The organism is Lichenibacterium ramalinae (genome assembly GCF_004137085.1).
Taxonomy (GTDB): Bacteria; Pseudomonadota; Alphaproteobacteria; order Rhizobiales; family Beijerinckiaceae; genus Lichenihabitans; species Lichenihabitans ramalinae.
Window position 1 is genome coordinate 55,554 of the sequence record NZ_QYBC01000002.1, and the last position, 111,259, is coordinate 166,812.

Here is a 111,259-nt window from a genome sequence, read left to right on the forward strand (position 1 = left end):
GATGATGGACGGCGCGACGCGTTGGCTGACCTACGACGACATGGCGGAGGCGCTGAACATCACCCCCGACAGCGCGCGGCGCCTGGCGACGCGCCACAAGTGGCCGCGGCGCCCCGGCAACGACGGTCGCGCCCTGGTGGCCGTGCCGGAGGAGCGGCTGGAGCGGTCGCACGAGCCGCGGGCGGAGGGGACCGACGACGAGGCCGATATCCTCCCCGAGGCCGGGCGCGACGCCCGCGCGCTGATCGGCTATCTCGAGCGCCGCATCGGGGAGCTGACGGACGACCTCGCCGAATCGCGGCGCGTGGCCGAGGAGGCCCGCAACGAGGCCCGCGATGCGCGGATCGCCGCCGAAGCCTTGCGCGTTCAGGCCGGCCAGGCCGACGTGCTGACGGCGCTGGTGGCGGCCGAGCGGGCCCATCTCTGCGAGGTCCGGGTCGAGCGGGACCGGCTCGTGGCCCTGCTGACCCAGCGGCCGACCCCGTGGATCGAGCGGCTGTCCGGCCTGCTGCGCAAGGCGGCCTGACGCACGGCCCTGGCCGCCGGGCCTCAGCCCCGCAGCCGTCTCGCGCCCATCGTCGTCGCCACGGCGAGTCCGCCGACCGCCAGGCCGACCACCCCGGCCCCGGCGGCGCCCACCACCCATTCCGCCCCCGCGGCGAGCCGCGCCGGCACCCGCCCGGCGAACGCCTCGGCGGCGTCGTCGAGCGCATGGGCGGGCGCCGCGACGTCGAAGGCCTCGAGCCCATGCAGCAGGATGCCGCCGCCGACCCAGATCATGGCGGCGGTGCCGACCACCGACAGCGTCGTCATGACCGGCGGCATGGCCCGCACGAGGCCGCGGCCGAGGGCCCGCACCGGCGCGGCGCCCCGGCGGGACAGGTGGAGTCCGATGTCGTCCACCTTCACGACCAGCGCCACGACGCCGTAGACCCCCACCGTGATGGCGGTGCCGACGAGGGCCAGCACCACGGCCTCGACCAGCACGGGCCGGTCGGCGACCTCGGCCAGCGAGATCGCCATGATCTCGGCCGACAGGATCAGGTCGGTGCGGATCGCGCCCTTCACCTTGCCGTCCTCCAGCGCGCCTGCATTCTCGGCGGACCCGCTCGAACCCGCATGCGGGAGCGACGCCGTCGGCTCGGCATCGGCCGCCGCATGACCGTCGTGGCCGAGGACCACCTCGACGACCTTCTCGACGCCCTCGAAACACAGGTAGACGCCGCCCAGCATCAGCAGCGGCGTCACGGCCCAGGGCGCGACGGCATTGAGCAGCAGCGCGGCCGGCAGCAGGAACAGCAGCTTGTTGCGCAGAGAGCCGAGGCCGATGCGGCCGATGATGGGCAGTTCGCGCTCCGGCGCCAGGCCAGCCACGTAGCGCGGCGTCACCGCCGTGTCGTCCACCACCACGCCGGCGGCCTTGAGCCCCACGCGCCCGGCCGTCCCGGCGACGTCGTCGAGCGAGGCCGCGGCGAGCCTGGCGATGCCGGCCACGTCGTCGAGCAGGGCGAAGAAACCGGACGGCATGGCGGATCGCGTCTCCCGGAGACCGGACCCGATCGTCCGTCCCCCGGCACGTCAACGTCCGGAACGTCCGTCCGGCTCCGCGGTTGGAAAGGGCACGGCGAGCGGCCGACATCCCCTCCGTGCCCGGCCTCGACGGGGTCGGCGAGGCCGGGCCCGAAACCTCGATGGGGGCCATCGTGCCTCCGCCCATGGGAGAACCCGCATGAAGATCGGCGACAAGGTGCGCTTCCGGCCCGACGCCCGGCACCGCGACACGCTGGGCCCCATGGCCGACCAGATCGGCCAGGTGATCGATGTCGCCACGATGGACGGGGTGGAAACCCTGGTGGTCACGTTCGGCGACAACGGACCGCTCGAGGCCGGCGTGCCGGCGGCCGAGTTCGAGCCGGCGCTCGACGACGACGCCGAGCCGGCCTGATGCCCGGCACCTCGCCCGCCCTACGCCCGGACCCCGCGCCCGGCGCGCCCCCCAACCCCGTCGAAGTGCCGTCCGACACGCCGGTCGACGTGCCGCAGCCCGGCCCCGACGTGATCGACCCCGGCATCGGCATCCCGACCGGTCCGGGTCCGACGCCCCCCGGTCCCGGGACTCCCGGCGCCCCGGCCTCGCCCGGCGTGCCGGGCGGGACCTGACGGGCCGCGCCTCAGCGGCGCCGTTCGAACACGAGGAGCCGCCCGGGCACCGGCGCCTGCCCTTCGAGGCGCAGGTCCTGGGCCAGGTCCTCGAGCGTCGCGAAGTCCCGCGCCGCCAGGGCCACGACATGGGCCGGCGCGTGGGCGAAGCGCCCCGACGGCAGCAGGGCGTAGTTCCGGCCCTCAACCGTCTCGATGCTGAGGCAGAAGAGCCCGCCCGGGCGCAGAGCCGCCTTGGCGGCGGCGAAGAGCGGGGCGAGGTCGCCGAAGTAGGTGAGCAGGTCGGCCGCAAAGAGCAGGTCGTAGCGCTGCGGGGCGCCGCGCAGGAAGTCCACGGCCTCGGCCTTGACGAGATCGGCGTAGAGGCCGCGCTTGGCCGCCTCGGCCAGCATGCCGTCCGCGACGTCGACGCCGGTCAGCCGCCCCGCCAGGGCGCTCAGCGGCGCGGCGCCGAGACCCGTGCCGCAGCCGAGGTCCAGGACGTCCGCGCAGTGGTGCCGGTGGCGGGCCGCCAGGGCGGCGAGCTGCTGGGGCACCCGGTAGAGCAGCAGGCCGACGAGCTTCTCGTCGAAGGTCGGCGCGAAGGCGTCGAAATGGCTTTCGAGGTAGCTGACCGGCGCCGCCGTCAGCGGGCACCCGCAGAGGGCGTCGAGCAGGTAGGCCTGGACGGGGTCGCCCGGCTGGCGCGCCAGGCGATAGCGGCCGACCGCGATGGCGGCCTCGGTGTGGCCATAGGCGCTGAGCATGGAGAAGGCGGCGTAGAGCAGCGAATCGTCCTCCTCACCGTCCGCGCCGGCGATGGCGGCATGGGCGGCGAGCGCCGCATCGACGTCGCCCGACAGAAGGGCGGTGAAGGCGCGGGCGCGGGCGAGGTTGCGCCGGGCCGTGTCGGGCAGCGGCATGAGGGCGCCGCACACCGCGAAGGCCTCGGCCGCCCCGGCGAAATTGCCGCCGAGGTAGCGCGCCTGGCCGAGGCACAGCGCCGCCATGGCGTGGTCGGGAACCAGGGCCAGCGCGTCCGCGAGGTGCCGCGCCGCTTCGGCGTAGCGGCGGCGCTCGAACAGCATCAGGCCGAGGGCGAAGTGGGCGTCGGAAAGCGCCGGGTCGCGCAGGATCGCCTGGCGGAAGGCGGCTTCGGCGCCGGCGTGGTCGTCGCCCTGCACGAGGAGGTTGGCGCACATCAGCCAGGACCGGGCCTCGTCGGGCGCGAGACCCAGGGCCCGCCGGATGGCCGTCAGGGCCGCGCCGGCCTGGCCGACAGCCTGGAACGCGAAGGCGAGGTCGCGCCACAGGTCGGCGTCGCCCGGCGACAGCGACAGGGCCGCCGTGAAGGCCTCGACGGCCCCGGCGAGCCGCCCGGCCTCCCATTCGAGCAGGCCGAAGCGGCGCAGCGCGCGGCACGGCTCGGGATCGGCCGCCTCCAGGGCGGCGAAGGTCGGCGAGGACCGGCGCAGCTCCGCGCGGAGCAGCGCCACCTTGCCGGCCTGCGGCAGGTCGATGGGCCGGGTGGCGGGGGGTGCCGACGGGATCGCATCGGCGAAGACGCCCGGCGGCGGACAGTTCGGGGCGGGCGTCGGCGACCCGGCGCCGGGGCGGACCTCGGGCGACTGTCTCGTGAATGCCAAGCTCATCGTGCATCGCCCCCCGCCGAGGGACAGCCCCAGGCGGCCCGTCGACGGCAGGACACTCGGCCGGGGGACTTACCCCGGCCTTGCGGGAGTTGAACGGCACTCAACCCTTGATCCGGGGCGGGGCTTGGCCTTAAGGTCCGTCCCGACAATCGTCGGGGTGCCCGGAATCGACCCGGGCTGAGAGCTGCCGCGGAGCGGGAGCAACCCGTTGAACCTGAACCGGATCATGCCGGCGGAGGGAACGACCATGGATCAGGCGGGCCCAGCGCCGCATTTGCCGGATGCCCGGGCCGAGGTGCCCGACGGCGGACCGCGTCACGCTCCGCACACCTCCCGCCTGCACAACGTCCGCCTGCACCACGTCCCCCTGAATCACGTCCGCCAGCACGCCGCCCTCCGCTACGCCGGCCGTCTGCCCTGGGCCGCCATCGGGGCCGGGACGGCGGCGCTGGCCGCGTGGGAGATCGCCGTGCGGGTTCTGGGCACGCCCGCCTACGTCCTGCCGGCGCCCTCGCGCGTCGCCGTGACGCTCGTCAAGGACGCGCCGCTGCTGTGGCGCGACGCCCTGGTGACGGGGGGCGAGATGCTCGGCGGCCTGGCGCTCGGCTCGCTGGCGGGAGTGGCGGTGGCGCTCCTCATGGCGCAATCCCGCCTGCTGGAGCGTGCCCTGGGACCGCTGCTGGTCGTGGCCCAGGCGCTGCCGGTCTTCGCCATCGCGCCGCTGCTCGTGGTGTGGTTCGGCTTCGGCGTCGCTTCCAAGCTCGCCATGGCGGGGCTCATCATCTTCTTCCCGGTCTCGACGAGCCTCTTCGAGGGGCTGCGCCGCACCGACCCGGGGCTGATCGACCTCGCCCGGCTCAACGGCGCCAGCCGGCGCGACACGCTGGTGCTCATCCGCCTGCCCGCCGCCCTGCCGGCGCTCGGCGCGGGGCTGCGCGTCGCCGCCGCGGTGGCGCCGCTCGGCGCCGTCGTGGGCGAATGGGTCGGGTCATCGTCGGGGCTCGGCCTCGTGATGCTCCACGCCAATGCCCGCATGCAGACCGACACGGTCTTCGCCGGCCTCGCCATCCTCGTCGTGTTCTCGCTCGCCCTCTGGGCGGCGGTCGGCGCGCTGACGCGCCGCCTCGCCTTCTGGGCGCCCGACACGCTCGCCATCACTCCCGGAGACCCCTGATGCGTCTGACCGCCCTCGCCGGCGCCCTCCTGCTCGGCCTCGCCACGTTCCTGCCCGCGGGCGCCGCCGAGACCGCGGCGCCCCCCGTCGCCTCCGGCCCGGCCCCAGCCGCTCAGAAAGTGACGCTGCTGCTCGACTGGTTCGTCAACCCGGTCCACGCCGCCATCGTCATCGCCAAGGAGAAGGGCTTCTTCGCCAGGGCCGGCCTCGACGTCTCCTTCGTGGAGCCGGCCGACCCCTCGATGCCGCCGCGGCTGGTGGCGGCCGGCCAGGGCGACATCGCCCTCACCTACCAGCCGAACTTCTATCTCGACGTCGCGGCGGGCCTGCCGCTGCAGCGGATCGGCACCTCGATCCAGACGCCGCTCAACACCGTGATGGTGCTGAAGGACGGGCCCATCAAAAGCCTCGCCGACCTCAAGGGCAAGACGGTGGGCTATTCGGTGGCGGGCTACGAGACGGCGCTGCTCGGCACGATGCTGGAAAGCGCCGGGCTGAAGCTCGACGACGTGAAGCTCGTCAACGTCAACTTCGCCCTCACCCAGCCGCTGATCGGCGGCCAGGTCGACGCCGTGGTGGGCGCCTACCGAAACGTCGAGTTCTTCGAGATGCAGCTCGCCGGCCACCCCGGCAAGCTGTTCTTCCCGGAGGAGCACGGCGTGCCGCCCTACGACGAATCGATCTTCGTCACCACGGTCGAGAAGAGCCACGCGCCCTTCGTGAAGCCGTTCCTCGACGCCGTCGGGCAGGCCCAGCTCTACATCCTCGACTATCCGGACGAGGCCTGGGCGAGTTTCGTCAAGGCCTACCCGAAGCTCGACGACCAGCTGAACAAGCTCGCCTGGGGCGCCACGGTGCCGCGCCTCTCCGCCGACCCCGCCGCGACCGACCCGGCCCGCTATGCCGCCTTCGCGACCTTCATGAAGGACCGGGGCCTGATCGACCGCGTCGAGCCGCTGGAGCGCTACATCGGCAGGTAGCAGACGCTCGCCGGCTTGCATCGCGCGGTTTCGTGCCGCGCCGGCCGGCACTTCCGGACGTCAGCGGCGTTGGGCGGAGCGGACCCGCACCGGGCGGGGCACTTCGGCTGGGGACGGTGATGGCGGGACATCGGACGTGGTGGTCCTGGCTCAAGGATACCTGGCCCGACTGGCTGAACGTGACGGTGGGGGCCTGGATGATTCTGTCGGCCTTCCTGCCGGAGTTCTCCGGCCATCCGCCCGGCCCGGTCGCGTCCGGCGTCTCGGGCATCGCCATCACGCTCGTGTCGCTCTGGGCCGTGGTGAGGGTGACGCGCTGGAAGGAGTGGGCGAACCTCCTGCTCGGCGCCTGGCTGATCGCGGCGCCGTGGGCGCTGCACATCGCCGCCTTCAACCCGTTCTGGAACTTCGTCGGCGACGGCCTCTTCCTGGCCTTCCACGCCGCCTATCAGCTCGTCCGGCCCCTGCAGCAACGCACCGAAGCGTGACGGCTGCCCGGCTCGAGGGTCGCCGCCGCACCGCCCGCGACGCTGTCGCCGCCGCACCCCGCGACTCCCGGCCTGCCCCGGCACCTCGGCGACGGGAGCTTCACCCCTTGGTGCGCAGCGTCGAGCGCCCGCCGTCGACACCCATGACCTGGCCGGTGATCCAGCCCGCTTCGGGCCCGAGCAGGAAGGCGGCGAGCCCGGCGCTGTCGTCGGCCTCGCCGAGGCGACGGAGGGCATGGGCCTCGGCGACGCCCTTGGCCAGGGCCTCGTTGCGGGTCAGCCCCTCTGCCAGCGGCGTGCGGGTCAGCGAGGGCGCGATGCAGTTCACCCGCACCTTCGGCGCCAGTTCGGCGGCCAGCGCCAGCGTCAGCCCCTCGACGGCGCCTTTCGCCATCGACACGGAAGCGTGGGCGGCGAAGCCCTGTCGCACCGCCACGGTCGAGAACAAGACCACCGACGCGCCGTCGACGACCTTGAGGTGTGGCGTCGCCGCCTTCAGGGCCAGCGCGGCGCCGAGCGCGTTGACGCGCCAGTCCCGCTCGAAATCCGCCTCGGTCAAAGACCCCAGCGGCTTCAGGTTGATGGTCCCCACGGCGTAGACGAGGCCCGCCAACCCGTCGCTCCCGGCGGCCTCCGCCACCGCCGCCGCGACCGCGGCGCCGTCGGTGACGTCGCAGACCGAGACGCCGGCACCGGTCTCGCGCGCCACGGCGTCGAGCTTGTCGCGGTCGCGCCCGGCGAGATGGGGCCGATCGCCCCGCGCCGCCAGCCGCCGCGCGATGGCCGAGCCGATGGCGCCCGCGCCGCCGAAGATGATGATGGATGCCAAGACGACTGCCCTTCCCTGTGTGCTTGGCAGGAACCTGCGGGCGACCCGAGCGAAATCAAGGGCAGTGGCGCGCGGATCGTCCGGCTCGGATGCTCACCGAAGCCCGGCGCGACGATCGGGACCGTGCCGGCGATCGCGGTGTGCGGGACCGGGGACGGGGTCGGCCTCCACCCCTACAGCAACGTCCCCGTCGCCTGAAGGCCGCCGCCGTCGGCATTGGCCGCCAGTGCCTTGGCGGCGCGGAGGTCTTCGACGAACCGCGCATATTCGGTCCGCTGCGAGGCCTCGTCGGGCAGACGCAGCAGGAACGACGGGTGCACGGTGACGAAGACCGGGCCGGCCAGGGCCGAGGTCAGCACCGTGCCGCGCGACGACAGGACCGAGGCGCTCTGGCCCGTCAGCGAGCGGATGGCCGAGGCGCCGAGCGCGATGGTGAGCTTCGGGCGGAGGATCTTCAGTTCCTCCTCCAGCCAATGGTGGCAGGCGTTGATCTCGCCGACGCCGGGCTTCTTGTGGATGCGGCGCTTGCCGCGCGGCTCGAACTTGAAGTGCTTCACGGCATTGGTGACGTAGGCGCGCGTGCGGTCGATCCCGGCTTCGCCGAGGGCGCGGTCGAAGAGCGCGCCGGCCGGGCCGATGAAGGGCTTGCCGGCGAGGTCCTCCTTGTCGCCCGGCTGCTCGCCGACGAAGACGAGGTCGGCCGTGGACAGGCCCTCGCCGAACACCGTCTGGGTGGCGAACTTGTGCAGGTCGCAGCGCGTGCAGGCCAGGGCCTCGCGGCGCAGGGCGTCGAGCCCGTTGCCCCCCATCGCCCCGGAAACCGCCGCCGGGGGCGGCGCGTCGCGCGCCGCGCGGGCCTCTTCGGTGCGGGCCACGATGGCGGCGGCGCGCTTGGGGACGGTGACTTGCGGCGTGGCGACCATGCGGGCTTCCGAACTGACGGCGGAACGGATCAGCGGGGCGATGAGCGAAGCCTCGGGCAGGTTCTTCCAATACTTGACCGGCATCTCGCGCTTCATCGCGTCGACCTTCAACCGTGCCGGATTGAAGATGTTCACGTAATAGGTGCGCCAGTGCTCCTCCGTCGCATCCTCGGCCGGCACCTCGTCGGGCGAGCCGCCCGGGCCGAAATGCAGGGCCGCGCCGTCCCAGGACGCGCGCGCCTCCGGCGTCACGATGGTCCACAGCATGGCCCGGAAACGGTCGACGAAGAAAGGCGCGGTCAGGGCCAGGATGTGGTGCTCGGGCTCGAACCAGGCGAGGTAGGCGGGCGGCGCGCCTTCGACCGCCACTTCGCGGAACCGCACGAAGGCCGTCATCTTGTGGCGGTCGCGCCGCACGGACTTGGCCATCATCTCGATGCGGAACACGTCCTCGTCGGTGGTGATGTCGAGGAGCCGCGGCTCGTCCTGCAGCCGGCACAGGATGCGGTACAGGAAGGCGAAGCGCTCCGGGTCGCCGTGGCAGGCGACCAGCGGGGCGAGGTCGGCGAAGCGGCGGGGCACGCGCAGGCTGCGCGACGGCCCGTCGGAGGGCGCCGCCGCGGCCTCCGAGACGAACAGGTCCGGGGCATCGGCGGCGGCGCGCCACACCACCGCCTCGGGCGGCACCCGCGCCTCGGCCAGGGCGCGGGCGGCATCGCGCCAGCCCTCGTAATCGTCCGGGGCGCGGAGCACGACCTCGCGCATCAGAAGAGGCTCAGCTGCTCGGCCGGGCGCTTCACGGCGGCGGCGAGGTGGGCGCCGTCGAGGCTGGCCCCCGGCGTCCAGTCGAGCGCCGTCACGAAGGACCGCAACGTCTTGGCCGAGCGCGTCAGCTTGGCGATGTCGTCGAGGCGGAGGTCCGTCAGGCGGCGGATGTCGATGATGCGGTCGACGCTGCGCACGCCGAGGCCCGGCACGCGCAACAATTCCTCGCGCGGGGCCGTGTTCACGTCGATGGGGAAGCGCTGGCGGTTGCGCAGGGCCCAGGCGAGCTTGGGGTCGAGGTCGAGGTCCAGCATGCCACCGTCCGTCGCGCCCAGCACCTCGTCCATGGCGAAGCCGTAGTAGCGGTACAGCCAATCGGCCTGATAGAGCCGGTGCTCGCGCATCAGCGGGGGCTTGCGCGCCGGCAACCCTTGGCTCGACCCCGGGATGGGGCTGTAGGCCGAATAATAGACCCGCTTCAGCTTGTAACCGGAATACAGGGTGGCGCTGGATTCGAGGATGTCCGAGTCGCGCTCGCCGTCGGCCCCGACGATCATCTGGGTGCTCTGGCCGGCCGGCGCGAAGGCGGGGGCACGCCGGGACCGGCGGCGCTCGTCCTCGGCTTCGTCCAGCCGCAGCCGCAGCCCGCCCATGGCCTTGCGGATGGTGGACGCCTGCTTCTGCGGCGCGAGCTTCTCGAGCGAACTCGCCTTCGGCAGCTCGACATTGATGGACAGCCGGTCGGCGAAGCGACCCGCCTGCTCGATGAGGTTCGGGTCCGCGTCCGGAATGGTCTTGAGGTGGATGTAGCCGCGGAAGCCGTGCTCCTCGCGCAGCAGCTGCGCCACCCGCACCAGCTGTTCCATGGTGTAATCGGGGGATCTGATGATGCCCGACGACAGGAACAGCCCCTCGATGTAGTTGCGACGGTAGAAATCCAGCGTCAGCTGCACGACCTCCTCGGGCGTGAAGCGCGCCCGCTGCACGTCCGAGGAGACGCGGTTCACGCAATACAGGCAATCATAGATGCAATGGTTGGTGAGCAGCAGCTTGAGCAGCGAGATGCAGCGGCCGTCGGGCGCATAGGAGTGGCAGATCCCTTCCCCGGTGATGGACCCGATGCCGCCCGCCTTCACGGGCTCCTTGCGGGGCTTGGCGCCGGAGGACGCGCAGGACGCGTCGTATTTGGCGGCATCGGCCAGCACGGCCAACTTCTTCGTGATGTCGAGACGCGCCATCGGCCGGGGAACTCTGTTCGCTGAATGTTCTTCTAGCCCATGCGGGCCGGCGTGGCGAGTCGCGGCCACGCCCCACAGAGATTTGGGCCGCCGCGCCGGCGGTTCAACGGCGCGCGACGGTTTGCCCAGCCGGCGGCCCCGCGGCCCGCCGGCCGGTGGGTTCGGTCAGAACTCCTGCCAGTCGGCGTCCCGGGCGGCCGTGGGCGCGGCGGCGCTGCGGACGGCCCCGCCCCGCCCGGCGGTCCGGAGCTGGGCGACGGGCTGCGCTGCGCTGCGGCGCGCCGGCACGGGCGCGGCCGATGCTCCGCCGCGGCTGTCGCCGAGCTGGAAGCGTCCCACCAGGTCCGACAGCTCCTGCGTTTCGCGCGACAGCGCATGGCTGGCGGCGGTCGATTCCTCCACCATGGCGGCATTCTGTTGCGTCACCTGGTCCATCTGGTTGATGGCGGTGTTGATCTGATCGAGGCCCGACGCCTGCTCCTGGGCCGAGGCCGCGATCTCGGTGACGATCGTGGCGAGCTCGGCGACCTGGCCGAGGATGCGCTCCAGCGCCTGGCCGGTGTCGCCGACGAGCGAGACGCCCTGCTCGACCTGGTCGCGCGAGGTGGTGATGAGCGCCTTGATCTCCTTGGCGGCGTCGGCCGAGCGCTGCGCCAGCGCCCGCACCTCGGACGCCACCACGGCGAAGCCCCGGCCGGCGTCGCCGGCCCGCGCCGCTTCCACCCCGGCGTTCAGCGCCAGGAGGTTCGTCTGGAAGGCGATCTCGTCGATCACGCCGATGATCTGGCCGATCTCGCTGGACGAGCGCTCAATCGCCGTCATGGCGTCGACGGCGCGCCGCACCACCTCGCCCGACTGCTCGGCCCCGGATTTGGCGGTGCCGACGACGTCGCGTGCGCGGTTGGCGCTGAGGCTGGTCTTGCGCACCGTGGCGGTGATCTCGTCGAGCGCCGCGGCGGTCTCCTCGAGCGAGGCCGCCTGCTGCTCGGTGCGACGGCTGAGGTCGTCGGCCGCCGTCGAGATCTCGCCCGTGCCGGAGCGGATGGCCGACGTGTTGGAGGCCACGTGCCCCAGCGTGTCGGCGAGCCGCGCCATGGCGCCGTTGAAGTCGATGCGCAGCTTCTCGTATTCGGCCGCGAAGCTCTGGCTCAGGCGGAACGTCAGGGCGCCGCTGGCGAGCTGGTCGAGGCCGCGCCCGATGCCGTCGACGACGTCGGCGAGGTGCCGGGCCGCCTCGGCCCGCTGCGCCTCGCCGCGGCTCCGCTCCGCCTCGGCCTGGCGGCGGACGGCCTCGGCCTCGCGCTCCATCGCGACCTTGTCGATGGCGGCCTGCTTGAACACCTCCACGGCCTGGGCCATGACGCCGATCTCGTCGCGGCTGGCCTGTCCGGCGACGTCGGCTCCGAGGTCGCCGGTCGCGAGCCGCCGCATGCTCTCCGCCAGGCGGCCGAGCGGGAACGAGACCTTGCGGGTCGACAGCCAGTAGGTGAAGCCCGCCGCGGCCGCGATGGCCAGCAGGCCGCCGGCCAGCAAGGCGAAGAAGGCCTCGGTCGACCGCGCCCTGAGGGCGTCGGACCGTTGCGTGTTCTCGTCGATGATGGCGGTGTTCATCTGCACGGTGTCGGCGATCAGCGTGTCGAGGTCCTCGCTGATGTCGGCCAGCAGCTTGGTACCCTTGGCCAGGGTGTCGAGGTCGGCGCCCGTCAGCGTCGTGCCCTGGGCGAGCCCGGGCGTGGACTGCCCCACCCTGTCGACCTCGTCGAGCCTGACCGTCAGGGCGCGGAACCGGTCGCGGAAGGCGGCGATCTGCCCGGCCTTGTCGGGCAGCAGCGGTCCTGCCGCGTCGAAGCCCTGATCGGCCTTCTTGACCGCCTCGGGGTAGTGGGCCGCCGCATAACGGCCCATGGGCGTGTTCGAGGCGCTGATCAGACCCGCATAGCCGTAGACCTCGGCCTGGGCCATGGCGCGAGCCGCCCGGGCGATCCGGACGGCGGCCACGTCGCGGTGCATGATGAGTTCCTGGGCCTCATCGGTCGTCGCCTTCAACTCGGACGAGCCGAAGCCCACGATCCCGGCGATGGCGGCCGAGCTGATCAGGATGGGGAGTAGCAGTTTGGTCCGCAGCTTGAGGTCGTCGAGACGCATGGCCGGCCCTTGTGGATCGAGGACTTCGATGCGCTCCACAGAAGCATAAACGCCATAATTGATGGTTAATCACAACGCCCGGTGAGCCATCATGCGCCGCCCCCGTCCGTGGTTCGGGCCGGCGCCCGCGGCGAGTCGAGGTCGATGACCCTGGCGCGCCCGGCGGCGAGGCCGGATGCGACACCCAGCGCGGCCAGCGCCAGGAACAGGATCGGCACGGCACCGAAGCCGCCCGATGCCTGGCGGATCACGCCGACGAGCAGCGGCCCGCCCGCCGCCAGCGTGTAGCCGATCCCCTGCGCCATGCCGGACAGGCGGGCCGCGACGCCGGCATCGGGCGCCCGCAGGAGGATCATGGTCAGGGCGACGGCGAGGAGGCCGCCCTGCCCGAGGCCGAGCAGCGCCGCCGAGATCCAGGCGGTGCCGAGCGGGGCGTAGAAGCAGCCGGCCAGGCCGACGACGACGAGGCCGTAGAGCGCGGTCGAGGCCAGGCGCTGGTCGCGCCCGAGCGTCGCCAGGGCCGGCGCGGCGAAGCAGCCCACCATCTGCCCCACGACCGAGACGGACAGCAGGAGGCCGGCCGAGGCCGCATCGAGGCCCCGCTCGCGCAGGATGGGAGCGAGCCAGCCGAAGACGCAGTAGGCCAGGGCCGATTGCAGCCCCATGAAGGCGCTGACCTGCCAGGCGAGCCCGTCGCGCCAGAGCGGGCGGGCGCCGGCCGGGCCACCGGCGCGGGCCGCCGGGCGGCGCGGCAATGCCCGGGGCAACCACAGGAGCGCCGCCGCGCCCGCCGGCAGGGCCCAGACGGCGAGGCCCGCCGCCCAGGAGCCGAGCGCCTGGGCGGCCGGCACCGTGAGGGCGGCCGCCACCGCCGCCCCGGCGCTGAGCGACATGGAATAGAGGCCCGTCAGGAGGGCGATCCTGTCGGGAAAGTCGCGCTTGACGAGGCCCGGCAGGAGCACGTTGCCGAAGGCGATCCCGGCCCCGGCGACGAGCCCCCCGGCGAGGATCGCCGGCACCGTGCCGATGCCGCGCAGGGCGGTGCCGGCCCCGACCGCCAGCAGCGCCAGCAGCACGGCCCGCTCGGTGCCGAGGCGGCGCGCCACCGGCGCGGCGGCGGGCGAGAACAGCCCGAGGCACAGCACCGGCACCGTGGTCATCAGGCTGGCGGCCGCCGGCCCGGCGCCGGTGGCGCGCATCGCTTCGGGCAGCAGCGCCGACAGGCTGGGGAAGATGGCGCGCAGGTTGAGGGCGATCAGCATCAGGCTGAGGCCCAGCAGCACCCGGCCGACACCCGTCGGGAGCGCCGGGCGAGGGCCGGGCGCGGCGCGGATGGCGGGGCGGGGCGAGGGGATGTCGGAGGGCGGCATGCCGCTCGGTCCCATGCTGGGCAGCGCGGGTCAATCACCCGCTTCCGCGCCCGGGTGCCGGAACTCCCCGGCGGCCGGGCGCCTTCACCCCAGGCGGGCGCCGGCCCGCAGCGCGGCGGCGCGAGCCGACCGACCGCCAACCTTCCCTGGAGCCCGCCATGCCGCCCCGCCGCGAGATGGTCCTCAACGCCTTCACGATGAACTGCGTCGGCCACATCAACCACGGCTTGTGGACCCACCCGCGGGACCGCTCGTGCGATTACACGCGGCTCGACCACTGGACGGGCCTCGCCCGCACGCTGGAGGCGGGGCTCTTCGATGCCGTCTTCATCGCCGACATCGCGGGCGTCTACGACGTCTACGGCGGCGGCATCGACGTCACGGCGCGCGAAGCCGTGCAGTTGCCCGTCAACGAGCCCACGCTGCTGGTGCCCGCCATGGCCGCCGTGACCAGCGGCCTCGGCTTCGGCGTGACGGTCAACATCGCCGGCGAGCACCCCTATACCTTCGCGCGGCGGCTCTCGACGCTGGACCACCTGACTTCCGGGCGCATCGGCTGGAACATCGTCACCGGCTACCTCGACAGCGCCGCCCGCGCCGTGGGGCTCGACGGCCTCGCCCAGCACGACACGCGCTACGACCGGGCCGACGACTGCCTCGACCTGCTCTACAAGCTGTGGGAGGCGAGCTGGGACACCGGCGCGGTGCGCCGCGACAGGGCGGCCCGCGTCTATGCCGACCCGGCCGGGATCCGGGCCGTGCACCATGCCGGCCCCTTCTACCGCTCCGACGGCTACCACCTCGCCGAACCCTCGCCCCAGCGCACGCCGGTGCTGTTCCAGGCCGGCGCTTCGGGCCGCGGGCAGCGCTTCGCGGCGCGCCACGCCGAATGCGTGTTCATCTCGGCCCCCGACAAGGAGACGGCGCAACGGACGGTGCGCAGCCTGCGCCGGGAAGTCGAGGCCGCCGGCCGGGAGCCGGGCGACGTCAAGATCCTGGTCGGCATCAGCGTGGTGGTGGGCGACACCGCCGCGCAGGCGCGCGACAGGCTCGCCGACTACGCGGCCTTCGCCAGCCCGGAGGCGGGCCTCGCCCATTTCTCCGCCGGAAGCGGCATCGACCTGTCGCGCCACGGGCCCGACGACCCGGTCGGCGCCGGCACCGGCAACGCCATCCAGTCCAACACCCAGGCGGCGAGCCGGCTCGGCCTCACCAAGCGCGACCTGCTGGGGCAGCTCGCGCTCGGGGGACGCTACCCGCTGGTGGTGGGCGACGGCCCCGCCGTGGCGGCGGAACTCGACTCCTGGATGGACGAGGGAGAGGTCGACGGCTTCAACCTCACCCGCACCGTGGTGCCCGAATGCTGGGAGGACTTCGTGCGGATCGCGGTGCCGGCCCTGCAGGAGCGCGGCATCCACAAGCGTGCCTACCGCCCCGGAACGCTCCGCCACCGGCTCTTCGGACGCGGCGACGCCCTGCCGCCGGGCCATGCCGGCGCGGGCGTCGGGGCCGGGTGACGGCCGCCCGCCGCCGGCACGACGGCGGCCGGGGCGGGGCGCGAAGCCGCTGGCGACGCCCGGTGCGAAGCCCGTTGCCAAGCCCCTTGCCGCTCCGGGCGAAGGCGCCTTAAATCGCGCCTCCGAACAAGCAACAGCGACAGAGCCATGCCCGCCCTCAGCCTCGACAGCGCCTCAACCTTGCCGCGGGACGGCACAGCCGGCGCCCTCGCGGGCCGCATCTGGCGGCCCGACATCGGCGGCCCCGCCGTGGTGGCGGTGCGGGAGGACGGGCTGCACGACATCACGGCGCAGTTCCCGACGATGCGCGACCTCGCCGAAACCCCCGAACCGGCCCAAGCCCTGCGGGCCGCCGCCGGCGAACCCGTCGGCACCCTCGACGCGGTCCTCGCCAACACGGTGCCGGACGGGCGCGACCCCGGCCGGCCCTGGCTGCTGGCGCCGGTCGACCTCCAGGCCGTGAAGGCCGCCGGCGTCACCTTCGCGGTGTCGATGCTGGAACGCGTCATCGAGGAGCGGGCGCGCGGCGACCACGCCGCGGCGGCCGGCATCCGGGCCGAGATCGTGGCGCTGGTCGGCGAGGACTTCTCGAAGCTCCGCCCCGGCTCCGACAAGGCCATGCGGCTCAAGGCGGCGCTGATCGCGCGCGGCGCCTGGTCGCAATATCTCGAGGTCGGCATCGGCCCCGACGCCGAGATCTTCACCAAGGCGCAGCCCATGGCGGCCGTCGGCACGGGCGCCGACGCCGGCCTGCACCCCTCCTCCGCCTGGAACAACCCCGAGCCCGAGGCCGTGCTGGTCGTGGCCTCGGACGGGCGGATCGTCGGCGCCACGCTCGGCAACGACGTCAACCTGCGCGACGTCGAGGGCCGCTCGGCGCTGCTGCTGGGCAAGGCCAAGGACAACAACGCGTCCTGCGCGCTCGGCCCGTTCCTGCGCTTGTTCGACCCCACCTTCACGCTCGACCACCTGCGCGCCATGGAGATCGCCCTGACGGTGGAGGGGCCGGAGGGCTACAGGCTCGACGGCGGCTCCTCGATGAGCAAGATCAGCCGCGACCCCGCCGACCTCGCCGCCGAGATGATCGGCCGGAACCACCAATATCCCGACGGGGCCGTGCTGTTCCTCGGCACGCTCTTCGCACCCGTCGAGGATCGCGCGGCACCCGGCCAGGGCTTCACCCACGCGGTCGGCGACATCGTCACGGTGGCGGCCCCCGAGCTCGGCAGCCTGCGCAACCGCATGAAGCTTTGCGCCGATTGTCCGCCCTGGACCTACGGCACCAGCCACCTCATGCGCCACCTGGCGGGCCGCGGCGTCCTGTGACGCCCGGCCAGCCCCGACAGCCCACGTCCGGAGGACCCATGGCGAACGACGGTCTCGTGCTCGTATCGGGCGAAGCCCTGGTCGACCTCATCCCCAAGGGCGACACCACCTATGAAGCGGTGCTGGGCGGCTCGCCGTTCAACACCGCCATCGGCCTCGGGCGGCTCGGCGTGCCGACCGGCTATGCCGGCCGCCTGTCGAGCGACGCCATGGGCGACGACATGCTCCGGGAACTCGGGGCCTCCGGCGTCGATGCGGGCTTCTCGCTGGTGGATCCGCGCCCCTCCCCCCTCGCCTTCGTGACGCGCGGCACCGCCGCGACGGGCTCGCGCTATAGCTTCTACCTCGGCGCCACCGCCTATGACGGTCCCTCGCCGCTGGCGGCGGATTGGTCCAGGACCGCCGCCCACCTCCACATCGGCTCCTTCTCGGCGACCGACGGCGCGCTGGGCGAGGCGGCCCTCGCGGCGCTGCAGGGCGCGGGCGGACGCGCCACCACGAGCTACGACCCCAACATCCGGCCCTTCGTGGTGCCGCCGCGGGCCGAAACGCTGCCCATGGTCGAGGCCCGGGTGAGGCTCTCCACCTACGTCAAGGCCAGCGAGGAGGACTTCGACTGGCTCTACCCCGGCACGCCGCCCTCGGAAACGGCGGCCCGCTGGGCCGGCCTCGGCCCGAAGCTCGTTGTCATGACGCGCGGCGGTTCGGGCGCCGAGGCGCATTTCCGCGGCGAGCGGATCGTGCAGCCGGCCCCGGCGATCGACGTCGTCGACACGGTCGGGGCGGGCGACAGCTTCATGGCGGCGCTGCTCGCCGCCATGGCGCGGGACGGGGCGCTCGGGGGCAGCGGGCGCGAGCCGGGCGAGGGGGAGGTCGGCCGCTGGCTGCTCTTCGCCATCGCGGCCGCCGCCATCACCTGCACGCGGCAGGGCGCCCAGCCGCCGACGCGCGCCGAGGTCGACAGGGTGCTGGGCCAAGGCTGACGGCAGCACCCGCGGCGGCAGCACCCGCAGCGGCAGCACCCGTGGCGGCCGGCCGCGTCGTCGGGCGCATCCTCGCCTCCGCTCGCGTCCCGGCACGGTGTCCCCGATGTCGGGCAGGAGCCGGTGGATTGAAGGCAGGACCGCCCAGCCCGGCCCGGCTGGGCGGAGGCCGTGGAGGGACGATGCGCAGAATGTGCTCAATTCAAAGTTTGAGCTTCGGGCGCGGGCCGATGCTGCATCGATACTGTCCAGATCGGAAGACTTCGCAACCATAGACTCGGGTCGACTCCGCCCTGACCGCATCTCTAGTTGTTTCTTCACGCCCCGCCCCGATGATGGCGCATCGAAAAGCGCCGACGGCGTTCTGGACGAGAGGAGAGTGCCGTGCCGAAGAAGACCGCATCCGCGGCGCGACCGAGGGTGCCGGCGCCGCGCGTCGGCGACAAGCCTGCCGGCAAGGTGGCCCGTGCCGAACTCCGGCATCGCACGAAGCTGCGGGAAGGCCGACTGCTGCGGCTGGACCGATCGGTGATCGCGGAATGCCTGTTCTACGACATCTCGCTCCACGGCGCCTGCGTGAGACTGCCGGCGGACATCCCGGTGCCCCGCAGGCTGCTGGTGCTCGACGGCCGTTCGGAAGCCCTGGTCCCGGCCGAGCTGCGCTGGCGCAAGGACTGCCACATCGGCCTCTTCATCACCGACGGGATCGCCGCCTGGGGCTGACGCATCGGCGGGACGACGGCGCCGGTCAGCCCAGCGCCGCCGCCAGCGGGTTCGGCGCCGGCGCATCGGCTTCGGGCGCCGTCACCAGCGCGTCGGGGATGTCCCAGCCGTGCGGGGCCGGCCCGCCCCGGGCCCAGTCGAGCAGTTCCACCGTGTGGACGACCGGGATGTCGGTGCCGATGCCGATCTGCGTCATGCAGCCGATGTTGCCGGCCGCCACCGCCACGGGCGCCAGCTTGGCGATGTTGGCGACCTTCCTGTCCCGGAGCCGGTCGGCGAGTTCGGGCTGCAGCAGGTTGTAGGTCCCGGCCGAGCCGCAGCAGATGTGGCCTTCCGGCACGTCCCGCACCGCGAAGCCCGCCTCCTTGAGAAGGCGCTTCGGCAGGTCCGTGATCTTCTGCCCGTGCTGCATCGAGCAGGCGGAATGGTAGGCGAGCGGCCCCTTGAGGGTGCGGAGCGGGGCGGACAGCTCCAGCGTGGCGAGATATTCCGTCACGTCCCGGGCGAGCGCCGCCACGCGGGCGGCCTTCTCGGCATAGGCGGGGTCCTGGCGCAGCATGAAGCCGTAGTCCTTCACGGTCGTGCCGCAGCCCGACGTGGTGATGAGGATGGCGTCGAGGCCCTCGCCCTCGATCTCGCGCGTCCAGGCGTCGATGTTGGCCTTGGCGGCGGCATGGGCCTCGCCCTCGCGCCCCATGTGGTGCACCAGGGCGCCGCAGCAGCCCTCGCCCCGCGGCAGCACCACCTCGACGCCGTGCGCCGTGAGCAGCCGGATGGCCGCCTCGTTGATGGTCGGCCGCAGGACCTGCTGGGCACAGCCGGTGAGGATCGCCACCCGGCCGCGGCGCCCCCCTCCGGCGGGCGACGCCGTGGCGGCGATCGTGTCGCCCGGGCGATACCGCGCCTTCGGCAGCGGCCGCGTCGGCGACAGCTTGAGGCTGGCGGCGAGCCGGGCCCCGAAGCCGGGCAGGCGCGCCACCAGCGGCCCGAAGGGTCGGCCCAGCCGGGCCGCCATGAGGGCGGCGCGGAACCGGCCGCGGTGCGGCAGCACGCGGGCGTAGAGGTCGCGCAGGCGCCGGTCGGCCGGCGGCCGCACGTAGGTGTCCTGGATATGGGCCCGCGCGTGGTCGACGAGGTGCATGTAATGCACGCCCGACGGGCAGGTCGTCATGCAGCTGAGGCACGAGAGGCAGCGGTCGATGTGCTTGACGACCTCGGGCGTGGCGGGCTTCCCGCCCTCGAGCATGTCCTTGATGAGGTAGATGCGGCCGCGCGGCGAATCGAGTTCGTCCCCGAGCAGCAGGTAGGTCGGGCAGGTCGCCGTGCAGAAGCCGCAGTGGACGCAGGTCCGCAGGATCTTCTCGGATTCGCGCGTGGCGGCATCGGCGAGGCGGTCGGGGGCGAAGCGGGTCTGCATGGGACGGCCCTTGGCGGCGGGATGCGCTTTGTTTCCCGCGACGCTAGTCCAGATCGGGGCACGGTGGAATCGCGACATGACGCGGCCCGCCGAACATATGACGCATGGCGGCGCCCCGCCCGCGGTTGCGCGCCCCCCGCCGATGTGGTTTTGAAAGAAGCGCGGGCCCGTCGACACACGACGCCGGTGGACCCCGTGCGAGCCGCTTCGGCAACGTACCGGGTGCGGCGAAAGGGAGCGGCGATTCGATGCGACAGTACGGTTGGGTTCGGACCTGCTCGGCGGCCATCCCGGCGCTCCTCGTGATGGCCTCGCCGATGCTGCTGGCGATGGCCGGCACGGCCTTGGCGGAGGACGGCATCGGCCATCCGGTGCCGGGCCAGTACGGTTTCCAGGTCGGCGTCACCGACATCGCCCGCGAGATCCACGGCTTCTACGACGACCTGCTCTTCCCCATCATCACCGTCATCAGCCTCTTCGTCATGGTGCTGATCGGCATCTGCGTGGTGCGGTTCAACGAGAAGGCCAACCCGGTCCCCTCCAAGACGACCCACAACGCCGTCCTCGAGGTGGCCTGGACCATCGTCCCGGTGCTGATCCTCGTCGTGATCGCCATCCCGTCGTTCCGCCTGCTCACCCGGCAGCTCGAACTGCCCAAGCCCGACATCACCATCAAGGCCACCGGCAAGCAGTGGTACTGGTCCTACGACTATCCCAAGGACCAGGACGGCGGCTTCGGCTTCGATTCGACCCGCCTCGAGGAGAAGGACGCCAAGAACACCCCGGACTTCATCAACCTCCTGTCGGTCGACAACGAGGCCGTGGTGCCGGTGAACAAGAACATCCAGGTCGACGTCATCGGCGCCGACGTCATCCACGGCTTCGTCGTTCAGTCCCTCGGCGTGCGCATCGATGCCGTGCCGGGCCGCCTCAACTCGACGTGGTTCCGCGCCGACCGCGAGGGCATCTACTACGGCCAGTGCTCCAAGCTCTGCGGCAAGGACCACGCCTACATGCCCATCGCCATCCGTGTCGTGAGCCAGCCGGCCTACGCGGCCTGGCTGCAGGACGCCAAGAAGAAGTTCGCCCAGAACGGCCTCGTGCCGCTCGACGGGACCGCGCCCGTCCGCCTCGCCGACGCCGCCGATCCGCGCTGATCCCCCGACCCCGCCGGAGCCAAAGATCCAGATGGCCACGACCGCAACCGCCGCCCACGGGGACCACGCGCTGCCGCACGGCTGGCGCCGCTACCTGTATTCCACCAACCACAAGGACATCGGCACCCTCTACCTCATCTTCGCGATCTTCGCCGGGACGGTGGGGGCGGTGATGTCGCTGATGATCCGCATCCAGCTCATGAACCCCAACTGGCACTTCATGGGCCACATGGCGGAATGGGTCGGCCAGGCCGACGCCTCGACCATGGTCGACGCCGGCAAGAACCTCTACAACGTGCACATCACCATGCACGGGCTGATCATGATCTTCTTCATGGTCATGCCGGCGCTGATCGGCGGCTTCGGCAACTGGTTCGTGCCCATCATGATCGGCGCGCCCGACATGGCGTTCCCGCGCATGAACAACATCTCCTTCTGGCTGCTACCCTTCTCCTTCCTGCTGCTGATGATCTCCATGCACGTGGAGGGCGCCCCCGGCATGAACGGCTTCGGCGGCGGCTGGGTGATGTATCCGCCGCTCTCGTCCAACGTCGGCCACCCCGGCCCCGCCATGGACTTCGTCATCCTGGCGCTGCATCTGGCCGGCGCCTCGTCGATTCTCGGCGCCATCAACTTCATCACCACCATCTTCAACATGCGCGCCCCGGGCATGACGCTGCACAAGATGCCGCTCTTCGCCTGGTCGGTGCTGGTCACGGCCTTCCTGCTCGTGCTGTCGCTGCCGGTCCTCGCCGGCGCCATCACCATGCTGCTGACGGACCGCAACTTCGGCACCGCCTTCTTCGACCCGTCGAACGGCGGCGATCCGCTGCTGTTCCAGCACCTGTTCTGGTTCTTCGGTCACCCCGAGGTCTACATCCTGATCCTGCCGGCCTTCGGCATTATCAGCCATATCGTGTCGACCTTCTCGAAGAAGCCCGTCTTCGGCTACCTCGGCATGGCCTATGCCATGGTGGCGATCGGCGTGGTGGGCTTCGTGGTCTGGGCCCATCACATGTACACGGTGGGCATGTCGCTGGACACGCAGCGCTACTTCGTCTTCGCCACCCTGGTGATCGCGGTGCCGACCGGCATCAAGATCTTCTCCTGGATCGCCACCATGTGGGGCGGCTCCATCTCCTTCAAGACGCCCATGCTGTGGGCCGTCGGCTTCATCTTCCTGTTCACGGTCGGCGGCGTCACCGGCGTGGTGCTGGCCAATGCCGGCGTCGACCGCGCCCTCCACGAGACCTACTACGTGGTGGCCCACTTCCACTACGTGCTGTCGCTCGGCGCCGTGTTCGCGCTCTTCGCCGGCTTCTACTACTGGTTCCCGAAGATGTCGGGCTACATGTACAACGAGCGCCTGGGGCAGATCCATTTCTGGATCATGTTCGTGGGCGTCAACGTGACGTTCTTCCCGCAGCACTTCCTCGGCCTCGCCGGCATGCCGCGACGCTACGTCGACTATCCCGACGCCTACGCGCTGTGGAACAAGGTGTCGTCGGCCGGCGCGGTGCTGTCCGTGGCCTCCATCGCCCTGTTCCTGTTCATCGTCTTCGAAGCCTTCGCGCGCAAGCGCGTCGCCGGCGACAACCCCTGGGGCTCGGGCGCCACGACCCTGGAATGGACGCTGTCGTCGCCCCCGCCCTTCCACCAGTTCGAGACCCTGCCCCGCATCACGGGCCACGACCATTGACCCCGCGGCCGGGATGCCCTTCCTCGCGAAGGCGTCCCGGCCCCGGCGGCGCGGATGCGCCGAAACGCCTGGGAACTTCGGCGAGAACCGAACCGTCCCGCTTGCATGGATGCTGACCGCATGACGATGTTGACCGAGCCGGCCGGCCGCTCCGACGGAGCCCTCGCCGGCTCGCTCGCCCTTCCCGGCGACTATTGGGAGCTGCTGAAGCCCCGCGTCATGTCGCTGGTGGTCTTCACGGCTCTGGCCGGGCTCGTCGTGGCACCCGGCCACGTCCATCCCGTGGTGGCGCTGGTCAGCCTGCTCGCCACGGCCGTCGGGGCCGGCGCCTCGGGCGCGCTGAACATGGCCTACGAGGCCGATGTCGACGCCCTGATGAAGCGCACCAGCGGGCGGCCGATCCCGACCGGCCGGGTCACGTCGGGCGAAGCCTATGCGTTCGGCGGCGTCCTGTCGGTCGTCTCGGTGATGATGATCGGCATCGCGGCCAACTGGCTCTCGGCCGCGCTGCTGGCCTTCACCATCGTCTTCTACGCGCTGATCTACACGGTGTGGCTCAAGCGGGCGACGCCGCAGAACATCGTGATCGGCGGCGCCGCCGGCGCCCTGCCGCCGATGATCGGCTATGCGATCGTCACCAACAGCGTGACGCTGGACAGCTTCATCCTGTTCGCCATCATCTTCGTGTGGACGCCGCCGCATTTCTGGGCCCTGGCGTTGCTGAAGTCGGAGGACTACGCGAAGGCCGGTATCCCCATGATGCCCATCGCCAAGGGCACGGCCCGCACCCGGCTGGAGATCCTGCTCTACACGATCGTGCTGGTCCCGCTGGCGATGATGCCCTGGGTCACGGGGCTGGCCGGTGCCGTCTATGGCGCGGTGGCGCTGGTCAGCGGCGCCGTCATGATGTGGCTGGCCTGGCGCTGCTACAGCGTAAGGGTGGGGCCGGAGGCCGACAAGGCGGCGCGCAACCTGTTCGCCTTCTCGATCCTGTACCTGTTCCTGCTCTTCGCCGTGCTGCTCGCCGAACGCGGCCTGGCACTGGCCGCCCACCTCGGCCTGTGACGCCGTGGCCGTCCCGAAGGATCGCGGCATCGTCCTGTCGCCGGCCCAGCAGCGCAGCCGGCGGGCCCGCAACGTCGCCATCGGTCTCATCATCGGACTGCTCGTGATGATCGTCTACGCCCTCACCATCGCCAAGCTCGGCAGCCATGTCGGCGACAGGGCGCTGTAGCGTGACCGACCCCAACGCCATCCCCCGCGCCGCCCACCACCGCCGCACCGCCCTGGCGGTGTTCGGTATGGCGGTCGTGATGCTGGGCCTCGCCTATGCGGCCGTGCCGCTGTACCGCGTCTTCTGCCGGGCGACGGGCTACGGCGGCACGCCGCAGGTCGCCACCGCCGCGCCGGCGGCGCGTGGGGCCCGCACCCTGAACGTGCGCTTCGACGCCAACGTGGCGCCCGGCCTGCCCTGGAAGTTCGAGCCCGAGACGCCCGAGATGACGGTCCGCACCGGGCAGACCGTGACGGTGTTCTTCAAGGTCCGCAGCACTGCGGCGCGCGACACCGCCGCCAACGCGCAGTACAACATCACGCCCGACATCGGCGGGTTCTATTTCAACAAGATCGCCTGCTTCTGCTTCGACGAGCAGCACCTCGGGCCGAACGAGACGGCGGAACTGCCGGTCGTGTTCTTCCTCGACCCGAAGCTCGAAGCCGACCCGACCATGGCGGACGTGCAGAGCCTGACGTTGAGCTACACGTTCTTCGCCGCCAAGGCCGGTGCGACTGCCGCCAAGGCGGCCGCGAACGCAGCCCCCGACGCGACGCCACCCCGCAAGCTGTGATCCACCCCGCGGCCCCGTCCCGGCCGTGATCTCAGGCCGGCACGGCGTCCATTCCGCGCCGCAGGGCCGTTGCCGCAGGCGGAAGGCCCGGCTAAGATCCAGCCGCAAGCGAACGTCGGCATCAGCGTGCGGCAGGCGGTGGCCGGCCCACGTGAGCTCTCAAATGCGGGCCTGTCCACAGGCTCTAGACCGGCGATGATGGACGAGGCGGCCCCTGGCGGGCGCACCCGAGGGGAAGACGCGATGGCCGACGGACACGCCAAGCCGAATCACGACTATCACATCCTGCCGCTGAGCCCCTGGCCCTTCACGGGCTCGCTCAGCGCCTTCGTGATGGCGATCGGCGGCATCGCCTGGATGAAGCACATGCCGCTTCTCGGGGCGCCCATCGGCCCCTACGTCTTCGGTGCGGGCCTGCTCGGCGTGCTCTACACCATGCTGTCCTGGTGGAGCGACGTCATCCAGGAAGCCAAGCAGGGCGACCACACCCGCGTCGTGCAGATCTCGCTGCGCTACGGCATGATCCTGTTCATCGCCTCCGAGGTGATGTTCTTCGTCGCCTGGTTCTGGGCCTATTTCGACGTCAGCCTGTTTCCCGGCTTCGCCCGCCAGTTCCTCCGGACCGAGTTCACCGGCGGGCACTGGCCGCCGAAGGGCGTCTCGACCATCGACGCCTTCCACCTGCCGCTGTTCAACACGCTGATCCTGCTGACGTCGGGCACCACCATCACCTGGGCCCACCACGCCATGCTGCTCGGCGACCGGGCCTCGGTGAAGCGCGCGCTCGTGCTCACCGTGCTGCTCGGCCTGCTCTTCACCGGCGTGCAGGTGTCCGAATACATGGATGCGCCGTTCGCGTTCCACAACAACGTCTACGGCTCGACCTTCTTCATGGCCACGGGCTTCCACGGCTTCCACGTCATCATCGGGACGATCTTCCTCGCCATCTGCCTGATGCGCGCCAATGCCGGGCAATATACGCCGCGCCGGCACCTCGGCTTCGAGTTCGCCGCCTGGTACTGGCACTTCGTCGACGTCGTGTGGCTGTTCCTGTTCGTCGCCATCTACGTCTGGGGGTCGTGGGGCGTCGCCACGACCGGCGCGGCGGGCTGAGCCCCGGCCGGCGCATCCGCGACGACGGGCGGCGCGCCGTGTCGTCGAACCCGGGGGCTCTTCGCCATGACGATCGGTGACGGTGCTGCGGTGTCGCCGGCCTCGGCCGCCATGGCGGGGCGCTGTCCGCGTTGCGGGCGGGGACGCCTGTTCCGCAGTTTCCTCGACATCGCCGAGCGCTGCGATGCCTGCGGCCTGTCCTACGCCTTCGCCGATGCCGGGGACGGGCCGGCCGTGTTCGTCTCCTTCGCGGCCCTCATCGTCGTCGTCGCCCTGGCCCTGGTGATCGATGCCGCCTACGAGCCCCCGATATGGCTGCTGATGCTCATCATCCTGCCGCTGGTGCCCATCCTGTGCCTGGGGATGCTGCGGCCCATCAAGGGCCTGATGATCGGGCTGCAATATCGCAACAAGGCCGGCCAGGGTCGGATCGGGCTTTGACGGCCGCCGGGGTGCCGGCCCGGGAGGCCCGGTCGCGCTGGCTCTCCCTCGTCCTCCCCGGCCTGCTGGCGGCGGCGGTGGCGACGGCGCTGGTGGGCCTCGGCCTGTGGCAATTGCAGCGCCTCGCCTGGAAGGAGGCGCTGATCCGCACCGTGGCGGAGCGCACCGTGGCACCCCCCGTGCCCTTGCCCGCGCGGCGCGACTGGCCCGGGCTCGACCCCGCCACCTACGAATACCGCCGCGTCGCCGCCACAGGCCGGTTCGACCATGCGGCCGAGGTGCATGTGTACCGGCCCCTCGTCGAGGCCCGCGGTCCCTTCCACGGGGTCGGCGACCTCGTGCTGACGCCCTTCCACCTCGCCGGCGGCGGCACCGTCGTGGTCAACCGCGGCTTCGTGCCGGAGGCGCGGCTCGACCCCGCCACCCGCGCCGCCGGCCAGGTCGCGGGCGACGTCACCATCACGGGGCTGATGCGCTCGCCCCAGACCCGCAACGGCTTCACGCCCGCCGACGACCCGGTCCGGAACCAATGGTTCACGGTCGACCCGGAGGCCGTCGCGGCGCGGTTCGGCATCGCCGATGCCGCGCCCTTCGTCATCGACGAGGACGCCGGCCAGGCTCCGGGCGGCCTGCCGCAGGGCGGCGAAACGGTGCTGGAGTTCCCGAACAGCCACCTGTCCTACGCGCTGACCTGGTTCGGCCTCGCGGCGGCTCTGTTCGGCGTCTTCGCGGTCTTCGCCTGGCGCCGCCTCCGCGACGGGTGACGCGCGGCGGAGGTGCGGGTGGCGGCCGGCTCGGGCGACGACGTCACAGGGTCGGGGGCGGCTCCCCCGCGAGGATCGAGCGCGCCATCTCGGCGACCAGCAGGGCGGGCAGGTCGATGCCGCCGAGCTTCCAGGTCAGGCCCACGAGATGCATGTGGACGCCATATTGGTCGTCGACGCCGTGGCCGCCGTCGATGGGGATGACGAAATCCTTGATCTGGTCGAAGTACGATCCCGTCACGGCGGCCAGCAGGTGGTCGTCGAGCAGCGTCGAGAAGTCCGGCAGGTCACCCTTCACGGCGATGGGCCGGCCGCCGAGGTCGACCTGGGCGATGCGGCCCTTCGACAGCAGCGCCATGATGTTGTCCGGGGTGAGCAGTTGCGCCACGTAGGGATCCGCCACCGTCGTCACCGCCGCGCCGGCCACGCTGCGCCCGAAAGCCCCCATCTTCTTGCCCTTGCCGGACACGTCGAGGTATGCGGCGGCGATCTGCCGGGCCAGCGAGCGACGAAGCCCGTCGACGTCGACGCGCTCGAACACCTGCCCGGCATCCCCACCCCGGGCGGTGCGGGCGAGTTGCGCCGCCCCGACGAGCGGCCAGGCCCAATAGGCGAGGCCCACCACCACGACCGCACCCACGATCATCAACCATCGGCGCATCGGCCTGTTCTCCAACGTTTCGGGCCGGTCCTTGCCCGCCGCATGTGGAGGAAACATGGCTGACGCCCGCTCGGCCCCGCCCCGCTTCGTCGCGCTCGACGCGCTGCGCGGCGCCGCGCTCTGCGGCATGGTCGTCTATCATGCGGCCTGGGACCTGTCGGCGCTCGGCTGGCCCTTGCCGCCGCCATCCGCCTCGCCCGGCTGGACGCTGCTGGCCGACACCGTTGCGGGCACCTTCCTGCTGCTGTCCGGCGTCGGTCTCGCGCTGGCGCGGCCCAAGGGCACGGGCTTCGCGCTCCGGCGCCTCGCCGCGCTGGCGGCGGCCGGCCTCGTCGTCACGGCGGCGAGCCTCGTGGTGGCGCCCGAGGCACCCATCGTCTTCGGCATCCTGCAATGCATCGCGGTGGCGAATGCCCTGGCGCTGCCGCTGCTGGGGCGGTCCGTGGCGTCGCGGCTGGGTCTGGCCGCCGCCGCCGCCCTGGCGCCCGCCCTGGCCCGCTCGGCGTCCCTCGCCACATGGCCGGCTGCCGCCCTCGACCGATGGCCGGGCGCCGCGCTGGGGCTGGGAACGGCCCTGCCCCGCACGCTCGACTACCGGCCCCTGCTGCCCTGGCTGGCCCTGGTGCTGCTGGGGACAGTGCTGGGCGACGGCATGGCCCGCCGCTCGCCCGGGGGGCGACCCGGGCGGCCGCCGAAGGGTCCGGTGCCGGCGCTCGCCCGGCTGGGCCGGCACAGCCTCGCCGTCTACATGCTGCACCAGCCGATCCTCTACGGCGTGCTGATGGCCGTCTCGCCAGGCGCGGCGGCGCGGCCGGAGGCCGGCGAGGATCCGTTCCTGATGCAGTGTCGGGCAGACTGCGAGGCGGCGGGCGCGGCACCGAAGCTCTGCCTCGCGGCCTGCACCTGCACGACGATGCGGGTGGCGGCGGAAGCGAGAGGCGCCTCGCACACCGCGGGCGAAACCCCGCGGCTCACCGGGCCGCACCTCGACGCCATCGCGCGCGCGTGCCGGGCATCGCCGGGATGACGCGACGCCAGACGGCGGATCGACTCCCGATCAGGCCTCGATCAGGTTTTGGCGCCCTGCTCCTCGAGCTGCTTCATCAGCGCCAGGAACCGGTCGGGGATGGGCTGCTTCACGACATCGTCATAGACCGCACGCAACTGCCGACCGATATAGGCCTGCACGTCCGTGGTGCCGGGCCGGGCGCCATCGGCGGCACCTTCGGCATCCGACCGGCCGGCCTCGGGGGAGGCGGACAGATCCTGGTTCGGCGCCGGAAGACGCTCGTTCTCGTTGTCTGGGTTCATCGTCGATCCACTCGCCCTCGCCCGCTCGGTGCCGCGGCTTGCGATCCGGCAGGCTGCAGACTAGTCTCAGCGCCACCAAAAAAGGCCGCCGATCTTCGGATCCGCTGCGGCCGTCGCGGTTCGAGAACGCCGCGTCGAATTTAATGTTCCCATGTCGGAAACTATTTTCGCAGTCGGGCGTTATCTAGCGCAGCGTTCCATGCTCCGCGTCGATGGACTGAGGTTAGAATGTCGATTTCACAGGCGATCGCCCCGCATCTCCCGCAGTTGCGGCGGTTTGCGCGGGCCCTGACGGGCAGCCAGAAGGGCGGCGATGCCTATGTGGTCGAAACGCTCGAAGCCATCGTGGCGGACCCGGGCAACCTCGACGTCGGCGCCGACGTGCGCTGCAGCCTCTACAAGCTTTTCCTCAACCTGTGGCGTTCGGTCGCCGTCAACACCCTGACCGACACGTCGGCCACGTCGGCGGACGAGATCGGCACGACACGCCGGCTCGAAGCCATCTCCATCATGCCGCGCGTGGCGCTGCTGCTGACTGCGCTGGAAGGCTTCGACATCCACGAGGTCGCCCGCACGATCGATTGTTCGGTCGACGAGGCGAAGCGCCTGCTGGAAAGCGCCAACAGCGAGATCGCCGAGCAGATCTCGACCGACGTGCTCATCATCGAGGACGAGCCGCTCATCGCCCTCGACCTCCAGAACGTCGTCGAGGACCTCGGCCACAAGGTGGTCGACGTGGCGCGCACGCATCGTGAAGCCTTGAAGGCCGTCCAGCATCACCAGCCCGGCCTGATCCTCGCCGACATCCAGCTCGCCGACGGCTCTTCCGGGCTCGAAGCCGTCAACGAGATCCTCGGCGCCTTCGAAGTGCCGGTGATCTTCATCACGGCCTATCCCGAGCGCTTCCTCACCGGCGCGCCGCCCGAGCCCGCCTTCCTCATCGCCAAGCCCTTCTCGGTCGAGACGCTGCGGGCCGTGATCAGCCAGGTGCTGTTCTTCGACCGCAAGTCACACCGCCGCGCCGCGAGTTCCGCCGCCGCCGCCCGCGCCTGACGCCGCTCCCCGTCGCGGGGGCGGCTTCGAAGGGCTCCGGCCCGCGATGCCGGACCGTCTCCACGCGCCGGATCTTCTCCACAAGCCAGGCTGCGTTTTCCGCAGCGATGTCGGGGTGCCGCGGGGCACCCCAGGTTCTTTCGGCCGAGTCCCGAGTCTATAGTCGGGGCAAGGGTGATTCGACTGCACGCTGCACACCGTCCTCGCGGCGGGCGGCACGGTCGGATGGAAGAGGAGAGCGTGGGGCAAGGCCCTGTCGCTACCCTCGCCGCCCAAAGCTCGATGAGTACCCCGCATGTCGCTTCTCGCCTTCGAACCACCCCGCGCCGAACATCCCGTGGACGTCGTCGAACGCCTCGCCGCGATGCGGGAATGGTCCTTCGACCGGGACGACGAGGACGAGATCTCCATCTCGGTCGAGGGCGCGTCGGCCGATTACCACGTGGCCTTCACCTGGTTGTCGGACCTCGAAGCGCTGCACGTCGGCTGCGCCTTCGACCTCAAGGTGCCGGACCGGCGCCGCACCGAGATCCAGAGCCTGATCGCCATGATCAACGAACAGCTCTGGATCGGCCATTTCGACCTGTGGAGCCGCGAACACGTCGTCATGTTCCGGCACTCGCTGCTCATGGCGGGCGGGGCGGACCCCGACGGGCGGCAGTGCGAGGCCATCCTCAAGATGGCCGTCACCGCATGCGACCGCTATTTCCAGGCGTTCCAGTTCGTGCTCTGGGCCGGCAAGAGCGCCCGCGACGCGCTCGATGGCGCCATGTTCGAAACCCAGGGCGAGGCTTGATCCGGCCCGACGCTGCCCGAACCCGGCGAGGCCCGCCATGACCGACGTCCCCGACACCGATCCGCCGAACGCCCGCCTGTCGACGACCCGACCATCCGGGACCGATGCGTCCGACGCGCGCGACACCGTCCTGCTGGTCGGGGCGGGCCGCATGGGCGGCTCCATGCTGGAAGGCTGGCTGGCCCAGGGCGTCAGCGGCGGGCGCATCGCCGTGTCGGACCCCCAGCCGTCGCCGGCCCTCACGGCCCTCTGCCGCGCAGGCGGAGTGGCGCTCAATCCGCCGGCCGTCCACCCGGTCGACACGCTCGTACTCGCCATCAAGCCCCAGGCGCTGGAGGCCAGCGCCCCCGCCATCGCCTCGTGGGCCGGCCCCGGCACCGCCGTCGTGTCGATCCTGGCCGGCCGCACCCTCGCCGACCTCGCGGCCCGGTTCCCGCGCGCCGCCGGCTGCGTGCGCGCCATGCCGAACCTGCCGGCCTCGGTCGGCCGTGGCATCACGGGCTTCGCTTCGGACGGCCGCCTGTCGCCCGAAGCGGTGCTGCGGGCCGAACGCTGGCTCGGCGCCGTGGGCCGCGTGGAGCGCCTCGCCCACGAGGGCGAGATCGACATGGTCACGGCGGTGTCGGGCTCCGGCCCCGCCTACGTGTTCCTTCTGGCCGAAGCCCTCGCCCGCGCCGGCGAGCGGCTGGGCCTGTCGCCGGACCTCGCCGCCCGCCTCGGGCGCGCCACCGTGGAGGGGGCGGGCGAACTGCTGCATCGCCAGCCCGATGTCCCGCCCGCCACCTTGCGGCAGAACGTCACTTCGCCGGGCGGCACCACGGCCGCCGCCCTGGCGGTGCTCATGGCCGACGACGCGCTGGGACCGTTGCTCGACCGCGCCGTCGAGGCCGCGTTCCGGCGGGCCCAGGAACTGTCGCGCTGAACCGCGACGCCGCGCCGGCTCCCCGCCCCGCGGCGCGACATCGCCCCCGTAGCGGTTTGGTCCCGGCGGTTCCGGCGCTACATGAGCGGGACCGGGACCGGCACGGTCCCCCCGGGCACGGCGCCCGGCCGTCATCGACCAGGAGCACCATGATGATCCCCGACGCGCGCAGCACCGGCGGTTCCGAGCCCGACGCCCCACCCGCAGCCGCCCGGCCCGCGCCTTCCGTCAAGGACAGGATCATCGAAGCCCTGATGGAGCTTTCGGCCGAGCGCGAGTGGGACGATTTCGGCCTGACCGACGTCGCGACCCGGGCCGGCGTCTCGCTGTCGGAGTTCCGCGACGCCTTCCCGTCGAAGGGGGCGGTGCTGGCCGGCTTCGCCCGCCGCATCGATCACGTGGTGCTGGGGCAGGAGAACCAGACCCTCGCCGACGAGGCCCCGCGCGAGCGCGTGTTCGACGTGCTGATGCGGCGTCTCGACGCCATGGCGCCCTACAAGCTCGGGCTGCAGGGCATCATGGAGCACGTGCGCCGCGATCCGCTCACGGCGGCGGCGCTCAACGGCGTGGTCCTCAACTCGATGCGCTTCATGCTGGCGGCCGCCGGGGTCGACGTCGAGGGCAACATGGCGGCCCTGAAGCTGCAGGGCCTCGTGCTGGCCTGGGGCCGGGTGCTCGACGTCTGGTTCGAGGACGACGATGCCGGCCAGGCCCGCACCATGGCGGCCCTCGACCGGGAACTGTCCCGCGGCGAGACCTGGGTGGCCCGGCTCGACGACTTCGACCGGCTGGTGTCGCCGCTGCGGATCATGGGCCGTGCCATGATGGACGCACGGCGCCGCTCGCGCGAGCGCAAGCCGACCGTCAAGCCCGTGCCGACCGACGATCTCGACGCCGGGATCGCGCTCTGATGGCGGCACCCTCGCCCGAACCGGTCGCCGAGCAGGTCTCCTACGAGGATTTCCGCCGCATCGACATCAGGGTCGGGACGGTGGTGGAGGCGGAACCTTTCCCGGAAGCCCGCAAGCCGGCTCTCAAGCTCGTGATCGACTTCGGCCCCGGTATCGGCCGCAAGCGGTCCTCGGCGCAGATCACCCGCCACTACGACCCCGCCGCCCTGGTGGGGCGCCAGGTCTGCGCCGTGGTCAACTTCAAGCCGCGCCAGATCGGCCCCTTCATGTCCGAGGTGCTCACGCTGGGCTTCCCGGACGCCGATGGCGAGGTGGTTCTGGGCGTGCCCACCCTGCCCGTGCCGGACGGTGGACGGCTGTTCTGAAGCGGGCGGCTTCGGCCGGTGCCGGAGGCCCTGCCTTGATTCCGGGCCATTCTTCCTCGAAGAGGAGGCCCGGCGCGGACGAGCGCGCGGCGGCCGGCCCGGGCTCGCCTTGACGCTCGCTCCGCAGTTCCGATAGACGTTCCGGCGCAATCGTCCCGCCCGGAACGCGTCGGGTCCACGAGTTCGCGGAGCCAGGATGCGCAGTACCGAAGCCTTGCCGGCCCTCCAGGCGGCCTCATCTCCCGAGCGGCCGTGGGTCCGGGAATGGCGGCTGGCAGCCCTGGACCTGGCGCGCTGCTTCCGCGGCTGGCACGTCTGGGCGTTGCTCGGCGTCAGCGACATCCGCCTGCGCTACAAGCGGTCTCGCTTCGGCCAGTTCTGGATCACGCTGAGCATGGCCTTCTTCGTGGCCGGCATCGGTGCCGTCTACGGCGGCCTGTTCCACCAGAACATCCACGAATACATCCCCTACCTCGCCGTCAACATGACCATCTGGACGTTCATTTCGACGTCCATCTCGGAAAGTTGCAGCGCCTTCATCGAGGCCGCGCCCTACCTGCGCCAGGAAGCCTTGCCGAAATCCACCTTCATCATGCGGGTGCTGGTGCGCAACATGATGGCCTTCGGCCACAACATCATCATCATCCCGCTGGTCTTCATCGTCTTCCTCTATGCCCCGAGCCCCGTGGCCCTGCTGGCCATCCCGGGCCTTCTCCTGGTCCTGGCCGGGGTCTTCGCCGCGTCGATCAGCCTGGCGCTGCTGTGCACGCGCTTCCGCGACATGCCGCAGATCGTCGGCAACCTGCTGCAGCTCGCCTTCTTCGTCACGCCCATCATGTGGCACGTCGAGCAGCTCGGCCCGAACGCCTACTACATCAAGGTCTTCAATCCCTTCGCGTCCTTCCTCCGCGTCGTCTCCGAGCCGCTGCTCGGCCACGTCCCGGCCCCGGAAACCTACGGCACCGTGCTGGTCGCGCTCTGCGTGCTCAGCCTCATCGCCTGGCCGGTCTTCGCCAAGTTCCGCTCCCGCATCGTCTATTGGTTGTAACCGAGGGTCCCTGACGTGGCTTCCATCGAACTCGTCGATGCTTCGGTCGAGATCCCGATCTTCAACTCCCGGGGACGCTCGCTGAAGACGACGCTGATCCGCCGCGTCGGCGGGCAGGTCGAGGCCAACGACCGCGACGTCGTCACCGTGAAGGCCCTGCGCCGCATCAGCCTGTCGCTGAAGCCCGGCGACCGGCTCGGGCTGGTGGGCCACAACGGCGCCGGCAAGTCGACCCTGCTGCGGGTCTTCGCCGGTTCCTACGAGCCGTCGGCCGGCCGCGCCGACATCGCCGGCACGGTGTCGTCCCTCATCGACATGGAGATGGGGATGGATGCCGAGCTGACCGGGGCCGACAACATCATCCAGCGCGGCGTGTTCCTCGGCATGTCGCTGAAGGAGGCGCGGCGCGCCATCCCCAAGATCGCCGATTTCTCCGAACTCGGCCCCTATCTCCACCTGCCGATGCGGACCTACTCGTCCGGCATGCGGATGCGCCTGGCCTTCGCCACCTCGACGACGCGCCACCCCGACATCCTGCTCTTCGACGAGATGATCTCCTTCGGCGACGCCGGCTTCGCGACCCGGGCCAAGGCCCGGCTCGACGCCATGATGGACAATGCCAAGATCCTGGTGCTGGCCTCGCACGATGTCGGCTCGCTGCGGTCCTACTGCAATCGGGCCGTGCTGCTCGAAGCCGGCACCATCGTGGCCGAGGGGTCGGTCGACGACGTCTGGGACCGCTACATCCGGGGCGTGGACGAGACCGCGACGCCCGTCGTCGACACGCCCGAGGACGAGGAGGTGGACGAGGGCGACAAGCCGGAGTTCGCCGCCCAGGACATCGCATCGGCCGACGTGAGGGCCTGATGGCGCGATCGCGGCGGGATCTCATGCTGCTGGCACGCAAGATCACCTCCGCCGCCGCCATGTTGCGCATCCATGGCCTGTCCGAGACCGCCGACCTCGCGCGCATCCGGGCCCGCGAGGCCTACGTGGCGCATCGGCCGGTCCCGGCCGACCCGGCCCGGCGGGCCCGCCTTCTGTCGGCGACCTTCAACCGGAACAGCCTCCTCACCGCCGTGACGGTGGCGCCGGACGACCTCGCCGGGTGCCGCGACGCCGTGCTGGCGCCCTACATGCGCCACCGGTTCGCCGAAGCCGCCGCGGCGGCGGGCCGGCTCGCCACCCTGACCCCGCTCGAGACGGCCGTGCTGGCCGACGGCCTGCTCGGCACCTGGGACTTCGCCGCCATCGCCGCCGCCCTGCCGGCCTGGACCCGCACCGTGGCGGGGACGCCCTTCGCCCGCCGCATCGACCAGACCGGACGTCGCGCGGCGCTACGGCTCGGCCGCCTCGCCGAGGCGGCGCGCGACATCGAGCGGATCGGCGACGACGTCGGCAGCCTCGTGCTGCGGGGCGACGTGCTGGACGCGGTGGGGCGGCTCGACGAGGCCGGCCCCGCCTACGAGGCGGCGATCGGGCGCGACGGCACGGACCCGGACGCACGCCAGGGCTACGCCTTCCACCTGTTGAAGCGCGGCCGGATCCGCGACGGGCTGGCGAGTTGGAGCGCCGCCGACGCCCTGCTCGGCACCTACCCGCTCCGCCGGCATCGCCCGCATTGGACCGGAGCGGCGCTCGGGCGGCGGCGGCTGATGGTGCTGTTCGAGCACGGCCTGGGCGACATGCTCCAGGTCGCGCGCTTCCTGCCGCGCCTGCTGGCGCGCGCGCCCGACGCCACCATCCTGGGCCGCGTGCCGGCGCCGCTGCTGGGCCTCATGGCGCGCAGCTTTCCCGAGATCCGTTTCGTGTCCGAGGACGCGCGCGAGCCCGATTACGACGTCTTCGTCCCCTCCATGCAGCTCGCCGCCGTCCTCGAAGCCGAGGACCTCGCGCCGCGCGGCCGCTACATCGACCTCGGCCCGCCGGCGCCCCGCCCCGCGGGCGACCGGCCGCGGATCGGCATCTGCTGGCGGGGCCACCCCCGCCAGTACGAGCACACGCGCTCGATCCCGCTCGATACCTTCGCGGCGCTGTTCGGCCGGCGCGACGTCGACTTCACGGTGCTGCTGAACCGCCTCACACCGGAGGAGGCGGCGCGCCTGGCCCGCGAGGACCATGTGGCGGTGCCGTCCATCCGCGACTTCGTCGACCTCGCCGCGCTGGTGGCGTCCTGCGACCTCGTCGTGTCGGTCGACACCGCCGTGGTGCACCTCGCCGGCGCCGGGGGCGCACCGACGCTCCTGCTGTCGCGCCCCGATTCCTGCTGGCGCTGGGGGGCGGCGGGGCCTGTCGGGCCCTGGTACGACAGCGTCGAAGTGCTGCGCCACGACGGCGACATGGATTGGCCGCGCCTGCTGGGGACGGCGGCGGATCGCATCCGCGCGCGCTGCCGCGCCCCGGCCCTGGTGTGACGGCGCCGGACAGGGGGGCGGAGGGGCCCTGGCGGGTCTCGCCGCAGTTCCGCGTCGCCGTCCTGACCGGGATCGGCGACCTCGGCGGGGCGGCGGCGGCGGCGCGACTGACCGGAAGCCTTACCGGGGCCGGCCTTCCCCTGGCGGAAGCCCGCGCGGTGCCGCCCGGCGGCCTCGGGGCGGCGTTGAAGCGGGCCACCGCAGCGGGCATGGACCTTCTAGTGGTCGAAGCCCGAACGGTGCTGTCGGCGCAGGCGGCGGCCGAACTGCGCCGCGTCGCCGACCTCGACCCCATGGTCGCCGCCGCCGTGCCGCGCTTCGCCGCCGTGCCGGGGCCGCCGCACCCCGGCGCCGCACCGGCGCTCGATTACGGCCTGCTGCCCGACGCCCGCGCCACCTACATCAAGGCATCGGCCCTGGCGCTCGTCGCCGGCAACGCGCCCGCCGCCGACGGGCCCGACGACCTCGTGGCACCCCTGCTCGCCCTGAACCGCCTGGGGTTCCGCGTCGCCGTGGCGGGACGGGCCGAGGCCCTGCATCCGGACGGGCCCGCCATGGCGGCACCCGATACGATCCCCGCCGCGTGGCGCCCCGCCCTGCTGCGTCAGCGGGCCGCCGCGCCGGCCCGGGCCGACGCGCTGATGCGCGGGCTGGAGCCGGGCGCCGACGGGCGGCTCAGGGTGGCGTTCGACCTCAGCCATGCCGGGCCGGGACACAGCGGCACCACCGGTCTCGCCCGTGCGCTCGTGGCCCGCGCCGCGGCGCGGTGGGCCGACCTCGCCCTCACGGTCGTCGCCACCCCGGAAGCCTTCGCGGCCCATTTCGCCGACCTCGGGCCGGTCGTGACGCGGGCCGATCCGGCAGACCGCGACGTCTACGCGGCGCTGATCCGCCTGGGCCAACCCTTCCTGTGGCGCGAGATCGACGCGGCGGTGCGGCGGGCGCCCGTGCTGGTCCTGGTGCTGCTCGACACGATCGGGTTCGACTGCCAGCGCGACGCGCCGGACGAACTCGACGCGCTGTGGCGCTTCTGCCTGGCCCAGGCGGACGGCATCCTCTTCAACAGCGGCTTCACGGCGCGCCAGTTCGCGCGCCGCTTCGACCCCCCGGCCTGTCCCGCCGCCATCTCGCTCCATTCGCTGGCGCTGGCCGATTACCGGCTCGGGCCCGTGCCGGACGCGCCGCGTGACGGCACCGTCCTGGTCATCGGCAATGCCATGCCGCACAAGCGCCTGCACGAGACCGCCTCGGCCCTGGCTCGGGCGGGACTCGCCCGCCCCGTCGCGGTGCTGGGGCTGCCCCCCGGGGCCGTGCCGGGGGTCGACGCCCGCCCATCGGGCGGCATCACGGCGGCCGAGATGACGGCGCTCTACGGAGCGGCGCGGGTCGTGGTCTATCCGTCGGTCTACGAGGGCTTCGGCTTTCCCATCCTCGACGCCCTGGCGCATCGCCGGCCCATCCTGGTGCGCGACCTGCCGCCCTATGCCGAGATCGCCGGGGGGCTGCCCGAGCGGGCCAACATCCACGTCTTCTCCGACGAGGCAGACCTGCTGCGCCGCTTGGCCGATCCTCCGACCTGGAGCGAGGTGCGGGCGGACGGGCCGGCGCGCGACTGGGACGATGCCACCGACGACCTCCGCGCCACCCTGGACCGCGCCATCGCCGGCGCCGACAGGGCTCGGGTGGTCCGCCGTATCGATGCGCTGCGCGGCCGAATGAGCTACATGCGGGCCCGGGCCTTCGGCGACGCCGAGGGTGCCGACGACCTCGACCGGCTGGCCTGGCTGTCGGGCCGCCTGGTGCAGGGCGGCGTGCTCTGGCTGGGCCGCCATATCCCGGGCACCCGCGCCCTGCTGGCCGCCGCCCACCGCGGCCTCGACCGGCTGAAGCGGGCGAGCGGGCGGTGACGCGCCTGCGCGACCGGTTGCCGCGCCGGCTCCGGAGCGCGCTGGGCACGGCCGGCCGCCGGGGCTTCTCCGCCCTGGCCGGACCGTTCCAGCCGTCCGTGCCGGCCGGGCGGATCCTGGCGCTCTGCCATTGCCACCACGCCGACCTCGTGCCGGAACTCGCCGCCTGCCTGCTGGCCCTGCCCCGCGGCGCGGCCGTGCACGTGTCGTCGAGCGACCCCGACGTCTTCGCCGCCTGGGAGCCCTTCCGCGGCCGGTCGCGCGCGGCGATCGCATTCTATGCCGTGGAGAACCGCGGCCGCGACCTCCTGCCCTTCTTCACGCTGGCCGGCCGGCTCGCCATCGCCCCCGACGCCGCCGTGCTGAAGATCCACGGCAAGCGCAGCGCCTATTCCGACCAGGGCGAGTGGTGGCGGCGGGACACGTTGCGCGGCCTGCTGCCCGGCCCCTTCGCGGCGGCGCGCGCCCTGTCGCGCTTCGACGCCGACCCCCGCCTCGCCCTGCTCGGCGCGCCGGGTTCCTTCATCGCCAACCCGGCCTATTGGGGCGGCAACCGCCCCGAGGTCGGCCGCTTGATGGGGGGCGTCGCCGGCCTCGCGATCGCCGACACGGACCTCGCCTTCATCGCCGGCACCATGTTCTGGATGCGCGGCGGCTTCCTGTCGGCGCTGCTGCCCCACGTCGACGCGAGCCTGTTCGAGCCCGAGCCCATCGCGCGGGACGGGACGCACGCCCATGCGCTGGAGCGGGTCATCGGCATGGCGGCCCTGGCCTGGGGGTGGCACATCGGCGAGACCGACGCCGCGGCCCCGTTGACGCGCGAAGCGGCGCGCCACCGGACGGTGCCGTACATCTGAGAAAAGGCCCGGCGCGGTCCTTCCCGTCAGCCCGCCGGGGCGAGGCGGCGGGCCCAGAGCAGCACCTTGGCGGCGAGGTCGTCCGCGCCGAAGGGCTTGGTGAGGTGGTCGTCCATGCCGGCGGCGCGGCACAACGCGAGCTGTTCGGGGAACACGTTGGCGGTGAGGGCCACGATCGGCACGCTGCCGGCCGGGCCGCCGAGGGCGCGGATGCGCCGCGTGGCGTCGAGGCCGCCGAGGACCGGCATCTCCATGTCCATCAGCACCAGGGCATAGTCACGGCGCGCGACCGCCGCGACGGCGGCGAGGCCGTCGCCGACCACGTCGACCTCGGCGCCGAGCGGCTCCAGCAGCTGCAGGGCCAGCTTCTGGTTCAGCGACACGTCCTCGGCCAGCAGCACGGCGGACCCCTTCAGCGCGTCGCGCGTCGTGTCCGGCGACCGCCCCCCGACGCTTGCCGGCGCCTGCGGTACGGGATCGGGCGCGGGCGGCAGCGACAGGGAGACGGTGAAGCGCGCGCCGGCGCCCGGGGCCGACACCACCGTGATGACCCCGCCCATGGCTTCGACGAGGCTCTTCGAGATGGCGAGCCCGAGCCCCGTGCCGCCGAAGCGGCGCGCGATGGTGCCGTCGGCCTGGGCGAAGCGCTGGAACAGCCGCGGGATGCCGTCGCTGGCGATGCCGACGCCGCTGTCGACGACCACGAAAGTCAGCGCCACGGGCCGCCCCTCCGCCCCGCCCTCGGCGCCGAGGCTCACCCGCACCGTACCGGCTTCGGTGAACTTCACGGCATTGGCGAGCAGGTTCAGCAGCACTTGCCGCAGCCGGTCGGGGTCGCCCATCACGGGACCCAGGGGCGTGCCGGGCAGCTCGACGGCGAGGGCCAGGCCCTTCCGGTCGGCGTCGGGCCGCACCAGGGCGGCGGCGTCCTCGACGAGCCGGGCCGCCGAGAAAGGACGCGCGTCGAGCCGCACCGCACCGCTGCCGAGCTTGGCCAGGTCGAGGGCGTCGCCCACGATGGTCAGCAGGCCCCGGCTGGCCTCCTCGATCCGCTCCAGGCTGCGGAGCGCGCGGTCGTCGCCCGCCCCGTCCCGTCGCAGGATCTCGGCGAAGCCCACGATGCCGTTGAGCGGGGTGCGCAGCTCGTGGCTGAGGTCGGCGAGCAACTCCGTGCGTGACTCCGCCAGCGCCTCGGCACTCTCGACGGCCCGCCGCCCCGCGAGCGCGTCGCCGGCCAGCACCGCCATATCCTCCAGGCGCCGGATGTCGCGCCCGGAGGGCGAGGGCCGCGGATCCGTGTCGATGGCGCAGACCACGCCGATGAGCGCACCGTCCCGCCCCGACACGGGCGTGCCGGCGTAGAAGCCCGGAGCCGTCGGCAGGAGCTGCTCGAACGGCCCCAGTCCGTCACGCCCGAGGTCGGGCATCACCCGCGTGTGCGGGTCCGTCAGGGGCTCGACGGCCGGGACGCCGCGCCGGGCCGCATCGGGGTCGAGCCCGACCTGGGCCACGATCCGAGCCTCGCCCGCGTCGAAGAGCGCCAGGACGGCGATGGGGGCCTCGAGCAGGTCCGCCACGAGCGCGACGAGGCGGTCCAGCACAGGGTCGCGGACCAGCGGCCCTTCGGCCTGCCACGCCTTCACCGGTTCCACGCCATCCGACATCCACAGCGGCCCTCGACGCGGATCCCGATCCGCACCCATCATCCTTCGCGGATATCTGTCGCTTTTGTGAGAAAAAAACGTGGTTTTCCAAAGCCGTCGACTCTCTTCCCCGGACATGGTGTCGCAGTCGGGCGCGGCCGCGGCCCATCTGCCGACCAGGCCCGGGGGGAAGCGGCCGGGAGAAGCGGCCGGGAGAACTGGCCAAGACGGGCGCGACGCGGTAACCCCAGGCGGGTGACGGCGACCCCTCACCGGCCCCGGCCTGCCCTCGAGTGTCCCATGCGCGATCCAACCCTGACCCGCCTCGTGATCGCCACGCACAATGCCGGAAAGATCGCGGAATTCCGCGACCTGCTCGCCCCCTACGGCGTCACGGCGCTGTCGGCCGGCGACCTCGGCCTGCCCGAGCCCGACGAGACCGGCACGAGCTTCGCCGCCAATGCGCGGCTGAAGGCCGAAGCCGCGGTGCGAGGCACCGGCCTGCCGGCGCTCGCCGACGATTCCGGCCTCTGCGTGGAAGCGCTGGACGGCGCGCCCGGCATCTATTCGGCGCGCTGGGCCGGCCCCGACAAGGACTTTTCCGGCGCGATGGCCCGGATCGACGCGATGCTGACGGAACGCGGGGCCACGGACGCCGCCGCGCGACGCGCCCACTTCACCGCGGCGCTGGCCGTCGTCTGGCCGGACGGGCGATGCGAGGCGGTCGAAAGCCATGTGCACGGCGTCATCGTCCATCCGCCGCGCGGCGACAGGGGCTTCGGCTACGACCCCAGCTTCCTGCCCGACGGGCACGGCCGCACCTTCGGCGAGATGTCGGCCGAGGAAAAGCACGGCCTGCCGGCCGACGGGGGCGAAGCGCTGTCCCACAGGGCCCGCGCCTTCCAGATCCTGGCGGCGCGCCTGTTCGGGGCCCCGTGACGACGCGGACCGCCCCGGTTTTGTTTGCCGCGTGACCCGCGCCCCCGCGCCGTGCGATAAGGCGGCATGACTGCCCTCGGCTCACCCGACCCCGGTTTCGGCATCTACGTCCATTGGCCGTTCTGCCTGTCGAAATGCCCCTACTGCGACTTCAACAGCCACGTCCGCCAGGCCCCGGTGGACGAGGCCCGCTTCCTTTCGGCCTTTCGGCAGGAGCTGGCGCATCGCGCCGCCCTGACGCCGGGCCGCAGGGTGCGGTCGGTGTTCTTCGGCGGCGGCACGCCTTCGCTGATGCGGCCCGCGACGGTCGGCAGCATCCTCGACGCCATCGGAGGCCATTGGGAGGTCGAGGCCGATGCCGAGGTGACGCTCGAGGCCAACCCGACCAGCGTCGAAGCGACGCGCTTCCAAGGCTACCGCGCGGCGGGCATCAACCGCGTGTCGCTCGGCGTGCAGGCGCTGAACGACCCCGACCTCAAGGCGCTGGGCCGGCTTCACAGCGCCGACGAGGCCCTCGCCGCAGTGGCGATCGCGGCCCGCCACTTCGAGCGCTTCTCCTTCGACCTGATGTACGCCCGCCCGGGGCAGACGGCGAACGCCTGGAAGGCCGAGCTCCACGGCGCCATCGACCGGGCCGCCGAGCACCTGTCGCTCTACCAGCTCACCATCGAGCCCGACACGATGTTCGAACGGCTCTACAAGGCCGGCAAGCTCGCCGTGCCGGACCCCGAGCAGGCCCGCGTGCTGTGGGAAGTCACCCAGGAGCTGACGGCGGCCCGCGGCCTGCCGGCCTACGAGGTTTCGAACCACGCCAGGCCCGGCGCCGAGTCGCGCCACAACCTCGTCTACTGGCGCTACGGCGAATATGCCGGGGTCGGCCCCGGCGCCCATGGCCGCATCCTGACGCCCGACGGGCGGCGCGCGCATTCGACCGAACGGCATCCCGAGATGTGGCTGACCGTGGTGGAGGGCGAGGGCCACGGCCTCGTGGCGGACGAGGGCCTGTCGTCCGAGGAACAGGGCGACGAGTTCCTGCTGATGGGGCTGCGCCTCGCCGAGGGGATCGATCCCGCCCGCTTCGCCGCCCTGGCGGGCCGGACGATCGACGGCACGCGCGTCGCCAGCCTGATCGGCGACGGCCTCGTCGAGCGATCCTCGACGGGCCGGCTGCGCGTCACCCGCGAAGGATTTCCGGTGCTCGACATGGTGGTGGCGGACCTCGCCGCCTGAAGCAGGATCGGCTGTCTCGGAAGCCCCGACACCACTCCGTCGAGCCTGCTCGGAGACCGGCGGACGGAAACCCGACCGGTCGCTCCATCCGCGATGCGGGCGACCGCCCCGGTGTCGCAGGACGGGGACGGGTCTTCAGCTCTCGCCGGACAGCCGCACGATCCCCGCCACGTCGGCCCGCGCCGCGGCATCGGCGATCCGGACGCCGCGGATGATGCGCTCGGGCACGAGTTCGGCCAGCGGCACCAGCACGAAGCCGCGGTTCAGCACGTCGCGGTGCGGCAGGGTCAGCTCGGGCGTGTCGACGCTGTCCTCGCCCCGGTACAGGATGTCGATGTCGATGACCCGTGGCCCCCAGCGCACCGTCTCGACGCGGCCGAGCGCCACCTCGACAGCCTTGACGCGGCGCAACAGGTCGCGGGGCGGCAGGGCCGTCATCCCGACCGCACAGGCATTGACGAACCAGTCCTGCGGCACACCTCCCCAGGGCGGCGTGCGGTAGAGCGTGGACAGGCGGAGGTCGCGGGCGATGCCGGCGGCCTCCAGCAGGCGCGCCGCCCGGGCCACGTTGTCGACCTTGTCGCCGACGTTGCTGCCGAACTGGAACGCGACCTCGACGGCCCCGCGCAGGCGGCTCACGGCCGATCTCCGGTCGGCAGGATCGCGCCGAAGACCTTCAGGGCCGCCACGTGGTCGGCGACGTCGTGCACCCGGAAGATCGCCGCGCCCGCCGCCGCGGCGGCGAGGTTGGCGGCCAGGGTCTCGACGCCGCGGCGCTCGACCGGCGCCCCCGTGATGGCGCCGAGGAAACGCTTCTTCGACAGGCCCACCAGCACCGGCAGGCCGAAGGCGGCGCGCAGGCGGGGGATGGCCCGGATGGCGTCGACCTGTTGGGCTTGCGTCTTGCCGAAGCCGATGCCCGGGTCGAGCACGATGCGGTGAAGGCGCACGCCGGCCTCCGCCGCCAGGGCGAGGGAGCGGTCGAAGAAGCGCAGCATGTCCTCGCCGACGTCGAGCGCGGGATCGACGGCGTGCCGGTTGTGCATCAGCACGGCGCCGGCCTCCTGGGCCGCCACGCAGGCGGCCATGCGGGCGTCGCCCTGGAAGCCCCAGATGTCGTTGACCACGGCGACACCCGCGGACAGGGCCAGGGCCGCCACCTCGGGCTTGGTCGTGTCGACCGACAGCGGCACGCTCACGCGCGCCGCCAGCGCGGCGACGGCAGGGCCGATGCGCCGCCATTCTTCCTCGGCCGGCACCGGCGTGAAGCCGGGCCGGGTCGATTCGCCGCCGACATCGAGCAGGGCGGCGCCCTCCGCCACCAGGGCCTCGCCGCGCGCCACCGGATCGGCGTCGTGCCGGCCGCCGTCGGAGAAGGAATCGGGCGTGACGTTGAGGATGCCCATGACGGGGCGGAGCGCCTCGGCCCCGGCGAGCAGGCGGTCGAGGCCGGCCGCGACGGCGGGCGTCAAGGCCGGGGGCCTCGTCGGAGAGCGGGACCCGTCATGCCTAGCGTCCCGCCAGCACCATGACGGACTTCTCGCGCCGCCGCTCGACCGAGGACGGGATGCGCAGGCTTTCGCGGTATTTCGCCACCGTGCGGCGGGCGATATCGATGTTGGCGGCCTTGAGCCTGGCCACGATGGCGTCGTCGGACAGGACGTCGGCGGGCGTCTCGGCCTCGATCATCTGCTTGATGCGGAAACGCACCGCTTCGGCGGAGTGGGAGGCTCCGTCGAGCGTGGAGGCGATCGACGCGGTGAAGAAATACTTGAGCTCGAAGATGCCGCGCGGGCTCGCCATGTATTTGTTGGACGTCACGCGCGAGACGGTGGATTCGTGCATGCCGATCGCGTCCGCCACGGCCTTGAGGTTCAGCGGACGCAGGTGCTGGACGCCGTGGGCAAAGAAGGCGTCCTGTTGGCGGACGATCTCGCTCGACACCTTGAGGATGGTGCGGGCCCGCTGTTCGAGGCTCTTGGTCAGCCAGTTGGCGGTCTGCAGGCAGTTGTTGACGAAACTCTTGTCGGCGTCGCTGGCGGTGCCGCGGGTGACGCGGGCCCGGTAGGACTGGTTGACCAGCACGCGGGGCAGCACGTCGGTGTTGAGGTCGATCAGCCAGGACCCGTCGGGGGCGGACCGCACGTAGACGTCCGGCACCACCGTCTGCACCGGCCCGCCGCCGTAGGAGCGGCCCGGCTTGGGATCGAGCCGGCGGATCTCGCCCACCATGTCGGCGAGGTCCTCGTCGTCGACCCCGCACAGCCGCTTCAGTCCGGCGTGGTCGCGCCGGGCGAGCAGGTCGAGACGGCCGATCAGCGCCGCCATGGCGGGATCGAACCGGTCACGTTCCTTGAGCTGCAGCGTCAGGCATTCGGCGAGCGAGCGCGCCGCGACCCCGGTCGGCTCGAAGGTGTGGACGATGGCCAGCACGGCCTCGACGCTGGCGACCGATACGCCGAGCCGCTCCGCCACGGCCTCGACGGGCTCCGACAGGTAGCCGGCCTCGTCGACGGCGTCGATCAGGCTGTGACCGATCAGGCGGTCGACGGGATCCGTCACGGCGAGCAGGAGCTGGGCCGCCAGGTGGTCGTGCAGCGAGGGCAGCGACGCCACGTAGCGCTCGAGATTCGAGCCTTCGCCCTCGGCCGAGGGCGGCGCCCCCGTCCAGGACGTGGCCGACAGGCCCATCATGTCGCCCGCCGGGTCGGCGGCCGGCCCGGTCCGTTCCCCATCGAAGCTGTTCTCGAGTTCGGTGCCGAGACCGGCCTCGAGGGCGCCCCGGTCGGTCGCGAACTCGTCGCTGGTCCAGTCCGCCTCGACGGGGTCGCCGGTCGCGGGCGGCTCGGCCGGAGGCTCGTGCTCGCGCGGGTCCGGCCCCTCCTCGGCCCGTTCGAGCAGGGGGTTGCGCTCGAGCTCCTCCTCGATGAAGGAGGCGAGTTCGAGGTTCGACAGTTGCAGCAGCTTGATCGCCTGCATCAGCTGCGGCGTCATCACCAGGGCCTGGCCCTGGCGCATCACGAGCTTGGCTGAAAGCGCCATTCGGTCCCTGTTCCCCGGATCCGCCGCCGGAGCTGCGGTCCGCCGCGTCGCCCGCCCCTGCCGTCGCCCCCTCCATAGCATGGTTCCCGGTAAAGGAACCCTCCCGCGGCGATCCGGCCCCGTATTTGCATGGGAGTCCGGTCGTGGCGCGATGGCTACATGCGGAAGTCTTCGCCGAGGTAGAGGCGGCGCACGTCGGGGTGGGCCACGATCTCGTCTGCGGTGCCCTCGGTCAGGACATGGCCGGAGTGGATGATGTAGGCGCGGTCGATCAGGCCCAGCGTTTCGCGCACGTTGTGGTCGGTGATGAGCACGCCGATGCCGCGCTGCTTCAAATGCCGGACGAGGTCCTGGATGTCGCCGACCGCGATCGGGTCGATGCCGGCGAAGGGCTCGTCGAGCAGCATGAAGGAGGGGTGGCCCGCCAGGGCGCGGGCGATCTCGCAGCGCCGGCGCTCGCCGCCCGACAGCGCGATGGAGGGGGCCTTGCGCAGCCGCGTGATGGAGAACTCGTCGAGCAGCTGGTCGAGCTCGCGGTCCCGCTGCTTGCGGTCCGGCACCGTGATCTCCAGCACGGCCCGGATGTTGTCCTCGACGTTGAGGCCGCGGAAGATCGAGGCTTCCTGCGGCAGGTAGCCGATGCCCAGCCGGGCCCGCCGGTACATGGGCAGGCCCGTGACGTCGTGGCCGTCGATCTGGATCATGCCCTTGTCGGGCTTCACCAGCCCGGTGATCATGTAGAAGACCGTGGTCTTGCCGGCGCCGTTCGGGCCCAGCAGGCCCACGGCCTCGCCGCGACGGACGTTGATCGACACGTCGTGGACGACCTTGCGGCCCTTGTAGGCCTTGCCGAGGTTGAACACGCCCAGCATGCCCTCGGGGGACAGGTCGCGCAGGGTTCCCGGCGCCATGTCCCAGGCGGGGTCGCGGGCGTAGTCGTCGTCCGGCGCCTGCGCGTCATCATAGGCTTCGGGCAGGCCGCCGCCCTCGGCGTCGAGCGCCGGGTCCGGCCAGGCGCCGTCGGCCAAGTCCTCGGGCAACGTGTCCTCGGGCAGCGTGCCGTCGGGCCAGGCAGCCTCGTCGGGCCAAGCCATCTCGGACCCAGCCATCTCGGAACCAGCCATCTCGGAACCAGCCATCTCGGGCTCAGCCATCTCGGGCCCGGCCGTTGCGGCCGCGTTCGCCGCAGGCTGGAAAGCGGGCTCGCGACGCCGGGGGTCCGGCGCGACGGAAGCCGCGGCTGCGGGCGCGGCGCGCGAGAACAGCCGCCGGAGGCCGCGCGGTCTGGATGCGGGTGCCGCCACGCCGGGACCTTCCGCCGTCACTGCGCCGCGTCGGCGTCGCGGGTCAGGGCGATGGCGCCGCGGTGCTTCGCCGCCGTCCGGCCCTTCGGCGCCGCCTTGCCCGGAGCCGTCTTGGCCGGCGCGCCCTTCGCCGGGCCGCCCGGGGTGCCGCTGCCGGGCGTGAAGATGCTCATGACGCGGCCGCCGTTCGTCGCGCCGGAGAAGACCTGCGCCTGGCCCGACGTCATGTCGTAGATCAGCCTGTCGCCCTGGGTGACGTTGGGACCCTGGCTCAGCGTGACGTTGCCGAAGAGATAGACCTTGTTCTCGGCCTTGTCGTAGGTGGCGCGGTCGCCGGTGCCGACCTGGTCCTTCGAGATGAGCGTCACGGGCCCGTCGGCATCCATGTGCCGCACCGAACTCCCCTGTCCGGGCGCGGCGCCGTCGGCCGGCGCGGTGGCGCCGCCGGCACCCGGCGCGTCCTTCTGCAGGTCGATGTTGAGCTTGGACGCCTTCAAGGTCGAGTCGCCCTGGATGACGACGACATTGCCGGTGTAGATGAGCTTGTTGTCCTTGTTGAGGAAATCGAGCTTGTCGGCCGAGATGTTGACGGGCTCCTTCGAGCCGCTGCCGGGCAAGAGGGGCACGCCGGCCGCGGCCTTCCTGGGCGCGGCATCGGCGGCCGGGGCCTTGGCGTCGTCCACCGAGGGGATGGCGGCGGGCGTCTTCGCCTTGGCACAGGCCGGCGCCGCCGACACGGCGAGGACGAGGGCGGCGGCGACGGCCCCGGGGAGCATGCGGTGCATCACGGAGCGGTGCCCTTCATTGTGGAGGCTGTCTGGGCGGCGGTCGCCGCGGGCGTCACGACGGTGTGGACGTGGCCCTCGAACACCACGGTGGCGCCGTTGTCGACCATGTGCATGCTGTCGGCCGAGACGGTGCCGGTGGTCATCACCACGGTCAGGGGCTCGTGCGTCTCGACCGCCCCGGTCTTGAACGCGATGAAGGCGCTGAGCATGTGGGCGTCGAGGCCCTTGTCGCTCGTCAGGTGGATGGCGCTCTTCAGCTGCATGGTCTCCTTGGAACTGTCGTAGAGACCCGCCGCCGACACGATGTGGACCACGCTCTGGTCCGCCATGGTGACGTGGGCGTCGATGTCGTGCAGTTCGAGCACGTTGGGCGTCTTGGCGTCCTGCACGGCGGAACTCGCCAGCAGGTCGTAGGGACGTCCGTCGGAGCGGAACCCGGTGAGCTTCGGGTGGTCCATGGTGACCTTGCTGCCGCTCAGCCCCACGCCGTCGATCGACAAGCCCGGGATGACGGCGCGGAAGGGGTTGAAGAAGGCGAAGACCACGATGGCCACCGAGCCCAGAACGGCGCCGAACAGGATGAAGCGGCGCAGCAGCCGCACCCGGGCGGTGTGTCGCCCGGCGGCCTTGAAGGCATCGACGCGCGACGTCGCGGCATCGGGAGACGCCACCGCGTCCGGCGCGGCCTGGCCCGACGCTCCCGCATCGGGCGCGGCCTGGCGCACGTGAGGCCGCGCGGGCAGCCCGGAAGCTGGCGTCCGCCCGGGGGCGGTGGCGAGATGAGTCATGCGCTCACAACAGGAAGGCCGGAACCTGGACGTAACCCCGAAGCCGTGGCCAAGTTATGGCCGGCGGCCCGTGTCTCGCAGGGCAGGGTTGTGCCGGACTGATCGTCACTCGTGCGCGAAGATGTCGGTGTCGCCCCAGCCCATGAGGTCGAGCCGGGCCCGGGTCGGCAGGAAGGCGAAGCAGCGCTGCGCCACCTCCGTGCGGCCTTCGCGGGCCAGCATGGCGTCGAGCCGGGCCCTCAGGGCGTGGAGGTGCAGCACGTCCGAGGCGGCATAGTTCACCTGCGCGTCCGACAGCGTGTCGGCGCCCCAGTCCGACGATTGCTGCTGCTTGGACACGTCGACGCCGAGGAGCTCGCGGCAAAGCTCCCGCAGCCCGTGCCGGTCCGTGTAGGTCCGCACCAGCTTGGAGGCGATCTTGGTGCAGTAGAGGTTTTCCGTCATAGCGCCGAAGGCGTTGAACAGCACGGCGACGTCGAAGCGGCCGAAGTGGAACAGCTTCTCGACGGCGGGGTCGCGCAGCAGCCGTTCGAGGTTCGGCGCCGCGGTCTGGCCCTTGGCGACCTGCACGAGGTCGGCCGAGCCGTCCCCGGTCGACAGCTGCACGACGCAGAGCCGGTCCCGGTGCGGCCGGAGCCCCAGCGTCTCGGTGTCGATGGCGACGCTGGTCCCGGCCCGGTAATCGGCCGGCAGGTCGCCCTTGTGCAGTCGGATGGCCATGGCGGCTTTCGGGTTGGGTCCGGCCCGTGCCGGACGTGCCCGCACCTTAGAGCCTGACGGGCTCGCCTTCCAGAGTCGGCGTGTGTCGGCACCGGCGCGACACAGGCCGGAGCGCGCCGCCGCGCCGCGACCTGCCCCCACGGCGCCGGCGCGGACGGGAAAACCGGCGGCTTTCGCGCTTGCCGCCGCGGCGGGGTCCCGTGGTAAGGGCGGGGTCCCGCCGCGCGCCGCACGGCGGGCACCTCCTCGGGTCGGCTCCGGCCCGGGCCTGCGAGCAGGCTCGCCCCTTTTCCAGCCGGACCCTGTCGGCGACAGCACGACCGGGCCCGGCGAGCGGGATCGAAACGCCACGATGCGCCTGACCTTCGTCATCGCCAGCACCGTCGGGGCCGCCGCCGCCGTGGCGCTCGTGGCCTTCTACGGCTGGCAGCCGATCGCCGCCGCCGTCGCCGCCGTCGGCTGGGGCGTGGTGCCGGTGTCGCTCGTGCGGGTCGGCGAGGCGGCGGGGGCGGGCCTGTGCTGGTGGCTGCTGCTCGACCGGCAGAACCGCCGCACGCTGCGGGCCTGCCTGCTGCTCCGCTGGGTGCGCGAATCCGTCAACGTCCTGCTGCCCGTGGCGCAGGTCGGCGGCGAAGTCGTGGGGGCGCGGCTCATCACCTTCTGGGGCGTGCCGAGCGGCCTCGCGGTGGCGTCCGTGCTGGTCGACCTCCTGGCCCAGACCGTCACGCAGTTCGTCTTCACCCTGATCGGCGTCGCGCTGCTCGCCACGGTCGGGGGCGGCGACGCCATCGTGCGCTGGGTGGCGCTGGGCCTGGCCCTGCTGGCCCCGGCGCTCGGCGGCTTCTACGCGGCCCAGCGCTTCGGCGGGGCCCGGCTCGTCGACCGGGTGGTGCGCCACCTCACCGACAGCCCGCAATGGACGGCGGTGGGGGGCGGCCTCGCCGCCGTGAACGACGCCTTCCTGGCGCTCTACCGGCGCCGTGGACGTCTCAGTGCGGTCTTCGCCCTGCACTTCGCCATCTGGTTCTTCGGCGTCCTCGAGGTCTGGTTCGCGCTGCGCGCCATGGGGCATCCGGTGCCCTACGGCACCGCGCTGGTGCTGGAAAGCCTCGGCCAGGCGGTGCGGGGCGCGGCCTTCGTGGTGCCCGGGGGCATCGGCGTGCAGGAAGCCGGTTTCGTGGCGCTCTGCGCCGTCTTCGGCATCCCGGCGCCGGCCGCCATCGCCCTGTCGCTCGCCAAGCGCTTTCCCGAGGTGGTGCTGGGCCTGCCGGGCCTGCTCGCCTGGCAGGCCCTGGAAAGCCGCCGCATTCTGGTGCGAGGTGCTGTGGCGGGCGCGCCGCAGGCGGACGGCAAAGGCGCGGCGTCGGACCCGGCACCGGCGGAAGCCGCTGGACAGGCCCGGCATCCGGAGCCATCCCGTCGCCTGTCCCCGGCAGCCCGCATCGACGCGGCAGGGCCCGACGGCCCGAGACGATAGAGAGACCATGCAGAACGCGATGCGACGGCGCGGAGCCCTCCTGGTGCTGGGGGCAGCCGTGACGATGGGGGCGGCCCTGTCGATGGGGACGGCGGAACCGGCCTCCGCGGCCCCGCCGCCCGAGCCCGCGACGGCTCCGGCTGCCAGCCCCGCCGACCCCGCCGCCCTGGTGGTGCAGGACTTCTACGACGCGCTCTTCGACGCCATGCGCCACGCCGGCGAGTGGCACATGCAGGGCCGCTACGACCACCTCCACCCCGTGATGACCCGCCTCTTCGACGTCGCCACCATGACCCGCATCGCGGTCGGGCCCGACTTCGCCAAGCTCGCGCCCGACCAGCAGGCCGCGCTGCGCGACGCCTTCGGCCGGCTGCTGGTGGCGACCTTCGCCTCCACCTTCGACGACTTCAAGGGCGAAACCTACAGGATCGACGCCGACGTCTCGGCACGGGGCCAGGACAAGTTCGTGAAATCGAAGTTCAACGGCTCCGGCGCGCCGGTCGACATCAACTACCTGCTGCGCGGCAAGGCCGGCGACTGGAAGGTCGTCGACATCTACCTCAACGGCACCATCAGCCAGCTCGCCACCTGGCGGTCCGAATACGGCTCCACCTTCGAGAGCGGCGGCTTCGACGGGCTGATGGCGGCCGTGAAGGCCCAGACCGACAAGGACATGAAGGCATTCTGACCCTCGTCACGCTCCTGCTCCTCGCCCTGGCCGGGGCCGGCTGCGCCTATGCCGTGCTGGCGGCCTGGCTCGTCAGGCGCGGCATCCGCCTTGGCGCGCCGGTCCCGCCAGCGCCGGTCGGCCCCGCGCCCGGCGTGAGCCTGTTGAAGCCGCTCTACGGTGACGAGCCGGACCTCGCCCGCAACCTGCGCTCCTTCTGCCGGCAGGACTACGATGGTCCCGTACAGATCCTCTTCGGCGTGGCGCGCGCCGACGACGCGGCGGTCGGGACCGTCGAGCGGGTGCTGGCGGAGTTCCCCGGCCGCGACGTCGCGCTCGTGGTCGACGAGCGGCGCCACGGCACCAACGGCAAGGTGTCGAACCTCGTCAACATCGCGGAGCGGGCCCGCCACCCCGTGCTGGTCTTCGCCGACAGCGACATGCTGGTCGGCCCCGACTACCTCGCCCGCGTGGTGTCGGCCCTCGAGGCTCCCGGAACCGGCGCCGTCACCTGCCTCTACCGGGGGGTCGCGGTGCCGGGGGTCTGGTCCCGGCTCGCCGTGCAGTGGATCGACCACCACTTCCTGCCGAACGTCGTGGTGGGCCTGGCGCTCGGCCTCGCCAAGCCCTGCTTCGGCTCGACCATCGCGCTCCGTCGCGACACGCTGACGCGCATCGGCGGCTTCGCGGCCTTCAAGGACCGGCTGGCCGACGACTACGCGGTCGGGGCGGCCGTGCGGGCGCTCGGCCTCGCCGTCGCGGTGCCGCCCGACCTCGTGCTCGGCCACACCTGCACGGCGGACAGCTTCGGCGCCCTCCTGCGCCAGGAGCTCCGCTGGTCGCGCACCATCCGTTCGGTGGATCCGGCGGGCTTCGCCGGCTCGGTCGTCACCCACCCGGTGCCGCTGGCGACCCTGGCGGCGCTGCTGTCGGGCTTCGGCCCCGGCGCCATGGCGATGCTCGGCCTCGCTGTGACATCGCGGCTACTCCTGCAGATTATCGTCGGCCGCACGCTGAACACGGGAACGAAAAGCCTTATTCTCGGCCCCGTCCGCGATTACGCGGCTTTCCTGGTCTTCCTCCTCGGCTTCTGGCCCGGTTCGATCGATTGGCGCGGCCACAGCTTCGCGCTGCACACCGATGGATCGATGACGGCGCCCGACAAAGCAGGTTCTTGATGCGCACTCTGTTCCTCCAGGCTCCCTCCTTCGACGGCTACGACGGCGGCGCCGGCGCGCGTTACCAGATGAAGCGCGAGGTCAAGTCCTTCTGGTATCCGACCTGGCTGGCCCAGCCGGCCGCGCTGGTCGAGAACTCGAAGCTCATCGACGCCCCCCCGCACAAGCTGAAGTTCTCGGACATCGCCCCGCAGGTGAAGGATTACGACATGGTCGTGATGCACACCTCGACGCCGTCCTTCGACTCCGACATCCGCACGGCCCGCATGCTGCGCGACCTCAAGCCCGACCTCAAGATCGGCCTCGTCGGCGCCAAGGTGGCGGTCGAGCCGGTGCAGAGCCTCGAAGCCTGCTCGGCCCTCGACTTCGTCGCCCGCGAAGAGTTCGACTTCACCATCAAGGAAGTGGCGGACGACCGCGACTGGTCCAAGATCGACGGCATCACCTATCGCAACCGCGAGGGCGTCATCGTCGGCAACCAGGACCGGCGCATCCTCGAGAACATGGACGAGCTGCCCTTCGTCACGCCCGTCTACAAGCGCGACCTCGAGATCGAGAACTACTTCGGGGGCTACCTCAAGCACCCCTACATGTCGTTCTACACCGGCCGCGGCTGCAAGAGCCGCTGCACCTTCTGCCTCTGGCCGCAGACGGTGGGCGGCCACAACTACCGCACCCGCTCGATCGGCCACGTGATGGACGAGTTGCGCTACGCCCGCGCCGCCTTCCCGCAGGTGAAGGAGTTCTTCTTCGACGACGACACGCTGACCGACAACCTGCCCCGCGTCGAGGCGCTGGCCCGGGAGATCGGCAAGCTCGGCATCACCTGGTCCTGCAACGCCAAGGCCAACGTGCCGCGCGACACCTTGAAGGTGCTGAAGGACAACGGCCTGCGCCTGCTGCTGGTCGGCTACGAATCCGGCAACCAGCAGATCCTGCACAACATCAAGAAGGGCATGCGCACCGACGTGGCGCGTCGCTTCACCAAGGACTGCCACGAGCTCGGGATCGTGATCCACGGCACCTTCATCCTCGGCCTGCCGGGCGAGACGAAGGAGACGATCGAGGAGACGATCAACTTCGCCAAGGAGATCAACCCCCACACCATCCAGATCTCCCTGGCGGCGCCCTACCCCGGCACCTTCCTCTACAAGCAGGCCAAGGAGAACGGCTGGCTCTACGACGAGAGCCAGGACCTGCTGACCGAGGGCGGCACCCAGATCGCACCGCTATCCTATCCGCACCTGAACCACACCGAGATCTTCACCTCGGTCGAGGACTTCTACCGGCGCTTCTATTTCCGCGCGCCGAAGATCGCCTCGATCGTCGGCGAGATGGTGCGCTCCCCCGAGATGATGAAGCGCCGCCTGCGCGAGGGCGTCGAGTTCTTCCGCTTCCTGCGCGACCGCAAGGAAGCCGCCTGAGCGCGAGCATCGCCCGTCTCCCGTGAAGCGGGGGAAGGCGGCCCCGCGCGGCGGGGCCGGGTGAGGGACGGGCGACGGTCTCGCCTCCCCTCATCCGTCGCGGCTTCGCCGCGACCCCTTCTCCCGCCCGCGGGGGAAGGACGTTCCCATGCCCAAGCACCTCATCGTCACGGCCGACGACTTCGGCCTCTCGTCCCAGGTCAATGCCGCGGTCGAACGCGCCCACCGGGACGGCATCCTCACCGCCGCGAGCCTGATGGTGGCGGCCCCCGCCGCCGCCGAGGCCGTGGCGATCGCCCGCCGCACACCGAGCCTGCGCGTCGGCCTGCACCTCGCGCTCGTCGACGCCCGCCCCGCCCTGCCGCCCGACGCCGTGCCCGACCTCGTCGGCCCGGACGGCTGGTTCCGGCGCGACACCGCCCGCTTCGGCGCCGCGCTGTTCTTCTCGCCGCGCATGCGCGGGCAGCTCGCCCGCGAGGTCGCGGCGCAATTCGCCGCCTATGCCGCCACCGGCCTGCCGCTCGACCACGTCGACGCCCACCAGCACTTCCACCTGCACCCGACGGTGGCGGGGCTGATGATCCGCATCGGCGCCCGCCACGGCATGCGGGCGGTGCGCATCCCGGCGGAACCCGTGAGCGTCGTCCGGGCCATCGAGCCCGAGGCCCGCATTGCCCTGCCCGCCATCACGGCGCCCTGGACGCGCCTGCTCGGCGCGCGGATGCGGCGGGCCGGATGCCGGGTGCCTGACCAGGTCTTCGGCTTGAGCTGGACGGGCGCCATGACGGCGCGCCGGGTCGCGGCCCTGCTGGACCGCCTGCCCGCGGGCACGACCGAGATCTACACCCATCCGGCGCTCGACGGCGACTACCCGGGCGCCGCCCCGGGCTACCGCTATCGCGACGAGTTCGAGGCCCTGCTCGACCCGGCCGTGGCCGCCGCCGCCCGGCGCAGCGGCGCCACGCTCGGGGGCTACGGCGACCTCGGATGACGCGGGGCGGCCTTGCCGGGCCGCCCGCCCGCGCTCTATCGGGGTGACCCTTCCTCCAACGCTGGAGCTCGCCATGAGCCTCGACGTCGTCTCGGACACCCGCTGCTTCGGCGGCCGGCAGATCACGCTCAAGCACGAGTCCGCCGCCACCGGCACGCCCATGCGCGTCGCCGTCTTCCTGCCGCCGCAGGCCGAGCGCGGCCCCGTGCCGGTGTTCTGGTTCCTGGCGGGACTCACCTGCACGGAGGACAACTTCATGCAGAAGGCCGGCGCGCAGCGCGTCGCCGCGGAGCTCGGCCTGGCGCTGGTCGCTCCCGACACCAGCCCGCGCGGCGAGGGCGTGCCGGACGACCCGGCCTACGACGCCGGCCAAGGCGCGGGCTTCTACTGCGACGCCACGCAGGCGCCCTGGTCGACGCATTTCCGCATGCGCCGCTACATCGAGGAGGAACTGCCGGCCCTGCTGGGCGCGGAGCTGCCGCTGGACCTCGGGCGCCAGAGCCTCTGCGGCCATTCCATGGGGGGCCACGGCGCCCTCACGGTCGGGCTGCGCCAGCCCGGGCGGTTCCGCGCCGTTTCGGCCTTCGCCCCCATCGCGTCGCCTATGAACTGCCCGTGGGGCGAGAAGGCGCTGGGCCTCTACCTCGGCCCGGACCGCGCGGCCTGGCGACCCTACGATGCCTGCGCGCTCATCGCCGACGGGGCCCGCCGCGCCGAGATCCTGGTCGACCAGGGCACGGCAGACCCCTTCCTCGACGGCCAGCTCAAGCCCGGGCTGCTCGAGGCGGCGTGCCGCGACGCCGGCATCGCGCTGACACTGAACCGGCGCGACGGCTACGACCACTCCTACTTCTTCGTGGCCTCGTTCATCGCCGACCACCTGCGCTGGCACGCCGACCGGTTGAAAGCCTGAGCCGCCATGTCCGACCGGCACCTTGGAACCAATCCAAGTTGCGTTCTGTTGGTCCCGGGAGAGAGGCAGGGTCCGCAGGCGGGCCCGGGCGTATGTGACGCCTGTGCCCCTCGCGACACCATGATGGACGGCATGAGCTCCTCACCCACGCCCCAGCCCGCCGGGATGGATACGATCCCGGTCAGCTTCACGTTGAACGGCGCCGCGACGACGCTCGACCTCGCGCCCTGGACGACGCTGCTCGACGCGCTGCGCAACCACCTGGGCCTCACCGGCACCAAGAAGGGCTGCGACCACGGCCAGTGCGGCGCCTGCACGGTCCTGGTCGACGGCCAGCGCATCAACGCCTGCCTCACCCTCGCGGTGATGAAGGACGGCGCCGACATCCGCACCGTGGAGGGCCTCGCCGAGCAGGGCCACCTCCACCCCGTGCAGGATGCCTTCATCGAATACGACGCCTTTCAGTGCGGCTATTGCACGCCCGGGCAGATCTGCTCGGCCGTGGGCCTCATCGCCGAGGGCCACGCCCACACGGCCGACGAGATCCGTGAAGCCATGAGCGGCAACATCTGCCGGTGCGGCGCCTACACCAACATCGTCGATGCCGTGAAGCACGTCATCGACGCCCGGGGCGCACAGAGCCTGGAGGCCGCGGAATGAACCGCTTCGACTACATCCGCGCCGAAAGCGTCGCCGACGCCGTCAAGGCCAAGGCCTCGGACTCGCAGGCGCGCTTCATCGCCGGCGGCACCAACATCCTCGACCTGATGAAGTACGACGTCGAGCGGCCGACGCGGCTCGTCGACATCACCCGGCTGCCCTTGGCCGAGATCGCCGAGCGCCCTGACGGCGGTCTTCGCATCGGCGCGCTCGTGTCCAATGCCAAGCTCGCCTACGACGAGCGCGTGCGGCAGCGCTTTCCGCTGCTGTCGAGCGCCATCCTGGCGGGCGCCTCGGCACAGCTGCGCAACGCGGCCTCGACGGGCGGAAACCTGCTGCAGCGCACGCGCTGCTATTATTTCTACGACACCGCGACGCCCTGCAACAAGCGCGAGCCCGGCAGCGGCTGCCCGGCCATCGCGGGTGTGAACCGCATCCACGCCATCCTCGGCACCAGCGAGCATTGCATCGCCACGCATCCGTCGGACATGTGCGTGGCGCTGGCGGCGCTCGGCGCGACCGTGGAGGTCGAGGGGCCGGGCGGCGCGCGCAGCATCGCCTTCGGCGACTTCCACCGCCTGCCGGGCGCCACGCCCGAGGTCGACACCACGCTGCGGGCCGACGAGATCATCGTCTCGGTCGACGTCCCGGCGCAGGACTATGGCCAGCACTACACCTATCTCAAGCTGCGGGACCGCCTCTCCTACGCTTTCGCGCTGGTGTCGGTGGCGGTTGCCCTGAAGGTCGACGGCGGGGCCGTGACCGAGGCCCGCATCGCGCTCGGCGGCGTCGCCCACAAGCCGTGGCGCGACGAGGCCGCGGAACGGCTGCTGGTCGGCCGGCCCGCCGGGCTCGACGCCTTCAAGGCCGTCGCCGACCATATCCTGGCCCCGGCGGTGGGCCGGAGCCAGAACACCTTCAAGATCGGCCTCGCCCGCAAGGCCATCATCCGTGCCCTGTCCCAGGCCGCGGCCGGCACGCCGCAGTCCCAGGTCGACAAGCGCATCCAGTGAGGCCCATCCCATGACCACCAGACAGAACCTCGTCGGCACCGCCCAGCGTCGGGTCGACGGCCGGGCCAAGGTGACGGGCGCGGCGCGCTATGCGGCGGAATTCGCCGCCACCGACCTGCTCCACGGCGTCGTCGTGTCGTCGGCCATCGCCCGCGGCAAGATCACCCGCATCGACAGCAAGGCGGCGGCGGCGGTGCCGGGCGTCGTCAAGATTTACACGCACGAGAACCGGCCCCGCACCGCCTGGCTCGACTCGTCCTACAGCGACGAGGTGGCGCCCCCGGGCCACCCGTTCCGGGCGCTGCGCTCCGCCGAGATCATGTTCTCGGGCCAGCCCGTCGCCCTCGTGGTGGCGGGTGATTTCGAGACCGCCACCTACGCGGCTTCGCTCATCGAGGTCGCCTACGCGGCCGAGGCGCCGCAGACCGACCTCGACCGCCAGCGGAGCGAGTCCTACGTGCCGCCGAAGAAGCGGAGCGGCATCGAGCCGCCGCCCAAGCCGCGCGGCGATGCCGATCGGGCCTTCGCGGGCGCGCCCGTGCGGGTTCAGCAGGAATACCGGGTCGCGGTCGAGCACCACAACCCGATGGAGCCGCATGCCACGACGGTGGTGTGGGAGGGCGGCGGCGCCATCACGGTCCATGACAAGATCCAGGGCGTTACCAACACCCACGCCTATATCCAGGGCGTGTTCGGCCTGTCGGCCGACAAGGTGCGGGTGCTGTCGCCCTTCGTCGGCGGAGGCTTCGGCTCGGGCCTGCGCCCGCAGTACCAGCTCTTCCTGTCCGTGCTGGCCGCCCTCGACCTCGAGCGTTCGGTACGGGTGGTCCTGACCCGCGACCAGATGTTCACCTTCGGCCACCGCCCCCTCGCCATCCAGACGGTGTCGCTGGGCGCCGAGGCCGACGGACGCCTCACCGCCATCCTGCACGACTCGGTGCAGGAAACGTCGCGCTTCGAGGACTACCAGGAGAACCAGGTCAACTGGTCCGGCATGTTGTACCGCTGCGACAACACGAAGCTCGGCTACGAACTGGCCAAGCTCGACACCTACACGCCGGCCGACATGCGCGCCCCCGGGGCCGTCCTGGGCCTCTACGCGCTCGAGGCCGCGATGGACGAGCTCGCCTACGCCACCGGCATCGATCCCGTCGAACTACGCCTGCGCAACTACATCGACGACCGCGACCAGAACACCAACAAGCGCCTGACCAGCAAGGCGCTGCGCGACTGCTACATCCAGGGTGCCGAGCGCTTCGGCTGGTCGCGCCGCGACGCGCGGCCGCGCTCCATGACGGAGGGCCGGGAACTGGTCGGCTGGGGCATGGCGACCGGCGTCTGGGAAGCCATGATGCAGAAGACGTCGGCGCGTGCCACGCTGACGGCGGACGGCCGGCTCGAGGTCGCGACCGCCACGGCCGACATCGGCACCGGCACCTACACGATCCTGACGCAGATCGGCGCCGACGCGCTGGGGCTTCGCATGGAGGACGTGACGGCCCGGCTGGGCGACACGTCGCTGCCCCATGCGCCGCTCGAGGGCGGCTCGTGGACGGCGGCCTCGGCGGGCACCGCCGTGCAGATCGCCTGCGAGACGGTGCGCGAAGCCGTGTTCAAGCTGGCGCGGCGGCTGGACGGCTCGCCGCTGGCCAACGTCGACCTCGACCACGTCACCTTCCGCGACGGCCGCATCGAAGTCACCAACGACCCGTCGCGCTCGGTGTCGCTGGCCGACGCCGTGAAGTCGTCGAAGGGCGGCAAGGTCGAGGCCGAGGAGACCGCCTCGCCCTCCATGATCCAGCAGATGCGCTACGTCGCCTACACGCATTCCGCGGTCTTCGTGGAGGTCAAGGTCGACGAGGAGCTCGGCGTCGTCAGGGTGACGCGGGTGGTGAGCGCCGTCGCGGCCGGCAAGATCCTGAACCTCAAGACGGCGCGCAGCCAGATCCTCGGCGGCATTGTCATGGGGATCGGCTCGGCGCTGCACGAGGAGTCGGTGCTGGACCACGACTTCGGCCGGTTCATGAACCACAATCTGGCCGAGTACCACGTCCCGGCCAATGCCGACATCGGCGCGATCGACGTCATCTTCGTCGACGAGCCCGATGACAAGGCGAGCCCCATCGGCGTGAAGGGCCTCGGCGAGATCGGCATCGTGGGGACGGGTGCGGCCGTGGCCAACGCCATCTACCACGCCACCGGCAAACGCGTCCGCGACCTGCCCATCACCATCGACAAGCTGCTCGACGCCTGAGGCGAACGGCACCGCCGCGTCCCGGCCCCTCAGGCCGGGGCGCGGCATCGAAGGGGCACGACGACGGGCCGCCAACGGGCCAGGGCGGCACCCGGCCCGGCCATGTCGCCTGCGATCGGCGCTGTGGTCGCGACCCCGGCATCCCGCAGGAAAGCGCCGATCTGTCCGGGTCCGGTGACCCGATAGGGGCCGGCCACGACGGTTCCGGCGACCGACGGCGGCCGGATGTCCGGCGGCGCCGTCAGGCCGACGAGGGCGCCGGCGCCGTCGACGAGGGGCACGCCGGCATCGGCCCCCTGGAGCGGCAGCTCGGCGAAGCCGGCCGCATCGCCGCCGGCCAGCGCCACCGCCAGCGCCGGTGCGCCCTCGCCCGGCACGAAGAACAGGCCATACCGCCGGCTCACCGGTGCGGCGGCGGCCGCCAACGGTAGGGCCGCCGTCGTGCCATGGGCCGCCACGGCCAGCAGGGCGAGGCCGCTCGCCGCATCCTGCCGGGTCCAGCGGGCGGGCGCGCCGTCGACGGCCGGCTCCGGGCAGGAACGCGGGTCGGCGCGCGTCAAAGCCAACCCGGGCGCGACCAGCACGGCGGCGCCGACGAGGACCGGCGGCTTCGCATCGGCGGCCGATGCCGCCGCGGCGACGGCTGCGGCCGTCGTGGCGGTAGGCGGCGGCCCCGGGTCCGGCTGCGGCATGAGCGGTGCAGGATCGAACGCCGCCGCCACCGCCAGCACGATGCGGTCGAAGTCCGCGGCGCGGACCGCCGGATAGGTCAGGGTGAAGCCGCGCAGCGCCGGCTCGCCGCCGGGCGGCGCCGCGACGGCGTAGCGGCTGTAGAACCGGCGGTCTCCCGCCTCGCCCGCCACCACGATGACGTCGTGTCGGGCGAGCCTGTAGGTGACGCGGCGACCGGGCACGTCGCGGGTGAGGCGCCCCAAGACCTCCTCGAGGGCCTCCGGCCCCCCGGCCCGGCCGGCGGTGTCGAGCACGGCGGATCCGTCCGGCGCGGCATAGCGGGTTCCGTCCGGCAGGGGAGTGCGCACCGTGAGGAGCCGCGACGGGACGCCGATCGTCAGCGCGGCACGGGTGTCGTGCAGGCGCGTGAAGCCCGCGGCCCGCCGGGCGGCCTCGGCTTCTGCCAGCAGGCGCCGCCGCGCCGGCCCGTCGAGCGCCGTGGCTGCCGTGAGCCCGCCGCGGCGGGCGTAGGCGAGGAGCGCGTCGCGGGTGCGGGGGCCGTAAGTGCCGGCGACGGCGCCGTTGAAGTCGCCCGTCCAGGTCAGGGCATCCTGCAGGGCGCGGCGGTCCGCCTCCGACAGGGCGTCGAAGACCGGCTTCAGGGCGTCGGGCCGCGCGGCGGCGGGCGGTGGATCGCCCGGCGCCGCAGCCGGGGCGGGCGCGGCGGCGACGCTGGCGAGCGCCAGGACCGCGAAACCTCGAGGCATCTGCATGGCGACGTCCCCCTGCCCGGCGGCGACGCCCCTGGAAGCGTCAGTCGAGGCGCTTCAGTTCGGCGCGGAAGCGGCGCCAATTGTCGACATAGGATTGCGCGGACCGGCGCAGCCCGTCCAGCGCCGCGGCGTCGAGCGGGCGGATGGCGCGGGCCGGAGCCCCCACGATGAGCATGCCGTCGGCGAAACTCTTGCCCTCGGTCACCAGCGCGCCGGCGCCGACGATGCAGTCCGCCCCGATGCGGGCCCCGTTCATGACGGTCGCGCCCATGCCGACGAGGCTGTTGGCGCCGATCGTGCAGCCGTGGACGATGGCGCGATGGCCGATGGTGCAGCCCTCGCCGACCGTCAGCGGGAAGCCGGGATCGGTGTGGAGCACGGCGCCTTCCTGCACGTTGGTGCGGGCGCCGATGACGATCCGGTCGCGGTCGCCGCGGATCGCGGCGCCGAACCAGATCCCGACATCCTCGCCGATCTCGACCTGCCCGATGACGTGGGCGCCGGGAGCGACGAAGTAGCGGTCCGCCGCGGGCAGGACCGGGGCGTGAGGCCCGAGCGCGTAGATCGCCATGCAGTAGCCCTCCGCCGTGCCCGGCGCGCCGTTCAGGCCAGGTTGGCCGGGGGCGGGGAGCCCTCGCCCATGCGCTGGCGATACAGGCCGGCGAAGTCGATCGGGTCGATGAACAGCGGCGGGAAGCCGCCGTTGCGGACCGAATCCGCCACGATCTGCCGGGCGAAGGGGAAGAGAAGGCGCGGGCACTCGATCATGACGATGGGATGCACCTGGTCGGTCGGGATGCCGGCCACGCGGAACACGCCGGCATAGTCGAGCTCGAACTTGAACAGAGTGCCGGCACCCTCGCCCGCCGAGCCTTCGAGCGACAGGCTGACCTCGAAGTCGGTCTCGCTGAGCTGCCGCGCGTTGACGTTGACCTGGATCGAGATGTTGGGGCCCTGCTCCTGCGGCCCGAGCGAGTTCGGCGCATTGGGGTTCTCGAAGGACAGGTCCTTGATGTACTGCGCGAGCGCGTTGAGCTGCGGGCCCTGTGCGCCCACGGCGGTCCCGTTGCCATTCCCGTTCTGCTCGGCCATCGCTCGCTCCTCCCGTGGGGGTCACGGCCTCGCGGCCGACGTTCGCGCCGCGGGTAACACGCTTCGCGCCGCCCCGGCAAGCGACAGCCCCGCCGGTTGGCGGGCGGGCGGAGGCGCGGTTCAGCCCGGCCGCGAGCGGTCGAGCCGCGACCAGTCCTGCGTCTCGAGGTCGATGGTGCGGGGACCGGCGGCGGCGCGGACGCGGTCGGCCCGGCGCCCGGCGATCGGGCCCGCCGTGAAGCCGACACGGGCCTTCACCCAGTCACGCCACGAGGGCGCCAGCAGCGCCAACCCGAGGGCGTCGGTGATGAAGCCGGGCAGGATCAGCAACACGGCGCCGACCGCGTCGAGCGCGCCGTCGATGAAGGCTTCCTCCTGGCCGACGCGGCCCTCGGCGACGGCGCGCAGCCGCGAGAAGGCGGCCCCGCCGAGGCGCTTCAACCGCGCCGCGCCGAGCAGCGTCGAGCCGAGGCCGATCAGCACCGCCGGGCCGGCGCCGAGCCAGTCCACCACGGCGATGAAGGCCACGACCTCGGCGACGAGGCCGAGCAGCAGCAGGGTTCCGAGGTTCTGGCGACGCAACATGGCCGAGCGTGTCCCGAAAAGGAGGAAGGCGGCGCCATCCCCACTTCTCCCGGACGGCGGGCGTGGATATTGGAGGCAGCGTTCCCACATGCTCAGATGAATATGGGCGCCTCCCCGCGCCACCGCAACGCGCGTTCCCGCGTCAGAAGCCGGCAGGGCCCGAAGTCCATGCACCAGTCGTTCGATCCCTCCATCATCATCTTCGCCGCGCTGGCGGTGTTCGTGGTGTGGAAGCTGCGTTCCGTCCTGGGCACCCGCACCGGGACCGAGCGCCCGCCCTTCGACCCGTTCGAGGCGCGCCGCAAGCTGCGCGAGGGCAAGGCCGGCCGCGACGCCGCCCCGCCGGAGCCGGGCCGCGGCCCCGGCCAGGTGATCCCGCTCCAGCGCGGCGAAACCCGCGCGGTCGAGCCGGCCCGGGCGGCAGGCGACCTCGGCGACCAATGGCGCGGCCTCGTCGAGCCCGGCGCCTCGGCCCTGGACGGCCTGGTGAAGATCGGCCAGGCCGACCCGGGCTTTTCGGCGGCGAGCTTCATGGGCGGGGCCCGGTCGGCCTACGAGATGATCGTGTCGGCCTTCGCGGCGGGGGACCGGGCGGCCCTGAAGCCTCTGCTGGCCAAGGACGTCTACGACGGGTTCGAGGCCGCCATATCGGCCCGCGAGGCGCGCCTGCACCGCAGCGAGACGACCTTCGTGTCCACCGACACCTCGCTGGTCCACGACGCGCAGCTGCGCGGCCGGACCGCCCAGGTGACCATCCGCTTCCAGTCCAAGATGATCAGCGTGACGCGCGACAGCGCCGGGGCCGTGGTCGACGGCTCCCCGGACCGCGTCGCCGAGGTGTTCGACCTTTGGACCTTCGCCCGCGAGGTCGACGCGCGGGACCCGAACTGGCGACTCGTCGCCACCGAAGCCGGCGCCTGACCGCCGATCGCGACGTGCGATGCGCATCCGTCGCCTCACCGGGGCCGAGATCGACGTCTGGCGGCGCGTCGCCGAAACCGTGACGCCGCGGCCGGGCAGCCTCCTGCCGGCCGCGCCGGAGACGGCGCCCGAGACGCTCCCGGCGCCCGTGAAGGCGCCCCACCCTGCCCCACCGGCGCCCGTCCGGTCTTACACCGCGGCCAGCTACGTGGCGCCGGTGTCGGTGCCGAAGCCGCCCCCCGTCGGGCTCGAACGGCGCTACAAGCGCCGCGTCGCCGATGGGCGCATCCCCGTCGAGGCCGTGCTGGACCTGCACGGCATGACCCAGTCCCAGGCGCATTCGGCACTGCACCGCTTTCTGCTCGGGGCGCAGCGCGACGGGGCGCGGCTCGTCATCGTGGTGACGGGCAAGGGCGTGAAGGAGCGGGGCCGCTGGGACGCGGCCGAGCCGGGCGTCCTGCGCCGGGCCGTGCCCTTCTGGCTGCGCGACGCGCGCCTGCGCGAGATCGTGGTCGGCTTTGAGGAAGCGGCGCTCGGCCACGGTGGCGCCGGCGCGCTCTATGTGCGGCTGCGGCGCCCGTCCACCACCCTGTAGCCCACCAGGGCCACGATGCCGGTCGCCAGCACCAGGCAGCCGAGCGCGCCGCGCAGCCCCGCGATGCCCGACAGCAGTCCGATGATCGGTGGCCCGAGCAGGAAGCCCGCGTAGCCGACCGTGGCGACCGGCGCCACGCCGGCCGCGGGCGTCGGCCCGACGCGGGCCCCGGCGCTGAAGGCCACGGGCGCGACGTTGCCGAGGCCGAGCCCAACGAGGCCGAAGCCCAGGGCCGCGACGATCGGCACCGGCACCGCCACGGCGAGGGCCAGCCCCGCCCCGGCGACGAGCCCGCCGCCCACCAGGATGGCGCGGCTGCCCAGGGCCGCGACGGCCCGGTCGCCCGCGAACCGCACGCCCGCCATGGTGATGGAGAACCCCACATAGCCGAGAGCCGCCAGGGCGAGGCCGCTGCCCGCCACCGTGTCGAGGTAGATGGCGCTCCAGTCGCCCATGGCGCCCTCGACGACGAAGCAGAAGGCCGCCACCACGCCGAGGCCCAGCAGGCGGCGTCCCGGCAGGGCCAGGGCCGGCCCGCCGCCCGGGGCCGTCGCGGCCCCGGCGCCCAGGAACGGCAGGCCCGCCAGGCCGACCACGCCCGACACGGCCGCCGCCACCCCGATCTGCCCGCCGGCGCCGAATCCCGCCGTCGCCAGCAGTCCGCCGAGCGCCGCGCCCGCGAGCCCGCCGAGGCTGAAGGCGCCGTGGAACGACGACATCAGCGGCGCGCCCCAGCGCTCCTCCAGCGCCCCGGCATGGCCGTTCATGGCGACGTCGAGCAGGCCCATGGCGGCGCCCATGGCGACGGTGGCGGCGCAGAGGCCGGCGAGCGAGGTGGCGAAGGCCGGGAGCACCAGCGTCAGCACGGTGGCGACCGCGCCGAGGCGCGTCACCCGCCGGGTGCCCAGCCGCGACGCGAGCCGGCCGGTGGCGATGGTGGAGGCGATGGAGCCGCCCGCGAAGCTGAGCAGCGCCAGGCTGATCTCGCGGTCGGTGAGGGCCAGGCCGGCCTTGATGGCCGGCAGCGCCGCCGCCCAGGCCCCGGCGAAGAGCCCGAGCTGGAGGAAGACGGCTAGGATGGCGCCGCGCTCGACCCAACGGGCGTCGCGCAGCGGACGGGACAGGCTGGTCATGGGCGCAATCCGTCAGACGGCGGCGGCGCGATGGAGGCGCAGCCCGGGATGGGCGAGGCCGGCGAGGGCGGCCTCGGGGGCGTCGGCCTCGACGACGAGGTCGTGCAGGGCCGCCACGGGCGCGGCCGAGAAGGGCGCCGCCGTGCCGAGCTTGTCGGAGGTCGCCGCCACGACCACCCTGGCGCTGACGTCGACGATGCGGCGCTTGAACTCGGCCTCCTCCGGGTCGAAGAGCGTGAGGCCGGGTCCGGCGGCGAGGCCGCAGGCGCCCACGAAGGCGATGTCGGCCCGCAGCTCGGCGAGATCGCGCAGCGCCCGCGGCCCGAAGGCCCCGCCGATGGCGGGATGGATGCGCCCACCCAGCATCACGACGCAGCAGCGCGGCCGCCCGGCGAGCGCATGCGCCACGGCCGGAGCGTTGGTGACGACGGTGAGGTCGATCGCGGCCGAGAGCGCCTCGGCGATGCGGGTGTTGGTGGAGCCGGAGTCGATCACGATCGTCTGGCCGGGGGAGACCAGGGCGGCGGCGGTCCGGCCGAGGGCGCGCTTGGCGTCCGGGGCGATGCCGTCGCGCCGCGACAGCGGGCCGGCGGCGGGCGAGACCGGCAGGGCGCCGCCGTAGACGCGCCGGCAGCGGCCGGCCGCGGCGAGGTCGCGCAGGTCGCGCCGGATCGTATCCTCGGACGTGTCGAATTCGGAGGCGAGATCGGCGGCCAGCACGCGACCGTCCCGCAGCAGGCGGCCGAGGATGGCGGCTTGGCGTTCATCCGGCAGAGTCGGCATAGGCAAGCTCCCGTATGACCACTCTATGGAACAACATGCACGATCGTGCAAGATCCGGAACGCGCCGTTTCAGCGCCGCAGGATGGCCTCGGCGGCCGGCCGCCGGTCGTCCCATCCGGCGCGCTCCAGTTCCGGCGTGTCGGCTTCCGCTTCCGGGGTGCCCAGGCAGAGGTGTCCGATGAAGCGCCATGACGGCGGGACGTCGAGCAGGCGCGCCATCTCGCCCGGGGCCAGGATGGACACCCAGCCGAGCCCGATCCCCTCGGCGCGCGCCGCGAGCCACAGGGTGTGGATGGCGGTGACGACGGAATAGTCGATCATCTCGGGCATGGTGCGGCGCCCGAGGCCGTGGCCGACCGGCGTGTCGCGGTCGGCGAAGACCGAAACCTGGACGGGCGCATCGTCGAGCCCGGCGAGCTTCAGCGCCGCGTAATGCCGGGCCCGCTCGCCCGCATAGTCCGCCGCGGCCTCGGCGTTGCAGCGCGCGAAGAGGGCGCGCACGGCGACGCGGCGCTCCGGGTCCTCGACCACGACGAAGCGCCAGGGCTGGCTGAGACCGACCGACGGCGCCCGGCAGGCGACGGCGAGCAGACGGTCGAGCGCGCCTTCGGGCAGCGGATCGCGGCGGAAGCGCCGGACGTCGCGCCGCCATTCCAGCAACGCGGCGAGGCTGGCCCGGAAACCGTCGTCGAACTGCACGGGCGGGGTCAGCGCGCCACGGCGCGCCACGGGCCCGCGAGGCACCCGGCGATGCCCCCCATCGTGCCCTGTCCCATCCGACCCTTCCCGTCCCATGCCGCGCTCCACCGATCCCGGCCCGCTCCTCCGGCGCCTCACCCGCGCCGGTCGAGGAGGTCCGGCCGCCGCTCGCCGGTGATGCGTCGGGCCTCGGCACGGCGCCAGGCCGCGACGCGGCCGTGGTCGCCGCCCAGCAGCACGGCGGGGATCTCCCGGCCCTCGAAGTCCCGCGGGCGGGTGTAGTGCGGGTATTCGAGCAGGCCGCCCTCGAAGCTTTCCTCCTCGCCCGACAGCTCCTTGCCCATGATGCCGGGCAGCAGGCGGACGCAGGCGTCGAGCAGCGCCAGGCAGGCGACCTCGCCGCCGGACAGCACGAAATCGCCCAGCGACACCTCTTCGAGGTCGCGCGCCGCGATGACCCGCTCGTCGACGCCCTCGAACCGCCCGCACAGCACCACGACGCCCGGCCCCCGCGCCAGGTCCCGCACGCGGCCCTGGTCGAGCGGGCGGCCGCGGGGGCTCATGAGCAGCCGCGGCCGGGGATCGCCGGCGGGCGCCGCGGCGTCGATGGCGGCGGCCAGCACGTCGGCCCGCATCACCATGCCGGCGCCGCCGCCGGCCGGCGTGTCGTCGACGGTGCGGTGCCGGCCGAGCCCGTGCAGGCGGATGTCGTAGGGGTCGCAGGCCCACAGGCCGCGCGCCAGCCCGTCCCCGGCGAGCGACAGGCCGAGCGGCCCCGGGAACATGGCGGGAAACAGCGTCAGGGGCGTGGCGCGCCACATGTCAGCGGTCCTCGACCGTGGCGTCGCCTTCCTCCTCGGGCAGCAGCGCCCCGCGCGCCACCACGAGGCGGCCGGCCGCGAAATCGACGACCGGGACGAAGGCGAGCGTGAAGGGCACCAGCAGCGTTTCGCCCCCGGCGACCGGCACGATCTCGAGGATGTCGCCGGCGCCGTGGTTGTGGAGGCCGCGCACCCGTCCCAGCACGATGCCGTCCTCGGCCTCGGCCGAAAGCCCGATGAGGTCGATGTGGTAGAACTCGTCAGTTGCCGGCGGCGGCAGGCGCTCGCGCGGGATGAAGAGCCTGGTATTGGTGAGCGCGGCCGCGGCGTCGCGGTCGTCGATGCCGGCGATGCGCACCACCAGCATGTCGCCCTTCAGCACCCGCAGCGACTGGATGGCGAAGGAACGCCGGCCATCCTCGTCCGACAGGGGGCCGTAGGTCCCGATGTCGCCGGGCTCGCCCGTGTAGGACTTGAGGCGCACCTCGCCCCGCACTCCCTGCGGCGCCCCCACGACGCCCACCAGCACCATCCGCTCCGCCATCGTCCCCGTCCCGCTCTCGGCACCACGGCCGATCCTATGGCACGGTTCGGGCCGGCGGCGAACGGGGCTCCGCCCGGTCCGGGGCGCCGATTCGGCCAGCCTTGCCTTGACGGCCGGAGTCGTGCGAGTGCTTCCCGCCATGTGGGTCCCGGCCCGCACCTCGCGTCGGCCCGGTCCGGCCGACCCTGCGGCATGGGATGTCGGCGGGAGCCCAATCTTGACAGGCCCGGAGGCTCGCAGCGCTCCGTGCCCGCGCCGCCCGCGCAGAACGAGGATGCAGACGACCGAATGTTGACCAGGATCGTAGCGCGGATCGTCGCCGCCTGCAGCCGCCACGCCATGCTGGTGGTGCTGCTGTCGGCCCTCCTCACCGTCTTGTCCGCCTGGTACGCGGCCACGCATTTCGCCATCAACACGGATTCCAACACGCTGATCGCCAGCGACCTGCCGTGGCGCCAGCGCCAGGAAGCCTTCAACAAGGCCTTTCCGCAGAACGACGGCCTGATCCTGATGGTGCTGGACGGCAGCACGCCCGAGGCCGCCCAGGACGCGGCGGACCGGTTCGTGGCCCGCCTGAAGGACGACACGCGCCACTTCGACTTCGTCCGCCTGCCGCCCGAACAGGCGTTCTTCGGCAAGGACGGCCTGCTGTTCCAGCCCGTCGCCGCGGTGCGGCAGGCCGCCGACCAGCTCGGCAAGGCCCAGCCCCTGCTCGCCACCCTGGCGGCCGACCCGAGCCTGCGCGGCCTGTCGCAGATGGTCGGCATGATGGGCATCGGCATCGAGCAGGGGAAGATCCCGCTCGACCAGGTGCAGCCGTTCTTCTCCAAGATGGCGGATTCCATCGAGGGCGCGCTCGCCGGCCGCGTCGTGCCCTTCTCCTTCCAGGCCCTGGCGGGCGGCAACGACGGGCAGGCCTATCCCAACCGCCGCTTCGTGCAGCTCAAGCCCAAGCTCGACTACGGCGCGCTCGAGCCCGGCGCCGACGCCACCGACGTCGTCCGCACCACCATCGACGAGCTCCACCTCACCCCGGACCACGGCGTGACGGTGCGGCTCACCGGCCAGATCCCGCTCGACGACCAGGAGTTCGGCACTCTGAAGGAGGGCTTCGCCCTCAACTCCATCCTCACCGTGCTGGCCGTGGTCTTCCTGCTGTGGCTCGCGCTGAAGTCCGGCCGGCTGATCGTGGCGGTGTTCCTCGCCACCGCCGTCGGCCTCGTGATGACGGCGGCGCTGGGGCTGCTGCTGGTCGGCGCCCTGAATCTCATCTCGGTCGCCTTCGCGGTGCTGTTCATCGGCATCGGGGTCGATTTCGGCATCCAGTTCTCGGTGCGCTACCGCGACGAGCGCTTCATCGAGAACGCGCTCCTGCCCGCCATCGTCGGGGCCGGCGCCAAGGCGGGACGGCCGCTACTGCTCGCCGCCGCCGCCACGACGGCCGGCTTCTTCTCCTTCCTGCCGACCGACTACAAGGGCGTGTCCGAGCTCGGCCTCATCGCCGGCAACGGCATGATCATCGCCTTCGTGGTGTCGATCACGCTCCTGCCGGCGCTGCTGCAGCTCTTCAACCCGCCCTCCGAATCCAAGGAGGTGGGCTACGCCTTCCTGAAACCCGTCGACCACTTCCTCGAGAACCACCGCCTGCTCGTCATCGTGGCCACGCTCGGCCCGGTGATCCTGATGTCGCCGCTGCTCTTCCACGTCCGCTTCGACTTCAACCCGCTGAACCTCAACAGCGACAAGGTCGAGTCCGTGGCGACGATCCGCGACCTCGCCACCGATGCCAGCACCACGCCCTACAAGGTCGACGTGCTGGAGCCGACGCTGGCCCGCGCCAACGCGGTGGCGGCCGAGATCGCCAAGCTGCCCGAGGTCGGCAACGCCAAGACGCTCGACGCCTACGTGCCGGCCGACCAGGAGCCCAAGCTCCAGATCATCGCCGACCTCAAGGACCTGCTCGGCCCCTCGCTCGACCCGGGCGCCGACGCCAAGCCGGCACCGACCGATGCCGAGAGCGTCGACGCCTTGAAGGGCGCCGTCGTGCGGCTCGACCGCGCCGCCGCCAAGGGCACGGGCCAGGCGCAGGCCACGACGAAGCGCCTGTCCGACGCCTTCGGCAAGCTCGCGGCGGCCCCGGCTTCGGCCCGCGACATGGCCAGCCTGGCCTTCGTGCCCGCCATGCACCTCCTGATCGACCAGCTGCGCGGCCTCATCTCGGCCGAAACCGTGACGCTCGCCAACCTGCCGGCCAGCATCCGGGGCGACTGGGTGACGCAGGGTGGGCAGGCCCGCATCGAGGTGACGCCCAAGGACCTGTCGACCGCCAACGACAACCTGCAGCGCTTCGGCGATGCCGTCCTGGCGGTGGCGCCCGACGCCACGGGACAGCCCATCGTCATCAAGGACTCGGGCGACTCGGTGATCCACGCCTTCATCGAGGCCGGCATCTGGGCCCTGGCATCGATCGCCGTGCTGCTCTACCTCGCCCTGCGCCGCATCACCGACGTGCTGCTGACGCTGGTCCCGCTGATCCTCGCCGGCCTGCTGACGCTGGAGGTCACGGTGGTGATCGGCATGCCGCTCAACTTCGCCAACATCATCGCCATCCCGCTGCTGCTCGGGCTCGGCGTCGCCTTCAAGATCTACTTCGTGCTGGCGTGGCGCGCCGGGCAGCGGCACGTGCTGCAGTCGAGCCTGACCCGCGCGGTGTTCTTCTCCGCCTCGTGCACGGCGGTGGCCTTCGGCTCGCTCTGGGCGTCCAGCCATCCCGGCACGTCGAGCATGGGCAAGCTGCTGGCCCTGTCGCTCGCCTGCACCCTGGTCTCGGCCATCTTCTTCCAGCCGGCCCTCATGGGCCCGCCCCGCGAAGAGGAGCGCGTCGACCCCGAGGAGGAGGCGCGCAACATCACCCGGGAGATCACGCAGGCGGCGGAGTGACCTCACGGGAGGGCCGGGGCGTCACCGTCGCCCCGGCTCCCCTGTCGCATGCCTCGCGTCTCACCGTGGACATGGGAGCCGATCGAGAGGCGGGACGGGCGGGGACCCGTCCCCTTCGCTTGTGAGGCGGGACGGGTGGGGACCCGCCCCTTCGAGGCTCAGAACGTCACGACGCTGCGGATCGACTTGCCTTCGTGCATGAGGTCGAAGGCGTCGTTGATCTTCTCGAGCGGCATCGTGTGGGTGATCAGCGGGTCGATGCTGATCTTGCCGTCCATGTACCAGTCGACGATCTTGGGCACGTCGGTGCGGCCGCGGGCGCCGCCGAAGGCCGAGCCCTTCCACACGCGGCCGGTGACGAGTTGGAACGGCCGCGTGGCGACCTCGGTGCCGGACGGCGCCACGCCGATGATGATCGACTCGCCCCAGCCGCGATGGCAGCATTCCAGCGCCTGGCGCATCGTGTGGACGTTGCCGATGCACTCGAAGGAGAAGTCCGCGCCCCCGCCCGTGAGGTCGACGATGGCCTGCACGACCTTGTCGCGCCCGACCTCGTCGGGGTTGACGAAATGCGTCATGCCGAACCGCTTCGCCATCTCGACCTTGGCGGGGTTGAGGTCGACGCCGATGATCTTGTCGGCGCCCACCATGCGGGCCCCCTGGATGACGTTGAGGCCGATGCCGCCGAGCCCGAAGACCACGACATTGGCGCCCGGCCAAACCTTGCCGGTATAGACCACGGCGCCGATGCCCGTGGTGACGCCGCAGCCGATGTAGCAGATCTTGTCGAAGGGGGCGTCCTCGCGCACCTTGGCGAGCGCGATCTCCGGCAGCACCGTGAAGTTCGAGAAGGTCGAACAGCCCATGTAGTGGAAGATCTCGCCGCCGTCGCAGGAGAAGCGGCTGGTGCCGTCCGGCATCACGCCCTGGCCCTGCGTCGACCGGATGGCGGTGCAAAGGTTCGTGCGCTGGCTGAGGCAGCTTTTGCACTGGCGGCATTCGGGCGTGTAGAGCGGGATGACGTGATCGCCGACCTTCACGCCCGTCACCCCGGCGCCGACCTCGCGCACGATGCCGGCCCCCTCGTGACCTAGAACGGCCGGGAACTTGCCCTCGCTGTCGAGGCCCGACAGCGTGTAGGCGTCGGTGTGGCAGATGCCCGTCGCCATGTTCTCCACCAGGACCTCGCCGGCCTTGGGCCCGCCGATCTCGATGGTTTCGATGGTGAGCGGCTTGTTGGCGGCCCAGGCGACGGCGGCGCGAGTCTTCATGGGAGTCCCGAAAGGCAGGGTCAAAGGGTGGCCGGAGCTTATCCAGCGTGGCCGCCCTTGGCTATCGCGGCCCTTGGCCAGGCGGCCCATCGCCGACCGGGCGGTGCCGCCCCAACGCGCAGGGCGGCCAAATTGCATGCAGGTATCGCCCAGCCCGGCGTCATGCCGGCGCGTCGATCACGCTGACGTGGGCCGCCACGATGCGCCACCCTTCCGGCAGGCGTGCCCAGCTCTGGGTCTGGCGCCCGACGCGCCCCGGCGCGCCGTCCCGCCGGAACAGCGTCGAGGCGGTGGCGAAGTCCCGCCCGAAGGTGGTGATGACCGTGCCGTCGAGGTCGCGTCCGAGCCCGGTGGCCGGCCGGGCGGCGCGGAACGCCGCGATGGCGGCGTGGCCGTAGAGGTTCTCGCCCGTGCCGTAGCGCAAGGCCCGCGCGTCCCGCCAGAAGAAGCCGTCGAGCGCCGCGACGTCGTTGCCGACCAGGGCGGCCTCGTAGGCGGCGAAGGCCGCCTCCACCTCGGCCCGGGTGACGGGATCGTCGATCGTCATGGCACTCTCCCGGCGCCGCCCATGGCGCGATGCTTGCGACATGGCGGGGCCATGCCCCGAGCCTAACAGGAACCGTGCCGTGAAAACCTCGCTCGACCGCGCCGCGCTGCATCGGGCCTACCGCGACGGCCTCGACCCGGCCGCCATCGTGGCGGCCTGTCTGGTGGCGGCCGAGATGGAGCAGAACCGGGGCGTCTTCATCAGCGTGGCCGAGCCCGCGGCGCGCCAAGCCCTCGCCACCCTCGGCCCCTTCGATCCCGTGGCCAAGCCGCTGTGGGGCCTGCCCTTCGCCGTGAAGGACAACATCGACCTTTCGGGCGTCGCCACCACGGCCGCCTGCCCGGCCTTCGCCTACACGCCGCAGCGCTCCGCCACCGCGGTGGAGCGCCTCATCGCCGCCGGCGCCATCCCCATCGGCAAGACCAACCTCGACCAGTTCGCCACGGGCCTCGTCGGCGTCCGCACCCCCTATCCGGTGCCGAAGAACAGCGTCGACCCCGCGCTCGTGCCGGGCGGCTCCTCCTCGGGGTCAGCCGTGGCGGTGGCGTCGGGCCTCGTCTCCTTCGCGCTCGGCACCGACACGGCGGGCTCGGGCCGGGTGCCGGCCGGGCTCAACAACATCGTCGGCCTGAAGCCGACGCTCGGCGCCGTGCCGGTGCGGGGCGTCGTCCCGGCCTGCCAGACCCTGGACTGCGTCTCGGTCTTCGGCCTCACCGTCGCCGACGCCTGGGCGGTGGCCGAGGCCATGGCGGGTTTCGACGCCGCCGACCCCTGGTCGCGCCGCGTGTCGCTCGGCGCCCCGGGCGCGCTGCCGCCGCACCTGCGCGTCGGCGTCCCGGACGCGGCAAGCCGCCGCTTCTTCGGCGACGCCGCGGCGGAACGCGCCTTCGACGCCGCCCTGGCGCTCTACGCGGGGCTCGGCGCCACGCTGGTCCCGGTGGATTTCGCGCCGCTCTTCGCCGTCGCCGACCTGCTCTACGAGGGGGCCTGGGTGGCGGAGCGCTATGCCGCCATCCGCCCCTTCATCGCGGCGCACCGCGACGCCCTCCACCCCACCACGGCGCGCATCATCCTGGGCGCCGAGTCCCTGTCGGCCGCCGATGCCTTCGCCGGGATCTACAGGCTGGCCGAGCTGCGCCGCGCCGCCGAGCCGCTGTGGGGCGGGCTCGACCTCCTCGCCGTGCCGACGGTGCCGCGCGCCTTCAGGGTGGCGGAGCTCGATGCCGACCCGATCGGGCCGAATACGGCGCTCGGCACCTACACCAACTTCGTCAACCTGCTCGACCTTTGCGCCCTGGCGGTGCCGGGGCCGTCGCGGGACGACGGCCTGCCGGGCGGCACCACGCTGGTCGCGCTGGCGGGCCGCGACGGGTTCCTGGCCTCGATCGGGGCCGCCCTGCACGCGGCCGCCGCGGTGCCGATGGGCGCCGGGGCGCATCCGGTGCCGCCCGCCCCCGAGGTCCCGGCTGCGGCAGGGCCCGAGGACGGCATCGAGATCGTGGTCATCGGCGCCCACCTGTCGGGCATGCCGCTGAACCGGGACCTCGTGGCGCTGGGCGGCACGTTCCGCCGCGCCGTGGACACGCGGCCGGAGTATCGCCTGCACGCCCTGCCGGGCGGCCCGCCCGCGCGGCCGGGCCTGCTGCGCGTCGCCGAGGGCGGCGGCGCCGTCGCGGCTGAGGTTTGGAGCCTGCCGCCGGCCGGCTTCGGCCGGTTCGTCGAGACGATCCCGGCGCCGCTCGGCATCGGCCGGGTCCGCCTCGCCGACGGGACGGCGCCGGCGGGCTTCCTGTGCGAGCCGGCCGGGCTCGTCGGCGCGCGCGACATCACCCACCTCGGCGGGTGGCGGCGCTTCGTCGCGGAAGGCGCGGCATGAGCCCCGCCATCCCGCTGGTCGACCTGAGGCCCCTGGCGGAGGGCGAAGCCGGGCAGGCCCGGGTGGCGGCCGAGATCGGGCGGGCCTGCCGCGACATCGGCTTCTTCGCCGTCACGCGGGCGCCGGTGCCGGCGGGGCTCGGCGAGGCCGTCTTCGCGGCGGCGGCGGCCTTCTTCGCCCTTCCGGCCGAGCAGAAGGCGAAGGTCTCGATCCGCCGCTCCCGCCACAACCGGGGCTACGTGGGCCTGGCCGTCGAGGCCCTGGACCCGGCGCGCGGGCCCGACAACAAGGAGGCGTTCAACATCGGCCTCGACCTCGCCCCCGACGATCCCGAGGTGCTGGCCGGCAAGCCCTTCCGCGGCCCCAACCTGTGGCCGGACCTGCCGGGCTTCCGCGACACGCTCCTCGCCTATTACGCGGCGATGCTGGACCTCGGGGTCACGCTGCACCGGGCCATCGCCCGCGACCTCGGCCTCGCGCCGGACGCCTTCGACGACAAGTTCCGCCGGCCGCTCGCCACGCTGCGCCTGCTCCACTACCCGGCGGCGCCCGCCGCGGGGGGGCGGCCTCTCGGCGCCGGGACCCACACCGACTACGGCAACCTCACCCTGCTGGCGACGGACGGCGTCGGCGGGCTGGAGGTGCAGGCGCGGGACGGCGCCTGGCTCGCGGTGCCGCCCATGCCGGGGGCGCTCGTGTGCAACGTCGGCGATTGCCTCGCCCGCTGGACCAACGACGTCTACGCGTCGACGCCGCATCGCGTGGTGAGCCCGACGGGGCGGGAACGCAGTTCCGTGGCCTTCTTCCTCGATGCCGACCCCGACGCCGTGGTGGCTGCATTGCCGGGTTGCGTTGCGGCCGGCTGTGCGCCGCTCTACACCCCGGTGACGGTCGCCGACCACCTCCGGTCGCGTCTCGATTCGACGTACGGGCCATGACCAAGATCACCAAGGCGTTCGAAATCCAGAAGGCGATCGCGGACGACATCGTCCACGGGCGGCGGGCGCCCGGCACGGCGTTGGACGAGACGCTTCTGGCGCATGCGTTCAACGTGTCCCGCACGCCGATCCGCGAGGCCATCCGCCAGCTCGAGATGTCCGGCCTCGTCGAGGCGCGCCCGCATCGCGGCGCCGTGGTCTGCGACGTGCCGCCCGGGCGCCTCGACGACATGTTCTCGGTCATGCGGGAACTCGAGGCGCTCTGCGCGCGCCTCGCCGCGGCCGCCATGACGGCGGAGGAGCGGGCCGCGCTGCGCGCCCTGCACGAGGCTTCGGCGGAGCTCGTCAGGGGCGAGCAGCGGGACGCCTACGTGGCGGCCAACGATGCCTTCCACGACGCCGTCTACGACGGCTCGGGCAACGGCTTCCTGGCCGAGACGGCACGCCACGTCAGGTTCAGGCTGTCGCCGTTCCGCCGTGCGCAGTTCGAAGGCAGGAGTCGCCTCGCCCGCAGCTTCGACGAGCATGAACGCATCGTGGCTGCCCTCGAACGGGGCGACGCCGTCGCGGCCGAGGCCGAGATGCGCGTCCACCTCGGGGTGGTGCGCGAGTCCGTCGACGCGATCGACCGCGGCGGCGCAGCCGCAACCTCACCCAAGCCGCGCCGGACGCGCCCCGCCCGGGCCTGACGGCACCGGCGCGGGCCAAACTGGCACGGTGCATGCAAGATCCGGCGCGACAGATCGCCCTCGGAGCCCGCCCGCGATGCCCGCATCCTTCGACCGCCGCCGCTTCCTCCAGACGAGCGGGGCCGCGGCCCTCGCCGTCGGCGTCCTGCCGCGGGCGGCCATCGCGGCCGACCCCCTGACGATCGGCATCGTCTACGTCGGGGCGCGCGACGACTTCGGCTGGAACCAGGCCCATGCCGTCGGCGTGAAGGCGCTGCGGGAGCTGCCGAACGTCAAGGTCGTCGAGGAGGAGAACGTCCCCGAAACCGACGCCGTGTCGAAGACCATGGAATCCATGATCAACCTCGACGGCGCCAAGCTGATCCTGCCGACCTCCTTCGGCTACTGGTCGCCCTTCGTGCTCGACGAGGCCAAGGCGAACCCCGACGTGCAGTTCCGCCATGCCGCGCCGCTGTGGAAGGAGGGCGACCCCAAGAACTCGGGCTCCTACTTCGCCTTCCTCGACCAGGCCCACTACGTCGACGGCGTGGCGGCCGGCCTCGCGTCGAAGAGCGGCAAGCTCGGCTTCGTGGCGGCCAAGCCCATCGGCATCGTGCTGCGCAACATCAATTCCTTCCTGGCCGGCGCCCGCACCACCAACCCCAACGCCACCGTGCAGGTCATCTTCACGGGCGACTGGTCGCTGCCGGTGCGCGAGGCCGAGGCCACCAACGCCCTGGTCGACGCGGGCTGCGACCTCATCACCTGCCACGTCGACGGCCCCAAGGTGGTGATCCAGACCGCCGAGTCCCGCGGCGTGAAGAGCTGCGGCCACAATGCCGACCAGAGCCCGCTGGCCCCCAAGGGCTTCGTGACCGGGGCCGAATACAAGTGGGGCACGATCTACACGGGCTTCGCCGGCCTCATCGCCAAGGGCCAGCCGCTGCCCAACATCACCTTCGGCGGCTACGACCGCGACATGGTGCAGAACTCGCCCTACGGCGCGGGCGCCACCGAGCCGGCCCGCAAGGCCGCCGACGCCGCCATCGCCAAGCTCCGCACCGGTGCGCCCATCTTCACCACGGCCATCAAGGACAACAACGGCAAGATCGTCCTGGCCAACGCCCCCAAGGACAATTACGCCGAGCCGCTGAACAACATGGACTACCTGGTCGAGGGCGTGATCGGTTCGACGCATTGACGGCGCCGCGCCGCTCCCGATGCTGGCGGGAGCGCGTCGCGCAGGGGAGCAACCTTCCATGACGGACGCGATCGGCGCCGCGGCGCATCTGACGGCGGCCCCCCCGCGACGGGGCTCCACCCTGGCGCTGCGCCTGCGGGCCGGGTCCGAGTACCTCGTCATCCCGGTCCTGGCGGTGCTGGCCGCCTCGGGGCTGTTCGGCCTGTTCCTGCTCGCGGTGGGCAAGTCGCCCCTGACCTTCCTCGACCTCATCTGGGTGGGGGGGTTCGGCTCGGCCTTTTCCTGGGGCAACACGCTGGCCCGGGCGGCCCCGTTGGTGCTGACGGCCCTGACGGTCGCCATCCCGGCGCAGCTCGGCCTGACGATCATCGGGGGCGAGGGCGCGCTCGTGCTCGGAGGCTTCGCGGCCGCCGCCGTCGCCGTCCCCTTCGTGGGATCCGGCGCGCCGGCCCTCGCCGTCATGCCGCTCATGGTGCTGGCTTCCCTCGTGGCGGGCGGCCTCTGGATCGGGCTCGCCGGGCTGCTGCGCTACCGGCGCGGCGTCAACGAGACCATCGCGTCGCTGCTGCTGTCCTACGTCGCCATCGCCGTGACGCTGTTCTTCGTCGAGGGCCCGCTGCGCGACCCCGCCTCGACCGCCAAGGCCTCGACGCGGCCGATCGGCGCGCTCTACGCGGTCGGCAAGATGCCGGGCCTCAACGTCCACTGGGGCTTCGCCGTGGGGGTGGCGGTGGCGATCGCGCTCGGCGTGCTGATGTCGCGCACCACCTTCGGCTTCGCGGCCCGCATCACGGGCGGCAACATGCGGGCCGCCCAGGCGCAGGGCCTGCCGGTCGGCCGGCTGATGATGAGCTGCTGCCTCATCGCCGGCGCCTGCGCGGGCCTCGCCGGCTATTTCGAGGTGGCGGCCGTGCAGGGCCGGGCCAATGCTTCGCTGGCGGCCGGCTACGGCTTCACCGGCATCCTGGTGTCGTTCCTGGCCCGCCACAACCCCTTCGCCATCCCGCCCGTGGCGGTGCTGTTCGGCGGGCTAGCGGCGGCGGGCGGCCTCGTGCAGCGCCGCATGGGCATGCCCGACGCCACCGTGCTGGTGCTGCAGGGCTTCATCTTCGTCGTGCTGCTGGCGTCGGAAACGCTCTACGGGCGCTTCTCGCTCTTCCGCATCTCGGGCCGGCAGGGGCGGGCATGACGGCGCAGCTCGCCATCGTCCTCACCGCCATGCTGGGCGGCGCCATCCGGGTGTCGACGCCCTTCATCTTCGTGGCGCTCGGCGAAACGCTCACGGAGAAGTCCGGCCGCATCAACCTCGGGCTCGAAGGCACGCTCGTGCTGGGCGCCATGCTGGGCTACGCCACCGCCTACCTCACCGGCTCGCCCTGGCTGGGGGTGCTGGCCGGCGGCGGCGCCGGCGTGCTGCTCGGCACGCTGCACGGCCTGCTGTGCTCGCTGCCGCGCGTCAACGACATTGCGGTGGGCATCGCCATGATGACGCTCGGCACGGGCCTCGCCTTCTTCTTCGGCAAGCCCTTCATCCAGCCCGAGGCGCCGCACCTGCCCTCGATCCCCCTGGCGGACTGGACCGGGGACCCGGCGCTGGCGGTGGCGCTGCGCGTCAACCCGCTGTTCTTCGTCGGGGTGGCGGCGGCGCTCGTCATGGCCTGGGGCTTCCGCAACACCCGCATCGGCCTCGTGGTCCGCACCACCGGCGACAGCGCCGCCGCCGCCCTCGCCATGGGCGTTTCGGTCAACCGCGTGCGCACGCTGGCGACCGCGACCGGGGGCTTCCTGGCCGGCATCGGCGGCGCCTTCCTGTCCTTGTATTATCCGGGCTCCTGGAACGAGGGCCTGTCGTCGGGCCAGGGCCTGATGGCGGTGGCGCTGGTCATCTTCGCGCGCTGGAGCCCCATCCGTTGCGTGCTGGCGGCGCTGCTGTTCGGCGCCGCCGGTGCCATCGGGCCCGCCCTGCAATCGGTCGGCGTCACCCAGGGCTACTACCTGTTCAACGCCGCCCCCTACATCCTGACGCTCCTCGTGATGGTGGGATCGTCGGGCTCCAAGGATGCGCTCCGGGCCGCGCCCGGAGAGCTGTCGATCACCCGGTAGGGCGGCACGGCCGGAAGCCGATGCCGCATCGAGCGAGAGTCGCGTCATGAACGGTTTAGGTGGCCTCAATCGCAGCCCGCAGGGCGTCGTCGTCGGCCTGGTGCAGCTGCAGCTGCCCGTGGTGGCGACCCCGGCCGAGCTCGCCGCCCAGACGGACCGCATCGTCGCCACCGTGGCGAAGGCGCGGGCCAACATGGGCACCATGGACCTCGTGGTCTTCCCCGAATATGCGCTGCACGGCCTGTCGATGAACACCGACCCCGCCATCATGTGCCGGATGGACGGGCCGGAGGTGGCGGCCTTCCGCCGGGCCTGCGTCGACAACCGCATTTGGGGATGCTTCTCCATCATGGAGTACAACCCCCACGGCAATCCCTACAACGTCGGCCTGATCATCGACGACCGCGGCGACGTGAAGCTCTACTACCGTAAGATGCATCCCTGGGTGCCGGTCGAGCCCTGGGAGCCGGGCGACGGCGGCATCCCGGTGATCGACGGGCCCAACGGCTGCCGGCTCGGCCTCATCATCTGCCACGACGGCATGTTCCCCGAGATGGCGCGCGAATGCGCCTACAAGGGCGCCGAGATCATGCTGCGCACGGCCGGCTATACGGCGCCGATGCGCGAAGCCTGGCGATTCACCAACCAGGCGAACAGCTTCTGCAACCTTATGGTCACCGCCAATGTCTGCATGTCGGGCTCCGACGGCACCTTCGACTCCATGGGCGAGGGCATGATGGTGAACTTCGACGGCACCGTCATCGCCCACGGCACCAGCGGCCGGCCGGACGAGATCATCACGGCCGAGGTGCGGCCGGACCTCGTGCGCGAGGCCCGCGCCGTGTGGGGCGCCGAGAACAACATCTACCAGCTCGGCCATCGCGGCTTCTCGGCCGTGAAGGGCGGCGCCGGCGACTGCCCCTACACCTACATGACCGACCTCGCGGCGGGCCGCTACCGGGTGCCGTGGGAGGACAGCGTGCAGGTGACGGACGGGACCTCCTGCGGCCTGCCGGCGCCGACGCGCCGCTACGGCCAAGCCGCCCCGAACCGCGACGGGGACGCGGCGCGCCAGGACGCGGCCGAATGAGCGCGGTCGCCGCCACGCCCTACCCCTGGCCCTACGACGGCTCCTTCGGCCCCGCCGACACGGCGCTCGTCATCATCGACATGCAGGTCGATTTCTGCGGCACCGGCGGCTACGTCGACCGCATGGGCTACGACCTGTCGCTGACGCGGGCGCCGATCGAACCCATCGGGCGCGTGCTCGCCGCCATGCGGGCGGGCGGCTACACGGTCATCCACACCCGCGAGGGGCACCGGCCGGACCTGTCCGACCTCCCCGCCAACAAGCGCTGGCGGTCGCGCCGCATCGGCGCCGGCATCGGCGACGACGGCCCCTGCGGCCGCATCCTGGTGCGGGGCGAGCCCGGCTGGGAGATCATCCCGGAGCTCGCGCCCCGCCCCGGCGAGGTGGTGATCGACAAGCCCGGCAAGGGCTCGTTCTGCGCCACCGACCTCGAACTGGTGCTGCGCACCCGCGGCATCCGCAACCTCGTCCTCACCGGCATCACCACGGACGTCTGCGTCTCGACCACGATGCGCGAAGCCAACGACCGCGGCTTCGAATGCGTGGTGCTGGGGGACTGCTGCGGCGCCACCGACCCCGCCAACCACGAGGCCGCGCTGCGCATGGTGACCATGCAGGGTGGGGTCTTCGGGGCCGTCTCGACGGCCGCCGACCTCCTCGCCGGCCTCGCCTGATGGCGACCCGGCGCGCCTTCGTCACCCGGGTCCCGACCCGCGCGCCCGACGACGTCGAGGGGCTGGAACGGCTCTTCGCCCAGGGGAGCATCCGGCCCGGTGCCGTGGTGGCGATCTTCGGCAAGACGGAAGGCAACGGCCTCGTCAACGATTGGACGCGGGCCCTGGCGGCGCGGGCGCTGCGGGACGCGCTGGCCCGGCATGCCGGGCCCGAGGCGGCGGCGGCGGCCTGCCTCGTCATGTCGGGCGGCACGGAGGGCGGGCTCAGCCCCCACTTCACGGTGTTCGAGGTGCGGGACGCCGAGGAACCCGCCGAGCCCGGGGCCCTCGCGGTCGGCCGCGCGCATTCCCCGGACCTCGCCCCCGAGGCGCTCGGCCGGTCCGGGCAGGCCCGCATGGTCGCCGAGACCGTGGAGCGAGCCATGCGGGACGCCGGCATCGACGACCCGCGCGACGTCCATTTCGTCCAGGTGAAATGCCCGCTGCTGACGCCCGAGCGGATCGCGGACGCGCGGCGGCGGGGGGCCGAGCCCGTGACGCCCGACACGCTGAAATCGATGGGCCTGTCGCGCGCCGCCGCCTCGCTCGGCGTGGCGCTCGCGCTCGGCGAGGTCGAGGCCGTGGCCGACGCCACCATCGGGCGCGACCCGATGGTCTTCTCCACCCGGGCCTCGGCCTCGGCCGGGGTCGAGCTCATGGGACACGAGGTCGTGGTGCTGGGCCGGGGCCGCGGCTGGTCGGGTCCGTTGCGGGTCGATCACGCCACGATGGCGGACGCGCTCGACGTCGAGCCGGTGCGGGCCGCGCTCGCCCGGCTCGGCCTCGCGGCGGCGGGGCAGCTCGATCCCGGACAGCGCCGACGGCTCGTGGCCCTGCTCGCCAAGGCCGAAGCCTCCTCCGATGGTCGCCTGCGCGGCCTGCGCCACACGATGCTGGGCGACTCCGACCTGGCGTCGACCCGCCACGCCCGGGGCTTCCTGGGCGGCGTCCTGGCCGGCCTCGTGGGCCATGGCGAGCTCTACGTTTCGGGCGGCGCCGAGCACCAGGGACCGGACGGCGGCGGCCCCGTCGCCATCATCGTCGAAGCCCAGTGAGGCCCGCATGAGCCCCCTCCCCGCCACCGCCACCTCCGCCGCCGCCGTCCGGGCCGTCTCGGTCGCGACCCAGGGCATGACCAAGCGCTTCGGCGGCTTCACGGCGCTCGACGACGTGTCGATCGCGGTGCCGGCCGGCGGCTTCCACGTGCTGCTGGGCGAGAACGGCGCCGGCAAGTCGACGCTCGTCAAGTGCATGATGGGCTTCTACCAGCCCGATGCCGGCACCCTGGTGGTGGACGGCACGCCCGTGGCGGTGCGCAACCCGCGCGACGCGCGGGCGCTCGGCATCGGCATGGTTTACCAGCACTTCACGCTGGTGCCGTCGCTGACCGGCGCCGAGAACCTCGTCATCAGCCGGGCCGACGCGCCGGCCGTGATCAACTGGGGGCGGGAGCGGGAGCGCCTCGCCGCCTTCATGGCGCGAATGCCCTTCCGGGTGCCGCTCGACCGGCCGGTGGCGAGCCTCGCGGCGGGCGAGAAGCAGAAGCTCGAGATCCTGAAGCTCCTCTACCTCGACGGCCGCTTCCTCATCCTCGACGAGCCCACCTCCGTCCTCACGCCCGGCGAGGCCGACGAGGTGCTGGGCCTGCTGCGGGACATGACGCGGCGGGGCGACCTGTCGGTGCTGATGATCAGCCACAAGTTCCGCGAGGTCACGGCCTTCGCCGATGCCGTCTCGGTGCTGCGCCGCGGCGCCCTCGTCGGGGGCGGGCGCGTCGCCGACATGACGACGGACGGCATGGCGCGGCTGATGATCGGCGACACGCCGGTGCGCGAGCAGGCCGGCCGGGCGCCCGTGGCGGCCAGCCGGCAGACGGTGCTGGACCTCGCCGGCCTCGTGGCCGACGACGACGCCGGCCGGCCGGCGGTCGACGGGGTCAGCCTCAAGGTGCGGGCCGGCGAGATCGTCGGCATCGCCGGCGTGTCGGGCAACGGCCAGGCGGCGCTGGTCGAGGTGCTGAACGGCCAGCGCCCCCTGCGCGACGGCCGCATCTTCATCCACAACGAGCCCTTCGAGCCGGTCCGGCGCGACTTCGACCGGTTCAGGGTCTTCGGCCTGCCCGAGGAGCCGCTGAAGAACGCCGCCGTGCCCCGCATGAGCGTCGCCGAGAACATCGCCTTCCGGGCCTTCGACAAGCCGCCGGCGGCGAAGTTCGGCTGGTGGATGTCGCCCGGCCCCATTCGGGCGCGGGCCGCCGCCCTGGTCGAGCGCTACAAGGTCAAGACCGCCTCGCTCGACGCGCCCATCGCGACGCTGTCGGGCGGCAACGTGCAACGGGCGATCCTGGCCCGTGAGCTGTCGGGGGAGGTCGACGTGCTGGTGGTGGCCAACCCGTGCTTCGGGCTCGACTTCGCCTCCGTGGCCGAGATCCGCGCCCAGATCATGGAGCAGCGCAACCGCGGCGCCGCCGTGCTGCTCGTCTCCGAGGACCTCGACGAGATCCTGGAACTCGCCGACCGCGTCGCCGTGATGTCGGAGGGGCGCATCGCCTATACGGCGCCGGTCGGCGATACCGACCGCACCACCATCGGCCGGCACATGGCGGGACACTGAGCATGATCGAGATCCCCGCCGACCCCTATCCCTACGGGCTCGACCCGGAGCGTTGCGCGCTGGTCGTCATCGACATGCAGCGCGACTTCATCGAACCCGGCGGCTTCGGCCACGCGCTCGGCAACGATGTCGGGCTGCTCCAGGCCATCGTGCCGACTGTCGCGGCGCTGATCGCCCTGTTCCGCGACCGGGGCTGGCCGGTGATCCACACGCGCGAAAGCCACGCGCCGGACCTCGGCGACTGCCCGCCCGCCAAGCTGCGGCGCGGCCGCGGCACGATCCGCATCGGCGAGGACGGCCCCATGGGCCGCCTTCTGGTGCGGGGCGAGCCCGGCAACGCCATCGTGGAGGCCTGCGCGCCCGCCGCCGGCGAACTCGTCGTCGACAAGCCCGGAAAGGGCATGTTCCACGCCACGGGCCTCGACGCGACGCTGCGGGAGCGGGGCATCACCCACCTCGTCTTCGCCGGCGTCACCACCGAGGTCTGCGTCCAGACCTCCATGCGCGAAGCCAACGACCGCGGCTTCGAGTGCCTGCTGGTATCCGACGCCACCGAAAGCTACTTCCCCGAGTTCAAGGCCGCCACGCTGCGCATGATCGCGGCCCAGGGCGGCATCGTGGGCTGGGTGGCGGGCTTCGCAGCCCTGCGCGACGCGGTGTCGGCATGAGCGCGGGTTTCGACCCCGAGGCCGTGGTCGACGCCATGGCGCCGCTGCTCGGCCTCGCCGTCCCGGCCGAGGCCCGCCCGGCGGTGGTCGCCAACCTCGCCCTCGCCGCCGCCATGGCGGCCCTCGTCCTGGAAGACCCGGTCGGCGACCACGCCGAACCCGCCCCGGTCTTCACCCCCGCGGGGGCACGGCCATGAGCGACCTGCACGCCCGCCCGGCCGCCGCCATCGCGCGCGACGTCGCCTCGGGCACGCTTTCGGCCGAAACCGTCGCCCGCGCGGCGCTCGCCCGCATCGCGGCGCTCGACCCCCAAATCGGCGCCTTCACGGCCGTCACGACCAAGCGGGCCCTGGCCGAAGCCCGGGCCGTGGACGCCGACCGCGCCGCCGGCCGGCCCCTCGGCCCGCTGGCCGGCGTGCCCTATGCGGTCAAGAACCTCTTCGACCTCGCCGGCCTCACCACCCTGGCGGGCTCGCGCATCAACGGCGACGACCCGCCGGCCCCGCGGGACGCCGCCCTGGTCGAGCGCCTCCGGGCGGCGGGCGCCGTCTGCCTCGGCGCGCTGAACATGGGCGAATATGCCTATGATTTCACGGGCGAGAACCTTCACCACGGCCCCTCGCGCAACCCGCACGACCCGTCGCGCATGAGCGGCGGCTCCTCGGGCGGCTCCGCGGCGGCGGTGGCGGCGGGCTTCGCGCCGCTCGCCCTCTGCTCCGACACCAACGGGTCGATCCGCGTGCCGGCCGCCCTGTGCGGGCTCTTCGGATTGAAGCCGACCTACGGGCGCCTCGGCCGGTCGCGCACCTTCCCCTTCGTGGCGAGCCTCGACCACCTCGGCCCCGTGGCGCGCTCGGCCGAGGACCTCGCGCTGTGCTACGATGCCCTGCAGGGTCCGGACCCGGACGACCCCGCCTGCGCGGGCCGCCGCGTGGAACCGGCGCTGCCGGGCCTCGACGGCGGCATGGCCGGCCTCCGCGTCGCGACGCTGGGCGGCTATTTCGCCGAGCGCGGCGAGCCCGACGCCCTGGCCGCCGTCGCCCGCTGTGCCGGGGCGCTCGGCGCCACCCGCACCGCGACCCTGCCGAACGCCGGTCGCGCCCGCGCCGCCGCCTTCCTCATCACCATGACGGAGGGGGCGGCGCTGCACCTCGACCGGCTCCGCACCCGCGCCGCCGACTTCGACCCCGCGGTGCGGGACCGGCTGCTCGCCGGGGCGATGCTGCCGGCGGCCTGGGTGGCGCAGGCCCAGAAGCTGCGGCGGAGCTTCGCCCAGGAGGCGCTCCGCCTGTTCGAAAGCGTCGACGTGCTGCTGGCCCCCGCCACGCCCTGCCCGGCCCCGCGCCTCGGCCAGACCGAGATGACGGTGGGCGGCGCGGTGCTGCCGGTGCGGGCCAACCTCGGTCTCTACACGCAGCCCATCTCCTGCATCGGCCTGCCGGTGGCGGCCGTGCCGGTGTGGCTGCCGGGTGCGACGCTGCCGCTCGGCGTCCAGGTCATCGGCCCACCCTGGCGCGAGGACCTCGTGCTGCGCGTCGCGGCGGCGCTGGAAGCCGCCGGCACGGCGCGGGCGCCGGTGGCGGGGCTCGCCTGAAGGCCAGGACGGCGCGCGCGGAACGGACTTTGCCCTTCCGGAGACGAGCGGGACAGCCGGCCGCATGCTAGAGCAGCATCGGCTTTCTCGGAATCGCCAGGGCGATTCCAAGCCGATGAAACTGCTCTCGTTTCGAAACCGGAGCGAGTTCGCCGAAGGCGAAGGCGCTTTCGGCAGGGCCGCGCCTGCCTCCAGACCCGGTCCCGATGTCGCTGTCCACCACATTGCCCCTGACCTGCCTGGCGCTGGCGATCGAGGCCGCGGCCGGCTATCCGGCCTGGCTGTACCGGGCGGTCGGCCACCCCGTGACCTGGATGGGGGCTTGGCTCGGCGCCCTGGAACGTCGGCTCAACCGCCCGGCCTGGAGCCCCGGCCGCCGCCGGGCGGCGGGCGTGCTGGCGCTTGCGCTGCTGCTCGGCGCGACGGCGCTGGTGGCGTCGCCGCTCGCGATGCTGCTGTCGCGCTCGGTCGTCGGCTTTGCCGTGCTGGCGCTGCTCGCCGCCAGCCTTCCGGCCCAGCGCAGCCTCCACGACCACGTCGGCGCGGTCGCGGCGGCGCTGGAGCGCGACGGGATCGAGGCCGGACGGCGGGCCGTCGGCATGATCGTCGGCCGCAACACGGCGGTGCTCGACGAGGCCGGCGTGGCGCGCGCCGCCATCGAGAGCCTCGCCGAGAACTTTTCCGACGGCATCGTGGCGCCGGCCTTCTGGATGGCGTTGGGCGGCTTGCCGGGCGCGGCCCTCTACAAGGCCGCCAACACCGCCGACAGCATGGTGGGGCACCGGACGCCCCGCCACGCCGCCTTCGGCTGGGCGGCGGCGCGGTTCGACGACGCCGTGAACCTGCCGGCCTCGCGGCTCTCCGCGTTGTGGCTGCTGCTCGCCGCGCCGCTCGTCGGCGGCTCGGCGGCGGGCGGCCTGCGGGCGCTGCGGCGGGATGCGCGACGCCACCGCTCGCCCAATGCCGGCTGGCCCGAGGCCGCCATGGCGGGGGCGCTGGGCCTGAAGCTCGCGGGACCGCGCGTCTACGGGACCGAGCGGGTGGAGGACGCCTTCATGGGCGACGGGCGCCGCGACGCCGGGGCCGCCGACATCCGGCGTGCGCTGGCGCTCTACCGGGTGGCCTGCGCGGTGCAGTGGCTGGCGGTGGCGGCGATCGCGCTTCTGATCCGCCTCTGACGGCGTGGTCTCACCGGGCGAGGCCGAGCAGCCGGTCGAGGTCGATGTGGGCGCCGAGGTGATCGGCCAGCCGGTCCAGCACCCTGTCCACCTCGGCCTCGTAGCCGAGGTCCGACGGCGCCCCACCGAGGCGGCGCAGCCAGGCGCCCCGCTGCCGGTCGTCGGCGAAGAGGCCGTGCACGTAGCAGCCGGCGACGAGCCCGTCGGCCGAGACGGCCCCGTCCGCCGTGCCGTCGGCGAGGCGCAGCAGCGGCCGGGCGCGATCGGGGCCGTCGGTCTCGCCGACATGCATCTCGTAGCCGGCGAAGGGCGCGCCGTCGGCCGCCGAGATCCCGGCCACCGGCCGCAGCAGCTTGGCCCCGGTCAGCACCGTGTCGACGGCGAGAAGGCCGAGCCCCGGCACGGTGCCGGGCGGCCCCTCGATGCCGTCGGGGTCGGCGACGCTGCCACCTAGCATCTGGTAGCCGCCGCAGAGGCCGAGGACGCGGCCGCCGCGCCGCGCATGCGCCAGCACGTCGATGTCCCAACCGTTGGCGCGGAGCGCCGCGAGGTCCGGGATCGTGGCCTTCGAACCCGGCAGGATCACGAGGTCGCAGACCGGAAGGGCCTCGCCCGCCCGCACGAGCCGCAGATCGACGTCGGGCTCGAGCTTCAGCGGGTCGAGGTCGTCGAAGTTGGAGATGCGCGGCAGCACCGGCACGGCGACGCGCAGCTTGGCGCCCCCGCGGCCGGGCTCGCGCCGGCCGAGCGCGACGGCATCCTCGGCGGGCAGGCGCGCGGCCTCGGCGAAATGCGGCACGAGGCCGAGCGCCGGCCAGCCGGTGCGCTCCGCGATGAAGGCCATGCCGTCGGCGAAGAGCCCGGGGTCGCCGCGGAACTTGTTGACCAGGATGCCCACCACCATGGCGGCATCCTCCGGGTCGAGCACGGCACGGGTCCCGACGATCTGGGCGATGACGCCGCCGCGGTCGATGTCGCCGATCAGGACGACGGGCACGTCGGCGCGCCGCGCGAATCCCATGTTGGCGATGTCGTTGGCGCGCAGGTTCACCTCGGCGGGCGAGCCGGCGCCCTCCACCAGCACGAGGTCGGCGGCGCCGCGGATCCGGGCGAAGCTGTCCAGCACGGCTTCCATCAACCGCGGCTTCCAGGCCTGGTATTCCCGCGCCTTGGCATTGCCGATGACCCGGCCCTGCACCACCACCTGGGAGCCCACCTCGCTCTGCGGCTTGAGCAGCACGGGGTTCATGTGGACGGTGGGCGCCACCCCGGCGGCGCGGGCCTGGAGCGCCTGGGCCCGGCCGATCTCGCCGCCGTCGGCCGTAACGGCGGCATTGTTAGACATGTTCTGCGGCTTGAAGGGCAGGACCCTGAGGCCGCGCCGGGCATAGGCCCGGGCGAGGCCGGCGACGAGCAGCGACTTGCCGACGTCCGAGCCGGTGCCCTGCAGCATGAGGGCGCGGGCGCCCCGGCCCCCGCTCAGAACTCGATCCCCGCCTGCGCCTTCACCCCGGCGGCGAAATGGTGCTTGGTGGCGCCGAACTCGGTGACGAGGTCGGCGGCCGCCACCAGTTCCGGCTTGGCGTTGCGGCCCGTGACGACCACGTGGAGGTCCGGCCGCCGGGCCTGGAGGCTCGCCACCACGTCGGCGACCGGCAGGTAATCGTAGCGCAGCGCGATGTTGAGCTCGTCGAGCACGAGGAGCCGGAGGGCGGGATCGGCCATCAGCCCCTCCGCCTTGCCCCAGGCGGCGCCGGCCGCCGCCACGTCACGGTCGCGATCCTGCGTCTCCCAGGTGAAGCCCTCGCCCATGGAATGCCAGCGCACCAGCTCCGAGCCTTCGAGCATCCGGCGCTCCCCCGTGTCCCAGGCGCCCTTGATGAACTGCACGACGCCGACCGGCCAACCGTGGCCCAGCGCCCGCAGCACGAGGCCGAAGGCGGCCGTCGACTTGCCCTTGCCGGGGCCGGTGTTGACCATCAGCAGGCCCTTCTCGGCGATGGGCTTGGACGCCACCTCGGCATCCTGCACGGCCTTGCGATGGGCCATCTTCAGCCTGTGCCGGCGCGCGGCCTCGTCGGGGTTCGGGTCGTTCATGGCACGGGTGTAGCGCAGGCGGCGGCCGGGGTCACGGGAGGGCGGGCCGCCGGGCCTCGACCTCGGCCAGCAGGCGGGCCGATTGGCGCTTCGCCGCGACGCCGAGCCGCCACAGCGCCAGGGCCGTGAGGACGAGGCCGGCGGCCAGCACGAGGCCGTCGAGGCTCCAGGGCGAGCGGCTGGCGAAGGCCTGGCTGCCGGTGCGGCCGAGCTGGATGAACAGGACCGTCTGGGGGACGACGCAGACCAGCGTGGTGCCGAGGTATTCGGCATAGCCCATGCGGGAGATGCCGCAGGCGAAGTTGATCGCCGGACCCGGCACCGGGGACGCCAGGCGCAGCGGGCCGAGCACGCGCCAACCCTCCGATTCGAGCGCCATGAGGACGAGGGCCACCTTGGGCCGACGCGCCACGAAGCGGCGGGCGACGCCGCCGAACACGAAGCGCGCCAGCAGGAAGCCCAGCGTGGCGCCGAGGCCGCTGCCGAGCAGCGACGGCAGGATGCCGGGCCAGCCCAGGACCGCCCCGGCGCCGACGCAGACGACGGCGCGCGGCAGGATCACGACGCCGCCGAGCGTCAGCAGCCCCGCGACCGTCAGCGCCTCAGCCAGCACGGCGTCGCGGCGCCGGTCGCCCGGGGCTCAGTTCTTGGTGACGCCGGTCGCGACCGGGTCGGCCTGGGCCTGCACGTTGGCCCCCACGGTGTCGATGCCGTAGACGTCGTCGCGGAACTGCACGGTGCCGGAGGGGTCGGCCCAGCCGGTGAGGTAGACCCAGGCGACCGGCACGGCCTTGACGAGCTTGATGTCCTCGTGGTCGCCGGTCTTGACCTGGGTCAGCATGGCATCCTTGGTCCAGGTGCCGCCGGCAGCCCCGCTCGTGCCCTCCAGCAGCCAGGCGGCGAGGTCGAACACGCCCTCGACGCGCACGCAGCCGTGCGACAGGAAGCGGTAATCGCCGCCGAAGAAGCGCTTGGACGGCGTGTCGTGCATGTAGACGGCGAACTTGTTGGGCATGTTGATGCGGATGTTGCCCAGCGCGTTCGACGTGCCCGAATCCTGGCGCAGAATGTAGTTGGTGGCGCGCTGCGACGTCCAGTCGATGGAGGACGCGTTGACGACGTTGCCGGCCCCGTCGAGGATGCGGATGCGCTGCCGGCTGAGGTAGCCGGGGTCCTTCTGCATGTGCGGGATGATCTCGTTCTTGATGATCGAGGTCGGCACCGTCCAGGTCGGGTTGAGGTTGACGGCCTGAACCTTGGCGTCGACCTCGGGCGAGGCGTGGTCGGGCCCGCCCACCACCGCCACGTAGCGGTGCACCACCTTGCCGTTCTCCACCGCTTCGACCGAGGCCGAGGGGATGTTGACCACCACGTAGCGGTCGCCGAAGGTGATGTTGCGCCCCGCGAGCCGCTGCGCCGACGAGGCGAGTTCGGTGAAGCGCGTCCGCGCCGGCACGTTCATGGCCTTCAGCGTGGCGCCCGACACCACGCCGGTGTCCTTGAGGCCGTGGCGCGCCTGGAAGCGCTTCACGGCGGCGGCGAGGTCGGGACCCCACTTCTGCGAGAACATGCCGGCCGACAGGTCGGCGGGGTCGTTGCCGTCAGCCTTGCCGAGGTCGCCCTCGATGGCGAGGCGCAGCCGCAGCGTCGAGATGGCCTTGCCGGGCGAGGCGGCCGACACGGGGCCGGCGATCTCGGGCCAGCCGCCGGCATCGGCGATGGCGGCGTAGCGCTCGGAGGCCTTGGCGGTGGCGAAGAAGGTTTCGGCCGTCAGCGTCGGCTCGGGATCGGAGGACAGCGCCGTCTCGCGCGGAGGGGGCGGAGGCGCCACGTGCTTCTTGCGCGCCGGAGCCTGCGCGGCGGGGCTGGCGGCCTGGGCTGCCTGGGCATCGGTGGCGGGCGCCGGCGACACGGCGGTGCCGGCGGCCGCGGCGGCGTCCGGCTGGGTCGCGGCCGGAACCTTGGGCAGCGAGGCGGCGACCGGCGGAGCGGCCGGGACCGACGGGAGGTTGATGGCCGGTGTCGCGGCGGCGGCGGCGGCCGGAGCGGGCGTCGCCGCCGGGGCGGGAGCCGCGACCGGAGCGGGCGCGGCCGCCGGAGCGGAGGGCGCCGCCGGGGTGGCGGCGGCTGGTGGCGTCGTGGCCAGCGGCGCGGGCGACAGCAGCGGGGAGGACTGGGCCTGCGCCGCGGCCGCGAGGCCCATCAACGCCAGTCCCGACACCGTCACGCGGAGCGCTGCCCGCGACACCCGATTGCGCTTCATCTCAGCCGTCATCCGATCCATGCCCATCGCGACGCGGGCCCGAACGCTCGGGAGCGGAGCCGATCCGTCCCGGCCCGCGGCCGTTGCGGCCCTCGCCTTCCGGTAGGGCGACAATGCGGTGGATCCGTGGCCCCGGAGCCGGCCGGGCCGGAGCGGGATGGCCCGGTGACGGCTTTCGATCCGGCTGTTGCAGCGCCGCAACAGCGTCGAAGCCCCGAGGAGACGGCGTCCTCGGGGCGGGGACGACGTCAGGGCGCCGGGGCCTTTGGCGCCACGGTGGCGGGGGCGGGCTGAGCCGGGGCGACCGACGGCGCGGCGCCGGCGATCGCCGTCACCTGCAGCTGCGAGAACTTCCAGGTATCGACCTGGTTCTTCTCCGACTGGGCCCGCATGCCGATCTGACCGCCGCCATCGGGCACCTGACCCTTCACGGTGGCGAAGGGCTTGTCGTTGATGAGGGCGGTGATGTCGCTGCCGACCGTGCGCACCTCGAGCACGTTGTTGGAGCCCGCCGGCCGCTTGATGTCGTCCGTCTGCTTCCACTCGACGACGTCGATCCACTTGCCGTTCACCTTGCGGGTGATCTCGGCGAAGCCGCTCGGCGTGACCATGAACATATAGTAGTTGTCATAATCCTTGGCCCAGAAGATCGGGCCCGCCATCGTGTTGTCGTTGTCGTCGAGCTTGTTCGGCGTGCGGACCGTCAGGCAATAGTCGGCATCGGTGAACAGGATGCCCTTGTAGACGAGGAGGTTCGAGATGTCGGGCTGGGGCTTGACCTTGACCTTGCCGTCCTCGACCTGCACGTCGGGGCTGTCGAAGCCCCAGGACGCGTCGACCTGCTTGAAATCGTCGGAGAACAGCACCTTCCCGGTGCCGCAGGCCGAGGCGGGGTTCGCGGCGAGGAGCGCGACTGCGGCGAGGCCGGCGGAAAGCGTCAGTCTCATACCCAAACTCCTGGCCAATCGAATCGCAGCGTCAGCTGTGCCGTGAACGCGCGGCGCGCGATTCCGTTCGGGCGACGTCCGCATTTCAGTCGTCGACCACCACGATGTGCAGGCGCCGCGGGCCGTGGGCGCCCAGGATCAGGGTCTGCTCGATGTCGGCGGAGCGCGACGGACCGGTGACGAAGTTCAGGGTGCGCGGCATGGTGCCCTTGCCGTACCGGTCCCGTACGCGGCCCAGCACCGCCTCGTAATCGCCGGCGACGTCCCGCGCCGCCACCACGACGATGTGGTTGTCGGGCAGGAAGTTCAGCGAGGTGGGGTTGTCCTGCCCCGAGACCAGGGCCAGCGTGCCGCTTTCCGCCACGGCCGCGAAGGCGCGGCTGAGGCCGTTGATGTCGGATCCGTCGGAGGGGCCCGCCGTCACGTCGATCGTGGTGCCCCCCCAGGGCATGGCGGCGAGGTCGGGGTCGGCGCCGCGGCGCAGCGTGGCGGGGAGGTTGTTGTCGCGGAGGAAGCGGGCGACCTCGCCCGGCACCTCCGCCGCCGACGCCACCCGGGCCACGGTGGCGGCCGAAGCCTCGGCCTTCTCGCAGAACAGTGCCACCCGCGCCGGCTCGGGGAGCTGGCCGCGGGCCGGGATGACGCCGGGCCGGGCCGCCGCGATGCGCCCCTCCACGGCGTCGCGCCGCGGCGCCTCGCGGCCGGTGACGCCGAGCGAGCGCCGGATCGTGCCGAGGACGGTGTCGCGGGCCTCGCTCATGCGGCCCTCTTCGGCTGGGCGCGGCGGTTCTTCCACTGGCTCTGGAAGGTGGCGCCCTGGGGCGCCGGCATGTCGCGGTAATCCGTCCAGCCCTTGGCGAGCGGCAGCGAGGCGAAGCGCCCCCGGTTGCCGCCGGCGATGCTGAGGGCCCGCATGGCGAGGCCCGTGGCGAGCCGATACAGCTTCGGCCGCGACGCGAACCAGCCCCAGACGCCGAGGCCGCCGCGGACGGCGGCGGGCTGGAGGTGCCGCTCGAACTCGCGCTCGCGCCAATGGCGCATCAGCTTCGGCAGCGGGATCCGCACCGGGCACACGCTTTCGCAGCGCCCGCAGAAGGTGGAAGCGTTGGGCAGGTGGCCCGCCGTCTCGACGCCGATCAGCGCCGGCGTCAGCACCGCCCCCATCGGGCCGGGATAGATCCAGCCATAGGCGTGGCCGCCCACCGAATGGTAGACCGGGCAGTGGTTCATGCAGGCGCCGCAGCGGATGCAGCGCAGCATCTCCTCGAAGCTGGTGCCCAGCATGGAGGAGCGGCCGTTGTCGATCAGCACGACGTGGTATTCGTCCGGCCCGTCCGGATCGTCGGGGCGCTTGGGGCCGGTCGACAGCGTCGTGTAGACCGACATCTCCTGGCCGGTGGCGGAGCGCGCCAGCACCCGGAGCAGCTGCCCCACGTCCTCCAGCGTCGGCACGAGCTTCTCGATGGAGGCCAGCACGACGTGCACGCGCGGCAGCAGCTGCGTGAGGTCGCCGTTGCCCTCGTTGGTGACGATGACCGAGGTGCCGGTCTCGGCGACGAGGAAGTTGGCGCCCGTCACCCCCACGTCGGCTGCGAGGAAGCGCTCGCGCAGGATGCCGCGCGCTTCAGCCTGCAGGCTGTAGTGGGAGGAGATGTCGCGCGACGCGTCGAGGTGGGTGTGGTGGCGGCGGAAATCCGCCTCGACCTGGTCGCGCGTCAGATGCACGGCGGGGGCGATGATGTGGCTCGGCACCTCGCCGCGCAGCTGCACGATATATTCGCCGAGGTCGGTTTCGACCGGCACGAGGCCGGCCGCCTCGATGGCCTGGTTGAGCCCGATCTCCTCGGAGATCATCGACTTGCCCTTGGTGACGGTGCGGGCGCCGACGCGGCGGCAGATGTCCAGCACGGCTTCGCGGGCCTCGGCGGCGTCGCGGGCGTAGTGGACGTGTCCGCCCGCCGCCGTCACCTTGTCTTCCCAGGCCTCGATGTAGAGGTCGAGGTTCTCGAGCGTGTGCTGCTTGATGTCCCGGGCCGAGTCGCGCAGCGCCTCGAACTCGGGCAAAGCCTCGGCGGCGGCGGCGCGCTTGGCGATGAAGGCCTGCCGGACATGCCCCAGCGCCTTCTGCAGGTCGCGGTCCTCGAGCGCCCGGTGGGCGTTGTCCTTGAACTGCGGCGATGTCGGGTGGATCGTCATGGTGCCCTCCGGGCAGCAGGCCTTCAGAGTCTGGGGATGTCTCGAATCCGTGCCCCAAAGCGTCGCGTCGCTCGCGGGAACGGGCCTCCGTTCAAAGGCTCTCAGTCCTTGAGGTGGTGCGGAGCGCCGATCGGCGCCGCCTCCGTCATGTCGGCCAGGATCTCGGCGACGTGGCGGACCTCCATGGTGGACCCCATGCGGCTGAGCTTGCCGGCGATGTTCATGAGGCAGCCGAGATCCCCCGCTACCAGCGTGCCGGCCCCGCTTTCCACCACGGTGGCGGCCTTGCGCTCGACGATGGAGTTGGACAGCTCGCCGTATTTCACCGCGAAGGTGCCGCCGAAGCCGCAGCAGACGTCGGTGTTGCGCGACTCGACGAGGTCGAGCCCCCGCACCGTGCCGAGCAGGCGGCGCGGCTGGTCGCGCACGCCGAGTTCGCGCAGGCCCGAGCAGCCATCGTGGTAGGTCACAGGCCCGTCGAAGGCGGCGTCGACGCGCTTCACCCCCATGACGTCGGTGAGGAAGGACACGAGCTCGTGGGTGCGGCCCGCGAGTTCCTCCGCCTTGCGCAGCATGTTGGGGTCGTCGGCGAAGAGTTCGGGATAGTGGCGCTTGATCATGCCGGCGCAGGAGCCCGAAGGCGCCACGACGTAGCGGTAGGAGGCGAAGGCCTCGATCACCTGCACGGCGATGGTGGCGGTGGTGGCGCGATCGCCGGAATTATAGGCCGGCTGACCGCAGCAGGTCTGGGTCGGCACGTCGACGATGCAGCCGGCGTCCTGCAGCAGCTTCACCGCCGCGAAGCCCACGGAGGGCCGAAACAGGTCGACCAGGCAGGTCACGAAGAGGCCGACCCGCACCTCGCCCCCGGCGCCCCCGCGCGATGCCGCCGCCATGCTCGCCAAACTGCCCGCGCCTCCCGATGCCGTTCCCCTGATGTAGGAGCCGGGGGGGTCCAGCGTCAATGCGGCAAGCGCGGCCGGCGCAACCATGTCGGGCGGCGACCCGTTCCCCGGCCGTAAGGACCGGGACGGCCATGCGGCCAGCCCCCGGTCCCGCCGAGGAGGATCACCATGGAACGACGCATCCTGCTGGCCGGCCTGCTGACGGGCGCCGCCGGTGCCACGCTGGCGAGCCGAGCCGCCCTGGCGCAGGCCACGACGCCGCCCGCCCCCGCCCCCGCACCCGCCATGAAGATGGACATGCCGGTGTCGGGCCTGTCCGATGCCGTGAAGGCGCATATCAAGGACACGATGGCGGTCGGGTCGCTGTCCCTGCTGACGAGCCGCATCGCCCAGGCGAAGCTGAAGCACCCGATGGGCAAGCAGTTCGCCGACTTCGAAGCCGCCGAGCAGGACGGCATCGCCGACGTGCTGAAGGGCCGGATGATGCCGGGCGTCAAGCCCATGGGCACCATCAAGCCGCCGACCGATGCCGAGGCGGAGGGGAACCTCGACGCCGAGGGGAAGGCCGCGGTCGAGAAGTTCCGCACCATGGGGGACGGCCCGGACTTCGAGAAGAGCTACATCCAGGCCCAAATCGACGGCCACAAGAAGCTGCTCGGCATCCAGGACACCTATCTCAAGGTGGCCGACGACGAGACCGAGACGGCCATCGCCAAACTGGCCCAGGGCCGCATCCAGGAGCACCTCGTGATCCTGGCGGATATCCAGAAACATCTGGGCTGAAGCAGAGGCCGGCGCCCCGACCCATCGCGCGGGCGGGCGCCAGCCATCACGGTTTTCGATCGAACCCGCCGCGACCGGGGCCCCGAGCCGACATCCACGGTGGCATCAGCGCCGCTTGTGGCCGGCATCTCGCTTATGCGTTGGATCGCTCGCGCCCGCGCCGCCATGGTCCGCCTCGCCCTTCCGCCGGCGAGACGCCCCCATGCCCTCCGATCCAGCCCCGACCATCCCGGCCCTGCCGCGCCCTGCCCGGTGGGGCGCCGCCGCCATCCGCTTCCTGGCCTTCGGGCTGCCGGCCCAGCTGTTGCGCGCGGCGTTCCTGCCCGGCGCGGCAAATCTCGCGGACCTCACCGACCACCAGTTGACCGACATCGGCGTCCAGCGTTCCGACCTTCCACGGGGTTGGGGTGGCGCGGCCGACGCCGAGATCGCGGCGCGGCTCGGCTCCGGCCGAGACCGGAGCGGCTGGTGACATCGCGCGGGCCTGGGCGCCGGGAGCGAGGCCCGCCTCCCGTCAGCGCCGCAGCAGGAACACCGCCTGTTGGCCGAAGAGGTTCCAGCGCGCCGGGGCGCCCTCCTTCATGACGCGCCCGTGCCGGTCGAGCACGATGCCGCGCTCGATGGTGGCGCCGATGTCGCCGGCGAGGTCGAGGAAGTCGCGGATCGTGCAGAAGTGGATGTTGGGCGTCTCGTGCCAGGAGATCGGCAGCGTTTCGGTCACGGGCATGCGGCCGCGCAGGCCGAGCTCCAGCCGCACGCGCCAGTGGCCGAAGTTGGGGAACGACACGATGGCGCGGCGCCCGATGCGCAGCATGTTCTCCAACACGGCCTTGGGGCGGCGCACCGCCTGCAGCGTCTGCGACAGGATCACGTAGTCGAAGGCGTCGTCGGGGTAGGTGGCGAGGTCGGTGTCGGCGTCGCCCTGGATGACCGACAGGCCGCGCGCCACGCACAGGTTCACGCCGCCCTGCGACAGTTCCAGGCCGCGCGCATCGACGCTGCGGGTGTCGGCGAGCAGGCTGAGCAGCGCGCCGTCGCCGCAGCCGAGGTCGAGCACCCGGGCGCCGTGGTCCACCATGTCGGCGACGAGCTGCAGGTCGTTGCGGGCCTCCTCGCGCCGGGCCGGGCGGCGCTGCGCCGTGGGGTCGAGGCCGGACACGCGCGGCGGGCTCACGCCTCCGCCCCGGCGCCGTCCGGCAGGCCGCGGGCCCGCGCCGCCGCCGCGATGAAGCCGCGCGAGGTCGTGATGAGGTCCGGCACGTCGAGCAGGAAGGCGTCGTGGCCCTTGTCGGTCTCGATCTCGACGAAGGAGACCGAAGCCCCGCCGGCGTTGAGCGCATGCACGACGGCGCGCGACTCCGAGGTCGGGAACAGCCAGTCGCTGGTGAAGGAGGCGACGCAGAACCGCGTCTTCGTGCCCCGGAAGGCGCCGGCGAGCTGCCCGCCGGTGTCGGCCGCGAGGTCGAAATAGTCCATGGCGCGCGTCATGTAGAGGTAGGAATTGGCGTCGAAGCGCTCGACGAAGCTGCGGCCCTGGTAGCGCAGGTAGCTTTCCACCTGGAAGTCGGCGTCGAAGGTGAAGGTGGGGGCCGCCCGGTCCTGCAGCTTGCGGCCGAACTTCGCGTGCAGCGCCTGGTCGCTGAGGTAGGTGACGTGGGCCGCCATGCGGGCGACGCCGAGGCCCTTCTCGGGCCGCGTCCCGGCGTCGATGTAGCGACCGCCGCGCCAGTCCGGGTCGGCCATCACGGCCTGGCGGCCCACCTCGTGGAAGGCGATGTTCTGCGACGAGTGCCGGGCCGCCGTGGCGATCGGCATGGCGGCGAAGACCCGCTCCGGATAGGAGGCGGCCCATTGCAGCACCTGCATGCCGCCCATCGAACCGCCGACGACGCAGAACAGCGTGTCGATGCCGAGATGGTCGACCAGCATGGCCTGGGCCCGCACCATGTCGCGGATCGTGACGACCGGCAGGTCGAGCCCATAGACGCGGCCCGTCGCCGGGTCGAGCGAGGCCGGCCCCGTGCTGCCGAGGCAGCCGCCCACCACGTTGGAGCAGACGACGAAGAACCGGTCGGTGTCGATGGGCCGGCCCGGCCCCACCATGGCGCCCCACCAGCCGGGCTTGCCGGTCACCGGGTGGATGTTGGCGACGTGCTGGTCGCCCGTCAGCGCGTGGCACACCAGCACGGCGTTGGATTTTTCCGCGTTCAGCGTGCCGTAGGTCTGGTACGCCACCGTGAGCGGCGCGATCGCGCCGCCCGAATCGAGCGCCAGCGGGCGGTCGGCGGGAAACGTCACGACGAGGCTGGTGGGGGTCTCGGCCTCCCGGCTCGGCATTGATCTGACTGCGCTCGTCGCCACCGGCTCGTCCCACTCGCGTTCTCTCTACCGAACGCTCCGTTCTGTATATAGGATTTGAGGGCGGAGCCGGTCAAGCGCCGCGGCGGGCGGGTCGGCCTCGGCGGTCCCGCCTTGCCTTCGGGCGCGGGGTCCCGCACAGGATTGGCGATGCGCCACGGTTTCTCCGCCCCCCTGCCCTCCGGACGGCCCCCATGCCGCCCCCGCGCGGGAGCGCCGCCGTCCTGCCTCGCGCGCGGGGGAGCGCCGCGATGAGCGACCCCGCCGGGGCCGACCGCGGGCCGGAGGGCGGCGCGCCGCGCTCCTTCGCGGCCCTGCGCGACCTGCTGCTCGAACGCCGGGCGACCCTGCCGAAGCGCCTCGCGCAGGTGGCGGATTTCGCGCTCGACAACCCGGACGACATGGCCTTCGGCACGGTGGCGGCGGTGGCGGACCTCGCGGGCGTCCAGCCTTCCACGCTGGTGCGCTTCGCCCAGGCGCTGGGCTACGAGGGCTTCTCCGACCTGCAGACCGTGTTTCACGCCCTGCTGCGCAACCGCTGGCCGGATTACGAGGAGCGGCTGCGCGCGCTGTCGCCGGACAGCGCGGCCGGGCCGGCGGCGCTGCTGGCGGGCTTCTGCGAAAGCGCCTCCCTGTCGCTGTCGCGCCTCCAGGAGCGCACGAGCGGCGAAGCGCTGGAGCGCGCCGTCGACGTGCTGGCGGGGGCCGACACCATCTACGTGCTGGGCCAGCGCCGCACCTTCGCGGTCGCCGCCTACTTCGCCTATGCCTTCGCCAAGCTGAAGATCCGCTGCGTCCTCGTCGATAACGTCGGCTCGCTCGGCCCCGACCAGGTGGCCTTCGCCGAGGCCAAGGACGCGCTCCTCGCCGTCAGCTTCGCGCCCTACACGCCCTCGACCATCGAGATCGCCGAGCGGCTGGCCTCGCGCCTGCCCGTCGTGGCCATCACGGATTCGCCCTTCTCGCCGCTCGTCGCCAGCGCGCGCGTGTGGTTCGAGGTGGCGGAGGCCGACTTCGGCGCCTTCCGCGCCGTGTCGGGCACCTTCGCGCTCGCCATGACGCTGGCGGTGGCGGTGGGGCAGCGCCGCGCCAAGAGTTGAGGCGGGGCCGGGCGGCCCCGGCGGGCGATCGGCCGGAGCCGGACCGGAACCGCGAGGCCCCGGGCCAGCGCAGGGTCACGGCCATGGTCGTGATGATTGCCGGGGGACAGGACGTCCAGCCCGCCCGGCCGCGACCTCCCGTCAACCCAGCCCCAGCCGCTCCACCACCGCCGCCACATCGGCCCGCACGGCCGCGGGCAGCGGCAGGATGGGGCGCGGCGGCTCGGCCCGGCAGAGGCCGAGGATGTCGGCCGCCGCATAGACGACGCGCAGGCTGGAATGGGCCCTGAACAGCGCCCAGAGCGGCGCCAAAGCGGCATCGAGCCGGCGCGCTTCCGCGCCGTCGCCGCGACGCGCGGCGCGCAGGATCGCCAGGCAGGGCCTCGGGAACAGGCCCGCCGCCACGCTGTACCAGGCCTCGCTGCCGGCCAGGAGCGCCTCGGCGGCGTGCCAGTCGACGCTGGAGCCGAGCCGGAAGCCGTCCGGCACGGCGGCTCGCAGCGCCGCGATCCGGCCGGCGACCTCGGCGGCGGGCGCCGCCGGGCTCTTCGCCGCGACCACGCCGGGCAGCCGGCTCAGCCGCCCGAGCAGCGCCGGCGACACGGCGAAATGCGTGGTGCCGGGGTTGTCGTAGAAGCAGATCGGCAGGCCGGACCCGTCCGCCACGGCCCGGACGTGCTCGAACACCTCGTCGTCGCTCAGCGGCGTGTAGGACACGGGCGCGAGGAGGCCCGCCGCGGCGCCGGCCGCCTGAGCGTCCCGCGCCAGGTCCAGGGCGGCGTCGGTGCGCAGCGCGCCCACGCCGACCAGCACGGGCACCCGCCCGGCGGCCTCGTCGAGCGCGGCATCGAGCGCGCGGCGACGTTCGTCCCGGGTCAGGTAGGGATAGGAGCCGGTGCTGCCGAGGAGGCCGACGGAATCGACCTTTGCGGCGGCGAGCCGCCCCACCAGGCCGCGAAGCGCAGCGACGTCCACCACGCCCGACGCGGAGGCGGGCGTGATGGGAAAAGCCGAGAGCCCCGTGAGATCCGTCATGCCGCCGCGTCCCCATGCCTGCCCGCCGTCACGATAGGGGCGGGACGACGCACGGGGAAGGGACTCCGGAGGGCGGTCAGGCGCCGGCGGGCACCGGGCGCCGGCGCCGCGCGAAGACGTCGCCGCGCATCGCGTCCGGCACGCGCATGTCGCGCGGCACCGCGAAGTCCCTGGCGACGCCGCGCGCGGCCGCGACGCCTTTCGGGAAGCCGCTCCGGTCGCGGTAATCCGCGACGGCGGTTTTCGGGCCGCCCTTCTCGGCGTCGAGCCCCTGGGCACAGAGGATGTCGAGCGCCGTGACGCCGGCCACGGCCGCCAGCGCGACGGCGACGTTGGTGCGTTCGGAGCCTTCCGCCCGGCCGGCCCCCACCGCCAGCGTGGCGAGATCCAGCGCATCGCCCATCACCCGGGCCCAGATCCAGGGTTCGGGATCGTGGCTCGCCAGGATGGCGATCCCGGTCACGACCTCGCGGACCCCGTAGGCCCGCACCAGCCCGTCGCGGCCGTGCAGGCCCAGGCCGTCGGCGAGGCTGCGGGCCGCCACGAGTTCGAGCGTGCCGAGCCCGATGGAGAACCAGCCGAGCCCCTTGGCGAGCGCGTCGTGAGCCGAGCGCGAGCGACCGCGCAACGCGGTCCTGGGAAGCGTCGTCGCATGCATGGTTGCCTCCTCACGGCGAGATGAAGACCTTGATGCACCCGTCCTGCTTGTCGCGGAACGTCTTGTACATCTCGGGTCCCTGGTCGAGGCCGACCTTGTGGGTGATGACGAAGGAGGGATCGATCTGCCCCTCCTCGATGCGCTTCAGCAGGTCGTCGGTCCAACGGTTGACGTGGGTCTGGCCGGTGCGCAGCGTCAGGCCCTTGTTCATCATGGCGCCGAACGGCACCTTGTCGACGAGGCCGCCATAGACGCCCGGCACCGACAGGACGCCGGCGGGCCGGCACACGTAGATCATCTCGCGCAGCACGTGGGGCCGGTCGGTTTCCATCATCATGGCCTGCTTGGCGCGGTCGTACATGGAGTCGATCGATCCCGTGGCGTGGGCCTCGAGCCCCACGGCATCGATGCACTTCTCCGGCCCCTTGCCGTCCGTCATGTCGTTCAGCCGCTCGACGATGTTGTCCTCGGCGAAGTTCAGCGTCTCGGCGCCACCGGCCCGGGCCATGGACAGGCGCTCGGGGAGCCGGTCGATGGCGATGACGCGTTTTGCCCCGAGCAGGACGGCGCTGCGGATCGCCATCTGGCCGACGGGCCCGCAGCCCCAGATCGCCACCGTGTCGTCGGGCTGGATGTCGCATTGCACGGCGGCCTGCCAGCCGGTCGGGAAGATGTCGCTCAGGAACAGCAGCTTCTCGTCCGGGATGCCCTTTGGCACCTTGATGTGGGTGGCGTCGGCGAAGGGAACCCGCAGGTATTCGGCCTGGCCCCCGGCATAGCCGCCGGTGAGGTGCGTGTAGCCGAACAGTCCCGCGGTCGTGTGGCCGAACGCCTTGTCGCCGAGGGCCTTGTTGCGGTTGGAGCGCTCGCAGACCGAGAAGTTGCCGCGACGGCACTGGTCGCACTCGCCGCAGATGATGGTGAAGGGGATGACGACGCGGTCGCCGACCTTGAGGGCGGATTTCGCCCCGGCCCCGACGTCCACCACTTCGCCCATGGTCTCGTGGCCCATGATGTCGCCCGATTCCATGCCGGGCATGAAGTGATCGTAGAGATGCAGGTCCGAGCCGCAGATGGCGCAGCTCGTGACCTTGATGATCGCGTCGCGGGGATCTTCGATCCTGGGATCCGGCACGCTGTCGCAGCGTATATCGGCCGTCCCATGCCAAACGAGTGCTTTCATGCGTCGAACTCCGAGATCGGTTCGTGGTCCCTCTGCGGCTCCGGCCGAGTGAAATCGACGCGGCGCAGAGACAAATGAACCGTTTCGGATCTTTCGCGGGTTCCTGGCCGGTTCGGAAATGCCGCCACGGCGGCCGGCGCCGTGCTCTGCTCCGCCGATGTCCCACCCTTGACGCCCGCGTCCGCCTTCGCTTCAACGGCGGGGCGACAGATCTCCAGCCGGACCGGTCCCATGCGGGTGCTCCTCATCGAAGACGACCTCATGATCGGCAAGAGCCTGAAGCAGGCTCTGCAGAACGAGAGCATGGTGGTCGACTGGACGCGCAGCGGCGTCGAGGGCGAGGAAGCTTTGACCACCAACGATTATTCGGCGGTGCTGCTGGATCTCAACCTGCCGGACAAGAACGGCGTCGACGTGCTGCGGGCGACGCGCCAGTCGGGCAACAAGGCGCCGATCCTCGTCATCACGGCGCGCGACGACATCGACGACCGGATCGCCGGGCTCGACCTCGGCGCCGACGACTACATGGTCAAGCCCTTCGACATGCGCGAGCTCGTGGCGCGCATGCGGGCGGTGCTGCGCCGCCGCTCCGGCATCGCGCGCTCCATGCTGCAGACCGCCACGATGACGCTCGACCTCGCCACCCACGAACTCACCTACCGGGACCAGAGCCGCGTGCTGTCGGCGCGCGAGTTCGCCCTGATGCGGGCGCTGCTGGAGCGGCCCGGCATCATCCTGTCGCGCGCGCAGCTCGAAGAGCGGCTCTACGGCTGGGGCGAGGAGGTGGAAAGCAACGCCCTCGACGTGCTGATCCACTCGCTGCGCAAGCGCTTCGACAAGGACATCATCCACAACGTGCGCGGCGCCGGCTGGATGGTGGTGCGGGGCTGAAGGCCCGGCGGCCGTGAGCGCGACGAAGCGCGGCGGCCCCTCGGTCCGCCGCGCCGCCCTGGCCTGGATGACGCTGATCCTGACGCTGATCAGCCTCGCGGCGGCGGCCGTGGCCTATGAGATCGACCTCGCCGACGCCGACCGGCTTCTCGACGAGGAACTGCGCCTCATCGCCTTCTACGCCGGCCCGGGCCTGTCCGCGCGGTCGCCGCGCGGCCACGTCTACGACGGCAACCACGAGGTGCTGATCCAGGTGCGCGACCCTTCGGGCGCGCTGGTCTACACGTCCGACCCCGGCATCGCGATCCCGCCGCCGCCGAGCCCCGGTTTCGGGCAGGCGCGGCGCGGCGACGAGCGCTGGCGGAGCTTCCTCACCGTCGAGGGCGTCAACGCCGTGCAGGTGTCGCAGCGCGTCAGCCCCCGCCAGAGCCTCGCCCGCACGGCGGCGCTCGAGGCCTCGCTGCCCATCCTGATGACGATCCCGCTCGGCTGGATCGTCGTGGCCTGGGGTTTCGGGCAGATGCTGAACAGCCTGTCGCGCCTCGCCGGCACCATCGCGGCCCGGGGCGTGGAAAGCCACACGCCCATCGACCTGACCGACGTGCCGGCGGAGTTCACCACCCTGGTCGAGGCCATGAACGCCCTCATCGGCCGCTGGCGCCTCAGCCTCGACCAGCAGAAGCAGTTCCTGTCGGACGCCGCCCACGAGCTTCGAACGCCGCTGACCGCGCTGCGCCTGCAGATCGACCTGCTCCAGTCCGACCGGGCGGGGCGCACCGAACTCGATGCCGCCCTGCCGGAACTGGCCCGGGGAGCGGGGCGGGCCTCGACCCTCGTCGACCAGCTGCTGCGGATGGCCCGCTACGAATCGGGCGATCGGCCGAGCGAGAGCGCCGACGTCGACATCGCCGCCCTGGTCCTCGCCTGCATGGCGGACTTCGTGACCCTGGCGGAAAGCAAGGAGATCGACCTCGGGCTCGTCTGCTCCGAGCCGGCGCGGCTGCGCGGCGTCGAGCGCGACTTCCACCTCCTCGTCGCCAACCTCATCGAGAACGCCGTGCGCTACACGCCGCGGGGCGGCGTCGTGGACATCGGCGTGCGGCGCGACGGCGACAGCGTCGTCGTCGAGGTGGCGGACACCGGCGGCGGCATCCCCGAAGACCTGCTGCCGCGGGTGTTCGACAGGTTCTTCCGCGCGCCCGGCCTCGTCGCCGAGGGCACGGGCCTCGGCCTCGCCATCTGCCGCGCCATCGCGCGGCGGCACGGCCTGTCGCTCGCCCTGCGCAACAGCCCGGGGCGCGGCCTCGTCGCCACCGTCAGGGGACCGGCCGTCACGACGCCCGCCTCGGCGAGCGAGGCGGCGCGCACGGCCTGATGGGGACGGGGCGGGCTGACGGGGAGCGCCGGCCGTGCTCTATGGCGCCATCGGTGCATGGACGTGGCCGCAACGGGAACGACGACGATGACGCAGCTGAAGATTACGGCCGGCCCCTTCACCTTCGGGGCGAAGCTCGAGGAGGCGCTGGCGCCCAAGACCTGCGCGGCCTTCCTGGCCCGCCTGCCCTTCGAGAGCCAGGTCGTCCATGTCCGCTGGAGCGGCGAGGGCGTGTGGATCCCGCTCGGCGACCTGGACTTCGAGGTCGGCTACGAGAACCACACGAGCTACCCGGCCCCGGGTCAGATCATCCTCTACCCGGGCGGCATCAGCGAGACCGAGATCCTGCTGGCCTACGGCGGCGTGCATTTCGCCTGCAAGATGGGGCAGCTCGCCGGCAACCACTTCATCACCATCACGTCGGGCCAGGAGAACCTCGCGGCGCTCGGCAAGGCGACGCTGTGGCAGGGCGCCCAGAAGATCGTCTTCGCGCGCGGCTGAGGCCCGGACCTGTCGCGCTTCACCCATCACGGCGGCGACCTCGCGGCGGCGCGCGTCGCCTATCCCGACGCGGCGTCGCCTTGGATCGACCTGTCGACCGGCATCAACCCGCGGCCCTACCCGCTGCCGCCGATCTCGCCGGAAGCCTGGGCCGCCCTGCCCGATGCCGGCGCCGAGCGGGCGCTGGAGGCGGCGGCGGCGGGGGCCTACGGCGCCCGGCCCGGGAGCGTGGTGGTGGCGCCCGGCACCGGAGCGCTGATCGCCGGGCTGGCGCGGCTGCACGGCGCCGGCCGCGTCGGCGTGCTGGGCCAGACCTACGGCGACCATGCCCGGGCCTGGCGGTCCGCCGGGGCCGCCGTCGACGTGGTCGCCGATGTCCCGGACCTCGCCGGTCGTGACGTCGCCGTGGTGGTCAACCCCAACAATCCCGACGGCCGTCTCGTGCCGCCCGACGCGCTGGCGGCGCTGGCCGGCCGAGTGGGCCTGATGGTGGTCGACGAGGCCTTCGCCGACGTCGTGCCGCCGGCCTGGAGCCTCGCGCCGTCGCCGCCGCCGAACGCGGTCGTGCTGCGCAGCTTCGGCAAGTTCTTCGGACTCGCCGGCCTGCGTCTCGGCTTCGCCGTGGCGGCGGCGCCCTGGGCGGACCGGTTGCGCGACGCCCTCGGCCCCTGGCCGGTAGGCGGCCCGGCCCTGGCGATCGGCACGGCGGCGCTCGGCGACGCGGCCTGGGCGGCGGCGACCCGGGCCCGGCTCGCCGGCGATGCCGCCCGGCTCGACGCGCTCCTCCGCTCCCACGGCGCCCTGCCCTGCGGCGGGACGGACCTGTTCCGGCTCGTGGAGGTCGGGGACGCGGCGGGCTGGTTCGACGGGCTGGCCAACGCCGGCATCCTCACCCGCCCCTTCGCGCAGCAGCCGGGCCGGCTGCGCTTCGGCATTCCCGCCGACGAGATCGCCTGGCGACGGCTGGACGACGCCCTGGGCCGCACCGTGCCGGACCGGACCGCCGGGCCGCCGCGAGCCTGACCGGTCGACGGCACGGCCCCGAGGATCGAGGCCCGGTGCGGCGCCGTCTTCAGGCCCCGCGGAAGGCCCGGTAGCGTTGCGCGATCTCGGCGGCCGTGACGGGCGCGGAGTCGATCGGCGCGTACGTCCAATGCTCGAGCCGGCCGCTCCAGCGGCGCACGGCGCCGACCTCGGTCAGGCGGTCGAGGTACCGCGTCACCTTGGGGTGGCCGCCGGACGGCTCGTACACATGGACCGGCACCCCCGTCACGCAGGCCTCGCCCACCATGTTGGCGCTGTCGCCGGTGACCAGGATCGAATCAGCGTGGGCGAGGATCTGGGAATAGGGGTTGGTGCCGGTGCCGTCCCACACGAAGGCGCGGCCGGCGGCGTCGGCCGGCGCCAGCGCGGCGCGGATCGCCGCCAGCGCGGCCGGTGGGGTGCGGCGCGACGGCGTCACCATGAGGCTGGCGCCGGTGGCGGCGATCGCCCCCGCCATGGCGGCGAGGTTGCCGATGTCCTCCGCCGAGAAGTCGTGGTTGACGCCCTTGCCGCCCAGCACCATGGCGACGCGCGGCCCGGGCAGCCCGGCGAGCCGCGGATCCGGCGCGGCGCGGGCCGCGGCGAAGACGGCCGGGCGCAGCCGATGGGCCGGCGTCAGCGTCACGATCACGTTGTCGCCGCGCAGCTTGTCGTGCTCGGGGATCCAGATCACGTCGGCGGTGCCGGTGCCGGTATAGGGGTCCTTGACGAAGACCGTGAAGGTGCGGCCGCCCGAGGCGCGCTTGACGCGCCGCAGGTAGGGCACCGTGCGCCGCCCGGCCGCGATGGCGATGTCGGGGAACGGGGGGGATATGGCGCTGGCGCGCCGGCCGGGGGCCTCGCGCGGGTCCACCGGGCCGTAGGGCGTCAGCCAGGACCAGGGCGGGCGCGGCGCGATGAGGCGGCGCTCGGGCGTCAGGCCGAGTTCGTCCGCGATGCCGAAGCACTGCACCTCGTCGCCGATCTTGCCGTCGCTGAGGACCCAGGCGGTGGTGGTCCCGGGCAGGCGGCGGGACGCGAGATCGGCCCCGTCCACCGCGACGTCGAAGTCCGTCAGACGCCCATCTCCCGCCGGAGCCACCAGGCGAAGTGGTAGCAGATGGACTCGAGCCGCCGGGCATCGATGCCGGCCTGGTACCAGGCGCCGCTGTAGCCGGCATCCAGCACCGACAGGATCGGCACCTGCGCCAGCACGTGGCCGCCGCTCGACACGATGCCCACGCCGTCGAGGTTGTCGTTGTTGCCGCCCCCGTCCCGCCCGCTGTAGGAGCGCGTGCCGACATAGGAGGCCAGGTAGATGGAGGAGATCCGGGCCACCAGGGTGGCGCCCGCGGCGCCCCGCGGCGCCATGAGGTCGGCGAAGACGCCCTGCAGCTGGTGCGTCAGGACCCGCGTCACCGTATCGGCGCCCGCCACATTGCCGAGCCGGGCGAGGCGCGACGCATCGACCCCGATGGCGCGGAACCGGATCCCGGCCGGCAGGGCCGCGGTCGGGGCGAAGGGCGCCGGCCCGAGCTGGGCCGCGGCCGGCGCGACCAGGCCGAGCGGCAGGGCGGCCCCGGCCGCCGCCGAGGCCAGGAGGCCCAGGGCGGCGCGGCGGCTCGTGCGGTCTGTCATGGTCGGCCTTTCGCGGTCAGCGGAAAGCGACGTCGAGCAGTTCGTAGCTCTTGCCGCCGCCGGGCGTGTTCACCTCCACGCTGTCGCCGGTCTTCTTGCCGATGAGGGCGCGGGCGGTCGGCGACGTGATCGACACCTTGCCGGACTTCACGTCCGCCTCGCTCTCGCCGACGATCTGGAAGACCTTCTTCTCCTCCGTGTCCTCGTCGACCAGCGTGACGGTGGCGCCGAACTTCACGGTGTCGCCCGACAGCTTCGACACGTCGATGACTTCGGCGCGGGACAGCTTGTCCTCGAGCTCGGCGATGCGCCCCTCGTTGAGCGACTGGGACTCCTTGGCGGCGTGATATTCGGCATTCTCCGACAGGTCGCCATGGGATCGCGCCTCGGAGATCGCCTGGATGATGCGCGGACGCTCCTCCTGCTGGCGCATCTTCAGTTCGGCCTCCAGCGCGGAATATCCCGCGACGGTCATCGGCACTCTGTCCATCTCATTCACTCTCAACGGGGCATTGCGGCCTCACGCCCGCAACGCGATAGGGGATCGAGCCGGTCGGCGGGCCCAGGCACGCCAGGATCGCACGCCAGGACCGGGCCAAGACCGGGCACCGATGTCCCGGTTCAAGGCTCATCAGAATGTGTCCGGCGCGTGGCCCCGTCAACTTGCGACGTCGCGGCCCGGTTCCTGGCGCCGGCACGGGCCGGCGCCGGGGGCGTCAGTCGAAATAGTCCTGCAGCGCCCTCACCTCCAGCTCGCCGCCGAGATAGCCGCCGATCCCCCGGGCGGCCGCGATGGCTCCCGCCAGGGTGGTGTAGTACGGCACCTTGTGCAGCAGCGCGGCGCGGCGCAGGTCGCGCGAGTCGGATAGCGCCCGCGCCCCCTCGGTGGTGTTGACGACGAGCTGGATGCCGCCGTTCTTGATGGCATCGACGACGTGGGGCCGCCCCTCCGACACCTTGTTGACCTTGGTGGCGGCGATGCCGGCCTCGCGCAGGCTCCTCAACGTGCCCCCGGTCGCCTGGATCTTGAAGCCGAGCCCGCTGAGGACGCGGATCGTGTCCAGCACGCGCGGCTTGTCGGCATCCTTCACCGAAACGAAGACCGTGCCCTTGCGGGGCACCGCCGTGCCGGCGCCGAGCTGGCTCTTGGCGAAGGCGATGTCGAAGGACCTGTCGAGGCCGATGACTTCGCCGGTCGAGCGCATCTCCGGCCCCAGCACGGTGTCGACGCCGGGGAAGCGCGCGAAGGGGAAGACCGCTTCCTTGACGGCGACGTGGTCGCGCTTGAGGGCCTTGAGGTCGAAGCCCGCGAGCTTCTCGCCCGCCATGACGCGCGACGCGATCTTGGCCAGCGGGCGGCCGATCACCTTGGCGACGAAGGGCACGGTGCGGGACGCGCGCGGGTTCACCTCCAGCACGAAGATCGTGCCGTCCTTGATGGCATATTGCACGTTCATCAGCCCGACGACGCCGAGCGCCAGCGCCAGGGTGCGGGTCTGCCGCTCGATCTCGGCGATGGTGGCGGCGTCGAGCGAGTGGGGCGGCAGCGAGCAGGCCGAGTCGCCCGAATGGATGCCGGCCTCCTCGATATGCTCCATGATGCCCGCCACCACGACCTCGGTGCCGTCGCAGAGCGCGTCGACGTCGACCTCGATGGCGTCCGACAGGTAGCGGTCGAAGAGCAGGGGGTTGGTGCCCAGCACCGTGTTGATCTGCCCCGTCTTGTCGTTGGGGTAGCGGGTCTTGACCTCGGGCGGCACGAGGCCGGGCAGGATGTCGAGCAGGTAGCTGTCGAGCGCCGCCTCGGTGCGGACGATCGCCATGGCGCGGCCGCCGAGCACGTAGGAGGGTCGCACGACGAGCGGCAGGCCGAGCGAGGCCGCGACGAGGCGCGACTGCTCGACCGAATAGGAGATGCCGTTCTTCGGCTGCTTCAGCCCCACCTTGTCGAGCAGGCGCTTGAAGCGGTCGCGGTCCTCGGCGAGGTCGATCGAATCGACGCTGGTGCCGAGGATCGGGATGCCAGCCTCCTGCAGGGCATGGGCGAGCTTCAGCGGCGTCTGGCCGCCGAACTGCACGATGACGCCCTTCAGCGTCCCCCGCGAGCGCTCGACGTCCAGCACTTCGAGCACGTCCTCGGCGGTCAGCGGCTCGAAATACAGCCGGTCAGACGTGTCGTAGTCGGTCGACACGGTTTCGGGGTTGCAGTTGACCATGACGGTTTCGTAGCCGGCCTCGCCGAGCGCGAAACAGGCGTGGCAGCAGCAATAATCGAACTCGATGCCCTGGCCGATGCGGTTCGGCCCGCCGCCGAGGATCACC

110 protein-coding genes and 1 riboswitch (1 of these 111 running past the window's edge) are annotated in these 111,259 nt (G+C 72.5%); of the genes, 64 read left to right on the forward strand and 46 right to left on the reverse strand.

Annotated elements, in window-relative coordinates; all coding sequences use genetic code 11:
* Position 1 precedes the first annotated feature (1 nt).
* Positions 2-526, forward strand: a complete 525-nt coding sequence (locus D3272_RS02520; RefSeq protein ID WP_129217519.1) for a hypothetical protein — start codon at positions 2-4, stop codon at positions 524-526.
* 23 nt (positions 527-549) lie between these two features.
* Here D3272_RS02520 and D3272_RS02525 read toward each other — a convergent pair whose 3' ends face one another.
* Positions 550-1,527: a DUF808 domain-containing protein gene (locus D3272_RS02525; RefSeq protein WP_129217520.1), complete on the reverse strand. Its 978-nt coding sequence runs from the start codon at positions 1,525-1,527 to the stop codon at positions 550-552.
* A gap of 202 nt (positions 1,528-1,729) precedes the next feature.
* Between D3272_RS02525 and D3272_RS02530 the strand changes: the two genes are divergently transcribed.
* Entirely contained in the window at positions 1,730-1,945 is a 216-nt protein-coding gene (locus tag D3272_RS02530; RefSeq protein WP_129217521.1) for a hypothetical protein, read from the forward strand.
* Positions 1,945-2,160: a hypothetical protein gene (locus D3272_RS02535; RefSeq protein WP_129217522.1), complete on the forward strand. Its 216-nt coding sequence runs from the start codon at positions 1,945-1,947 to the stop codon at positions 2,158-2,160. The genes D3272_RS02530 and D3272_RS02535 overlap by 1 nt, the downstream gene beginning before the upstream one ends.
* Positions 2,161-2,171: 11 nt before the next feature.
* On the opposite strand, the gene D3272_RS02540 is transcribed toward D3272_RS02535, so the two are convergent.
* The gene (locus D3272_RS02540) at positions 2,172-3,785 is read right to left on the reverse strand and encodes a tetratricopeptide repeat protein (protein WP_207210111.1); all 1,614 of its coding nucleotides are present in this window, start codon (positions 3,783-3,785) and stop codon (positions 2,172-2,174) included.
* A gap of 149 nt (positions 3,786-3,934) precedes the next feature.
* A riboswitch (TPP riboswitch) is annotated at positions 3,935-4,049 on the forward strand.
* Between D3272_RS02540 and D3272_RS02545 the strand changes: the two genes are divergently transcribed.
* From D3272_RS02545 to D3272_RS02555, 3 genes are all read left to right on the forward strand, one after another.
* A complete protein-coding gene (locus tag D3272_RS02545; RefSeq protein WP_207210112.1) occupies positions 4,039-4,965 on the forward strand; it encodes an ABC transporter permease in 927 nt (308 codons plus the stop codon). It overlaps the preceding riboswitch by 11 nt.
* Positions 4,965-5,945: an ABC transporter substrate-binding protein gene (locus D3272_RS02550; RefSeq protein ID WP_129217524.1), complete on the forward strand. Its 981-nt coding sequence runs from the start codon at positions 4,965-4,967 to the stop codon at positions 5,943-5,945. The genes D3272_RS02545 and D3272_RS02550 overlap by 1 nt, the downstream gene beginning before the upstream one ends.
* Before the next feature lie 119 nt (positions 5,946-6,064).
* Positions 6,065-6,433, forward strand: a complete 369-nt coding sequence (locus D3272_RS02555) for an SPW repeat domain-containing protein (protein ID WP_129217525.1) — start codon at positions 6,065-6,067, stop codon at positions 6,431-6,433.
* A 100-nt stretch (positions 6,434-6,533) separates the two neighbouring features.
* Here D3272_RS02555 and D3272_RS02560 read toward each other — a convergent pair whose 3' ends face one another.
* The 5 genes from D3272_RS02560 to D3272_RS02580 all read right to left on the reverse strand — a co-directional run bounded on the left by D3272_RS02560 (position 6,534) and on the right by D3272_RS02580 (position 13,703).
* Positions 6,534-7,262 carry an SDR family NAD(P)-dependent oxidoreductase gene (locus tag D3272_RS02560; protein WP_129217526.1) on the reverse strand — a complete coding sequence of 243 codons (729 nt, stop codon included), beginning with the start codon at positions 7,260-7,262 and terminating at the stop codon, positions 6,534-6,536.
* A gap of 173 nt (positions 7,263-7,435) precedes the next feature.
* The gene (locus D3272_RS02565) at positions 7,436-8,950 is read right to left on the reverse strand and encodes a UdgX family uracil-DNA binding protein (RefSeq protein ID WP_129217527.1); all 1,515 of its coding nucleotides are present in this window, start codon (positions 8,948-8,950) and stop codon (positions 7,436-7,438) included.
* Complete coding sequence (locus D3272_RS02570) at positions 8,950-10,188, reverse strand: putative DNA modification/repair radical SAM protein (protein WP_129217528.1); 1,239 nt, start codon at positions 10,186-10,188, stop codon at positions 8,950-8,952. The genes D3272_RS02565 and D3272_RS02570 overlap by 1 nt, the downstream gene beginning before the upstream one ends.
* A gap of 165 nt (positions 10,189-10,353) precedes the next feature.
* Positions 10,354-12,333: a methyl-accepting chemotaxis protein gene (locus tag D3272_RS02575; protein ID WP_245496345.1), complete on the reverse strand. Its 1,980-nt coding sequence runs from the start codon at positions 12,331-12,333 to the stop codon at positions 10,354-10,356.
* Between the two features lie 89 nt (positions 12,334-12,422).
* The gene (locus D3272_RS02580) at positions 12,423-13,703 is read right to left on the reverse strand and encodes an MFS transporter (protein ID WP_129217529.1); all 1,281 of its coding nucleotides are present in this window, start codon (positions 13,701-13,703) and stop codon (positions 12,423-12,425) included.
* Positions 13,704-13,861: 158 nt separating this feature from the next.
* Here D3272_RS02580 and D3272_RS02585 point away from each other — a divergent pair, with 158 nt between their 5' ends.
* The 4 genes from D3272_RS02585 (at position 13,862) to D3272_RS02600 (ending at position 18,252) form a co-directional block, all read left to right on the forward strand.
* The gene (locus D3272_RS02585; RefSeq protein WP_129217530.1) at positions 13,862-15,220 is read left to right on the forward strand and encodes an LLM class flavin-dependent oxidoreductase; all 1,359 of its coding nucleotides are present in this window, start codon (positions 13,862-13,864) and stop codon (positions 15,218-15,220) included.
* Between the two features lie 147 nt (positions 15,221-15,367).
* Positions 15,368-16,546, forward strand: coding sequence for a fumarylacetoacetate hydrolase family protein (locus tag D3272_RS02590; RefSeq protein ID WP_129217531.1), 1,179 nt, complete (start codon positions 15,368-15,370; stop codon positions 16,544-16,546).
* Positions 16,547-16,584: 38 nt separating this feature from the next.
* Positions 16,585-17,529 carry a PfkB family carbohydrate kinase gene (locus D3272_RS02595; protein WP_129217532.1) on the forward strand — a complete coding sequence of 315 codons (945 nt, stop codon included), beginning with the start codon at positions 16,585-16,587 and terminating at the stop codon, positions 17,527-17,529.
* Between the two features lie 384 nt (positions 17,530-17,913).
* Entirely contained in the window at positions 17,914-18,252 is a 339-nt protein-coding gene (locus D3272_RS02600) for a hypothetical protein (RefSeq protein ID WP_129217533.1), read from the forward strand.
* Between the two features lie 25 nt (positions 18,253-18,277).
* Here the strand turns inward: D3272_RS02600 and glcF are convergent, their stop codons facing one another.
* A complete protein-coding gene (gene glcF / locus D3272_RS02605) occupies positions 18,278-19,669 on the reverse strand; it encodes a glycolate oxidase subunit GlcF (protein WP_129217534.1) in 1,392 nt (463 codons plus the stop codon).
* Between the two features lie 248 nt (positions 19,670-19,917).
* Between glcF and coxB the strand changes: the two genes are divergently transcribed.
* The 8 genes from coxB to D3272_RS02640 all read left to right on the forward strand — a co-directional run bounded on the left by coxB (position 19,918) and on the right by D3272_RS02640 (position 26,690).
* The gene (gene coxB / locus D3272_RS02610) at positions 19,918-20,826 is read left to right on the forward strand and encodes a cytochrome c oxidase subunit II (protein ID WP_129217535.1); all 909 of its coding nucleotides are present in this window, start codon (positions 19,918-19,920) and stop codon (positions 20,824-20,826) included.
* Positions 20,827-20,857: 31 nt separating this feature from the next.
* Positions 20,858-22,525, forward strand: coding sequence for a cytochrome c oxidase subunit I (gene ctaD, locus D3272_RS02615; protein ID WP_129217536.1), 1,668 nt, complete (start codon positions 20,858-20,860; stop codon positions 22,523-22,525).
* 120 nt (positions 22,526-22,645) lie between these two features.
* Positions 22,646-23,590: a heme o synthase gene (locus tag D3272_RS02620; protein ID WP_129217537.1), complete on the forward strand. Its 945-nt coding sequence runs from the start codon at positions 22,646-22,648 to the stop codon at positions 23,588-23,590.
* 4 nt (positions 23,591-23,594) lie between these two features.
* Positions 23,595-23,759, forward strand: coding sequence for a hypothetical protein (locus D3272_RS27115; RefSeq protein ID WP_165361185.1), 165 nt, complete (start codon positions 23,595-23,597; stop codon positions 23,757-23,759).
* A gap of 1 nt (position 23,760) precedes the next feature.
* Positions 23,761-24,372, forward strand: a complete 612-nt coding sequence (locus tag D3272_RS02625; RefSeq protein ID WP_245496346.1) for a cytochrome c oxidase assembly protein — start codon at positions 23,761-23,763, stop codon at positions 24,370-24,372.
* Between the two features lie 243 nt (positions 24,373-24,615).
* Positions 24,616-25,485 (forward strand): cytochrome c oxidase subunit 3, encoded by an 870-nt coding sequence (locus D3272_RS02630; RefSeq protein ID WP_129217539.1) that lies wholly within the window; start codon positions 24,616-24,618, stop codon positions 25,483-25,485.
* A gap of 66 nt (positions 25,486-25,551) precedes the next feature.
* Positions 25,552-25,926, forward strand: coding sequence for a DUF983 domain-containing protein (locus D3272_RS02635; RefSeq protein WP_129217540.1), 375 nt, complete (start codon positions 25,552-25,554; stop codon positions 25,924-25,926).
* Positions 25,923-26,690 carry an SURF1 family protein gene (locus D3272_RS02640; RefSeq protein ID WP_207210121.1) on the forward strand — a complete coding sequence of 256 codons (768 nt, stop codon included), beginning with the start codon at positions 25,923-25,925 and terminating at the stop codon, positions 26,688-26,690. Before D3272_RS02635 ends, D3272_RS02640 begins: the two co-directional genes overlap by 4 nt.
* A gap of 43 nt (positions 26,691-26,733) precedes the next feature.
* Here D3272_RS02640 and D3272_RS02645 read toward each other — a convergent pair whose 3' ends face one another.
* Complete coding sequence (locus D3272_RS02645; RefSeq protein WP_165361186.1) at positions 26,734-27,351, reverse strand: DUF2939 domain-containing protein; 618 nt, start codon at positions 27,349-27,351, stop codon at positions 26,734-26,736.
* A 55-nt stretch (positions 27,352-27,406) separates the two neighbouring features.
* Here D3272_RS02645 and D3272_RS02650 point away from each other — a divergent pair, with 55 nt between their 5' ends.
* Positions 27,407-28,378, forward strand: a complete 972-nt coding sequence (locus D3272_RS02650; RefSeq protein WP_129217542.1) for a heparan-alpha-glucosaminide N-acetyltransferase — start codon at positions 27,407-27,409, stop codon at positions 28,376-28,378.
* Positions 28,379-28,419: 41 nt separating this feature from the next.
* Here D3272_RS02650 and D3272_RS02655 read toward each other — a convergent pair whose 3' ends face one another.
* A complete protein-coding gene (locus tag D3272_RS02655; protein ID WP_129217543.1) occupies positions 28,420-28,662 on the reverse strand; it encodes a NepR family anti-sigma factor in 243 nt (80 codons plus the stop codon).
* A 228-nt stretch (positions 28,663-28,890) separates the two neighbouring features.
* On the opposite strand from D3272_RS02655, the gene D3272_RS02660 reads away from it, so the two are divergent.
* From D3272_RS02660 to D3272_RS27125, 10 genes are all read left to right on the forward strand, one after another.
* Entirely contained in the window at positions 28,891-29,715 is an 825-nt protein-coding gene (locus tag D3272_RS02660) for a response regulator (protein WP_129217544.1), read from the forward strand.
* 295 nt (positions 29,716-30,010) lie between these two features.
* The gene (locus D3272_RS02665; RefSeq protein WP_129217545.1) at positions 30,011-30,511 is read left to right on the forward strand and encodes a type III secretion system chaperone family protein; all 501 of its coding nucleotides are present in this window, start codon (positions 30,011-30,013) and stop codon (positions 30,509-30,511) included.
* 37 nt (positions 30,512-30,548) lie between these two features.
* Positions 30,549-31,433: a pyrroline-5-carboxylate reductase gene (gene proC, locus D3272_RS02670; RefSeq protein ID WP_129217546.1), complete on the forward strand. Its 885-nt coding sequence runs from the start codon at positions 30,549-30,551 to the stop codon at positions 31,431-31,433.
* Positions 31,434-31,582: 149 nt separating this feature from the next.
* The gene (locus D3272_RS02675; protein WP_245496347.1) at positions 31,583-32,344 is read left to right on the forward strand and encodes a TetR/AcrR family transcriptional regulator; all 762 of its coding nucleotides are present in this window, start codon (positions 31,583-31,585) and stop codon (positions 32,342-32,344) included.
* Positions 32,344-32,709, forward strand: a complete 366-nt coding sequence (locus tag D3272_RS02680) for a tRNA-binding protein (protein WP_129217547.1) — start codon at positions 32,344-32,346, stop codon at positions 32,707-32,709. The genes D3272_RS02675 and D3272_RS02680 overlap by 1 nt, the downstream gene beginning before the upstream one ends.
* Before the next feature lie 196 nt (positions 32,710-32,905).
* On the forward strand, positions 32,906-33,757 hold the full coding sequence (locus D3272_RS02685) for an ABC transporter permease (protein WP_129217548.1): 852 nt from the start codon (positions 32,906-32,908) through the stop codon (positions 33,755-33,757).
* 15 nt (positions 33,758-33,772) lie between these two features.
* Entirely contained in the window at positions 33,773-34,624 is an 852-nt protein-coding gene (locus tag D3272_RS02690) for an ABC transporter ATP-binding protein (RefSeq protein ID WP_129217549.1), read from the forward strand.
* Positions 34,624-36,171, forward strand: coding sequence for a glycosyltransferase family 9 protein (locus tag D3272_RS02695; RefSeq protein WP_129217550.1), 1,548 nt, complete (start codon positions 34,624-34,626; stop codon positions 36,169-36,171). The genes D3272_RS02690 and D3272_RS02695 overlap by 1 nt, the downstream gene beginning before the upstream one ends.
* Entirely contained in the window at positions 36,168-38,078 is a 1,911-nt protein-coding gene (locus D3272_RS27120) for a glycosyltransferase family 4 protein (protein WP_165361187.1), read from the forward strand. The genes D3272_RS02695 and D3272_RS27120 overlap by 4 nt, the downstream gene beginning before the upstream one ends.
* On the forward strand, positions 38,075-38,935 hold the full coding sequence (locus D3272_RS27125; protein ID WP_165361188.1) for a rhamnan synthesis F family protein: 861 nt from the start codon (positions 38,075-38,077) through the stop codon (positions 38,933-38,935). Before D3272_RS27120 ends, D3272_RS27125 begins: the two co-directional genes overlap by 4 nt.
* Before the next feature lie 26 nt (positions 38,936-38,961).
* Here the strand turns inward: D3272_RS27125 and D3272_RS02705 are convergent, their stop codons facing one another.
* Positions 38,962-40,587, reverse strand: coding sequence for a GAF domain-containing hybrid sensor histidine kinase/response regulator (locus D3272_RS02705; RefSeq protein ID WP_165361189.1), 1,626 nt, complete (start codon positions 40,585-40,587; stop codon positions 38,962-38,964).
* A 291-nt stretch (positions 40,588-40,878) separates the two neighbouring features.
* Here D3272_RS02705 and rdgB point away from each other — a divergent pair, with 291 nt between their 5' ends.
* Both rdgB and hemW read left to right on the forward strand, forming a co-directional pair.
* The gene (rdgB, locus tag D3272_RS02710; RefSeq protein WP_129217553.1) at positions 40,879-41,517 is read left to right on the forward strand and encodes an RdgB/HAM1 family non-canonical purine NTP pyrophosphatase; all 639 of its coding nucleotides are present in this window, start codon (positions 40,879-40,881) and stop codon (positions 41,515-41,517) included.
* A 66-nt stretch (positions 41,518-41,583) separates the two neighbouring features.
* Positions 41,584-42,747 (forward strand): radical SAM family heme chaperone HemW, encoded by a 1,164-nt coding sequence (gene hemW / locus D3272_RS02715; RefSeq protein WP_129217554.1) that lies wholly within the window; start codon positions 41,584-41,586, stop codon positions 42,745-42,747.
* A gap of 135 nt (positions 42,748-42,882) precedes the next feature.
* On the opposite strand, the gene folK is transcribed toward hemW, so the two are convergent.
* From folK to D3272_RS02750, 7 genes are all read right to left on the reverse strand, one after another.
* Positions 42,883-43,386: a 2-amino-4-hydroxy-6-hydroxymethyldihydropteridine diphosphokinase gene (folK, locus tag D3272_RS02720; protein WP_245496348.1), complete on the reverse strand. Its 504-nt coding sequence runs from the start codon at positions 43,384-43,386 to the stop codon at positions 42,883-42,885.
* Positions 43,383-44,219 (reverse strand): dihydropteroate synthase, encoded by an 837-nt coding sequence (folP, locus tag D3272_RS02725; protein WP_245496349.1) that lies wholly within the window; start codon positions 44,217-44,219, stop codon positions 43,383-43,385. The genes folK and folP overlap by 4 nt, the downstream gene beginning before the upstream one ends.
* 37 nt (positions 44,220-44,256) lie before the next feature.
* Positions 44,257-45,789 carry an RNA polymerase factor sigma-54 gene (gene rpoN, locus D3272_RS02730; RefSeq protein ID WP_129217555.1) on the reverse strand — a complete coding sequence of 511 codons (1,533 nt, stop codon included), beginning with the start codon at positions 45,787-45,789 and terminating at the stop codon, positions 44,257-44,259.
* A 155-nt stretch (positions 45,790-45,944) separates the two neighbouring features.
* Positions 45,945-46,883 (reverse strand): LPS export ABC transporter ATP-binding protein, encoded by a 939-nt coding sequence (gene lptB, locus D3272_RS02735; RefSeq protein WP_245496350.1) that lies wholly within the window; start codon positions 46,881-46,883, stop codon positions 45,945-45,947.
* A 227-nt stretch (positions 46,884-47,110) separates the two neighbouring features.
* Entirely contained in the window at positions 47,111-47,869 is a 759-nt protein-coding gene (gene lptA, locus D3272_RS02740; protein ID WP_129217556.1) for a lipopolysaccharide transport periplasmic protein LptA, read from the reverse strand.
* Between the two features lie 8 nt (positions 47,870-47,877).
* Complete coding sequence (gene lptC / locus D3272_RS02745) at positions 47,878-48,669, reverse strand: LPS export ABC transporter periplasmic protein LptC (protein ID WP_129217557.1); 792 nt, start codon at positions 48,667-48,669, stop codon at positions 47,878-47,880.
* A 105-nt stretch (positions 48,670-48,774) separates the two neighbouring features.
* Positions 48,775-49,389: a ribonuclease D gene (locus D3272_RS02750; RefSeq protein ID WP_129217558.1), complete on the reverse strand. Its 615-nt coding sequence runs from the start codon at positions 49,387-49,389 to the stop codon at positions 48,775-48,777.
* A gap of 352 nt (positions 49,390-49,741) precedes the next feature.
* On the opposite strand from D3272_RS02750, the gene D3272_RS02755 reads away from it, so the two are divergent.
* The 9 genes from D3272_RS02755 (at position 49,742) to D3272_RS02795 (ending at position 59,966) form a co-directional block, all read left to right on the forward strand.
* Positions 49,742-50,866: a flippase-like domain-containing protein gene (locus tag D3272_RS02755; protein WP_165361191.1), complete on the forward strand. Its 1,125-nt coding sequence runs from the start codon at positions 49,742-49,744 to the stop codon at positions 50,864-50,866.
* A 7-nt stretch (positions 50,867-50,873) separates the two neighbouring features.
* On the forward strand, positions 50,874-51,554 hold the full coding sequence (locus tag D3272_RS02760) for an ABC transporter substrate-binding protein (RefSeq protein WP_129217560.1): 681 nt from the start codon (positions 50,874-50,876) through the stop codon (positions 51,552-51,554).
* A complete protein-coding gene (gene hpnI, locus D3272_RS02765) occupies positions 51,551-52,711 on the forward strand; it encodes a bacteriohopanetetrol glucosamine biosynthesis glycosyltransferase HpnI (protein ID WP_281010607.1) in 1,161 nt (386 codons plus the stop codon). Before D3272_RS02760 ends, hpnI begins: the two co-directional genes overlap by 4 nt.
* Positions 52,711-54,135 (forward strand): hopanoid biosynthesis associated radical SAM protein HpnJ, encoded by a 1,425-nt coding sequence (gene hpnJ / locus D3272_RS02770; protein ID WP_129217561.1) that lies wholly within the window; start codon positions 52,711-52,713, stop codon positions 54,133-54,135. Before hpnI ends, hpnJ begins: the two co-directional genes overlap by 1 nt.
* 148 nt (positions 54,136-54,283) lie before the next feature.
* Positions 54,284-55,126, forward strand: coding sequence for a hopanoid biosynthesis-associated protein HpnK (gene hpnK / locus D3272_RS02775; RefSeq protein WP_129217562.1), 843 nt, complete (start codon positions 54,284-54,286; stop codon positions 55,124-55,126).
* Between the two features lie 73 nt (positions 55,127-55,199).
* Positions 55,200-56,039, forward strand: a complete 840-nt coding sequence (gene fghA, locus D3272_RS02780) for an S-formylglutathione hydrolase (protein ID WP_129217563.1) — start codon at positions 55,200-55,202, stop codon at positions 56,037-56,039.
* Positions 56,040-56,204: 165 nt separating this feature from the next.
* The gene (locus tag D3272_RS02785; protein ID WP_245496375.1) at positions 56,205-56,699 is read left to right on the forward strand and encodes a (2Fe-2S)-binding protein; all 495 of its coding nucleotides are present in this window, start codon (positions 56,205-56,207) and stop codon (positions 56,697-56,699) included.
* Complete coding sequence (locus D3272_RS02790) at positions 56,696-57,712, forward strand: FAD binding domain-containing protein (protein ID WP_129217565.1); 1,017 nt, start codon at positions 56,696-56,698, stop codon at positions 57,710-57,712. The genes D3272_RS02785 and D3272_RS02790 overlap by 4 nt, the downstream gene beginning before the upstream one ends.
* 10 nt (positions 57,713-57,722) lie before the next feature.
* A complete protein-coding gene (locus D3272_RS02795) occupies positions 57,723-59,966 on the forward strand; it encodes a xanthine dehydrogenase family protein molybdopterin-binding subunit (protein ID WP_129217566.1) in 2,244 nt (747 codons plus the stop codon).
* A 29-nt stretch (positions 59,967-59,995) separates the two neighbouring features.
* Here the strand turns inward: D3272_RS02795 and D3272_RS02800 are convergent, their stop codons facing one another.
* From D3272_RS02800 to D3272_RS02815, 4 genes are all read right to left on the reverse strand, one after another.
* A complete protein-coding gene (locus tag D3272_RS02800) occupies positions 59,996-61,411 on the reverse strand; it encodes a peptidoglycan-binding domain-containing protein (RefSeq protein WP_129217567.1) in 1,416 nt (471 codons plus the stop codon).
* A gap of 40 nt (positions 61,412-61,451) precedes the next feature.
* Positions 61,452-61,982 carry a gamma carbonic anhydrase family protein gene (locus tag D3272_RS02805; protein ID WP_129217568.1) on the reverse strand — a complete coding sequence of 177 codons (531 nt, stop codon included), beginning with the start codon at positions 61,980-61,982 and terminating at the stop codon, positions 61,452-61,454.
* 32 nt (positions 61,983-62,014) lie between these two features.
* Entirely contained in the window at positions 62,015-62,503 is a 489-nt protein-coding gene (gene secB, locus D3272_RS02810; protein WP_129217569.1) for a protein-export chaperone SecB, read from the reverse strand.
* A gap of 120 nt (positions 62,504-62,623) precedes the next feature.
* Positions 62,624-63,088, reverse strand: coding sequence for an FxsA family protein (locus D3272_RS02815; protein ID WP_165361192.1), 465 nt, complete (start codon positions 63,086-63,088; stop codon positions 62,624-62,626).
* Positions 63,089-63,256: 168 nt separating this feature from the next.
* On the opposite strand from D3272_RS02815, the gene D3272_RS02820 reads away from it, so the two are divergent.
* Both D3272_RS02820 and D3272_RS02825 read left to right on the forward strand, forming a co-directional pair.
* Complete coding sequence (locus D3272_RS02820; protein WP_129217571.1) at positions 63,257-64,009, forward strand: Tim44/TimA family putative adaptor protein; 753 nt, start codon at positions 63,257-63,259, stop codon at positions 64,007-64,009.
* A gap of 19 nt (positions 64,010-64,028) precedes the next feature.
* On the forward strand, positions 64,029-64,604 hold the full coding sequence (locus tag D3272_RS02825; RefSeq protein ID WP_129217572.1) for a Smr/MutS family protein: 576 nt from the start codon (positions 64,029-64,031) through the stop codon (positions 64,602-64,604).
* Here the strand turns inward: D3272_RS02825 and D3272_RS02830 are convergent.
* From D3272_RS02830 to rimM, 5 genes are all read right to left on the reverse strand, one after another.
* On the reverse strand, positions 64,568-65,737 hold the full coding sequence (locus tag D3272_RS02830; RefSeq protein WP_129217573.1) for an MFS transporter: 1,170 nt from the start codon (positions 65,735-65,737) through the stop codon (positions 64,568-64,570). The genes D3272_RS02825 and D3272_RS02830 overlap by 37 nt on opposite strands.
* A 12-nt stretch (positions 65,738-65,749) precedes the next feature.
* Positions 65,750-66,520 carry a DeoR/GlpR family DNA-binding transcription regulator gene (locus D3272_RS02835; RefSeq protein WP_129217574.1) on the reverse strand — a complete coding sequence of 257 codons (771 nt, stop codon included), beginning with the start codon at positions 66,518-66,520 and terminating at the stop codon, positions 65,750-65,752.
* A 69-nt stretch (positions 66,521-66,589) separates the two neighbouring features.
* Positions 66,590-67,249 (reverse strand): 5,6-dimethylbenzimidazole synthase, encoded by a 660-nt coding sequence (bluB, locus tag D3272_RS02840; RefSeq protein ID WP_245496352.1) that lies wholly within the window; start codon positions 67,247-67,249, stop codon positions 66,590-66,592.
* Between the two features lie 104 nt (positions 67,250-67,353).
* Positions 67,354-68,040 (reverse strand): tRNA (guanosine(37)-N1)-methyltransferase TrmD, encoded by a 687-nt coding sequence (gene trmD, locus D3272_RS02845; protein WP_129217576.1) that lies wholly within the window; start codon positions 68,038-68,040, stop codon positions 67,354-67,356.
* A 1-nt stretch (position 68,041) separates the two neighbouring features.
* The gene (gene rimM / locus D3272_RS02850) at positions 68,042-68,584 is read right to left on the reverse strand and encodes a ribosome maturation factor RimM (protein ID WP_129217577.1); all 543 of its coding nucleotides are present in this window, start codon (positions 68,582-68,584) and stop codon (positions 68,042-68,044) included.
* Positions 68,585-68,872: 288 nt separating this feature from the next.
* On the opposite strand from rimM, the gene hpnN reads away from it, so the two are divergent.
* Positions 68,873-71,524, forward strand: coding sequence for a hopanoid transporter HpnN (hpnN, locus tag D3272_RS02855; protein ID WP_129217578.1), 2,652 nt, complete (start codon positions 68,873-68,875; stop codon positions 71,522-71,524).
* 158 nt (positions 71,525-71,682) lie between these two features.
* Here the strand turns inward: hpnN and D3272_RS02860 are convergent, their stop codons facing one another.
* Entirely contained in the window at positions 71,683-72,795 is a 1,113-nt protein-coding gene (locus D3272_RS02860; RefSeq protein ID WP_129217579.1) for an S-(hydroxymethyl)glutathione dehydrogenase/class III alcohol dehydrogenase, read from the reverse strand.
* A 160-nt stretch (positions 72,796-72,955) separates the two neighbouring features.
* Entirely contained in the window at positions 72,956-73,342 is a 387-nt protein-coding gene (hpxZ, locus tag D3272_RS02865; protein ID WP_129217580.1) for an oxalurate catabolism protein HpxZ, read from the reverse strand.
* A 79-nt stretch (positions 73,343-73,421) separates the two neighbouring features.
* Between hpxZ and atzF the strand changes: the two genes are divergently transcribed.
* The 14 genes from atzF (at position 73,422) to cbiB (ending at position 87,984) form a co-directional block, all read left to right on the forward strand.
* Positions 73,422-75,218, forward strand: coding sequence for an allophanate hydrolase (atzF, locus tag D3272_RS02870; protein ID WP_245496353.1), 1,797 nt, complete (start codon positions 73,422-73,424; stop codon positions 75,216-75,218).
* Entirely contained in the window at positions 75,215-76,156 is a 942-nt protein-coding gene (locus D3272_RS02875; RefSeq protein WP_129217582.1) for an isopenicillin N synthase family dioxygenase, read from the forward strand. The genes atzF and D3272_RS02875 overlap by 4 nt, the downstream gene beginning before the upstream one ends.
* Entirely contained in the window at positions 76,153-76,845 is a 693-nt protein-coding gene (locus tag D3272_RS02880) for a GntR family transcriptional regulator (RefSeq protein WP_129217583.1), read from the forward strand. The genes D3272_RS02875 and D3272_RS02880 overlap by 4 nt, the downstream gene beginning before the upstream one ends.
* Positions 76,846-76,921: 76 nt before the next feature.
* Positions 76,922-78,025 carry a BMP family ABC transporter substrate-binding protein gene (locus D3272_RS02885; RefSeq protein WP_129217584.1) on the forward strand — a complete coding sequence of 368 codons (1,104 nt, stop codon included), beginning with the start codon at positions 76,922-76,924 and terminating at the stop codon, positions 78,023-78,025.
* 58 nt (positions 78,026-78,083) lie between these two features.
* The gene (locus D3272_RS02890; protein ID WP_129217585.1) at positions 78,084-79,214 is read left to right on the forward strand and encodes an ABC transporter permease; all 1,131 of its coding nucleotides are present in this window, start codon (positions 78,084-78,086) and stop codon (positions 79,212-79,214) included.
* Entirely contained in the window at positions 79,211-80,128 is a 918-nt protein-coding gene (locus D3272_RS02895) for an ABC transporter permease (protein WP_129217586.1), read from the forward strand. Before D3272_RS02890 ends, D3272_RS02895 begins: the two co-directional genes overlap by 4 nt.
* Before the next feature lie 46 nt (positions 80,129-80,174).
* Entirely contained in the window at positions 80,175-81,218 is a 1,044-nt protein-coding gene (locus D3272_RS02900; protein WP_129217587.1) for a formamidase, read from the forward strand.
* Positions 81,215-81,892: a biuret amidohydrolase gene (biuH, locus tag D3272_RS02905; protein WP_129217588.1), complete on the forward strand. Its 678-nt coding sequence runs from the start codon at positions 81,215-81,217 to the stop codon at positions 81,890-81,892. Before D3272_RS02900 ends, biuH begins: the two co-directional genes overlap by 4 nt.
* Positions 81,892-82,986: a cyanuric acid amidohydrolase gene (gene atzD, locus D3272_RS02910; protein WP_129217589.1), complete on the forward strand. Its 1,095-nt coding sequence runs from the start codon at positions 81,892-81,894 to the stop codon at positions 82,984-82,986. Before biuH ends, atzD begins: the two co-directional genes overlap by 1 nt.
* 7 nt (positions 82,987-82,993) lie before the next feature.
* The gene (locus D3272_RS02915; protein ID WP_207210113.1) at positions 82,994-84,544 is read left to right on the forward strand and encodes an ABC transporter ATP-binding protein; all 1,551 of its coding nucleotides are present in this window, start codon (positions 82,994-82,996) and stop codon (positions 84,542-84,544) included.
* 2 nt (positions 84,545-84,546) lie between these two features.
* Complete coding sequence (locus D3272_RS02920) at positions 84,547-85,212, forward strand: cysteine hydrolase family protein (protein ID WP_129217590.1); 666 nt, start codon at positions 84,547-84,549, stop codon at positions 85,210-85,212.
* The gene (locus D3272_RS02925; RefSeq protein WP_129217591.1) at positions 85,209-85,409 is read left to right on the forward strand and encodes an AtzG-like protein; all 201 of its coding nucleotides are present in this window, start codon (positions 85,209-85,211) and stop codon (positions 85,407-85,409) included. Before D3272_RS02920 ends, D3272_RS02925 begins: the two co-directional genes overlap by 4 nt.
* Entirely contained in the window at positions 85,406-86,806 is a 1,401-nt protein-coding gene (locus tag D3272_RS02930) for an AtzE family amidohydrolase (RefSeq protein ID WP_129217592.1), read from the forward strand. The genes D3272_RS02925 and D3272_RS02930 overlap by 4 nt, the downstream gene beginning before the upstream one ends.
* Positions 86,807-87,012: 206 nt before the next feature.
* The gene (gene cbiB, locus D3272_RS02935) at positions 87,013-87,984 is read left to right on the forward strand and encodes an adenosylcobinamide-phosphate synthase CbiB (protein WP_129217593.1); all 972 of its coding nucleotides are present in this window, start codon (positions 87,013-87,015) and stop codon (positions 87,982-87,984) included.
* Between the two features lie 10 nt (positions 87,985-87,994).
* On the opposite strand, the gene D3272_RS02940 is transcribed toward cbiB, so the two are convergent.
* From D3272_RS02940 to D3272_RS02975, 8 genes are all read right to left on the reverse strand, one after another.
* Entirely contained in the window at positions 87,995-89,437 is a 1,443-nt protein-coding gene (locus D3272_RS02940) for a cobyric acid synthase (protein ID WP_129217594.1), read from the reverse strand.
* 26 nt (positions 89,438-89,463) lie between these two features.
* On the reverse strand, positions 89,464-90,081 hold the full coding sequence (cobO, locus tag D3272_RS02945; protein ID WP_129217595.1) for a cob(I)yrinic acid a,c-diamide adenosyltransferase: 618 nt from the start codon (positions 90,079-90,081) through the stop codon (positions 89,464-89,466).
* Between the two features lie 31 nt (positions 90,082-90,112).
* Positions 90,113-90,694: a TVP38/TMEM64 family protein gene (locus D3272_RS02950; RefSeq protein WP_129217596.1), complete on the reverse strand. Its 582-nt coding sequence runs from the start codon at positions 90,692-90,694 to the stop codon at positions 90,113-90,115.
* A gap of 27 nt (positions 90,695-90,721) precedes the next feature.
* Entirely contained in the window at positions 90,722-92,344 is a 1,623-nt protein-coding gene (locus D3272_RS02955; protein ID WP_245496354.1) for a L,D-transpeptidase family protein, read from the reverse strand.
* A gap of 248 nt (positions 92,345-92,592) precedes the next feature.
* Positions 92,593-93,291, reverse strand: coding sequence for a hypothetical protein (locus D3272_RS02960; protein WP_129217597.1), 699 nt, complete (start codon positions 93,289-93,291; stop codon positions 92,593-92,595).
* A gap of 85 nt (positions 93,292-93,376) precedes the next feature.
* On the reverse strand, positions 93,377-94,051 hold the full coding sequence (locus D3272_RS02965) for a LutC/YkgG family protein (RefSeq protein WP_129217598.1): 675 nt from the start codon (positions 94,049-94,051) through the stop codon (positions 93,377-93,379).
* The gene (locus D3272_RS02970) at positions 94,048-95,487 is read right to left on the reverse strand and encodes a LutB/LldF family L-lactate oxidation iron-sulfur protein (protein ID WP_129217599.1); all 1,440 of its coding nucleotides are present in this window, start codon (positions 95,485-95,487) and stop codon (positions 94,048-94,050) included. Before D3272_RS02970 ends, D3272_RS02965 begins: the two co-directional genes overlap by 4 nt.
* Positions 95,488-95,588: 101 nt before the next feature.
* A complete protein-coding gene (locus D3272_RS02975; protein WP_129217600.1) occupies positions 95,589-96,383 on the reverse strand; it encodes a (Fe-S)-binding protein in 795 nt (264 codons plus the stop codon).
* Positions 96,384-96,560: 177 nt separating this feature from the next.
* On the opposite strand from D3272_RS02975, the gene D3272_RS02980 reads away from it, so the two are divergent.
* Complete coding sequence (locus D3272_RS02980) at positions 96,561-97,175, forward strand: DUF4142 domain-containing protein (RefSeq protein WP_129217601.1); 615 nt, start codon at positions 96,561-96,563, stop codon at positions 97,173-97,175.
* 202 nt (positions 97,176-97,377) lie between these two features.
* Positions 97,378-97,647 carry a YjiS-like domain-containing protein gene (locus D3272_RS02985; RefSeq protein WP_129217602.1) on the forward strand — a complete coding sequence of 90 codons (270 nt, stop codon included), beginning with the start codon at positions 97,378-97,380 and terminating at the stop codon, positions 97,645-97,647.
* A gap of 42 nt (positions 97,648-97,689) precedes the next feature.
* On the opposite strand, the gene metW is transcribed toward D3272_RS02985, so the two are convergent.
* Together metW and metX are read right to left on the reverse strand one after the other, a co-directional pair.
* Positions 97,690-98,253, reverse strand: a complete 564-nt coding sequence (gene metW, locus D3272_RS27630; RefSeq protein ID WP_207210116.1) for a methionine biosynthesis protein MetW — start codon at positions 98,251-98,253, stop codon at positions 97,690-97,692.
* Between the two features lie 92 nt (positions 98,254-98,345).
* Positions 98,346-99,512, reverse strand: a complete 1,167-nt coding sequence (gene metX / locus D3272_RS27635) for a homoserine O-acetyltransferase MetX (RefSeq protein WP_207210117.1) — start codon at positions 99,510-99,512, stop codon at positions 98,346-98,348.
* Positions 99,513-99,784: 272 nt separating this feature from the next.
* On the opposite strand from metX, the gene D3272_RS02995 reads away from it, so the two are divergent.
* Positions 99,785-100,633 carry a MurR/RpiR family transcriptional regulator gene (locus D3272_RS02995; protein WP_129217603.1) on the forward strand — a complete coding sequence of 283 codons (849 nt, stop codon included), beginning with the start codon at positions 99,785-99,787 and terminating at the stop codon, positions 100,631-100,633.
* Positions 100,634-100,774: 141 nt separating this feature from the next.
* Here D3272_RS02995 and D3272_RS03000 read toward each other — a convergent pair whose 3' ends face one another.
* From D3272_RS03000 to D3272_RS03010, 3 genes are all read right to left on the reverse strand, one after another.
* The gene (locus D3272_RS03000) at positions 100,775-101,668 is read right to left on the reverse strand and encodes a dihydrodipicolinate synthase family protein (RefSeq protein WP_129217604.1); all 894 of its coding nucleotides are present in this window, start codon (positions 101,666-101,668) and stop codon (positions 100,775-100,777) included.
* A gap of 76 nt (positions 101,669-101,744) precedes the next feature.
* Positions 101,745-102,326, reverse strand: coding sequence for a cyclase dehydrase (locus D3272_RS03005; protein ID WP_129217605.1), 582 nt, complete (start codon positions 102,324-102,326; stop codon positions 101,745-101,747).
* Between the two features lie 10 nt (positions 102,327-102,336).
* Positions 102,337-103,509: a zinc-dependent alcohol dehydrogenase gene (locus D3272_RS03010; protein ID WP_129217606.1), complete on the reverse strand. Its 1,173-nt coding sequence runs from the start codon at positions 103,507-103,509 to the stop codon at positions 102,337-102,339.
* 231 nt (positions 103,510-103,740) lie between these two features.
* Between D3272_RS03010 and D3272_RS03015 the strand changes: the two genes are divergently transcribed.
* From D3272_RS03015 to cobD, 4 genes are all read left to right on the forward strand, one after another.
* Complete coding sequence (locus D3272_RS03015) at positions 103,741-104,400, forward strand: response regulator (RefSeq protein WP_129217607.1); 660 nt, start codon at positions 103,741-103,743, stop codon at positions 104,398-104,400.
* 13 nt (positions 104,401-104,413) lie between these two features.
* Positions 104,414-105,775, forward strand: coding sequence for an ATP-binding protein (locus tag D3272_RS03020; protein ID WP_129217608.1), 1,362 nt, complete (start codon positions 104,414-104,416; stop codon positions 105,773-105,775).
* An 87-nt stretch (positions 105,776-105,862) separates the two neighbouring features.
* Positions 105,863-106,276 (forward strand): DUF3830 family protein, encoded by a 414-nt coding sequence (locus D3272_RS03025; protein WP_129217609.1) that lies wholly within the window; start codon positions 105,863-105,865, stop codon positions 106,274-106,276.
* Between the two features lie 9 nt (positions 106,277-106,285).
* On the forward strand, positions 106,286-107,299 hold the full coding sequence (gene cobD, locus D3272_RS03030; protein WP_129217610.1) for a threonine-phosphate decarboxylase CobD: 1,014 nt from the start codon (positions 106,286-106,288) through the stop codon (positions 107,297-107,299).
* A gap of 49 nt (positions 107,300-107,348) precedes the next feature.
* On the opposite strand, the gene D3272_RS03035 is transcribed toward cobD, so the two are convergent.
* The 4 genes from D3272_RS03035 to carB all read right to left on the reverse strand — a co-directional run.
* Positions 107,349-108,356, reverse strand: a complete 1,008-nt coding sequence (locus tag D3272_RS03035) for a mitochondrial fission ELM1 family protein (RefSeq protein ID WP_129217611.1) — start codon at positions 108,354-108,356, stop codon at positions 107,349-107,351.
* A gap of 17 nt (positions 108,357-108,373) precedes the next feature.
* Positions 108,374-108,937, reverse strand: a complete 564-nt coding sequence (locus D3272_RS03040; protein WP_129217612.1) for a hypothetical protein — start codon at positions 108,935-108,937, stop codon at positions 108,374-108,376.
* Positions 108,938-108,953: 16 nt separating this feature from the next.
* The gene (gene greA, locus D3272_RS03045) at positions 108,954-109,427 is read right to left on the reverse strand and encodes a transcription elongation factor GreA (protein WP_129217613.1); all 474 of its coding nucleotides are present in this window, start codon (positions 109,425-109,427) and stop codon (positions 108,954-108,956) included.
* Positions 109,428-109,653: 226 nt separating this feature from the next.
* Positions 109,654-111,259: the final stretch of a carbamoyl-phosphate synthase large subunit gene (carB, locus tag D3272_RS03050; protein WP_129217614.1), read on the reverse strand. 1,718 nt of this gene lie beyond the right edge of the window; 1,606 of the gene's 3,324 nt are visible here — the last part of the coding sequence; its start codon lies off the right edge, out of view; it ends in the stop codon at positions 109,654-109,656.

Bases quoted from the DNA above. Each gene is read 5' to 3' on its own strand.
- D3272_RS02520 (WP_129217519.1), top strand. From the start codon at position 2: ATGATGGACGGCGCGACGCGTTGGCTGACCTACGACGACATGGCGGAG.
- D3272_RS02525 (WP_129217520.1), bottom strand. From the start codon at position 1,527: ATGCCGTCCGGTTTCTTCGCCCTGCTCGACGACGTGGCCGGCATCGCC.
- D3272_RS02530 (WP_129217521.1), top strand. From the start codon at position 1,730: ATGAAGATCGGCGACAAGGTGCGCTTCCGGCCCGACGCCCGGCACCGC.
- D3272_RS02535 (WP_129217522.1), top strand. From the start codon at position 1,945: ATGCCCGGCACCTCGCCCGCCCTACGCCCGGACCCCGCGCCCGGCGCG.
- D3272_RS02545 (WP_207210112.1), top strand. From the start codon at position 4,039: ATGGATCAGGCGGGCCCAGCGCCGCATTTGCCGGATGCCCGGGCCGAG.
- D3272_RS02550 (WP_129217524.1), top strand. From the start codon at position 4,965: ATGCGTCTGACCGCCCTCGCCGGCGCCCTCCTGCTCGGCCTCGCCACG.
- D3272_RS02555 (WP_129217525.1), top strand. From the start codon at position 6,065: ATGGCGGGACATCGGACGTGGTGGTCCTGGCTCAAGGATACCTGGCCC.
- D3272_RS02565 (WP_129217527.1), bottom strand. From the start codon at position 8,950: ATGCGCGAGGTCGTGCTCCGCGCCCCGGACGATTACGAGGGCTGGCGC.
- D3272_RS02570 (WP_129217528.1), bottom strand. From the start codon at position 10,188: ATGGCGCGTCTCGACATCACGAAGAAGTTGGCCGTGCTGGCCGATGCC.
- D3272_RS02575 (WP_245496345.1), bottom strand. From the start codon at position 12,333: ATGCGTCTCGACGACCTCAAGCTGCGGACCAAACTGCTACTCCCCATC.
- D3272_RS02580 (WP_129217529.1), bottom strand. From the start codon at position 13,703: ATGCCGCCCTCCGACATCCCCTCGCCCCGCCCCGCCATCCGCGCCGCG.
- D3272_RS02585 (WP_129217530.1), top strand. From the start codon at position 13,862: ATGCCGCCCCGCCGCGAGATGGTCCTCAACGCCTTCACGATGAACTGC.
- D3272_RS02590 (WP_129217531.1), top strand. From the start codon at position 15,368: ATGCCCGCCCTCAGCCTCGACAGCGCCTCAACCTTGCCGCGGGACGGC.
- D3272_RS02595 (WP_129217532.1), top strand. From the start codon at position 16,585: ATGGCGAACGACGGTCTCGTGCTCGTATCGGGCGAAGCCCTGGTCGAC.
- glcF (WP_129217534.1), bottom strand. From the start codon at position 19,669: ATGCAGACCCGCTTCGCCCCCGACCGCCTCGCCGATGCCGCCACGCGC.
- coxB (WP_129217535.1), top strand. From the start codon at position 19,918: ATGCGACAGTACGGTTGGGTTCGGACCTGCTCGGCGGCCATCCCGGCG.
- ctaD (WP_129217536.1), top strand. From the start codon at position 20,858: ATGGCCACGACCGCAACCGCCGCCCACGGGGACCACGCGCTGCCGCAC.
- D3272_RS02620 (WP_129217537.1), top strand. From the start codon at position 22,646: ATGACGATGTTGACCGAGCCGGCCGGCCGCTCCGACGGAGCCCTCGCC.
- D3272_RS02630 (WP_129217539.1), top strand. From the start codon at position 24,616: ATGGCCGACGGACACGCCAAGCCGAATCACGACTATCACATCCTGCCG.
- D3272_RS02635 (WP_129217540.1), top strand. From the start codon at position 25,552: ATGACGATCGGTGACGGTGCTGCGGTGTCGCCGGCCTCGGCCGCCATG.
- D3272_RS02645 (WP_165361186.1), bottom strand. From the start codon at position 27,351: ATGCGCCGATGGTTGATGATCGTGGGTGCGGTCGTGGTGGTGGGCCTC.
- D3272_RS02650 (WP_129217542.1), top strand. From the start codon at position 27,407: ATGGCTGACGCCCGCTCGGCCCCGCCCCGCTTCGTCGCGCTCGACGCG.
- D3272_RS02655 (WP_129217543.1), bottom strand. From the start codon at position 28,662: ATGAACCCAGACAACGAGAACGAGCGTCTTCCGGCGCCGAACCAGGAT.
- D3272_RS02660 (WP_129217544.1), top strand. From the start codon at position 28,891: ATGTCGATTTCACAGGCGATCGCCCCGCATCTCCCGCAGTTGCGGCGG.
- D3272_RS02665 (WP_129217545.1), top strand. From the start codon at position 30,011: ATGTCGCTTCTCGCCTTCGAACCACCCCGCGCCGAACATCCCGTGGAC.
- proC (WP_129217546.1), top strand. From the start codon at position 30,549: ATGACCGACGTCCCCGACACCGATCCGCCGAACGCCCGCCTGTCGACG.
- D3272_RS02675 (WP_245496347.1), top strand. From the start codon at position 31,583: ATGATGATCCCCGACGCGCGCAGCACCGGCGGTTCCGAGCCCGACGCC.
- D3272_RS02680 (WP_129217547.1), top strand. From the start codon at position 32,344: ATGGCGGCACCCTCGCCCGAACCGGTCGCCGAGCAGGTCTCCTACGAG.
- D3272_RS02685 (WP_129217548.1), top strand. From the start codon at position 32,906: ATGCGCAGTACCGAAGCCTTGCCGGCCCTCCAGGCGGCCTCATCTCCC.
- D3272_RS02695 (WP_129217550.1), top strand. From the start codon at position 34,624: ATGGCGCGATCGCGGCGGGATCTCATGCTGCTGGCACGCAAGATCACC.
- rdgB (WP_129217553.1), top strand. From the start codon at position 40,879: ATGCGCGATCCAACCCTGACCCGCCTCGTGATCGCCACGCACAATGCC.
- hemW (WP_129217554.1), top strand. From the start codon at position 41,584: ATGACTGCCCTCGGCTCACCCGACCCCGGTTTCGGCATCTACGTCCAT.
- rpoN (WP_129217555.1), bottom strand. From the start codon at position 45,789: ATGGCGCTTTCAGCCAAGCTCGTGATGCGCCAGGGCCAGGCCCTGGTG.
- lptB (WP_245496350.1), bottom strand. From the start codon at position 46,883: ATGGCTTGGCCCGACGAGGCTGCCTGGCCCGACGGCACGCTGCCCGAG.
- lptA (WP_129217556.1), bottom strand. From the start codon at position 47,869: ATGCTCCCCGGGGCCGTCGCCGCCGCCCTCGTCCTCGCCGTGTCGGCG.
- lptC (WP_129217557.1), bottom strand. From the start codon at position 48,669: ATGACTCATCTCGCCACCGCCCCCGGGCGGACGCCAGCTTCCGGGCTG.
- D3272_RS02750 (WP_129217558.1), bottom strand. From the start codon at position 49,389: ATGGCCATCCGACTGCACAAGGGCGACCTGCCGGCCGATTACCGGGCC.
- D3272_RS02755 (WP_165361191.1), top strand. From the start codon at position 49,742: ATGCGCCTGACCTTCGTCATCGCCAGCACCGTCGGGGCCGCCGCCGCC.
- D3272_RS02760 (WP_129217560.1), top strand. From the start codon at position 50,874: ATGCAGAACGCGATGCGACGGCGCGGAGCCCTCCTGGTGCTGGGGGCA.
- hpnJ (WP_129217561.1), top strand. From the start codon at position 52,711: ATGCGCACTCTGTTCCTCCAGGCTCCCTCCTTCGACGGCTACGACGGC.
- hpnK (WP_129217562.1), top strand. From the start codon at position 54,284: ATGCCCAAGCACCTCATCGTCACGGCCGACGACTTCGGCCTCTCGTCC.
- fghA (WP_129217563.1), top strand. From the start codon at position 55,200: ATGAGCCTCGACGTCGTCTCGGACACCCGCTGCTTCGGCGGCCGGCAG.
- D3272_RS02785 (WP_245496375.1), top strand. From the start codon at position 56,205: ATGGATACGATCCCGGTCAGCTTCACGTTGAACGGCGCCGCGACGACG.
- D3272_RS02790 (WP_129217565.1), top strand. From the start codon at position 56,696: ATGAACCGCTTCGACTACATCCGCGCCGAAAGCGTCGCCGACGCCGTC.
- D3272_RS02795 (WP_129217566.1), top strand. From the start codon at position 57,723: ATGACCACCAGACAGAACCTCGTCGGCACCGCCCAGCGTCGGGTCGAC.
- D3272_RS02800 (WP_129217567.1), bottom strand. From the start codon at position 61,411: ATGCAGATGCCTCGAGGTTTCGCGGTCCTGGCGCTCGCCAGCGTCGCC.
- D3272_RS02805 (WP_129217568.1), bottom strand. From the start codon at position 61,982: ATGGCGATCTACGCGCTCGGGCCTCACGCCCCGGTCCTGCCCGCGGCG.
- secB (WP_129217569.1), bottom strand. From the start codon at position 62,503: ATGGCCGAGCAGAACGGGAATGGCAACGGGACCGCCGTGGGCGCACAG.
- D3272_RS02815 (WP_165361192.1), bottom strand. From the start codon at position 63,088: ATGTTGCGTCGCCAGAACCTCGGAACCCTGCTGCTGCTCGGCCTCGTC.
- D3272_RS02820 (WP_129217571.1), top strand. From the start codon at position 63,257: ATGCACCAGTCGTTCGATCCCTCCATCATCATCTTCGCCGCGCTGGCG.
- D3272_RS02825 (WP_129217572.1), top strand. From the start codon at position 64,029: ATGCGCATCCGTCGCCTCACCGGGGCCGAGATCGACGTCTGGCGGCGC.
- D3272_RS02830 (WP_129217573.1), bottom strand. From the start codon at position 65,737: ATGACCAGCCTGTCCCGTCCGCTGCGCGACGCCCGTTGGGTCGAGCGC.
- D3272_RS02835 (WP_129217574.1), bottom strand. From the start codon at position 66,520: ATGCCGACTCTGCCGGATGAACGCCAAGCCGCCATCCTCGGCCGCCTG.
- trmD (WP_129217576.1), bottom strand. From the start codon at position 68,040: ATGTGGCGCGCCACGCCCCTGACGCTGTTTCCCGCCATGTTCCCGGGG.
- rimM (WP_129217577.1), bottom strand. From the start codon at position 68,584: ATGGCGGAGCGGATGGTGCTGGTGGGCGTCGTGGGGGCGCCGCAGGGA.
- hpnN (WP_129217578.1), top strand. From the start codon at position 68,873: ATGTTGACCAGGATCGTAGCGCGGATCGTCGCCGCCTGCAGCCGCCAC.
- D3272_RS02860 (WP_129217579.1), bottom strand. From the start codon at position 72,795: ATGAAGACTCGCGCCGCCGTCGCCTGGGCCGCCAACAAGCCGCTCACC.
- hpxZ (WP_129217580.1), bottom strand. From the start codon at position 73,342: ATGACGATCGACGATCCCGTCACCCGGGCCGAGGTGGAGGCGGCCTTC.
- D3272_RS02875 (WP_129217582.1), top strand. From the start codon at position 75,215: ATGAGCCCCGCCATCCCGCTGGTCGACCTGAGGCCCCTGGCGGAGGGC.
- D3272_RS02880 (WP_129217583.1), top strand. From the start codon at position 76,153: ATGACCAAGATCACCAAGGCGTTCGAAATCCAGAAGGCGATCGCGGAC.
- D3272_RS02885 (WP_129217584.1), top strand. From the start codon at position 76,922: ATGCCCGCATCCTTCGACCGCCGCCGCTTCCTCCAGACGAGCGGGGCC.
- D3272_RS02890 (WP_129217585.1), top strand. From the start codon at position 78,084: ATGACGGACGCGATCGGCGCCGCGGCGCATCTGACGGCGGCCCCCCCG.
- D3272_RS02895 (WP_129217586.1), top strand. From the start codon at position 79,211: ATGACGGCGCAGCTCGCCATCGTCCTCACCGCCATGCTGGGCGGCGCC.
- D3272_RS02900 (WP_129217587.1), top strand. From the start codon at position 80,175: ATGAACGGTTTAGGTGGCCTCAATCGCAGCCCGCAGGGCGTCGTCGTC.
- biuH (WP_129217588.1), top strand. From the start codon at position 81,215: ATGAGCGCGGTCGCCGCCACGCCCTACCCCTGGCCCTACGACGGCTCC.
- atzD (WP_129217589.1), top strand. From the start codon at position 81,892: ATGGCGACCCGGCGCGCCTTCGTCACCCGGGTCCCGACCCGCGCGCCC.
- D3272_RS02915 (WP_207210113.1), top strand. From the start codon at position 82,994: ATGAGCCCCCTCCCCGCCACCGCCACCTCCGCCGCCGCCGTCCGGGCC.
- D3272_RS02920 (WP_129217590.1), top strand. From the start codon at position 84,547: ATGATCGAGATCCCCGCCGACCCCTATCCCTACGGGCTCGACCCGGAG.
- D3272_RS02925 (WP_129217591.1), top strand. From the start codon at position 85,209: ATGAGCGCGGGTTTCGACCCCGAGGCCGTGGTCGACGCCATGGCGCCG.
- D3272_RS02930 (WP_129217592.1), top strand. From the start codon at position 85,406: ATGAGCGACCTGCACGCCCGCCCGGCCGCCGCCATCGCGCGCGACGTC.
- cbiB (WP_129217593.1), top strand. From the start codon at position 87,013: ATGTCGCTGTCCACCACATTGCCCCTGACCTGCCTGGCGCTGGCGATC.
- D3272_RS02940 (WP_129217594.1), bottom strand. From the start codon at position 89,437: ATGCTGCAGGGCACCGGCTCGGACGTCGGCAAGTCGCTGCTCGTCGCC.
- cobO (WP_129217595.1), bottom strand. From the start codon at position 90,081: ATGAACGACCCGAACCCCGACGAGGCCGCGCGCCGGCACAGGCTGAAG.
- D3272_RS02955 (WP_245496354.1), bottom strand. From the start codon at position 92,344: ATGAAGCGCAATCGGGTGTCGCGGGCAGCGCTCCGCGTGACGGTGTCG.
- D3272_RS02960 (WP_129217597.1), bottom strand. From the start codon at position 93,291: ATGAGACTGACGCTTTCCGCCGGCCTCGCCGCAGTCGCGCTCCTCGCC.
- D3272_RS02965 (WP_129217598.1), bottom strand. From the start codon at position 94,051: ATGAGCGAGGCCCGCGACACCGTCCTCGGCACGATCCGGCGCTCGCTC.
- D3272_RS02970 (WP_129217599.1), bottom strand. From the start codon at position 95,487: ATGACGATCCACCCGACATCGCCGCAGTTCAAGGACAACGCCCACCGG.
- D3272_RS02975 (WP_129217600.1), bottom strand. From the start codon at position 96,383: ATGGCGGCGGCATCGCGCGGGGGCGCCGGGGGCGAGGTGCGGGTCGGC.
- D3272_RS02980 (WP_129217601.1), top strand. From the start codon at position 96,561: ATGGAACGACGCATCCTGCTGGCCGGCCTGCTGACGGGCGCCGCCGGT.
- D3272_RS02985 (WP_129217602.1), top strand. From the start codon at position 97,378: ATGCCCTCCGATCCAGCCCCGACCATCCCGGCCCTGCCGCGCCCTGCC.
- metW (WP_207210116.1), bottom strand. From the start codon at position 98,253: ATGGTGGACCACGGCGCCCGGGTGCTCGACCTCGGCTGCGGCGACGGC.
- metX (WP_207210117.1), bottom strand. From the start codon at position 99,512: ATGCCGAGCCGGGAGGCCGAGACCCCCACCAGCCTCGTCGTGACGTTT.
- D3272_RS02995 (WP_129217603.1), top strand. From the start codon at position 99,785: ATGAGCGACCCCGCCGGGGCCGACCGCGGGCCGGAGGGCGGCGCGCCG.
- D3272_RS03000 (WP_129217604.1), bottom strand. From the start codon at position 101,668: ATGACGGATCTCACGGGGCTCTCGGCTTTTCCCATCACGCCCGCCTCC.
- D3272_RS03005 (WP_129217605.1), bottom strand. From the start codon at position 102,326: ATGCATGCGACGACGCTTCCCAGGACCGCGTTGCGCGGTCGCTCGCGC.
- D3272_RS03010 (WP_129217606.1), bottom strand. From the start codon at position 103,509: ATGAAAGCACTCGTTTGGCATGGGACGGCCGATATACGCTGCGACAGC.
- D3272_RS03015 (WP_129217607.1), top strand. From the start codon at position 103,741: ATGCGGGTGCTCCTCATCGAAGACGACCTCATGATCGGCAAGAGCCTG.
- D3272_RS03025 (WP_129217609.1), top strand. From the start codon at position 105,863: ATGACGCAGCTGAAGATTACGGCCGGCCCCTTCACCTTCGGGGCGAAG.
- D3272_RS03040 (WP_129217612.1), bottom strand. From the start codon at position 108,937: ATGACAGACCGCACGAGCCGCCGCGCCGCCCTGGGCCTCCTGGCCTCG.
- greA (WP_129217613.1), bottom strand. From the start codon at position 109,427: ATGGACAGAGTGCCGATGACCGTCGCGGGATATTCCGCGCTGGAGGCC.